Annotated in this window: 77 protein-coding genes, 1 tRNA gene and 1 pseudogene (1 of these 79 running past the window's edge); 23 read left to right on the top strand and 56 right to left on the bottom strand. The window is 51.7% G+C overall.

The genetic code is table 11. From position 1 onward, the window contains the following. Positions 1 to 202: 202 nt before the first annotated feature. Positions 203 to 364, bottom strand: a pseudogene (locus JJU14_RS00905) (integrase); the annotation flags it as partial. A gap of 236 nt (positions 365 to 600) precedes the next feature. Here JJU14_RS00905 and JJU14_RS00900 point away from each other — a divergent pair. Then, the gene (locus tag JJU14_RS00900) at positions 601 to 927 is read left to right on the top strand and encodes a hypothetical protein (RefSeq protein ID WP_228610602.1); all 327 of its coding nucleotides are present in this window, start codon (positions 601 to 603) and stop codon (positions 925 to 927) included. 69 nt (positions 928 to 996) lie between these two features. Continuing rightward, positions 997 to 1,248 (top strand): type II toxin-antitoxin system HicA family toxin, encoded by a 252-nt coding sequence (locus JJU14_RS00895; protein ID WP_228610600.1) that lies wholly within the window; start codon positions 997 to 999, stop codon positions 1,246 to 1,248. 192 nt (positions 1,249 to 1,440) lie between these two features. Here the strand turns inward: JJU14_RS00895 and JJU14_RS00890 are convergent. The 4 genes from JJU14_RS00890 to apbC form a co-directional block, all read right to left on the bottom strand. Then, a tRNA-Pro gene (locus tag JJU14_RS00890) sits at positions 1,441 to 1,517 on the bottom strand. 75 nt (positions 1,518 to 1,592) lie between these two features. Then, the gene (locus JJU14_RS00885) at positions 1,593 to 2,171 is read right to left on the bottom strand and encodes a glutathione S-transferase family protein (RefSeq protein WP_228610598.1); all 579 of its coding nucleotides are present in this window, start codon (positions 2,169 to 2,171) and stop codon (positions 1,593 to 1,595) included. A 223-nt stretch (positions 2,172 to 2,394) separates the two neighbouring features. Further along, positions 2,395 to 2,994, bottom strand: a complete 600-nt coding sequence (gene dcd / locus JJU14_RS00880; protein ID WP_228610596.1) for a dCTP deaminase — start codon at positions 2,992 to 2,994, stop codon at positions 2,395 to 2,397. Between the two features lie 54 nt (positions 2,995 to 3,048). Beyond that, positions 3,049 to 4,011 (bottom strand): iron-sulfur cluster carrier protein ApbC, encoded by a 963-nt coding sequence (gene apbC / locus JJU14_RS00875; RefSeq protein WP_228610594.1) that lies wholly within the window; start codon positions 4,009 to 4,011, stop codon positions 3,049 to 3,051. A gap of 160 nt (positions 4,012 to 4,171) precedes the next feature. Between apbC and metG the strand changes: the two genes are divergently transcribed. After that, complete coding sequence (metG, locus tag JJU14_RS00870) at positions 4,172 to 6,226, top strand: methionine--tRNA ligase (protein ID WP_228610592.1); 2,055 nt, start codon at positions 4,172 to 4,174, stop codon at positions 6,224 to 6,226. Between the two features lie 24 nt (positions 6,227 to 6,250). Beyond that, positions 6,251 to 7,831 carry an MFS transporter gene (locus JJU14_RS00865; RefSeq protein WP_228610590.1) on the top strand — a complete coding sequence of 527 codons (1,581 nt, stop codon included), beginning with the start codon at positions 6,251 to 6,253 and terminating at the stop codon, positions 7,829 to 7,831. On the opposite strand, the gene JJU14_RS00860 is transcribed toward JJU14_RS00865, so the two are convergent. The 9 genes from JJU14_RS00860 to JJU14_RS00820 form a co-directional block, all read right to left on the bottom strand. Beyond that, entirely contained in the window at positions 7,828 to 9,306 is a 1,479-nt protein-coding gene (locus JJU14_RS00860) for a hypothetical protein (RefSeq protein ID WP_228610588.1), read from the bottom strand. The two genes, JJU14_RS00865 and JJU14_RS00860, sit on opposite strands and share 4 nt — an antisense overlap. Positions 9,307 to 9,319: 13 nt before the next feature. Further along, positions 9,320 to 10,384: an NAD(P)H-quinone oxidoreductase gene (locus tag JJU14_RS00855; protein ID WP_228610585.1), complete on the bottom strand. Its 1,065-nt coding sequence runs from the start codon at positions 10,382 to 10,384 to the stop codon at positions 9,320 to 9,322. Positions 10,385 to 10,848: 464 nt separating this feature from the next. After that, complete coding sequence (locus tag JJU14_RS00850) at positions 10,849 to 11,634, bottom strand: YchF/TatD family DNA exonuclease (protein ID WP_228610583.1); 786 nt, start codon at positions 11,632 to 11,634, stop codon at positions 10,849 to 10,851. Positions 11,635 to 11,650: 16 nt separating this feature from the next. Next, entirely contained in the window at positions 11,651 to 11,977 is a 327-nt protein-coding gene (locus tag JJU14_RS00845; protein WP_091340668.1) for a PilZ domain-containing protein, read from the bottom strand. Between the two features lie 13 nt (positions 11,978 to 11,990). Further along, positions 11,991 to 12,887 carry a DNA polymerase III subunit delta' gene (holB, locus tag JJU14_RS00840; RefSeq protein ID WP_228610581.1) on the bottom strand — a complete coding sequence of 299 codons (897 nt, stop codon included), beginning with the start codon at positions 12,885 to 12,887 and terminating at the stop codon, positions 11,991 to 11,993. Further along, positions 12,871 to 13,515, bottom strand: coding sequence for a dTMP kinase (gene tmk / locus JJU14_RS00835; RefSeq protein ID WP_228610579.1), 645 nt, complete (start codon positions 13,513 to 13,515; stop codon positions 12,871 to 12,873). Before tmk ends, holB begins: the two co-directional genes overlap by 17 nt. Then, the gene (gene mltG, locus JJU14_RS00830; RefSeq protein ID WP_228610577.1) at positions 13,508 to 14,521 is read right to left on the bottom strand and encodes an endolytic transglycosylase MltG; all 1,014 of its coding nucleotides are present in this window, start codon (positions 14,519 to 14,521) and stop codon (positions 13,508 to 13,510) included. The genes tmk and mltG overlap by 8 nt, the downstream gene beginning before the upstream one ends. Beyond that, positions 14,506 to 15,273, bottom strand: a complete 768-nt coding sequence (pabC, locus tag JJU14_RS00825) for an aminodeoxychorismate lyase (RefSeq protein WP_228610574.1) — start codon at positions 15,271 to 15,273, stop codon at positions 14,506 to 14,508. The genes mltG and pabC overlap by 16 nt, the downstream gene beginning before the upstream one ends. Positions 15,274 to 15,386: 113 nt before the next feature. Further along, positions 15,387 to 18,935 (bottom strand): PAS-domain containing protein, encoded by a 3,549-nt coding sequence (locus JJU14_RS00820; protein WP_228610572.1) that lies wholly within the window; start codon positions 18,933 to 18,935, stop codon positions 15,387 to 15,389. 168 nt (positions 18,936 to 19,103) lie between these two features. Between JJU14_RS00820 and JJU14_RS00815 the strand changes: the two genes are divergently transcribed. From JJU14_RS00815 to JJU14_RS00795, 5 genes are all read left to right on the top strand, one after another. Then, entirely contained in the window at positions 19,104 to 19,367 is a 264-nt protein-coding gene (locus JJU14_RS00815) for a DUF4212 domain-containing protein (protein WP_091340690.1), read from the top strand. 3 nt (positions 19,368 to 19,370) lie between these two features. Next, entirely contained in the window at positions 19,371 to 21,137 is a 1,767-nt protein-coding gene (locus JJU14_RS00810; protein WP_228610570.1) for a sodium:solute symporter family protein, read from the top strand. Positions 21,138 to 21,224: 87 nt separating this feature from the next. Then, on the top strand, positions 21,225 to 21,737 hold the full coding sequence (locus JJU14_RS00805) for a hypothetical protein (RefSeq protein WP_228610569.1): 513 nt from the start codon (positions 21,225 to 21,227) through the stop codon (positions 21,735 to 21,737). 116 nt (positions 21,738 to 21,853) lie between these two features. Beyond that, positions 21,854 to 23,677, top strand: a complete 1,824-nt coding sequence (locus JJU14_RS00800) for a putative nucleotidyltransferase substrate binding domain-containing protein (protein WP_228610567.1) — start codon at positions 21,854 to 21,856, stop codon at positions 23,675 to 23,677. 2 nt (positions 23,678 to 23,679) lie between these two features. Continuing rightward, positions 23,680 to 24,342, top strand: coding sequence for a 3'-5' exonuclease (locus tag JJU14_RS00795; protein ID WP_228610564.1), 663 nt, complete (start codon positions 23,680 to 23,682; stop codon positions 24,340 to 24,342). Here JJU14_RS00795 and JJU14_RS00790 read toward each other — a convergent pair. Beyond that, positions 24,339 to 25,484, bottom strand: coding sequence for a mechanosensitive ion channel protein MscS (locus JJU14_RS00790; RefSeq protein ID WP_228610562.1), 1,146 nt, complete (start codon positions 25,482 to 25,484; stop codon positions 24,339 to 24,341). The two genes, JJU14_RS00795 and JJU14_RS00790, sit on opposite strands and share 4 nt — an antisense overlap. A gap of 45 nt (positions 25,485 to 25,529) precedes the next feature. Continuing rightward, positions 25,530 to 27,758 carry a TonB-dependent receptor gene (locus JJU14_RS00785; RefSeq protein ID WP_228610560.1) on the bottom strand — a complete coding sequence of 743 codons (2,229 nt, stop codon included), beginning with the start codon at positions 27,756 to 27,758 and terminating at the stop codon, positions 25,530 to 25,532. 211 nt (positions 27,759 to 27,969) lie between these two features. Between JJU14_RS00785 and JJU14_RS00780 the strand changes: the two genes are divergently transcribed. Together JJU14_RS00780 and JJU14_RS00775 are read left to right on the top strand one after the other, a co-directional pair. Further along, positions 27,970 to 34,545, top strand: coding sequence for a response regulator (locus JJU14_RS00780; RefSeq protein WP_228610558.1), 6,576 nt, complete (start codon positions 27,970 to 27,972; stop codon positions 34,543 to 34,545). Positions 34,546 to 34,564: 19 nt separating this feature from the next. Further along, a complete protein-coding gene (locus JJU14_RS00775) occupies positions 34,565 to 35,479 on the top strand; it encodes a diguanylate cyclase (RefSeq protein WP_228610556.1) in 915 nt (304 codons plus the stop codon). 55 nt (positions 35,480 to 35,534) lie between these two features. On the opposite strand, the gene efp is transcribed toward JJU14_RS00775, so the two are convergent. The 4 genes from efp to JJU14_RS00755 are packed head-to-tail and all read right to left on the bottom strand — an operon-like array spanning position 35,535 to position 38,208. After that, positions 35,535 to 36,095 carry an elongation factor P gene (efp, locus tag JJU14_RS00770; RefSeq protein ID WP_091341087.1) on the bottom strand — a complete coding sequence of 187 codons (561 nt, stop codon included), beginning with the start codon at positions 36,093 to 36,095 and terminating at the stop codon, positions 35,535 to 35,537. A gap of 21 nt (positions 36,096 to 36,116) precedes the next feature. Next, the gene (earP, locus tag JJU14_RS00765) at positions 36,117 to 37,277 is read right to left on the bottom strand and encodes an elongation factor P maturation arginine rhamnosyltransferase EarP (protein ID WP_228610554.1); all 1,161 of its coding nucleotides are present in this window, start codon (positions 37,275 to 37,277) and stop codon (positions 36,117 to 36,119) included. A 2-nt stretch (positions 37,278 to 37,279) separates the two neighbouring features. Beyond that, on the bottom strand, positions 37,280 to 37,657 hold the full coding sequence (locus JJU14_RS00760) for a hypothetical protein (protein WP_228610552.1): 378 nt from the start codon (positions 37,655 to 37,657) through the stop codon (positions 37,280 to 37,282). Continuing rightward, positions 37,657 to 38,208 carry a hypothetical protein gene (locus JJU14_RS00755; protein ID WP_228610550.1) on the bottom strand — a complete coding sequence of 184 codons (552 nt, stop codon included), beginning with the start codon at positions 38,206 to 38,208 and terminating at the stop codon, positions 37,657 to 37,659. Before JJU14_RS00755 ends, JJU14_RS00760 begins: the two co-directional genes overlap by 1 nt. 167 nt (positions 38,209 to 38,375) lie before the next feature. Between JJU14_RS00755 and JJU14_RS00750 the strand changes: the two genes are divergently transcribed. Then, entirely contained in the window at positions 38,376 to 38,576 is a 201-nt protein-coding gene (locus JJU14_RS00750; protein WP_228610549.1) for a DUF3185 family protein, read from the top strand. 79 nt (positions 38,577 to 38,655) lie between these two features. On the opposite strand, the gene glnS is transcribed toward JJU14_RS00750, so the two are convergent. From glnS to sdhC, 10 genes are all read right to left on the bottom strand, one after another. Next, positions 38,656 to 40,320, bottom strand: coding sequence for a glutamine--tRNA ligase (gene glnS / locus JJU14_RS00745; protein WP_228610547.1), 1,665 nt, complete (start codon positions 40,318 to 40,320; stop codon positions 38,656 to 38,658). A gap of 126 nt (positions 40,321 to 40,446) precedes the next feature. Then, positions 40,447 to 42,846: a TonB-dependent receptor gene (locus tag JJU14_RS00740; protein WP_228610546.1), complete on the bottom strand. Its 2,400-nt coding sequence runs from the start codon at positions 42,844 to 42,846 to the stop codon at positions 40,447 to 40,449. Positions 42,847 to 43,039: 193 nt separating this feature from the next. After that, positions 43,040 to 43,912, bottom strand: a complete 873-nt coding sequence (gene sucD / locus JJU14_RS00735) for a succinate--CoA ligase subunit alpha (protein ID WP_228610544.1) — start codon at positions 43,910 to 43,912, stop codon at positions 43,040 to 43,042. Beyond that, positions 43,912 to 45,078, bottom strand: a complete 1,167-nt coding sequence (gene sucC, locus JJU14_RS00730; protein WP_091340739.1) for an ADP-forming succinate--CoA ligase subunit beta — start codon at positions 45,076 to 45,078, stop codon at positions 43,912 to 43,914. The genes sucD and sucC overlap by 1 nt, the downstream gene beginning before the upstream one ends. 271 nt (positions 45,079 to 45,349) lie before the next feature. Continuing rightward, positions 45,350 to 46,888: a 2-oxoglutarate dehydrogenase complex dihydrolipoyllysine-residue succinyltransferase gene (gene odhB, locus JJU14_RS00725; RefSeq protein WP_228610542.1), complete on the bottom strand. Its 1,539-nt coding sequence runs from the start codon at positions 46,886 to 46,888 to the stop codon at positions 45,350 to 45,352. Beyond that, positions 46,885 to 49,713, bottom strand: coding sequence for a 2-oxoglutarate dehydrogenase E1 component (locus JJU14_RS00720; protein WP_228610540.1), 2,829 nt, complete (start codon positions 49,711 to 49,713; stop codon positions 46,885 to 46,887). The genes odhB and JJU14_RS00720 overlap by 4 nt, the downstream gene beginning before the upstream one ends. 110 nt (positions 49,714 to 49,823) lie before the next feature. After that, positions 49,824 to 50,543, bottom strand: coding sequence for a succinate dehydrogenase iron-sulfur subunit (locus JJU14_RS00715; protein WP_228610538.1), 720 nt, complete (start codon positions 50,541 to 50,543; stop codon positions 49,824 to 49,826). A gap of 12 nt (positions 50,544 to 50,555) precedes the next feature. After that, the gene (gene sdhA / locus JJU14_RS00710) at positions 50,556 to 52,328 is read right to left on the bottom strand and encodes a succinate dehydrogenase flavoprotein subunit (protein ID WP_228610536.1); all 1,773 of its coding nucleotides are present in this window, start codon (positions 52,326 to 52,328) and stop codon (positions 50,556 to 50,558) included. Then, positions 52,329 to 52,676, bottom strand: coding sequence for a succinate dehydrogenase, hydrophobic membrane anchor protein (gene sdhD / locus JJU14_RS00705; RefSeq protein ID WP_091340755.1), 348 nt, complete (start codon positions 52,674 to 52,676; stop codon positions 52,329 to 52,331). After that, a complete protein-coding gene (gene sdhC, locus JJU14_RS00700) occupies positions 52,667 to 53,044 on the bottom strand; it encodes a succinate dehydrogenase, cytochrome b556 subunit (protein WP_091340758.1) in 378 nt (125 codons plus the stop codon). Before sdhC ends, sdhD begins: the two co-directional genes overlap by 10 nt. A gap of 372 nt (positions 53,045 to 53,416) precedes the next feature. On the opposite strand from sdhC, the gene gltA reads away from it, so the two are divergent. Together gltA and JJU14_RS00690 are read left to right on the top strand one after the other, a co-directional pair. Continuing rightward, positions 53,417 to 54,700 carry a citrate synthase gene (gene gltA, locus JJU14_RS00695; RefSeq protein WP_228610534.1) on the top strand — a complete coding sequence of 428 codons (1,284 nt, stop codon included), beginning with the start codon at positions 53,417 to 53,419 and terminating at the stop codon, positions 54,698 to 54,700. A 103-nt stretch (positions 54,701 to 54,803) separates the two neighbouring features. Then, a complete protein-coding gene (locus tag JJU14_RS00690; RefSeq protein WP_228610532.1) occupies positions 54,804 to 55,253 on the top strand; it encodes a SufE family protein in 450 nt (149 codons plus the stop codon). Here JJU14_RS00690 and tcdA read toward each other — a convergent pair. From tcdA to JJU14_RS00655, 7 genes are read right to left on the bottom strand one after another with little or no spacing between them, the layout of a single operon-like run. Further along, complete coding sequence (gene tcdA, locus JJU14_RS00685; protein WP_228610610.1) at positions 55,245 to 56,066, bottom strand: tRNA cyclic N6-threonylcarbamoyladenosine(37) synthase TcdA; 822 nt, start codon at positions 56,064 to 56,066, stop codon at positions 55,245 to 55,247. The genes JJU14_RS00690 and tcdA overlap by 9 nt on opposite strands. Before the next feature lie 7 nt (positions 56,067 to 56,073). Beyond that, the gene (locus JJU14_RS00680; RefSeq protein WP_228610530.1) at positions 56,074 to 56,799 is read right to left on the bottom strand and encodes a TIGR01621 family pseudouridine synthase; all 726 of its coding nucleotides are present in this window, start codon (positions 56,797 to 56,799) and stop codon (positions 56,074 to 56,076) included. Continuing rightward, positions 56,792 to 57,547 carry a 3-deoxy-manno-octulosonate cytidylyltransferase gene (gene kdsB / locus JJU14_RS00675; RefSeq protein ID WP_228610529.1) on the bottom strand — a complete coding sequence of 252 codons (756 nt, stop codon included), beginning with the start codon at positions 57,545 to 57,547 and terminating at the stop codon, positions 56,792 to 56,794. Before kdsB ends, JJU14_RS00680 begins: the two co-directional genes overlap by 8 nt. Beyond that, positions 57,532 to 57,732 (bottom strand): Trm112 family protein, encoded by a 201-nt coding sequence (locus tag JJU14_RS00670; protein ID WP_091340774.1) that lies wholly within the window; start codon positions 57,730 to 57,732, stop codon positions 57,532 to 57,534. Before JJU14_RS00670 ends, kdsB begins: the two co-directional genes overlap by 16 nt. 1 nt (position 57,733) lies before the next feature. Beyond that, complete coding sequence (lpxK, locus tag JJU14_RS00665; RefSeq protein ID WP_228610526.1) at positions 57,734 to 58,696, bottom strand: tetraacyldisaccharide 4'-kinase; 963 nt, start codon at positions 58,694 to 58,696, stop codon at positions 57,734 to 57,736. Next, positions 58,693 to 60,453 carry a lipid A export permease/ATP-binding protein MsbA gene (msbA, locus tag JJU14_RS00660; RefSeq protein WP_228610524.1) on the bottom strand — a complete coding sequence of 587 codons (1,761 nt, stop codon included), beginning with the start codon at positions 60,451 to 60,453 and terminating at the stop codon, positions 58,693 to 58,695. The genes lpxK and msbA overlap by 4 nt, the downstream gene beginning before the upstream one ends. Before the next feature lie 26 nt (positions 60,454 to 60,479). Beyond that, on the bottom strand, positions 60,480 to 62,732 hold the full coding sequence (locus tag JJU14_RS00655) for a DNA internalization-related competence protein ComEC/Rec2 (protein WP_228610523.1): 2,253 nt from the start codon (positions 62,730 to 62,732) through the stop codon (positions 60,480 to 60,482). Positions 62,733 to 62,757: 25 nt separating this feature from the next. Between JJU14_RS00655 and JJU14_RS00650 the strand changes: the two genes are divergently transcribed. Then, the gene (locus JJU14_RS00650; RefSeq protein ID WP_228610521.1) at positions 62,758 to 63,279 is read left to right on the top strand and encodes a DUF2062 domain-containing protein; all 522 of its coding nucleotides are present in this window, start codon (positions 62,758 to 62,760) and stop codon (positions 63,277 to 63,279) included. A 69-nt stretch (positions 63,280 to 63,348) separates the two neighbouring features. On the opposite strand, the gene JJU14_RS00645 is transcribed toward JJU14_RS00650, so the two are convergent. Genes JJU14_RS00645 through JJU14_RS00635 form a run of 3 tightly spaced genes read right to left on the bottom strand, consistent with a single transcriptional unit; the run spans position 63,349 to position 66,488 of the window. Beyond that, positions 63,349 to 64,602 (bottom strand): lipoprotein-releasing ABC transporter permease subunit, encoded by a 1,254-nt coding sequence (locus JJU14_RS00645; protein ID WP_228610519.1) that lies wholly within the window; start codon positions 64,600 to 64,602, stop codon positions 63,349 to 63,351. Further along, positions 64,595 to 65,278 (bottom strand): lipoprotein-releasing ABC transporter ATP-binding protein LolD, encoded by a 684-nt coding sequence (gene lolD, locus JJU14_RS00640; RefSeq protein WP_228610517.1) that lies wholly within the window; start codon positions 65,276 to 65,278, stop codon positions 64,595 to 64,597. Before lolD ends, JJU14_RS00645 begins: the two co-directional genes overlap by 8 nt. After that, positions 65,271 to 66,488, bottom strand: coding sequence for a lipoprotein-releasing ABC transporter permease subunit (locus tag JJU14_RS00635; RefSeq protein ID WP_228610515.1), 1,218 nt, complete (start codon positions 66,486 to 66,488; stop codon positions 65,271 to 65,273). The genes lolD and JJU14_RS00635 overlap by 8 nt, the downstream gene beginning before the upstream one ends. Positions 66,489 to 66,590: 102 nt before the next feature. Here JJU14_RS00635 and JJU14_RS00630 point away from each other — a divergent pair, with 102 nt between their 5' ends. The 8 genes from JJU14_RS00630 (at position 66,591) to JJU14_RS00595 (ending at position 76,847) form a co-directional block, all read left to right on the top strand. After that, on the top strand, positions 66,591 to 67,196 hold the full coding sequence (locus JJU14_RS00630; RefSeq protein ID WP_228610513.1) for a PilZ domain-containing protein: 606 nt from the start codon (positions 66,591 to 66,593) through the stop codon (positions 67,194 to 67,196). Between the two features lie 24 nt (positions 67,197 to 67,220). Then, on the top strand, positions 67,221 to 68,273 hold the full coding sequence (locus JJU14_RS00625; RefSeq protein WP_228610511.1) for an agmatine deiminase family protein: 1,053 nt from the start codon (positions 67,221 to 67,223) through the stop codon (positions 68,271 to 68,273). A gap of 18 nt (positions 68,274 to 68,291) precedes the next feature. After that, on the top strand, positions 68,292 to 71,780 hold the full coding sequence (mfd, locus tag JJU14_RS00620) for a transcription-repair coupling factor (RefSeq protein ID WP_228610509.1): 3,489 nt from the start codon (positions 68,292 to 68,294) through the stop codon (positions 71,778 to 71,780). Further along, positions 71,777 to 72,847: a CsiV family protein gene (locus JJU14_RS00615; protein ID WP_228610506.1), complete on the top strand. Its 1,071-nt coding sequence runs from the start codon at positions 71,777 to 71,779 to the stop codon at positions 72,845 to 72,847. The genes mfd and JJU14_RS00615 overlap by 4 nt, the downstream gene beginning before the upstream one ends. A 146-nt stretch (positions 72,848 to 72,993) precedes the next feature. After that, positions 72,994 to 73,293, top strand: coding sequence for a hypothetical protein (locus tag JJU14_RS00610; protein ID WP_228610505.1), 300 nt, complete (start codon positions 72,994 to 72,996; stop codon positions 73,291 to 73,293). A 105-nt stretch (positions 73,294 to 73,398) separates the two neighbouring features. After that, positions 73,399 to 74,334 (top strand): ribosome biogenesis GTPase YlqF, encoded by a 936-nt coding sequence (ylqF, locus tag JJU14_RS00605; protein ID WP_228610503.1) that lies wholly within the window; start codon positions 73,399 to 73,401, stop codon positions 74,332 to 74,334. Between the two features lie 21 nt (positions 74,335 to 74,355). Beyond that, positions 74,356 to 75,690, top strand: coding sequence for an oligosaccharide flippase family protein (locus JJU14_RS00600; RefSeq protein ID WP_228610502.1), 1,335 nt, complete (start codon positions 74,356 to 74,358; stop codon positions 75,688 to 75,690). Further along, on the top strand, positions 75,687 to 76,847 hold the full coding sequence (locus tag JJU14_RS00595) for a polysaccharide pyruvyl transferase family protein (protein ID WP_228610500.1): 1,161 nt from the start codon (positions 75,687 to 75,689) through the stop codon (positions 76,845 to 76,847). Before JJU14_RS00600 ends, JJU14_RS00595 begins: the two co-directional genes overlap by 4 nt. A 26-nt stretch (positions 76,848 to 76,873) precedes the next feature. On the opposite strand, the gene JJU14_RS00590 is transcribed toward JJU14_RS00595, so the two are convergent. The 16 genes from JJU14_RS00590 to JJU14_RS00515 all read right to left on the bottom strand — a co-directional run. Further along, positions 76,874 to 79,000, bottom strand: a complete 2,127-nt coding sequence (locus tag JJU14_RS00590; RefSeq protein ID WP_228610498.1) for a YjbH domain-containing protein — start codon at positions 78,998 to 79,000, stop codon at positions 76,874 to 76,876. After that, positions 78,997 to 79,758: a capsule biosynthesis GfcC family protein gene (locus JJU14_RS00585; protein WP_228610496.1), complete on the bottom strand. Its 762-nt coding sequence runs from the start codon at positions 79,756 to 79,758 to the stop codon at positions 78,997 to 78,999. The genes JJU14_RS00590 and JJU14_RS00585 overlap by 4 nt, the downstream gene beginning before the upstream one ends. Beyond that, positions 79,755 to 80,456 (bottom strand): YjbF family lipoprotein, encoded by a 702-nt coding sequence (locus tag JJU14_RS00580; RefSeq protein ID WP_228610494.1) that lies wholly within the window; start codon positions 80,454 to 80,456, stop codon positions 79,755 to 79,757. The genes JJU14_RS00585 and JJU14_RS00580 overlap by 4 nt, the downstream gene beginning before the upstream one ends. A 65-nt stretch (positions 80,457 to 80,521) precedes the next feature. After that, on the bottom strand, positions 80,522 to 80,869 hold the full coding sequence (locus JJU14_RS00575) for a hypothetical protein (RefSeq protein ID WP_228610492.1): 348 nt from the start codon (positions 80,867 to 80,869) through the stop codon (positions 80,522 to 80,524). A gap of 113 nt (positions 80,870 to 80,982) precedes the next feature. Continuing rightward, positions 80,983 to 82,962 (bottom strand): nucleoside-diphosphate sugar epimerase/dehydratase, encoded by a 1,980-nt coding sequence (locus JJU14_RS00570; protein ID WP_228610490.1) that lies wholly within the window; start codon positions 82,960 to 82,962, stop codon positions 80,983 to 80,985. Between the two features lie 119 nt (positions 82,963 to 83,081). Beyond that, a complete protein-coding gene (locus JJU14_RS00565) occupies positions 83,082 to 84,263 on the bottom strand; it encodes a DegT/DnrJ/EryC1/StrS aminotransferase family protein (RefSeq protein WP_228610489.1) in 1,182 nt (393 codons plus the stop codon). Further along, entirely contained in the window at positions 84,257 to 84,892 is a 636-nt protein-coding gene (locus JJU14_RS00560; protein ID WP_228610487.1) for a sugar transferase, read from the bottom strand. Before JJU14_RS00560 ends, JJU14_RS00565 begins: the two co-directional genes overlap by 7 nt. Positions 84,893 to 84,902: 10 nt before the next feature. After that, on the bottom strand, positions 84,903 to 86,927 hold the full coding sequence (locus tag JJU14_RS00555; protein ID WP_228610485.1) for a capsular polysaccharide biosynthesis protein: 2,025 nt from the start codon (positions 86,925 to 86,927) through the stop codon (positions 84,903 to 84,905). Further along, complete coding sequence (locus JJU14_RS00550; protein WP_228610483.1) at positions 86,924 to 87,877, bottom strand: glycosyltransferase family 1 protein; 954 nt, start codon at positions 87,875 to 87,877, stop codon at positions 86,924 to 86,926. Before JJU14_RS00550 ends, JJU14_RS00555 begins: the two co-directional genes overlap by 4 nt. Further along, the gene (locus JJU14_RS00545) at positions 87,865 to 90,060 is read right to left on the bottom strand and encodes a glycosyltransferase (protein WP_228610481.1); all 2,196 of its coding nucleotides are present in this window, start codon (positions 90,058 to 90,060) and stop codon (positions 87,865 to 87,867) included. The genes JJU14_RS00550 and JJU14_RS00545 overlap by 13 nt, the downstream gene beginning before the upstream one ends. Further along, a complete protein-coding gene (locus JJU14_RS00540) occupies positions 90,057 to 92,918 on the bottom strand; it encodes a glycosyltransferase (protein WP_228610479.1) in 2,862 nt (953 codons plus the stop codon). The genes JJU14_RS00545 and JJU14_RS00540 overlap by 4 nt, the downstream gene beginning before the upstream one ends. Next, positions 92,918 to 94,441: a hypothetical protein gene (locus tag JJU14_RS00535; protein WP_228610477.1), complete on the bottom strand. Its 1,524-nt coding sequence runs from the start codon at positions 94,439 to 94,441 to the stop codon at positions 92,918 to 92,920. Before JJU14_RS00535 ends, JJU14_RS00540 begins: the two co-directional genes overlap by 1 nt. Positions 94,442 to 94,468: 27 nt before the next feature. Continuing rightward, entirely contained in the window at positions 94,469 to 95,482 is a 1,014-nt protein-coding gene (locus JJU14_RS00530) for an NAD(P)H-dependent glycerol-3-phosphate dehydrogenase (protein WP_228610474.1), read from the bottom strand. Between the two features lie 101 nt (positions 95,483 to 95,583). After that, complete coding sequence (locus JJU14_RS00525) at positions 95,584 to 97,149, bottom strand: alkaline phosphatase D family protein (protein WP_228610471.1); 1,566 nt, start codon at positions 97,147 to 97,149, stop codon at positions 95,584 to 95,586. A 75-nt stretch (positions 97,150 to 97,224) separates the two neighbouring features. Beyond that, positions 97,225 to 98,634 (bottom strand): MBL fold metallo-hydrolase, encoded by a 1,410-nt coding sequence (locus JJU14_RS00520; protein ID WP_228610468.1) that lies wholly within the window; start codon positions 98,632 to 98,634, stop codon positions 97,225 to 97,227. Positions 98,635 to 98,638: 4 nt separating this feature from the next. Continuing rightward, a protein-coding gene (locus tag JJU14_RS00515; RefSeq protein ID WP_228610466.1) for a methyltransferase domain-containing protein crosses the window boundary here: on the bottom strand, positions 98,639 to 99,544 show its 3' portion. 222 nt of this gene lie beyond the right edge of the window; 906 of the gene's 1,128 nt are visible here — the last part of the coding sequence; its start codon lies beyond the right edge, outside the window — the gene reads right to left on this strand; it ends in the stop codon at positions 98,639 to 98,641.

Raw genomic sequence — 99,544 nt, 5'->3', positions numbered from 1 at the left:
CCCTTCTCGCCTAACTTTTTGTTTTAACTAGCCCATTTGTGGGGATACCTCAGGTATTTTTATTATGTTGACAAGCCCCCTAAATGGCCGCTTCAGAGTGTAAAGCGGTCATTAAAATTTATACTTCTGAGATTTTTTAAATGTCCGAAATTCGCTCAAAGCGGACAGGATCAAGCTTACGTAAGCTGTACCTAGATAATCATTATCTGGAATGGGAATTTGGCATACCAAACTCTGTCTCAGATAGGTTTCTGTATCTTGCGCACGACTTGGCATCTGTGTGCGCAGCCCTAGCTTGAGGAACCATGCCAATCTGCGTGTAGAGGTGGATGGCCAGCGCTAGGATTTCGTGAAAGGTTGGCCGAGCTCCCTTATCCAGAGTTAGCATACAAGTTAAGCGCGTTCTGTAAAGGCTATTTAAACCTGATTCAATAAGCCTGCTATGGTGGGTTTCGTGTGCCCAATGGCAAAAAGCTTATACAGATAGACGACTATGTAAAAGCTGTAATTTCTTGCATAACGGCCGATATTGGGTTAATTGTAATTCAGTTGCGATTAAAACAGCTGGATGTATAATGCGCAGCCAAAGTCGGAGGTGTTATGTTTAAACTACGTTGTTATGCAAAGAAAGATGGTGATGTGTTTGTTGCCGTTTGCATCGACTTATGTTTAGCAGCGCAGGGTGAATCTCTTCAGGATGCCATTGAAAAGCTGGATAGCCAAATCGCATTCTATGTGACAGACGTTTATGAAAACGAGCGTGATCATGCAGAGCAATTGCTTACCCGAAAAGCGCCATGGCAACAGCGGCTAACTTACTATGCCATTAAGTTTATGAGCAACATTCATATTGCCAGAGATCGGTTTAAAGATTACTGGCGCTCATCATTGCCTTATGTGAGATCAGAGCAGTCACACAGCCATTGATAGGCTAGTAACTCATATGGACGTGTAATGGGTATTTTCCATAAATATGCTGCCCCAACCTGCATATAATTGAAATCGGCGCTTGAACGCGCCGGTTTTGCATTTGTCCATCAGAAAGGTTCACATGAAAAGTGGGCAAAAACTGATAAAAATGGCAAAAGGTATGTGGTAACTGTCGACTGCCCTAAGGCTCCTTTCAGTGATACGTTGGTTAAAAGCATGGCTGCTCAGGCTGGGATGAGTAAGCGCGAGCTTTTAAAGCTTTGCCACGAGAAGAAACACAAGTATTCAGAGGCCAATATAGCAGTTACTGATGATTAAAATCTGCTAGGTCGTCATACTGTCACGAACTGACTTTAGTAGTTGGCCGGTTCGAGCCAGCTTCCAGCACAATACCGGTACGATTCACAACGCCTAATTTGAAACTACTGTATATTGGGGCGGATTTGGTGCGCCCTACCCACACCCAAATTGCAGGCACAAAAAAACCTGTTAAAAAACAGGTTGTTTTGTTGGTCGGTACGAGAGGATTTGAACCTCCGACCCCTGACACCCCATGACAGTGCGCTACCAAGCTGCGCCACGTACCGACTTAGCGCCTATCATACGGATTATCGGGGGAAAATCAATGCTGCAGTGGCTGACTGCAGCAATTTTAGGCAGCTTCAGCCTGCCAGCCTTGGATCGCTGCTGGCAACACCTGGCTGGTGTTGATTGGCGCTGACAAATTCATTGAGCGCCGGGAATGCATCCATTGGCCAGAGGTTGCGAAAGGCGATCCAATCGAGCAAACAATACAGGCAAATGGCGGCGTAATTCCAGTCGTTAAACGCCTGCGCTTGCACCTGTTGTTCTAATACAGCCAACACCTCACCCACCCGCTCGCGCTGCAGGTTAAAGAATAGTTTGTCGTCGTTGGTATCAAAGCCTGAGCGCTGGCAAATCAGCAGCTCGACCAATGAATCGTTGGCAGCATTGATCAGAATGATCTGATTCTCTTGCGGCCAGCTCAAAGTGGGTAAGTCCAGCTTTTGGCACAAATAGCGGTAGATAAGATTCGAATCGAAAATCACCTGCTCCTGATCCACCAACATTGGGATTTTGCGGGTTGGGTTGAGCCGGATCAGTGTCGCTCGATCTTGTTCGGAGAAGATATTCAGATTGACAAATTCATAGGAGGCATCCGCCAACAGCATACGAATACGGCGCACATACGGGGATGGAATGGATCCAAAAAGTTTCATCGAAAGCTCCTGCGGTTAGTTGCTGCTAGCAGTTACTGTATACGCTCACTGCGACCGGTTGCAAAAATATGCGTTAAAATGCAAAGTATTTTTCACTTCGCCACTTGCCAGACTATGCAGTTTTATTGCATAATCATTGCGCTTCATTTTTGCTTTATTGCTTATCTTTTGGCCCATGCTCTGCATGGGCTTTTTATTTTCGGCCATTCAAAACCAACCAGGTTTAGACTGCAGGTCGCTTGTCGTCTTCGCCAATCCGACTGGCCACGGCACCCGTTTGCTGTTTGTATTTGGCATCATCCCGCTTGTTATAAGGCCGATCGGCCTCACCTGTCATCAGTTCAAAGTTCAAAGCACCAATTTTCATATTGGGCCGCAGTGCCAGAGGCAGTTTACCGCTGTTGTAAAACTCCAGCACAATATTACCAGACCAACCCGGATCGATCCGGTGTGCAGTGACATGCACCATCAAACCAAGCCGTGCCAGTGAGGAACGACCATCCAACCAGCCAACAATATCTGCCGGTAAGGTTACAGACTCTAAAGTGACCGCCAAGGCTAATTCCGCCGGGTGAAGAATAAAGACGCCGTCATCGGCGATTTCAATTTCATCGCTCATGACCGAGTTCAGTGCTTTATCAACGGCGGCTCTTGGCCCACTTAAATCAATGTAAGGCGCGGCATGCGCCTGAAAAACGCGAAATTTATTGCCCAGGCGAATATCGACACTCACCCCACTGATCATATCTTTCTCTGGCCTTGGTTCAATGCAAATCCGTCCTTCGTCCAGATAGCGTTCTATATCACGATCACATAATCTCATGCTTGGTTTCCATCGTTGTGGCCAACACAGCCAGTCGTTGTTGCTGTTAATCGTCTAATCATCGGTAAACACTATTTCAGGCGTGCTCTGATTGGCCGGCAAAGCCGCCAACTGTTGTATCAATTGTTGCGCCATCTGCAGGTATGGCAGGCACAGTGCATCATCGGCGGGGTCATCACTTAGCAACAGAGGCAACCCCTGATCTGCGCACTGCCGAACCCGGCTGTGCAGTGGAAGTTGAGCCAATACTGGCAGTTGATAACGCTCCGCCAATCGCTTGCCGCCATCAGTGCCAAAAATAGCCTCTTGATGACCACAGGCACTGCATTGATAGTAACTCATATTTTCTACCAATCCGAGCACCGGAATTTGTACCTGCTCAAACATGATAATGGCTTTTTGCGCATCACTAAGCGCCACATCCTGCGGCGTGGTGACAATGACCGCTCCGGTTACCGCCAGTTTTTGCGACAAAGTCAGCTGAATATCCCCGGTACCTGGCGGCATATCGACAATCAGAATATCCAGCTCTGGCCACTGCGTCTCGTGGATCAGCTGCAGCAAGGCCTGACTGGCCATAGGGCCACGCCAGACCGTGGCTTTTTCCGGCGAAATTAAAAAGCCAATGGATTGCACGGCCAGGCCGGCGACGTACTGCGGCAGCATGGTTTTGCCATCCGGGCTGTCCGCTTTGGCTTGCTCAAGCCCCAGCATCAAAGGAATGGATGGGCCATAAATATCTGCATCCAGAATGCCCGCTTTCAGTCCTTCAGCCTGCAGCGCCATCGCAAGATTCACAGCCGTAGTCGACTTGCCTACCCCGCCTTTGCCGGAGGCAACAAGCACCAGTTGACGTACCCGCTGAAATGCATAGTGCGGTTCTGTGCATTGTGCGGCAGAAGCCGTGGCTGCGTTAGCGGCAGCTAACGTCTTGGCAGACTTTGGCTGTGCCGTTGCTTCGGCTTGATCAGCCGCTGCAGCGGACGCAGGACGCTTTTGCGAGAACCAGTTGAACATGCTGCTTGTTCCTTTTCTTCTTTTTGTGCCGTGCGATGGGTTAGTTTGTCAAAGAAAGCACTTTTTAGGCTGTATCCGCTCCCAATGGGATGCGATCAGGGCGCAGGTATTGTATCATCCATCCATTAATTTTCCTGTATTTTGCCAAGAGTTATCATCGATGTCGAAACGCCAGATCCTGATCACCAGTGCTTTGCCTTATGCCAATGGCCCAATCCACCTTGGACACCTACTGGAATACATTCAGACCGATATCTGGTCGCGCTTTCAGAAAGGTCGCGGCCATGAGTGTTACTATGTGTGTGCCGACGATGCCCATGGCACGCCCATTATGCTGAAAGCCCAGCAGCAAGGCATTAGCCCGGAGCAGATGATTGCCCAAACCAGCATTGAGCACCAGGCGGATTTTCAAGAATTTGGCATTGTCTTTGACCAGTATCACTCCACGCACAGCCCGGAAAACCAGGAGCTGGCCAATCTGATTTATCAGCGGCTGGATGCAGCCGGTCATATCAAGCGCAAAACCATCAGCCAATTGTTTGACCCGGAAAAGCAAATGTTCTTGCCGGATCGCTTTATTAAGGGCGATTGTCCGAAATGTGGTGCGCTTGATCAAAATGGCGACAGCTGCGATGTCTGCGGTGCGACCTACAGCCCTACGGATGTGAAAAATCCACGTTCGGTGATCTCGGGTGCCACGCCTGTGCTAAAAGACAGCGAGCATTTCTTCTTTGATCTGCCCGCCTTTGAGCAGATGCTCAAAGACTGGACCCGTAGCGGCTCTTTGCAAGAAGAGATGGCCAACAAACTGCAGGAGTGGTTTACTGATGGCTTGCAAATGTGGGACATCAGCCGGGATGCGCCCTACTTTGGCTTTGAGATCCCGGGAGCACCAAACAAGTTTTTCTACGTATGGCTGGATGCGCCTATTGGTTACCTTGCAAGTTTTAAGGCCCTTTGTAAACAACGGGGTATAGATTTCGATACTTTCTGGTCAAAGAGCTCCGAAGCCGAGGTGTACCACTTTATCGGCAAAGATATTATCTATTTCCACAGTCTGTTCTGGCCGGCCATGCTGGAAGGTGCTGGCTTTCGTAAACCGAATGCTGTCTACGCTCATGGCTTTGTCACCGTCAATGGTGCCAAGATGTCCAAGTCCAAAGGCACCTTTATCAAAGCCCGTACCTACCTGGATCATCTGAACCCGGAGTACCTGCGCTATTACTTTGCTTCCAAATTGACATCCGCCATTACTGATCTGGATTTAAACCTAGATGATTTTGCTCAAAAAGTGAATGCCGATCTGGTGGGTAAAGTGGTGAATATTGCCAGCCGCTGCGCCGGATTTATCACCAAACGTTTTGACAGCACCTTAGCAAGCAGCCTGGCAGAGCCTGAGCTATTCAGTGAGTTCACTGAAGCGGGTGAGCGTATTGCCAGCCATTACGAGCAACGCGACTATGCCCGGGCCATCCGCGATATTATGGCGCTGGCCGATAAAGCCAACCAGTACATCGATGCCAAAGCGCCCTGGGTGCTGGTTAAAGATGACAGCAAGCAGCAGGAAGCCCATGATGTCTGTTCAATGGGGCTGAACTTGTTCCGGGTGCTGATGCACTATCTAAGCCCGGTACTGCCGCAGATGACTGCTGAAACCCAGGCGTTTTTGCAAGATAACTTCGGCTGGCACAATTATCAGCAACCTTTGCTTGGCCATCGAATCGAGCTATTTAAAGCACTGATGCAACGGGTCGATCCGACGAAAGTAGCCGCTATGCTCGAAGCTTCGAAAGAAAGCCTGCAGCCTCAATCAGAGCAGGCAACTACTGCCGCAACAGCCAGCCCTGCAGCTCCGGCAAAGGCAACGCAGGCGATAGAGCCAATAGCCGATACCATCAACATTGATGACTTTGCTAAGATAGACTTACGGGTAGCCCGTATCGCCCATGCCGAGCCAGTCGAGGGTGCCGATAAGCTGATCCGGCTGGAGCTGGATATTGGCACCGAAACACGCCAGGTCTTTGCTGGCATTAAATCGGCCTACGAGCCAGCCGATCTGATTGGGCGCTACACCGTGATGGTGGCAAACCTGGCACCGCGTAAAATGCGCTTTGGACTGTCAGAAGGTATGGTACTGGCCGCTGGCCCGGGTGGCAGTGAGCTGTTTATTTTATCCCCGGACAGTGGTGCCACCGCAGGCATGCGCGTTAAATAAACCCAATTGCAACAGGGAGTCGTTATGCAGCAAACCGGAACCATCAGGGCCTTTTCATCCCTGTACTTCTCCACCTTTTTGATGGTGCTGGGAGCCGGCTTGCTTACCACTTACCTGGGTCTGTTTCTAGCAAAAGAGCAAGTCGATCCATTATGGATTGGTGCCCTGATGTCCTTTTACTACCTGGGGCTGGTGCTTGGCTCCAAGGTCGGTCATAAACTAATTGCCCGAGTCGGCCATATCCGGGCTTTTGTTGCCAGTGCAGGCGTGGTCACCGCCTCGGCATTAGGCCATGGCCTCATACCCGATCTGACTTTCTGGTTGCTGCTTCGCTTCATGGTTGGTATGGGCATGATGTGTCAGTACATGGTGTTGGAAAGCTGGCTCAATGAGCAGGCCGATAACCACCAGCGCGGTACTGTGTTTGCCAGTTACATGATCGTGTCCTATTTTGGCATGGTGGCTGGCCAGCTGGTGATCGGCTCTTTCCCTGAGCTGGGACTGGAGCCTTTATTTTTAGTCGCGATCGGTTTTGCACTATCCATCGTGCCGATTGGCATTACCCGGCGTATTCATCCGGCACCTTTGCATTCGGCACCGCTGCAAATTGCTACCTTCTGGCGGCGCATGCCGCAATCTCTGACTACCATCACGGTAGCCGGCATTATTGTGGGAGCTTTTTACGGCTTAGCACCAGCTTACATCAGCAATACCGGCCTGCCGAATGAGAAAGTTGCCTTGTTTATGTCAGTCACCATCATCGCAGGCTTGCTGGCACAATGGCCGATGGGCAAGCTATCGGATCGCATTCCCCGTAGCCGGCTCCTTCGGACCAACAGCGCGTTACTCACCCTGGTGGTGTTGCTGATCGCCTTGCTACCGCTCTCTGGTACCTTACTGCTGCTGGCAACCTTCTTTTTTGGTTTCCTGGCTTTCTCGCTTTACCCGATAGCAACAGCTTTGGCAAACCAGCATGCCGAGCAACACGAGCGGGTCTCGTTATCGGCGGTGATTCTACTTACCTTTGGTGTCGGAGCCTGTTTTGGCCCCTTACTGGCATCGGCATTGATGCAAGTACTGGGTAACTTTATGCTGTATGGTTTTATGGGGCTGTGCAGCTTTGTGCTGTTTCTGCGCCTGCAGCGGGTCAATTACAGCCAAAAACAAGCCGCCCGTATTGTGGCAGCTCAGCAATCTGACGATTATGTGATGGCATCGAGCGATGTGTTTTCATCGCCACTTGCTGCAGCCTTGGATCCGAGGGTGGACGAACAGATGGTTCAGGAGCAGATGCTCGAGCCTAAAACCGAGCCTCCGCAGAGTGAGCCTACTAGTGATCACCAGCCAGACAACTGCCATGAACAGCCCTCGGTAGCCAGGGAAGCCGCCAGCCAGGATGAACCGGCTAGGACGGTGGCAGCTGAAGCAATCGAAAAAGACAGTGCAGAGCATAAAGAAACCGTTGCCGACGATCCAAGCGAGGTAGCTGCTGATGAAAAAGCTGAAACTGAAGCGAAACCAGCTGCGCAAAGCTCAGAGGACGATGAAGCCGATACCATTGTTACCCGGCTGGCGAAACGCCAGCAACAGGATAAAACGGATTAAATATTCTGATTGATGGCCTTGTTCCAAAGGTTCTGGTTACGGGCATAGGCAAAGTATTCATCCGGATGCCAGCACTTTGGGATTAAATCCATATCTTTACGCTCTTCGTAATTGGATACCAGCTGCATCAAAATTTCTTTCAGCCGGTCTGGTTTGATTTTTTCCAGCTTCTTTCTTGCCTGAGGGAAGAACAAGTTGTTTTCTACCCGCACCGTGCAACCCATCACCGAAATCTGGTACGACAGATTGCGCGTGACCATACGACAGACCGGCACATGAGGGTGTGGCGGGTACAGAGACGTCACGATGGCGTATTCATAACGATCCAAGTCCTGCCTGTCAGAATCTTTCGGGATGTAGGTAATACCAAACCCTTGCGGAAAAATGCCGGTGATTTGCATCAATGCATCAGCAGCTTCTTTGCTGCACATGCCTTTCTCAACGGCTTTATCAATCACCAAGCCAACTTTGGGTAAGGTTTCGTAACTGTAATTCTGCTTGGTCGATAACACGACCGATGTGTAGATTTGAGGAATTTTCAGTAAGTTACCAATTCCCTGCTCTGGTTTGACCGAGTTTTTTAACAAGGTGACCATAAAACCAAGCTTTTCCTGCTCATTGCGCTCAAACCAGTCCCGCTCATCTTTGCTGTTACCCACATAGCGATCTTTTCCAAGTGCCTGGGTCAGATACTTCAGACTTTCCCGGTAGTTGGTTTGCAGCATGGTTACCCGATCCGGGTTATCCAACACCCGAAACTCGTTCAGGCTGCCATCCTCACCACACAGAATACGCTGAGCCTCCGGGTGTTGCTGGCCTATATCCTGGATCAGAGCCGCCATAATCAAAGGGATTTGCACATCATCACGAAACGGCTGATAGTTGCGCCCGCCCGTCACTTCAATCTCTGAAGCTGTGTCCTCTTGGTAGCGTTTCAGCACATAACTGTTGGTGATTTGTCCATCCAGCAACAACCGGTCAAGCAAACGCAAAGCCAGTACGGCTTTGTACAAGTGCTTGCTTTTTTGGTTACTACGCGCAATGTTGCTGCCCTCGGTTGGAGATAACAATTGAATAGTACCTAGCAGTTTTGCCGACAATAGATTGGTGTCTTCAAAATCATCGCCTTGCGCTAGCTCCAGAATGGTATAGCAAAGCTCTTTCAATCGACTAAGCCGCGCCAGGCGCAGCTCTTCAAGCCCCTGATTCATGCTGCTAAGGCTTTTTTCCGCTTGCTGTAACCGCTGTTCAATTTTGGCTTGATCGGCACCGCTGGCTTGTTGCAAACGCTGACGGAACAAATACGCTTCCTGCTCTGCTGCCGTCTGTTGCGCCTGCAGTTTCCCGGCATCCAGAAAATACTGCAGTGCCTGCTCGTACAGTGAGTCCTGAACTTCAGTTTGATCATAAATTCTGTGAATTAGCGATTGTACAGCTTTGCTGTAACTGGACTTGGCAATTTTTCCCAAGTTCATATCAGTCAGTTCCTTAGCTTGTGCCAGACGTTAGTGTAGCATCCAATACGGTTCCTGCGACATCCAATACCACTTTACCAATACTCTGGTTGGTCGCCAATAATTGATGCGCTTGTTCTGCCTGTGACCAGGGCAGAACGCTATCCAGAACGGGTTGGACCCGGCCAGCTTCAAAATCAGCAGCAAAATCTGACTGCAGTCGCTGCACCAGGCTGGTTTTATAATCATCACTGCGGTTGCGTAGCGTAGAAAACAATAACTGGGCGCGCTTCTTAAACCAGGGAGCCATATCCAACTCGGTTTTACGCCCCGCCATCAGCGCATAGATCACCACTTTAGCATCCATGGCCAGCAATTTAGCATTGTGAACCAGATAATCACCAGCCACCGGATCCAGGATCAGGTCTACCCCCTTTGGCCATTGCTGCGATAAAACCGTGGCAAAATCCTGTTGTCGATAATTGATGGCCACATCTGCACCAAGCGCCAGACAAGCATCTGCTTTTTCATTGCTACCAACCGTCACAGCCACTTCGGCACCACGAGCTTTGCCCAACTGTATTGCTGCTGTCCCCACGCCGCTAGCCCCGGCATGCAACAATACCCGCTGCCCCACGTCAAGCTGGCCCAGTAAAAATAGCAACTGATAAGCCGTCAGAAAGACTTCAGGCGTGGCGGCACTCTGGTACATACTCCAGCCCTTAGGAACCGGCATGACGTGGCTAGCCGCGACACGAACATACTGCGCATAGCCTCCCCCCGGAACCAAAGCCATCACTGATTTTCCCAACCAATGGTTGAGGCTGGCATCAGCCACAGCCACAACCTCACCACTGACTTCCAAACCAAGGATGTCGCTTTCTCCAGGCTGCGGTGGGTAAAGTCCCCTCCGCTGCATTAAATCAGCCCGATTGACGCCGGCCGCATTCACCTTGATCAACAACTGACCAGAATGCAGAGTCGGTAAAGGCCGGAACGCAGAACAGAGGCGGCTATCCGGGCCAGGGTTTACTACTTCAATCACCTGCATCTGCTGCGGTAAAACGTGCACTAACTTACTCTCAGTCGATGTAGACATAGGCTTCTCCGGTTCTGAGCTTTATTTGCCAGCACTCAACATCATTCTTACTTTTTTTGCTGATATAATCAATTACTTATCGTAAAAATGTACATTAGAGGTCCATGTTAGCAAAAAAAATGCAAGAGACTAATTGGTGCTTTTTTTAGATTTTTTACTAATAATAATCATGAATTTTTAATGTTAAGGCTATAAAAAACGCCTGGCCAGGCTGTCATTAAATCAGCAACAACTGAGGAAAAATCAGCCTTCCAGAGGATAAGCTGGGGATAACTCGGGCATAAGCTGGGGACAAAGTTCCTATAAAGCAGCCACATGCGCATTGGAACCAAGCAGGAAAAAAGCACTCAAAGTTACTACACTTGAAAACAGTTTCTCCCTGGATATTGTTTTCGATAGCGCACGGCTCATTCCCGATGAGCCATTCCCCTGAGCCCAGAACAGGATTAGTTCTGGGCCTTTTTTTAGGCGTTTTTTGGTTGGATGCCACCAAATAAGCGGTAAAAATTAGCCGTGGTTTGCTGCGCCAGTTGCTCAAGTGAGAGCCCTTTCAATTCAGCAATTGCTGCAGCGACATCTGCTACATAGGCAGGCTGATTGGTTTTACCCCGGTGCGGCACCGGCGCCAGATAGGGTGAGTCGGTTTCAATCAACAGCGCATCCAATGGAATTTTTTTCACGACCTCACGCAGTTCAACCGCATTTTTAAAGGTCATGATGCCGGAAATAGAGATATAAAAGCCCATATCCAATGCAGCTTTTGCCATATCCCAGCTTTCGGTAAAACAATGCAACACTCCACCCGCCTGATACGCTTGCTCTGAGCGCATCAGCGCCAGGGTATCGGTGCGGGCATCCCGGGTATGAATGATGACAGGCTTGCGTAACTGACAACCCACCTGTAAGTGCTGCACAAAAGCATCCTGCTGCGACTTTTTACTGTCAGGCGCATAAAAGTAGTCAAGTCCAGTCTCCCCGACGGCCACCACATCCTGCCGCTGACATAAAGACAGCAACAGCTCCGGATCCAACGCATCACTTTGATGCAAGGGGTGTTCACCACAGGAAACAGACACCATCGGAAAAGGAGCCACCAGCTCCGCCATGGCTTCAAACTCTGCCAGACTGACCGACACACACAACATATGCTCTACGCCAGCTTGCTGAGCTTCCGCTATTACATCCGGCAGCTCCAGCTTAAGTTTATCCCACTCCAAACGATCCAGATGGCAATGCGAGTCTACAAACACAACAGATCCTGCTCAGTTAAAGGGTATAGGTAATTTCGTTGCTGGCCTGCAAGCCAGCCACCAATTTGGTGATTTGATCATTCAGGTGATGTTTATCGTCAATAAAAGCCACACCAACACCTGCCGGACTGGAGTTCTGTGCCCCGTGCGGCGTGATCCAAGCAACTTTTCCGGTTACCAGTAATGGTTCCAGCGCATCGGGAAGCGTCACATTCAGTGCCAGCGACTGCCCCATTTTGTAGGTTTTTGCTGTACGAACGAACAACCCGCCTTGTTTTAAGAACGGCATATAACAACGATACAGCTCTTTGATATCCATAAAATCCAGTGGGATTTCTTCCATTGTCCACCTCGGTTCAAACCTTGATCCGCTTTAGCTCAATCAGTAAAGCCGTCAGTGCCAGTTGTTTATTTTGCCCTAAAAGCTGCTGCTCGTCACGACACCAATGCTGAAAGCTCTGCAACAATTGCCAATAGCGTTGTGGTTGATAGCCACCTAGGCTGGGTAACCGCTCACGCAAAAACCAGCTAAGCAACAGGGGCAATTGCTGTGATTTAGTAGCCAGCAGCACCATCTGCTGTAAGTTGGCTTTATCACTCAGATAATATTCCAACTGTAGCAGGATTTCAGACGCTTGCTCAACTAAGCCCTGTTGCAGCCAGTGTAACGCTTCCAGTGGCGCCGTGCTGATGAGTGGTAACAAGAAATCCGGTAACGTCTGGTCACTTTGTTGCTGCAACCAATGCTGAGCCTGCGTGACATCCTGCACAGCTAGCGGCCATTGCTGACAGCGACTCAAAATAGTCGGCAATAAAAGCGCCGGCTGATCGCTGGTTAATAGCAAATACCCACCTTTAGGAGGTTCTTCCAGAGTTTTTAACAAGGCATTGGCAGCAGCTTCGGTCATCCGCTCTGCTTGCGGCAACACAGCAACCCGAGCCCCCCCTTGTTGAGCATGCTCATGGAAAAAACGGCTCAACTGCCGAATGCTATCAACACCAATGCGCCCTTCAGTTTCCGTTTCCTGCCAGTAATCCGGGTGATGTCCTGCCTGGCGCAGCTGGCAGGCTTTGCACTGACCACAAGGTTTTCTCAGGCTTTCAGACTGGCACAACAAGAACCCAGCCAAGGCTTTAACCAGGGTTTGCTTACCAAGACCCCGACTACCACTTAACAGAATCGCATGAGGAAAGTTCTGCTGCTGATGCAAAGCAGCCAATTGCTGATAACTGCTTTCAAGCCAGGGCAGCATGGCCTTGCTCCCAGAAAGCGTCCAGTGCGGCCACAATACTTTGCTGCACGTCCAATAAGGGCCTGGAAGCATCAATCACCACGATACCAGGTTCACTGGCCGCTATCTGCAGATAGACCTGACGGGTCCGCTGGAAAAAAACCAATTGCTCTTGCTCAATTCGGTCCAGCTCACCGCGGGCCAGAGCACGCGCCAGACCAATGGCCGGATCAATGTCCAAATACAAAGTAAGATCAGGCTTGCAATTGCCAAGCACCGCCTGTCGAATCCCATCAATCAGCTTACGATCCAGTTGGCGCCCGCCACCTTGATAAGCGCGAGATGATAAATCATGCCGATCTGCCAACACCCAGTGCCCTGCGCTCAAAGCAGGTTCAATCACATTGCGCAGCAACTGCACCCGGGCGGCATACATCAATAACAGCTCAGCTTCAGCCGTCAGCTGCTCATCATGCACCTGCTTTACCAGGGTGCGGATCTGTTCAGCCAACGGTGTCCCACCAGGCTCACGGGTACAAACCACCGACAGCCGTTTGGCTTCGAGCCATTGTCGAACGGTCACAACCGCCGTGCTTTTACCCGCACCTTCCAGGCCTTCTACCACCAAAAAACGGCCTTGTTCACTCATTGTTCTGCCCTAAAATATAGCGCCGCACTGCAGCATTGTGCTCTTGCAACGTCTCCGAAAATACATGGGTCCCATCGCCACGGCTAACAAAGTAATACAAAGTCGTTTCAGCTGGCTCTGCTGCTGCCTGTAAAGAGCTGCGACTGACCGAAGCAATAGGACCAGGTGGTAAACCATGATGACGATAGGTGTTGTAAGGGTGCGGATTATTCAGATCAGCCCGGGTAATACGGCCACTGAAATTTTCCAGGCCATAAATCACCGTTGGATCGGTCTGCAAACGCATATTGCTGCGAAGTCTGTTGACAAAAACTGAGCTGACCAAAGGTTTTTCGGGCTCATGACCTGCTTCTTTCTCGATGATGGAGGCCAGAATCAGCAATTCATAGGGCGTTTCGAGCGGATGATCCAGGCTGCGCAGGTGCCAACTGGCTGCCAGATGTTGCAACAAACTCTGATGAGCCCGGCTTAGCAACTGGCTGGCACGGCTATGAGCGGTATAGAAATAGGTTTCCGGAAAGAATAACCCTTCAGCAACTTCAGGCATAGGCCCCCAGTCGTCCGGCCAGCGGAGCAGATGCAGCAACTGTTGTTCATCCAAATCGTACTGCAGGTAGTCAGCCTGCTGCAATCGCTCCAGAGTTTGCTGGAGAGTTTCTCCTTCGCGCCAGGTAAAGGCAAATTGGGCCACCTCGCCACGCGCAAAGAGCTCAAGCAATTGCACCAGGGATAAATCGGCCGACACCCGGTAAGTGCCTGCTCGCACCGCGGACAGTTCTGGCTGTAACCAGATGGTAAGACGCAACAAATGGCAATCCTGTTCATCCAGCAATTGCTGACGCTGCCATTGTCGGCATAAGCCCAGGGCGGATGCACCAGCCGGCACCGTAAACAGGGTGTCAGTCAACTGCAATGGCTGCACCGCCAGTTGCTGCATTTTATTGTAAATAAGCACGGAGCCAAGAAACAGCAAGGATAAAGCCAGTATCACTAAGCGACGAAGCATGCGAACTCCTGTTGCACCTGCTGCACCGGGGCCAGTTGCAGTGGCTTGTCTAAAAAAGTATGGACTGGCAGGATCCCGCAAAGCGCATTGCAGCAAAACATGGCCTCTATCCCTTGCAGCTCATCCAGCGTCCATTGCACCTGTTCTGCCTGCAAGTGTGCCAACAATACCTGCCGCATTACGCCTGCCACACCAGCCTGATCGAGTACTGGTGTCAACCAACGCCCAGCCCGGTAAAAAAACACATTGGCAGCAATGGCTTCGGTCACAAAACCACGCTGATCCAACACCAGCAAATCATCCCAGTCGGTGGTTGCCAGCTCTTGTTTGAGCAACACTTGCTCCAGCCGATTGTTGTGCTTCAGGCCGGCCAGCAACGGCTGACAGCCAAGTTGTAATCTGGCCAACCCAAGACGGATCCCCTGTTGTTGCAACAGCCTGAAATCCGGCAACCCGGCTGTACTAATATAGATGTCCGGGCCGGTGACACCAAGCGGGCTATAACCCCGGCCGGCATGGCCGCGCGAGATCACGACTTTGAGTACTTGTTCCGGTGCTGAAATGGCCTGCTGTACCTGATGGGTTAATTGCTGCCAATCCGGTTCGGCAAAGCCCAGCCGAGCGACGCCTTGTTGCAATCGCGCCAGATGCTGAGGCCAATATTCAGCAACACCAGCCCGCACCCGGATGGTGGTGAAAATACCGTCACCGAACTGGAAACTGCGATCGCCTGTGGTAATACCTGGTTGCACCTGAAAAATCCGTCAAAAAACATACTGCTATCGATGGCTTGTTGACTTAGAGTATGCATGATCCTGTCACTGAATACCAACAGGATCAAAGGCTCTACCACTCAGCTGCCGAATCATTCAGCAGTCCGCCTTTTTAGCAGATTGATTTGATTCAGGCTGGCGCGCAAGGCAGCTGGTTTAATGGGCTTGGCCAAAAACAGCAAACCAAGGCGCTGAGCTTGCCTGGCAAGATCAGCCTGCGGCGAGGCTGAAACCAGAATACCGGGCACATGCTGCCAGTACACCTGCAACTGCTGATACAAATCCAGACCATTGCTGTTTTGGCCCAACTGATAATCTATCAGCAGTACATCCGGAGCCGGCTGCTCAGCAGCAAAAGCCAGCAGGCTCTGCTCGTCATAAAACCCCTGTACTTGCTCTATCTGCCATTGGTGCAACAGTACCTTGAGCGCTTCCAGGTTGGTGGCATCGTCGTCGACACAAATCACCTTCAAGCCAGCCAAAGCACTGCGTGGACGACTGACTTCTTCAATAGGCTTGATGATTTCAGTCAATACCAGCGGCAGCGTCAAGCTAAAGACCGTGCCGTGACCAGGTCTGGATTGTACCGCTACCGTATGGCCAAGCACTCGCGCCATGCGATGAACCACCGCCAAGCCCAGGCCTACCCCTTGCTGCCCTTTGGCCGTAGCATCAATCCGGTAGAAATCATCAAAAATCCTGGCCAGATCCGGCTCAGCGATGCCTGGGCCGGTATCCCATACCTGCACCAATAATTGCTCGCCTCTAAGCCGACAACTCAGTAATACCTTGCCTTTGGGCGTGTATTTAATCGCATTGGACAGCATGTTTTGTACAATACGTCGCAGATAGGTGGCATCACTCAATACCTGTACATCCTGACTGCGCACTTTCAGTTGCAAGCCCTTTTGCCGCGCCAGCAAGCTGTACTCATCGGCCAGATTTGACAGCAACTCTCCCAGTGCCACCGGCTGGATAGACGGTTGCAGCTTGCCATCATCCAGTTTGGCGATTTCCAGCAAGGTAGAAATCAGCTCCTCGGTGGCTTTGAGCGAGTTATCCAGTTGCTGCACAATGTGCTGATGTTGCTTTTCATCATGCCGTCCCGATAAAGCCGCAGTAAACAAGCGGGCCGCATTCAGTGGCTGCAAAATGTCGTGACTGGCCAATGCCAGAAAGCGGGTTTTAGAAGCATTGGCAGATTCAGCTTCGGCTTTGGCTTGCAACAACTGCTGCTCAGTCAGCTTACGGCGCTCCACTTCGGCCAGCAGTTCCTGGTTCATCTCGCTGATGGTCTGCGTGCGCTCCTGTACCCGTTGTTCCAGATGCTGCTTGGCCTCAGCCAGCGCCTGTACCGCCTGCACATGATCGGTGATATCGGTAAAACTGGTAACAAAACCACCGCCAGGGATGGGGTTGCCACGCATCTCAATCACCTTGCCATCCGGCCGAACCCGCTGAAACACATGCTGAGTACCATTTTGCATGTGCTGAATGCGTTTATTGACATGATCCTCAATGTCGCCTTTACCACACAAGCCCCGCTCAGCATTCAAACGCACGATATCCGCCACTGGTCGGCCAACCCGCACCATGCCTTCCGGATATTCAAACATCTCCAGGTAGGCTTTATTCCAGGCAACCAGATTCAGATCGCGGTCGACCACACTGACCCCTTGACTTAAGTGCTCCAGGGTAGAAAACAGGATTTTGCGCGAAAACTGAATGGCCTGAGTGGTGTCATCAAACAAGGTGACCACATCTTCAAAACCCAGCTGCTTGCCCTCCAGCACCGCATTGACCATGGTGGAGGCAGAAGATGCCCCAATCACCCCGGAGAGCTCACGCTCGACGTGCTCAACCAAACGCACACTGGGCTGGTCGTCTGGATCCAGCTCCTGCTGTTGGCGACGTCCAAACTCCTGCAAACACTCCAGCGCCCGCTGCTGGCCTACAAAGCGCTCCAGCAAGGTGCGTAAATCCGAGTTACGTATTTTAATGCGACGGGCCGGTGTGTCCTGATGATCAATCGGCAGATTGGGCTTAACAAAGGCCACCGCTTGCAAACGATCTTTAAGTGGCACCCGGGTTAACAATGACACCAGCACATAAGCCAGAATATTCAGGCCCAGTGACCAGAGCACGCCATGAGTTAAGCCATCGGTGCTGATACCCAGCATCGCTTGCGGATGCAACCAGCTCAGGCCAAAAGGCCCGCTCACCATGATATCGGTTCGAATCACTCCGGCGCCGACCAGTTGTGGCAACATCAGCGTATAGAACCAGAGCCCAAAACCCACCGCCAGGCCAGCGTATACGCCCCTGGCATTGCCATGGCGCCAGTACAAGCCACCAACCACGGCTGGGGCCAGTTGAATGGTCAGTGCAAAGGCCAGCAGGCCGGTTTCAGCTAAATCGTAATTGCGGGCAAAAAAGACGTAATAGAGCCAGGACAAACCCATCACCAGCACAATCATGCTGCGCCGCACCAGCAGCAGCAACAAACTGTAATCGTGCTGCATGCCCTGCCGTTTGGCACGGCGTAACAGGCCTGGCAGCACCACATCGTTGCTGATCATGGTACTGAGCGCCAGGGTGGCAATAATGATCATGGAGGTTGCGGCTGAAAAGCCGCCAATAAACACCAAAGCACTTAAGGTATCCATACCGGAGGATGCCGGGATCAACAGCACAAAACTGTCGGCCTCACTCCAACGGTCCGGAAACATCAACATACCGGCCACAGCAATCGGGATCACCACCAAAGTAACCATCACTAAATAACCGGAAAACCAGCGCCTGGCATGACGTAAGTGCTGATTGGAGACATTTTCGACAAAAGCCACATGAAACTGACGTGGCAGCAAAAACACTGCCGCTGTCGCCAACAGGGTTTTGGTCAGAAAACCAACCCAGCCTGTACCAGCCCCTTGCTGTTGCTGCTCGTTGGCATGGCTGACAAAATGCTGCAAAGCCGAGCGATCGGTATCAAGGAAAAACACATAGACCACCCCGGCCAACAGCAGCAGGGCAAAGAGTTTCACCACCGACTCAAAGGCAATCGCCACCATCACACCTCGGTTCTGCTCGGTCAGGTGCACCTTACGGGTGCCAAAGAGGATCGCAAAAAAGGCCATGGCTACCGCACTGAGCAGCGCACTGTCCTGATACCAGGCGACTTTGCCTACACTAAAATCCTGGCCCAACAACACCTGATACGAGCTGGCTACCGCTTTTAGCTGCAAAGAAATGTAAGGCACCACTACCACCAGGCAGAGCAAAGCAACCAGAAGCGCTATGTTGCGGCGCTTGCCATAGCGCGAAGAGATAAAATCGGCGATGGAGGTAATGTTGTGCTTTTTCGCCACATACAACAATTTGAATAAAAACGGCTGGGCAAACACAAAGAGCAAAATAGGCCCAAGGTAAATTGGGATGTAGTCCCAGCCCTGGGTCACGGCGGTGCCAACAGCACCATAATAGGTCCAGGAGGTGCAATACACTGCCAACGCCAGGCTGTAAATCAGCCCCCCATACTTTTGTATCAGACGATCGTCGGCATGCCGCTCGCCCCAGTTGGCGATCCAAAACAAGCCGCCCACATACAACAACGCCAGTAATGCTACGGTCCAGGCTGCCACAAGCCGCCCTCCTTTTCGTTCTTATGCTGTTACTCTTGGCCGAACACCGACCAAAGTCAACCATTGGGCGCTCTTGCTTCGACTAAAGTCGGGCTTTCGCTATTTCTGGCCGCTGCTAGATTAAAACGGACCGGAAGTGAACAAAAAGACAACAATGGGAGCACAACCATGGTAGAGCATAAAAAAAATGCCGCTGCGTACTGGAAGGCCAATCTCAAGCTGATTTGGATCAGCCTGGCGATATGGGCGCTGGTATCTTACGGCTTTGGTATCTTACTCCGCCCGTTACTGAGCGGAATTCCTGTAGGTGGGACTGATCTGGGTTTCTGGTTTGCCCAGCAAGGTTCCATTCTTACCTTTATCGGCTTAATTTTCTTCTATGCCTGGAGAATGAACAAGCTGGATAAAGAATTCGGCCTGGACGAGGAGTAAGTCATGAGCCAGTTTGCCATTAACTTAATTTTCGTCGGCGCATCCTTTGCGCTTTATATCGGTATCGCCATTTGGGCACGGGCAGGCTCTACCAAAGAGTTCTACGTGGCCGGTGGTGGCGTCAACCCAATCACCAACGGTATGGCAACCGCCGCCGACTGGATGTCTGCGGCGTCGTTCATTTCCATGGCAGGCCTGATTGCTGCCGGTGGTTATGCCAACTCCAGTTTCTTAATGGGCTGGACCGGCGGTTACGTGCTGCTGGCGATGCTGCTGGCTCCTTACCTGCGTAAATTCGGCAAGTTTACCGTGCCGGATTTTATCGGCGATCGCTTTTACAGCACCGGTGCCCGTTTAGTGGCCGTGGCCTGTTTAATCATTGCCTCGGTCACCTACGTTATCGGCCAGATGACTGGCGCCGGCGTGGCGTTTTCGCGCTTTCTGGAAGTTGAGAATGATACCGGCCTGATGATCGCTGCTGTGGTGGTCTTTATGTACGCGGTTATGGGCGGTATGAAAGGCATCACCTACACCCAGGTCGCACAATACGTGGTGTTGATCATTGCTTACACCATTCCTGCGGTGTTTATTTCACTGCAGCTAACCGGTAACCCTATCCCACCGCTGGGTCTGTTCTCTACCCATACCGAGTCTGGCCTGCCCTTGCTGCAAAAGCTGGATGAAGTAGTGCGTGAACTTGGCTTCCAGGATTACACCGCCGATGTCAGCAACAAACTGAACATGGTGCTGTTTACCCTGTCGCTGATGATTGGTACGGCTGGCTTACCACACGTGATTATTCGTTTTTTCACCGTGCCAAAAGTAGCCGATGCGCGCTGGTCTGCTGGCTGGGCCCTGGTGTTTATTGCCCTGCTGTATCTGACTGCACCTGCGGTCGCCTCCATGGCCCGTTTAAATCTGCTGACCACCATTTACCCGGCAGGCCCAACGGCTGAAGCCATTCATTACGATGAGCGTCCAGACTGGATCCGTACCTGGGAAAACACTGGCCTGATCCGCTTTGATGATAAAAATGGTGATGGACGCATCCAGCTGTACAACGATGTACCAGCCTTCCAGGAAACCGCGGAAGCGCGTGGCTGGGCGGGTAACGAGCTGACCGTGAACAACGACATCCTGGTACTGGCCAATCCTGAGATTGCCAACCTGCCAGGCTGGGTTATCGGCCTGATAGCCGCAGGTGGTCTGGCGGCGGCGTTGTCAACGGCAGCAGGCTTACTACTGGCAATATCCTCTGCCGTAAGTCACGACTTGATCAAGGGTTCGATCAACCCGAACATCAGTGATAAAGGTGAACTGCTGGCCGCACGGATATCGATGGGGGTCGCCATTGTGGTTGCTACCTGGCTCGGTATGAATCCGCCTGGCTTTGCTGCGCAGGTGGTGGCACTGGCCTTTGGTATCGCGGCGGCTTCTATCTTCCCGGCACTGATGATGGGGATCTTCTCCAAGCGGGTTAACAGCAAAGGGGCTATTGCCGGTATGCTGGCAGGCTTAATCAGCACTGTGGTCTACATCTTCCTGTACCTGGGCTGGTTCTTTATCCCTGGCACTGCCACCTTCGCCAACGTGGAAGCCAACTGGTTGTTCGGTATCTCGCCACTGTCGTTCGGTGCAGTCGGTGCCATGATCAACTTCGCGGTCGCCTTCGCAGTCTCTGCGATGACCGAAGAACCGCCACAGGAAATTCAGGATCTGGTGGAAAGCGTGCGCTTCCCACGAGGTGCAGGTGTGGCCACTGGTCACTAAGCGCTGCAACTCTGTTATGCTAGACAGAGTCCTGTAAACCAAACGGGCTTTCCCACAGGAAAGCCCTTTTTTATCCACGAGGTACACATGTTTTGGGAATTGGTTGCTACCGTCTTTGCCGGTTTAGGTGCTGCCGGTCTGGCGTTGTCCGCCCGCTGGATCAGCCGGGGGAGATTAGCTCGTTGGTGGATCCCGGTCTCGGCTGGTGTCGGCATGATAGCCTTTCAGATCTACTCGGAATACACCTGGTTCGATCATCAAAAGAGCCTGTTACCTGCCGGCGTTGAAGTGGTGCGAAGTAGCGAGCAAACAGCCTTTTGGCGCCCCTGGAGTTATGTCTTTCCGCAAACGCTGCGCTTTGTTGCCGCCGATTTTAACCGGGCCGATGTCAATCAAATCAATCCGGAACTGGTGCGGTTACCCCTGTACTTTTTTGAGCGGCGCATGTCGGCCATCGCCGTCACCACCATCATTCACTGCGGTCAACTGGCCCGGGCAGATGAGCATGCGCAGTTGCAATTGCCAGCACCTGGTGAGCAAGTGGCCAATGACTGGTACCGGCTTGAGCCCACCGATCCCCTGCTCCGGGCCTGTCGCTAAGGTGTTGCCATTCTGAAAGCTTGTTTGGGATGGCAACTGTTCGACTAAAGTCGTCTGGTGCCCTGGCCACTCTGTTGCTAGATTAGTAAACGGATAGGAGTCATTGCAGGCACACGATGGAAGTCACTGAAGTCACCAAATTTCTGGCCGAAACCACCCCTTTTGATCAGTTGGATGCTGATCAATTGCAGGCACTGGCGCGGCAGATGTCGGTGTACTACTTCCGGGCCGGTGAAGAAGTCAATACCGACAGCAACCGGCTGATGATTGTGCGTACCGGTGTGTTTTCACTGTACAGCGATCAGCAACAATTGCTGACCAAACTGCAAAGCGGCGATTTCTATGGCTACCAGCAATTGCTGACCGACTTAAGCGATCAGGATACCCTGCTGTGCGATGAAGACGGACTAGTGTACTGGCTGACGGCCGAAGGCTTTCAGCAAATTCGCTATCAGTTTAAAAACATTGAACTGTTCTTTCAGCGGCTGTTTGGTCGCCGGTTGCATCAGTACAAAGAACAATCAACCAATCGTTTTACCTTAAAAATCAGCGATGTTGCCAAGGCCCGCAAAGTCAGCATCAGCCCGGATGCGACGGTGCAACAAGCAGCAGCGCAGATGACCGAACAGCGGGTCTCGTCCTTACTGGTCGAGCAGAACAACAAACTGGTGGGCATTATCACCGATCGGGATTTACGCAGCCGGGTGGTGGCTGAAGCACTTCCGGCCGATTGCCCGGTCAGTGACGTCATGACCAGCAAACCACACACTATCGATTTACATGCCTATTTGTTCGAAGCGGTGCAGCTGATGAGCCAGCACAATATTCACCACTTGCCCGTGCTCAGGGATGAGCATCTTTTTGGTATGATCACCGCGACCGATGTGATCCGGGCGCAGCAGGATCACCCGGTGTATCTGATCGGTGAAATTCATCGTCAGCACAGCGAAGAGGGTATTTTGCAGTGTGCCAGCCAGATTTTGCACCTTAGCCAAAGCCTGAGCAATCAGCAGGTGCCGGCCCATGAAGCCAGCCATGTGCTAACCACAGTCACCGATGCACTGACCCAGAGCTGGATCAAACTGGCCTTGAAACGGCTGGGCCCTGCCCCTTGCGTTTTTACCTGGCTTGGCTTTGGCTCCCAGGCCAGGATGGAGCAAGGCTTAAACGCCGATCAGGACAATGCACTCTTGCTGGAAAAAGAGCCGGAAGGTGAGGTAGCAGTCTACTTTGAGCAACTGGCCAACATCGTCTGCGATGGTTTGAATGAATGCGGCATTGTCTACTGCCCTGGCAATATCATGGCCAGCAATCCGGAGCTACGGCTTAGCTTAAAGGGCTGGTCGAAACAGTTCGCCCGTTGGATCCAAACGCCAACTCAGGAGGCTCTGCTTAAATCCAGTATCTTTTTCGATTTGCGGCCGATTTATGGCAGCAAAAGCCTGTTTAATGCCCTGCAGCAGGATATTCTGGCCCGTACCAAAGACAAAGCCGTATTCCTGTACCACTTAAGCCACAATGCACTTAAAGGCACGCCACCGCTGGGTTTTTTCAAAACCTTTACACTGGAGCGCGATGGCAAACAGAAAAAAGGTCTGGATTTAAAGAAACGCGGCCTCATCCTGATCACCGATATGGCCCGCATCTACAGCTTAAGCAAAGGCATAAGCGCTATTAATACCCGTCAGCGCTTGATCCAACTGGCTCAGCAAAAAGTGATGGATGCCAAAGACAGCCAAAACCTGCTGGATGCTTTCGATGTGCTGGCGCAGCTGCGCTGGGACAAGCATCAACACGATGTATCTCAAGGTCATGAAGCCTCCAACCTGCTGGATCCAGCCGTACTATCCGGCCTGCAGCGGCATCAGCTCAAAGATGTGTTTGAAGTGATCAATCAGGCGCAGAGCCAGATGAAATATCGCTTTTGTAGGGAGCTCTGATTATGTTTGGCTGGTTTAAAAATCCTCCACTACCCATGAATGAAATCGTACGCAACTACGAGAATACCCCGCAGCCCTCTGCGAAAACAGCCTTGTCTGAGGTCAACTTTCTGGTGCTGGATTTGGAGCTTACCGGGCTGGATGCGAAAAAAGATCACATCATCAGTGCCGGCTGGGTCCCCATCCGCCGCCAGGAAATAATGCTCGGGGATAGTGCCCATTACCTGGTGAAGTCACCGGTTGGGGTTGGTCAGAGCGCCGTGATCCACGGCGTACACGACCATCAGTTAAAAACCGGCATGGAGCTGTGCGAATTGATGGCCATGCTGCTGCAAAGCTATCCGGGCTATGTGCTGGTGGCACACCATGCCCAGATGGACCTGGCGTTTTTAACCATGGCCTGTGAGCGTTGCTTTGGCCGCAGCCCGAAATTTAAAGCCATAGATACGCTGAAGATTGAGTGGCAGCGCCTGCACAACAAAGGCAAGGTGCTCACCCGGGATATGCTAAAACTAGCCAGTTGCCTGGAACGTTACCAGTTGCCCAAGGCACCTCAACATCATGCACTGGCCGATGCCTTTGCCTGCGCCCAGCTGCTGCTAAGCCAAATTCGTCAGCATAGCAGCAGCATGACCCTGGGTGAGTTGCAAAGTTTATCGCGCTAACTATCGGTCTTGTTCAGCTGTATATCGGTATCAAAGCCAAACAACTTGCCACTCCAGATAAAGAACAGTAAGACAATCACGCCAAAAGGCAAATAGCCAAAATAACCCAGCAGTGGCATTTCCGAGAACAGGTGGATCACATTCAAATAAGGAATGTTGTACACCCAGTAGTTCGGGTTGGTTATGCTGTCGGTGACAAAATAATTGCTACCAAAATTCCAGAACTCCCAGAACAAACCGTTAAGCAGGGACGACACTGCAATCAGTACACCGGCGGTCCAGTTGCCTTTGGCGATATCACTAAAAGGCGTCCAGATATTCAGCCGCTGCAAGCAACCAATCAGTACCAGAAAGGGCCCGATCCACACCACCCAGAACATGGGGTAAGGCCAGATCACCATGGCCGCCAACAGCACCAGACCAAGGCCAATCAGTAGATTGGCATTGAGTGGCATCTTGGGGCCATTCTGGTAGCGGGCCACCAGCTTCGGGAAGGTATTAAGCAGGCAGTACCACTGAAACAACACGGGTGTTACTGTGCTGTAAGTCAGCAGAAACTCGAAGCTGAGCAGTTGCTGCGACCAAGGCGCGGCAGCGGTATGCGGGTAATACCAGTTTTCCAGCACAAAGTAATCAAAAAACTCAAAGTAAACCCAGCCCAATACCGAAATCAGACCGGCAATGGCAAGTAACTTTGGCTTACTGGAAAACAGCGAACGGCCATTGTTGCGGTGATACACCAAACCATCGAGCACAAAAATAAAGCCCCACCACAGCGGCGTAAAAGACCAGTACACCAGCTCACCAAATAAGGTGGAGTGCGACCACATCAACCACCAAAAAAACAGGGTTACAACGGCTCCAGCCCAGAACCACCAGGGCAACGGCTTTTTCGCTGCGGCTGGGCTTGGGGTTGCGCCTTTAAAACCGAAGGCTTGCGGCCAAAGTACTAAAGCGCTGATAAACACAGCGCCAGCAGCAACCAGCAAAAAGACCCACAGGTTAAAGCCAGGTGCATCGCCCTGAAATTGCGGTGGAAAGACGCCAAAACCCGGTGGCAGATGCTCCGGATACACAAACCAGGCAACCGCCAGCGGCACCAGCAAAGTGGCCAGAATTGGCCAGAGTAATTGAATACGCATTGAAGCTCCCTTTATGATCATTATTCAGGGAGCTTGTCGCACAGCTCAGAACTGGTAACTTAGCTCAATGCCAAGCTGCCTTGCCTCACCACGCAGCTGTGTATAGGCTCCCAACGCAGCCACAGAGTCAAACTTAAGCTCTGCATACTTTTGATTAAACAAGTTTTTCCCCCACAAAGCCAGCTCTAAATCCGAGCTAAGCTGCCAGCCTAGCCGGCCATGCCAAAGGGCATAGCCATCCTGGCGGGCGTAGGGATCTTCGTATTGATCAAAGTAGATAGCCGACTGATAACGAACTCCAAGCTGCCAACTCAGGGCTTGCTCAGCAATGGTCAGTTGCTGCTCGATACTGGCCCCTAGCGTCCATTTAGGCGTAAAAGGCAAGCGGGTATCGGATACAAACACATCGCCCTGGCGGTACTCGCCAAGTTTCGCCAACGGAATATACCCTAAGCTCAGCTGTAGCTCTGTGCTGGCAGCTGGCCGGTAACGCCAATCGGATTCCAGACCGGCAATACGGCCATCCCCGGCGTTTTTCAAGACATGGTAAGGAGCCGTGCCACTGCTGATATTAACGAAGGTTTGTTGATCGCGATAATCGTAGTAGAACAGTGCCAGATCCCAGAACAAGCTGGCATCAGCCGAGCGCCAACGACTACCCAGCTCCCAGGCATGCAGGTATTCCGGATCATAGGCCGAGTCGGCCGCTTCTTCCGGGCTGGAAGAAAAGCCAGCATTGTAACCACCGCTTTTGTACCCGCGGGAGTAACTGTAATAGAGGCTGTGACGCGGGTTTAACCGCTGGATCAGGGCCAACTTGCCTGTCCACTCGGTATCCGATACTTTACCGCTCAGATCCCAAAAATCATTCAGGTAAAACGCCACCGTATCCAGATCAGCATTGGCATGATAACGGGTTTGCTCATCGGTCAGGCGCAGCCCGGCGGTCAGTTGCCAGTTGCTGGCAAGTTGCTGCTCCATCTGGGCATAAGCCGCCACGGCTTCATTACGCAGACGATTGCGGTAGATAAAGGCAGCAGGCACAGCCGCAAGCTCAGGCACCGCTCTGAAATCACGGAATAAGTCCAGCTCATTGCCCTGCACCAAGCGCTCATTCAGGTAAAACAAACCAGCCGTCCAAAAGCGCTCTGGTTGCTGCCAAAACCAGGTGACTTCCTGGCTAAAGAACTCATTATCCGAGCCCAATATACCTTCAATGAACTGACCCGGTCCATCGGCATCCCAAGAGTGAAAACGATTGAAGCTTTTGTAGGCACTGATCGACTTGACCCTAACGCTATCCGATAAGGCACGCTCAAGCTGCAAACTAGTGCCCCAGCTGTCGGTGCGGTTGCGTTTGTGTCCGGTATTGGCACTGGTGGTCCAGTAATCATCGCTTGGCACCGAAAACCCAAAGTTATCGACACAATGACGGCTACCAACTTCCGCCGGGCTGCAACGCTCGCCACTCGCCAGATCGCGGAAAACACCGGCACTGTAAACCGGCTTGGGCTGACCAGACCAATGTTCGGAATGCAAACGCCACAGCAATGACCAGCCCAGCCACTCACTGCTTAGCAGCAAACGGAAACTGGCCTGCTCCATACCGCCGCCATCGGCGCCGGGAAACAAATTGGTCATGCTGTATTGATAATCCTGCCAATTAAAGGCAAATCGGGCTGCGGTGTTTTCTCCCAAAGGGGCATTGACCGCGCCCTGCAGGCGGTAACTTTGCTGTTCAGCCGCACTGGCGCGCAGATAGCCGGAAAACTCATGCTCTGGCAGGCGTGAGCGCAACAGCACAGCACCACCTGTGGTGTTGCGGCCAAACAAGGTGCCCTGTGGGCCACGCAAAACTTCCACCCGCTCAAGATCAAACAGCTGACCGGTCAGAAAATTAGCGCCACCGCTGACTACCTCATCGCTGTAGATGGCGATAGGCGATACGGTCGAGGTGTTGTAATCGAACATCCCTACCCCACGCAGGGTAAAAGCTGGCGTGGTGCCTTCGGCGGCCGCCTGGCTGGCAATAAAATTCGGCACCAGAGCAGCCAGCTCGACTGCATCTTTTAACTGGTGTTGCTGCAGATAATCGCCATCAATCAGGGTGACGGCCACCGAGACATCATGCAGATCCTGACCTCGGCGCTGCGCGAAGACCTCAATACGCTCCACATCATCATTATTGGCTGTGGCCACTTGTTCAGCCAAAACGGTGGGGCCAAAGCAACTCAAAGCAACAGCAGCGGCGGTTACTGTAAGGCGAGTCAACATAATCATTTCCTGGTCAGGTGCGTCCCGGCACAGTGTGTATGCTGCCGTACCCCTTCGGCAAACTGGTACTTTAGTTCAATTTGAAATAGTATCGGACTCTTGTTTACAACTCAAACGATATTCCTGACTGACGATCCAATCTGTCTACTGCACTTTATTGTTTGAGCGAATAGGATTAAGCTTATCCCGATGAGGTTAAAGGCAGAGACCGATGCACCAACTTGCTGAATTCAGTCCTATCAATGAGCTGGCTCCCTTAGGTTCTGAACATCTGGTTTTTCAAGCCGAACATGCAGAGCTTGGCAAGGTGTTCTTGCTGCAACAAGCAAGAGCGAACGCCAGCAGGTTGCAGCCAGGCCGACCTGGCTTTCTTGCGCCCTCTCTGGCCGAGTTTGATGACGAGCACTGGTATTATCAGGTGTTTTCAGCAGCGCAATGCCCACTGAGCTTTAGCCAACTGCAACAGCATATCCAAACGCAAGGCCAACATTTAGCGCTGAACGCTATTATTGCCCTTACCCGACTCTTGCTGCAAGCTCATCAGGCTGGTTATATTTTCAAGGAGCTAAGTGCCGAAGCATTGTTTTGGTCCCAGGATGGCAACCAGGTTTTATTGCTGAGCTGCCCCCAGGCATCCACCCTGCAAACCGTTCGTCCGGGCCTTGGCAATACAACCTTAACCTTGCAAAGCTTACGAACCCTGGCACCTGAAGCCAGTGGCAGGATCAATTGCCCGCTGGATCAACGCGCTGATTTATACAGTCTGGGCGTCCTTGCCTATGCATTGCTGGCAGGTGAGTTTCCTTTTGCCCAGCAAGACCCTCTGGCTTTAATTCACGCTCATATTGCTAAAATTCCCAAGCCTTTAACACAGCAACAAACGGCAAAGGATGACCGTTTGCAACTCATTATTCAGGCGTTGTTGCAAAAAGATCCTAACCACCGCTATCAATCCGTAGCGGCCGTGCTTAATGACTTCGAAAGATGCCTAGTACCCGACCATGGAGAAAGCCCGTTCACACCCTCCCTGCATAGTGGCATGCAACGCCTGCCTTTCTCTGACCATCTCTACGAACGGGAACACGATGTCGACACCCTGCTTCAGGCTTTTAACCAGATCAGTCGTGGTGCTGGCAGCCAATTGGTAGTGGTCCGAGGCTATTCAGGCTCAGGTAAAACCAGCCTGATCGAACAATTACCTCCGAAAACCTTGGGCACCGACAGTTTTTTTATTCAGGGTAAGCAAGATCAATACCTGCAGAATCGCTTTTACTCTGCCTTAAGTGCTGCCCTGGCCCAACTGGCCGAGGCTATTTTGCAAGAGCCGGCAGACGCCCTGCAGCATTGGCGTCAACAACTCCAAGATGCCGCGGCAGGCGATGCGCACCTGCTGTGTGAGCTGGCACCAGAATGGCAACCTTTATTGCAACCAGAAAAGCATGCCCAGCATCACGCAACCGGTATTACCGAGTTAAGACGTTTCGACCAACTGACCTTCCGTTTGCTGCAGGTGGTTGCAGAGCAAGGCTACAGTTTGATTCTGTTTTTGGATGACCTGCAATGGGCTGATAGAGCTACATTGCGCTGGCTGGAACAACTGGTCACTGAAGGTGATAAGTTACGTCTACTTCTGCTGCTTAGTTATCGTGACAATGAAGTACAAGACCAGCATCCACTGAGCTTCACCCTCGACGCCCTAAAGCGAAGTGGACTGGAGCAGCACCAACTGGAGCTAAAGCCTTTATCCAGCCAGTCAATTTTAAAGCTGGTGTCTGATACGCTGCAAACCAGTCCCGATGAGGTGGTCACCCTGGCTGAGTTGTTGCTGCAAAAAACCAGCGGCAACCCCTTTTATCTAAAACAGTTGATGCAAAAGTTGTATGAAACTCAGCTATTGCAACACGAACAATCCACAGGCTGGCAATGGGACAGCAAGGCCATTGCGCACCTCAACATCACCGACAATCATGCTGCTATTACCTCAGAGCGCTTGTCCCGATTTCCAGCTCGGATACAACGTTTATTTCAATGGATAGCTTTGCTGGGTGAAAGCGCCAGCATCCAACAACTGGCAGAGCTGGCCGAGATTAGCTTATCTGAACTCGAACAGGAGCTAACAGAGGCCATTAACAGTGGCATTCTGATTGCTTATACCACTGCTGATGGCAAAGCATTGGATGCCGTTCGTTTTGCACATGACCGCTTGCAGCAAGCTGCATTTCAACTGAGCGATCAAGCTAATTTGCAGCAGCTGAACTTACAGATTGCATTGCATCAATACAACAAGCTCTCACCAGAACAACAAAACTCGGAAGTACTGAGTTACATTCATCATTTCAATGCAGCCTTACCGTTAAGCCTGACCCACTGCACTGCCGGGCGATTGGCAGAGCTCAATCTATTGGCCGGTCAAAAAGCGCTCTCCAGCAATGCCTATCACAGTGCCCAGCGCCTGTTGCAACAAGCAAAATCGCTGCTGGACCAGCAACCAGAACCACGGTTACAGACAGATATATTGCTTGGATTGGCCCGCAGTGCCTACCTTAGCCAGAACTATCAGCTCGCTTGGGAGAACTGCCAGCAACTGGCGGAGGTCTGTCAGGAGCCAGTGCAACGTCTGCAAAACTGCCAGCAACAAGTACTGATTCTGTTTGCTCAGAACCAGCTGCATGAAGCTTACGATCTGGCCAGTCAACAATTGCAAGCCGTTGGTCTGGATATTCGTATTGATGAAGGCATCGTTCGGCAATACCCAGAGCTATTGAAAGAATACGACGCCGATAGAATCGCCAGCCTGCTGCAGCACCCCGAAGTCAAGGATCCATTGCAACTCCAGGTCATGGAGATCCTCGGTATGCTGTTCACAGTGGCATACATTATTAGCCCACTGCACTATATGACAGTTAGCTATCAGCTGATGGCTATAAGCCTTCAACAGGGACACAGCAATGCCTCAGCATTGGCCTATCTTGGCCATGCCATGCACTTAATCGCCCTGTTTGGCCAGCACGACAAAGCGTTGGAATTTGCCGATCTGGCACTGCAGGTCGATGCTAGTTTCGCAGGTAAATTTAGGGCTCAGCTGCACTTTCAACGAGCCGCGGCCGTGTTGCCCTGGAATGCCCCGCTGACAGACTCGCTCGAAGCCCTGGAGGAGAGCCAACAACTGGGGCTGAAAGATGGCCAACTGGAGTACGCGGCACACTCGGTACTTTTTGCCAGCTTTTACCGGGTACTGAGTGGACAAGCACTGGACAAGGTTCAGCGCTATGGCGAGCAAAGCATTCAATTCCTGACCGAGAAGCAGTTCCCTTACAATCTGGCTTTTTGTCAGCTGTGGCATCAATCTACTGTGGCCCTGCAGGGGCCAGCAGACAATGCTCACTTACTGGAAGGAGATGCTTTCCAAGAGTCAAGCCAACTCCCTGAGCTTCATCAACCGCACAACACCACCCTGCTTTTTTGTTACCACCTTCTGAAGTTGATGCATGCCTACTGGTTTGACACCGGCGAGGAAGCAACACACCTGCAGCAAGCAGAGCCCTTGGTGGATGTGGCGTTGGCTTTGTACCACCAAACGGAGTTCTACTTTTTCCGTGGATTAGCTGCAGCCAGGCAACTGAAAATAGCGCCTGATGACCCACAGCAATCATGGCAGCAACGGCTACAGGACAGCCTGGAAAAACTACAGAACTGGGCCAAACAATGCCCACAGAACTATCAGCATAAAGTGCTGTTGCTGCAAGCCGAGCAAGCTGCACTGAAACATCAGGCGAGCGCCTGGCAGCTATACCAGCAAGCCATTGTCAGCGCGGAGCAACAAGGCTTTTCACAGCATTTGGCGCTGGCCCACGAGTTAGCAGCAGATTACTGGCAGCACCAACAGCAACCGGCCTATGCACTGGCACACAGGGCAGCAGCTACCAGCAGTTATCTGAGCTGGAAGTGCCTGGCGAAGGCTGAACAGCTGCAGCAAAAGTATCCGGAGCTGAAACAGCACCCCTTGCTGCAATCGCAACAGGAAAGCCAGGTCGACCATCAGTTGGATCTGGCATCGGTGTTAAAAGCCGCTGAAACGCTGACCGGACGAGTGGATCTGGATGCATTTTTACTCAGGATGTTGCAGCTGATGGCAGAAAATGCCGGTGCTGAAGATGCTTGTCTGCTGATGTTGTCGGAAAAAGATCAACTTCAGCTGCAAGCCTGTACGCTGGCGGAGCCTCCCCTGTTGCCCGAAAAATTGCTGAATCTGGTGCAGCGCAGCAAAACAAGCAGGCTGATCAACGATACCAGCCAGAGCAGCATTTTTGCTGCCGCCAAGAACCGTCCTTGCGCCGTGCTTTGCATCCCCATTGTGGTAAACGACAGCTTCCGGGGTATTCTTTATCTGCAACATCAAAAGCTGATAGGTGCCTTCCAGCAAGAACGCGTTAAGGTGTTGCAGTTGTTGGCGAACCAAACCGCTATTTTGTTTGAAAACACCCGTTTATCACAACAATTGTTGGAAGCCAACAAGAACCTGGAACAAAAAATAGCCAGCCGCACCCGTGAGCTGGCCCAAGCAAAAATCCGCGCTGAAGCGGCTACCGAGGCAAAGTCAGCCTTCTTGGCCAGAATGAGCCATGAAATTCGAACGCCTATCAATGCCGTGATTGGTTTAAGCCGGCTAGCCAGTAAAAGCTGTCAGGATCCGGAACAGCAGGATTACCTGAAAAAGATCCGTGGTTCAGGCGAGATGCTGCTAAGTCTTATCAACGATATTCTGGATTTTTCCAAGGTAGAGGCTGGCAAACTCACTCTGGAAAAAAATCGTTTCTCGCTCAGTCAGGTGGTACAACAAGCCATTCATATGACAGCACTCAAAGCCCACAGCAAAGGGCTGGAGTTGGTATCGGATTTATCGGCCGAAATTCCTACCGAGCTGTTAGGTGACTCATTACGGATTCAGCAATTGCTGGTAAACCTGCTAAACAATGCCATTAAGTTTACCGATTCGGGCTCTGTCTGCCTGATGCTGCATGGCAGCAGGCAACCTGAAGGTCGTTATAAACTGCATGGTTCAGTCACCGACACCGGCATCGGTATGACTGAGCAACAACAACAAAAATTGTTTAAGTCGTTTAATCAGGCCGATGAGTCCATTACTCGCAGGTATGGTGGTTCCGGCCTGGGGCTGACCATCTGCAAACAGTTGTGTGAACTGATGCAGGGTGAAATCTGGCTGGAAAGTGAGGCAGGTTATGGTACCACCTTTTACTTCACCATCGAGTTGAGTGTATCGGCCGAGCAACCCAGCCAAAAACACCATGCCTTGGCAAAACGTCAGTTAAAAGCTTTAGTTGTAGACGATATGGCTCTGACCCGCATGGTGTTGCTCAAACAACTGGATGAATTGGGAGTTCAGGCTGAGCAATGCAGCAATGGTATGGATGCGATTGAACGGATTGAAAGGGCCGAAGCCAATCAGACCGCTTATGACTTTGTGTTGATGGATTGGCGCATGCCCGGTATGGATGGCATCGAAACCACCCGCAGCATTCAACAACGGCTTGGTTCAAGAAGCCCGCATATTTTAATGGTATCGGCCTACGACAAAGCCCAGGCCAAAGCCAGTATGGCCGATGTGAAGATTGAACACTTCCTGGAGAAGCCGGTCAATTACTCCATGTTGCTGGATGCCATCAGTCCGTTATTGTATCAGCAGCAAGCTGGCAACAGCGAACAAGCAACACCGGAGCAAAATCTGGTGCCCGATCTGAGCCAGAAGCGCCTGCTGTTGGTGGAAGATCACCCGATCAACCGCCAGGTTGCACTCGGTTTCTTGCAAGACACCAACGCTCAGATCGACTGCGCTGAACATGGCCTCGCTGCCTTGCAATTGCTTCAGCAACAGCACTACGATCTGGTGCTGATGGACATTCAAATGCCGCACATGGATGGCCTGACCGCTTGCCGGAAAATACGTCAGGAACTCAAACTAACCTCTTTACCCGTGATCGCAATGACTGCTCACGCATTACAGGATGATATTGAAAAAAGCCTGGCAGTTGGTATGAATGCTCATCTAACCAAGCCCATCGAGCCGGAACAGCTGTACCAAACCCTGCAAAGCTTTTTGGGAGTCCGCATGCTGGCTGTTGCACCAGTCAAGACTTCACCTACAGCTGAACCAGCCGACCAGACTGTGCCTGCACCCAAAGGTGCAGAACAAGAGATGCTACTTAATGAGCTTAAGGCACGCACAAACCTCGGGCCTCAAGCGGCTATCTACCCAAGCCTACTGCATATTTTTTACAATGAACATAAGGGGTTACCAGAGAAGTTACGCCATCAACTGCAGCATCAGGATATCCATGGCCTGCTGCGGGAAATGCACTCACTGAAAGCGGCGGCCGCCTATATTGGTGCCTTTAACATTGCTGAGCAATGCAATCAAATGGAAGCCCGGCTTCGCCAAACACAACCCGATTGCAGCGCCTTGCCCCCCCTGCTGATTCAGCTTGAACAATTGCTTGACCTGCTAGCGAGCAAACAGCAGCAGTTTGAACCGCCTGCCAGGCAACCTCTGAGTAAAGCTGAGCTTAAACAGGAACTTCTGCAGTTAAAGCCGATGCTGGAACAATCCGACTTTGCGGCTGATCGCCTGTTGGAGCGACTGATGGAATTGAGCAAAGCCTCTGAATTCTATGCAAAGATTGCAGAACTAAGCCATACTGTAGCCGATGTGGAGTTTGAACTGGCTAGCCAACAGCTGCAGGCGTTGCTGCAGCAATTGGAAACAGCATAGCAAGGATGTAAGAGGAAACATGAGCGAACCAGCTACTGGCAGACAGCGTGTCTTGATCATCGATGATCAGAAAACCAACCTGAAAGTCCTGGGCGATATTTTACGTCAGGATGTCGATGTGATGCTGGCACAATCGGCAGAGCAAGGCTTGCGAAAAGCCATTGAGTATCAACCCGACTTGATTTTACTGGATGTGCTGATGCCAGAAACAAGCGGTTTTGAATTGATAAAAACCCTCAAACACCAGAGCCTGACCAGCGGCATCCCGGTGATTTTTATCACCGCCCTGAATGACAGCAGCCACGAAGAGCAAGGCCTTCACCTAGGTGCCTGCGACTACATATACAAACCCTTTCATACCGCCATCGTACAGGCACGGGTACGTTTGCACTTGCAGCTGGCACGGCAACGCCGAATGTTGGAGCAGCTGGCCCACATCGACCCACTGACCGGCATTGCCAATCGCCGTAAATATGCTCAGGTGCTGGATCTGTATTGGCGCAGTGCAGCACGGCAACAAAGCTCACTGAGTGTCGTAATGTTGGATATTGACCATTTTAAAGAATACAACGACCATTATGGGCACGCTGCAGGCGACAAAATATTGCATCTGGTGGCCAACACGTTAAAAAATAGCCTGAAGCGACCGAATGACTTTATCGCCCGTTACGGTGGCGAAGAGTTTGTGATTTTGTTGCCTGAAAGCAACGAGGATGGCAGTCATCAACTGATTGAGTTTTGCTTGCAACAAGTCAAAGACTTACACATTCGCCACGATTATTCCCCAGTCAGCGACATCATTACACTGAGTGCCGGCGGCGTCAGCTGCATGCCGGCACAACACCAACAGCTAGAAGCCGCCATTAAGCCTGCCGATGACATGTTGTATCAAGCCAAACAACAGGGTAAAAATCAGCTGCGCTGGGCGAACTAGCCCACAAAACAAACAGGGAGCCGAAGCTCCCTGTTACTAGCAAGACGTCAAGCAATTAGTTTTTCGCGCGACTGCGGTATTCGTCGGTGCGGGTATCAATTTCGATGCGATCGCCCGTTTCAACGAAAGCTGGCACCATCAGCTCAAAGCCAGTATCCAGTTTGGCAGGTTTCATGACCTTACCAGTGGTATCGCCTTTAGCAGCAGGTTCGGTGTAAACCACTTCACGAATGACGATGGTTGGCAAATCAACAGAAATTGGACGCTCTCCGTAGAACACCAAGGTACACTGCATACCGTCACCCAGGTATTTCAGCGCACTTTCCATGTTTTCTGCTTCCACTTCGAACTGGTTGTATTCTTCGTCCATAAAGACATACATAGGATCGGCATAGTAAGAATAAGTGACTTCTTTGTTTTCCAGAATCACTTGTTCGAACTTGTCATCAGCACGGTATACAGTTTCAGTACCTTGGCTGTTCAGCAGGTTTTTCAGCTTCATTTTAACAACAGCCGAGTTACGACCAGACTTGTTGTATTCCGCTTTTAAAATGACCATTGGCTCGCTGCCAACCATAATCACCTGGCCAGCACGCAGCTCTTGAGCAGTTTTCATCATAATAGTAGTTTCTTCTTACTAGGAAAAATTTGGCGTTAGTATAAATTTTTTTTCAACAAAACGCACCAGATTCTTTGCCAGATCGCCCTGTTTACAGAGTTCACTACGCCAGCCAAGGCAGTGCATCTGCCATTCAGGGAGAAGCGCTAACAGTTGCTGCCAGGGAAACACAACGTCTTCTTGCTGATTCCAGTGCAACCAGAACTGCCATAACGCCTGCTGCAAGGCTGCAGGCATGCCTTGAACAAAGTGCTGCCAGAATGCAGTTAGCTTCTCAAGGTGAGCGTCCTCAGCCTGACGGTACAATTGCCAGACAAAAGGTTTTCCGGCCCATAGTGCCCGCACCAACGAGTCTTCTCCCCGCACAAAATTAACATCAGCACACCACAACAGCTGATCAAACTGCTGTTGATTAATAAAAGGTAACAGCTGCAGGCTAAGACGTCCTAATGTAAGCGAACGGTGATGTTCAAGCTGGGGGAACAAAGTACGCAGTTCATTCGCCAAAGCGCCTTCTGGCACCAAACAGAGTTGCGGTATGCTTTCTTGCCCCCAGGCACTTAGCAACGACATGAGTTCAAGGTGGCTGTAGGCAAACAGAAAAATCAGACGCTGATAGCGCTGTGGCTGCTCAATGCCCAGCTCGTTGAGCAAGCGGGCCTTGCCGCCTTGCTGTAACCAGGTCGTCATGGTTTCTACAAGGTTGTGCTCCCGCAGTAAACCACCTGTCCCCTCAACAAAGCCAGGAAAGAAGAAATGCTTTTGCAGCGGCAGTTGCGGATGAGGTGATGGCAACGCATGGCAGTCCAACACCCAGCCCTCGGCCGATAAATACTCCAGATTCAACCAAACCGGCTTGGTAGCTGCTGCTGCCATTTGCTGTACATACAGCTCAGGTAAGTCGCAGGCAAAGGCTTCAATCACCACCTGTGCACAACCTGCTTGGTGCAGCAAAGCATTCACCTCATCAGTCCAGTGCCACACCTCGATACCTTGCGTTAAAGTTTGCCTGGCCAGCTGCGGCTGCACCTGAGCACAAATGCGCTGAAAGCTTTGCAAATCATCAACCCATAACCGTATCTGACAGCCATGCTCAGCTTGCAGCTGCTTTGCCAAACGCCAGCAGACGCCAATATCGCCAAAGTTATCAATGACCCGACAAAAAATATCCCAGCGCATGCTCAGTGACCCAAGAGCAAACGCAGCAAGGCACCAAAGCCTACCCGTAAAGCCAATACCATAATAGCCAGCCAAATCAGGCTGGTCATCACAGCCAGCAGCGAATAGCCCAAACGAATCAAACGAATTTTCAGCCGCGACAAAAAGCCTTTTTGTCCATCCAGTGACGGTGCGGGGCTTGCGAATAACTTAATAACCAGCAGGCACCCAAGCAAAGCCAGCATCATCAGCAACCAGAACAACACTGCGCTTTGATGCGGTTGGTCGGAACCAAGCATCTGCCAGAAAAACACCAGGCCGCTCGCTGCGGCCAGCAGTAAAATTAACCAGAATGCTGGCTGCAATAGCCGGGCAAGGCGGTGATAAATGTTCAGCATCATCAAAAATCCTTTCTGTACGGCTTGGTTTGCTGCTTTGGCAAGTGCAGTGGCGGGTAAAGTGCCAGCAAACCGGACTCCCCCTGCATATCGCCAATCACCCATACCTGTTCGAATGGATGGGTTTTCGGTAAGTGCAGTTTCGGAAAGTGCGCCAGCATCTCCTCTTTCGTCCATAACGGGTTGGCATTGCGGATCACCAGCCAGACACGCTCGCTGTCGTAACTTTTTTCTGCCTTGCTGGCCAGCAAACTGTTGAGAGCTGCGACCAGGCGTGCCTCTGCCGGCATTCGCATCAATTGCAACAACTCGCGGTGAGTGTGCGGGCTAAGTTCACGCCCAAGGATATGCATGGCTTCCGCCTCACTGCCATACAAATGCGCAATTTCCAAATCCAGCTTCTGGTGATCATAGTAACAGGAAACGTCCGGCCGACGTGGCTCGTTGTGCCAGATGTGGCGCATCTTAATGCCAAAACGTCGCTCATAGAGGCGCATAAAAATTCGGGCCGCTTCATGCTCCAGCTCTATTTTTTCATCGCGACCGGACACCATGCACATGCCTCCAAAACCTGCGTATCACACTAAGCTTTTCAAAATAGTACGCAATTTTCCAGCGCTCGACTAGGCTTATAGCCAAGTAACCTCAAAAACAGATGCCAGCCGAAGTCTTATGGGGGTGACTGGGTTATCCGATCCATACTTTAATCAGGGAGAAGAAGATGCAACGAATTATTGGCATAGCAGCCCTTATCGCAGGCGCTATTTTACTTTACTTTGCCTACACCGAATACAACTCAACCGCGTCTCAAATCACCGAGGCGATTACTGGCAACCCAACCGATAACACAGTGCTTTATCTCGTCTCTGGTGCCGTTGCCGCGGTCATCGGTCTTGGACTATTGCTGCGAAAAGGTCGCTAAGCAAAAAAATCCTGACCTTAAAACATAAGGGCCATCGCATGGATGGCCCTTATTGGAAACCCTAACACTTGATAGAGGCTTAAGAAACATCGCTCCAGCTATCACGCAAACCTACGGTACGGTTAAACACCAGATGTTCCTGGGTTGAGTCGATACTGTCGGCGCAGTAATACCCCTCACGTTCAAACTGGTAGGCATGCCCAGCCACTGCATGCTGCAAGGATGGCTCCACCAGGCCTTGTTTGATGAACAAAGACTCAGGATTCACACACTGCAGAAAATCTTCCTCTGCAGCCGGGTTCGGTACACTGAACAGGCGATCGTACACCCGAAACTCGGCTGGTTTGGCCTGGGTTGCTTCCACCCAATGGATCACGCCCCGAACTTTTCGACCATCGGCTGGGTTTTCCCCCAAAGTCTCCGGCAGATAGCTGCACCGCAGCTCGATCACGTTACCATCCGCATCTTTGACGACTTCATCGGCCTGGATCACATAAGCATTGCGCAGCCGCACACAGCCGCCAGTAACCAGTCGCTTGTATTTTTTATTGGCTTCTTCGCGAAAATCAGCCTGATCAATGTAGACCACCTTACCAAAGGGTAACTGGCGTTGCCCCAAGCTGTCATCGTTCGGGTGATTCGGCACATCCAGCCACTGCAACTCGCCTTCCGGGTAGTTGGTGATAGTGACTTTGAGCGGATCCAGCACTGCCATAGCACGCGGTGCCCTTACATTCAGATCATCCCGGATGCAGGATTCAAGGGCACTCATCTCAATGATGTTGTCTTGCTTGGTCACACCAATGCGTTTGGCAAATTCACGAATCGACTCTGGCGTGTAACCACGGCGGCGCAAACCGGCGATGGTCGGCATGCGCGGATCATCCCAGCCCTGCACCACCTGTTTTTCCACCAGGGTTTGCAGCTTGCGCTTGCTCATCACGGTGTATTCAAGATTTAAACGGGAAAACTCAATTTGCTGCGGGTGGCAATCGATGCTGATGTTATCCAAGATCCAGTCGTACAACCGGCGGTTGTCCTGAAACTCCAGGGTGCACAGCGAATGGGTAATACCTTCCAATGCGTCCGATATACAGTGGGTAAAATCGTACATCGGGTAGATGCACCATGTATCGCCGGTTTGATGGTGATGGGCAAACTTCACCCTGTATATCACCGGATCACGCATGCAAATAAAAGGCGAACTCATATCAATCTTGGCCCGCAGCGAGCACTCACCTTCTTTAAAACCACCAGCGCGCATTTTCTCAAACAGAGCCAGGTTTTCTTGCGGTGAGGTATCGCGGGTTGGGCTGTGCTTGCCTGGCTTGGTCAGGCTGCCGCGGTATTCACGCATTTCCTCAGCATTAAGAAAACAAACATAAGCCAGACCTTTTTGAATCAGCTCGACCGCAAAACCATACAACTTATCAAAGTAATCTGATGAATAGTGCACGGGATCTTGCCAGTCAAAGCCAAGCCATTTCACATCCTGTTGAATGGAGTGGACGAAGTCGATGTTTTCTTTTTCCGGGTTGGTGTCATCAAAGCGCAAATTGCAGCTGCCCTGATAATCTTCGGCAATACCAAAGTTCAAACAAATCGACTTAGCATGGCCAATATGTAAAAAGCCGTTCGGCTCGGGTGGAAAACGGGTATGCACAGAGCTGTGTTTGCCACTGGCTAAATCTTTATCAATGATTTGACGAATAAAATTACTGGGGCGATGTTCAACGTCCGCCATAGCTGATTGAGTCCTTTTCTGGAACATACAAAATTTGGCTCATTATAACAGCGAAACCAACACTTAACAGTGGCACCTTAATGAAAAAGGGGCCTAACAGGCCCCTTTCATTGATGATGGATTTACTTAAAAGAAAGTATAATCAATTCGCATCGTTACAGAACGCTCATCGGCATACAGCACATTCAGATTATTTGTACTACCTGAGCGAGTTCGCGCCTGACGGAACAACTCAATTTCGCTGTCGAACAAGTTGTTGATAAAGACACTCAATCGCAAGTTATCATTCAGCTCCATCCGACCAGACAGATTCACTCTGCGGTAAGCATCTGACGTATCAGAGCCATCTTCACGTGCGTTAAAGTGCGAGTTGTATTTGCCATAGGCCTCTAAATCCAACCGAACAAAAGTTTGCTTACCGAATAAGTTCAACCCCTTGTCCAGACCTATATAGGCATTGTACTTAGGCACTTGTGTCATATTCTGACCAGCCTCAGCCTGCAGTGATGGGACGTTATCCAGTAACTTAGCATCGGTGTAAGAAGCATTAAACACCAGATCTAAGTCGTTGGCAAAGCTGTACTTACTTTCCCACTCAAAACCACGCGAACGTGCTTTCGCAGCATTTGCAGTGTAGCTAAAACCACACGTCGGCATGTACACACTAGCCCAAACATCTGACCAATTGATTTGATAGATAGCAGAGGAAAACTGGAAATTACCAGTATTCATCTTATAACCAATTTCATAGTTATCAATTGAATCCGAGGTGTAACGCTCTTGGTAGCCTTCAGCGAAAGGATCATTACGGCAAGCATTGGCTAGAGGTGCATTGTTACCACCAGGACGGTAACCTTCAGAATACAGAGCATAAACCGACATTCTGCCAGAATCAGGTAACCAGGCAACACTCACTTTTTTACGATTGCCAGACTCTTCGCCTTGACTAAGTACGGTTCTACCTTCCCGCTCTTCCCAAATACCTGAATAACCAAAAGATGCATAGTCTTCCAAATCAAAGTAACGAATACCGGCTGTTACTTCAAAACTACCGATATTATCCGTCCGAATGGTGTAACTGGCTTCACCAAACAGCGCTTTTTCCACTGAGTAAGAACCATTGTAATACAAGTTATAGTTGATGCTGGAGTCGCCATACCAGTATTCACCAAGCTGCCCCACGTTGAACACACCCAACTCACCCCAGTAGCCTTCCCAGTCAACCCAATCGTTCCAATCAGAGAAAATGGCAATACTTCGGGGATCACTTTCATGATATTGGAACTGACTGTTTGGAATATTTCCACGCCAGCCTTTGTCATAAAAAGCACCGACGGTCCACTTCAGGTTTTCTGTTTGACCAACATCCTGAATACGGAACTCATGGGTCAAACCTGATGTTTTGTCGTAGTTAATAATCCATGTTTTAACCATATCAGCCATGTCAAGGCGTGACCAGTTATCCAGTGAGTCTTCCCGATTTTGACGATAAGAACCAGCATAGGTCACATCGGCAAAATTCAGTACATTGTCAAAGTTGGCGCTTAATGAGAACAGATTGGTTTCATTTTTAAACCAACCATCCAAGCTTTCCCAAATCATGTACTTGCTGGGGCGGCTGGATGAGACATTGCCGAAACACTCCGCACGACTCTGACCTTCAGCACAAGGTGAAAATCCATAATCGACATCGTAGCCATAAATTGAATCTGGGTTTTCAGTGGTGTTGGCAAACCAGCGGCCCGTCGGACGTGATAAGTCAGCAATACGCGTTCCAACGGTGCTGGTCTGCACATTGTAATAGCTAAAGTTGAAACTGGTTTCATCATTTAGCTGCCATAAAAATTGGGAGCGGATGTATTGATCTTCCACTTTGCGCTGAGTGCCAGTTGCTGCATTGACAATAGCTCCAGGCTTATGGCTGCTATGTGCAGTAACCCGCATTGCCAGTGTGTCTTCAATCAGAGGCAAGTTAACCGCTGCCCAAGCTTGCAGATTGGTGCCATCAACATTTTTAGTCGATTTTGCTTGTACAGAAGTATTCAGTTCAAAAGTATCCAGCATTGGCTTTTTGGTAATAACCCGGATGGTACCGCCAATCGCATTCGATCCCCAAAGCGTGCCTTGTGGGCCGCGCAAAACCTCCACAGCTTCAATGTCGTATAAGTCGACAAAGTTAAATGGAATATCGTCTGTAAAAGATGAAGTGGTAGATGGTGCGGCACTGTTGCCGCCAGATAAGCCACGAAGTATCAATACTCCTGTAGGAGAGGCTGCACCAGCTAAAGTACGCTGTAAATCCTCTTTGGTAATCAAGTTCCGATCAGCTATTTCAAGAGCAGAGATCGAAGATACATTCATAGGGACTTCGATAATTGTTTCAACACGCTTACGCGATGTAACCGTAATCACCTCAACATTATCGTCGGTTGCACTGGACTCATCAGCAGCCCATCCGGTTGAAGCAGTCATTGAAAGTGCGCCTGCGAGTGCAGTATAAAGCAACGATTGATTAAACGTTTGCATACTTAAGTTCCTGGTGTTTGTTATTGTGTTATTTTATGATTCATTGCAAAAAAGCAATTACTTATATAGTGCGCAGATTTTAAAAAAAAATACAATCCTCCATCCGTGTAAAATTGTAAAAAGGGGGGGTACAGGGCTAAGATGCAAAAAACCCGCTGCAAGCAGCGGGTTTTTATGCGAAGCAAAAACCGACTTACCAGCCGGTTAGCTCACGCAGTGCTTTGCCGATATCGGCCAAAGAACGCACGGTTTTCACGCCAGCATCTTCCAGAGCACGGAACTTGTCATCCGCTGTACCTTTACCACCAGAAATGATGGCACCGGCATGGCCCATACGCTTGCCCGGAGGTGCAGTCACACCAGCAATGTAGGAAACCACTGGCTTGGTGACATGATCTTTGATGTAAGCAGCCGCTTCTTCTTCCGCGGTACCACCGATTTCACCGATCATCACGATGGCTTCCGTTTTTGGATCGTCCTGGAACAACTTCAGAATATCAATGAAGTTAGAACCTGGGATTGGGTCGCCACCAATACCAACACAGGTCGACTGGCCAAAGCCTTCGTCGGTAGTTTGCTTAACGGCTTCATAAGTCAAAGTACCAGAGCGGGACACGATGCCCACTTTACCGGCCTTATGGATATGACCTGGCATGATACCGATTTTGCACTCGCCTGGCGTAATCACCCCCGGGCAGTTTGGACCAATCATCCGCACGCCTTTCTGATCGATATACTCTTTCACAAACAGCATATCGATGGTTGGAATGCCTTCGGTGATACACACAATCAGTTGGATACCGGCATCAGCCGCTTCGATGATGGCATCTTTACAAAATGGTGCCGGGACGTAGATCACAGTCGCAGTTGCGCCTGTAGCTTCGACTGCGTCACGCACAGTATTAAATACCGGCAGGCCCAAATGAGTTGAACCGCCTTTACCTGGGCTCACACCACCAACCATCTGCGTACCGTACTCGATGGCCTGCGTGGAGTGGAAAGTACCCTGGCTACCAGTGAAACCTTGGCAGATCACCTTGGTGTCTTTGTTGATCAGAATGCTCATTATTTGCCTCCTGCAGCTTTGACAACAGCCTGAGCAGCTTCAGTCAGAGAGTTGGCTGCAATGATGTTCAAGCCGCTGTCTTGCAGTTTTTTCGCGCCCAGCTCGGCATTGTTGCCTTCCAGACGAACCACCACAGGGACATTCACACCGACTTCTTCCACCGCACCGATGATGCCTTCGGCAATCATGTCACAGCGGACGATGCCACCGAAGATGTTGACGAACACTGCTTTTACGGCAGAGTCAGACAAAATGATTTTGAACGCTTCAGAAACACGCTCTTTGGTCGCACCGCCACCAACATCCAGGAAGTTGGCAGGCTGGCCGCCATTCAGCTTCACGATGTCCATGGTACCCATAGCCAGACCAGCTCCATTGACCATACAGCCAATGTTACCTTCCAGCGCCACGTAGTTCAGTTCCCACTGAGCCGCACGCGCTTCACGCTCGTCTTCTTGCGACGGATCATGGAAAGCACGGATTTTTGGCTGACGGTACAGGGCGTTGCTGTCTACCACCAGTTTGGCATCCAGGCAGTGCAGGTTGCCGTGGGAGGTAATCACCAACGGGTTGACTTCAATCAGCGCGATATCCAGGTCAACAAACATCTGAGCCAGGCCCAGGTAGATTTTGGTGAACTGCTTGATTTGCTCTGGCGTCAGGCCCAGTTTAAAGCCAATTTCACGTGCCTGGAACGGCTGAGCACCCACCAAAGGATCAACCGCTACTTTGATGATTTTTTCTGGCGTTTCTTCAGCCACTTTCTCGATGTCCACGCCACCTTCGGTCGATGCCATAAAGACAATACGACGACTGGCACGGTCTACCACAGCACCCAGATACAGCTCTTTTTCGATATCGGTGCAGGACTCAACCAGGATTTTGCTGACCGGCTGGCCTTTTTCATCAGTTTGGTAGGTCACTAGGTTTTTGCCCAGCCAATGCTGCGCAAAATTACGAATTTCTTCTTTGGAAGAAACCAGTTTCACACCACCCGCTTTACCGCGGCCACCAGCGTGAACCTGTGCTTTAACGACCCAGCGATTGCCACCAATACGGTCTGCAGCTTCAGCAGCAGCCTGAGGAGTTTCCTCCGCAAAGCCTTCAGAGACTGGTAACCCGTACTCGCGGAACAGCTGTTTTGCCTGATACTCGTGCAAATTCATGGCTATTTTCCGTTATTTAAAAATGAAAGCTGGCCTACTGGCGCAGCCTGACCTACAGATCGGCGCATAGTATAGCGCTTCACCGCCTGATTCGGAATGCTACAGACGTCTAACTGCAGCATTATTTCGCAAATTTTTGGCATAATCAGCCAGATCTGAAACAACAGCTGCCAATCAGAAATGGCTGTAACCAAGACAAAACGAGCAGTCTCACTGGACTGCTCGCAATACGGCAAGGCCATCAGCCTTGCCAGGGTTAACCGCTCTGCGCTTAGATATCCAGCAGAATACGGGTTGGGTCTTCCAGCAACTCTTTGATGGTCACCAGGTAACCGACCGACTCTTTACCATCAATGATGCGGTGATCGTACGACAACGCCAGATACATCATCGGCAGGATCTCAATCTTGCCATCCACGACCATGGCACGGTCCTGGATCTTGTGCATACCAAGGATAGCAGATTGTGGTGGGTTGATGATCGGCGTCGACATCAGGGAGCCAAAAACACCACCATTGGTGATGGTGAAGTTGCCACCTTGCAAATCGTCCATCGACAGCTTGCCATCACGGCCTTTCAGCGCCAGATCTTTAATGGCTTTTTCGATTTCAGCCAGGTTCATCTTGTCGCAATCACGCAAAACCGGCGTCACCAAACCACGCGGTGTAGACACGGCAATGCTGATATCAAAGTAATTGTGGTAAACGATGTCGTCGCCATCAATGCAGGCATTGACTTCAGGGAAGCGCTTCAGCGCTTCAGTGACTGCTTTGACATAGAAAGACATAAAGCCCAAACGAATGCCATGACGCTTCTCGAACACGTCCTGGTATTGCTTACGCAGGTCCATAATCGGCTTCATATTGACTTCATTGAACGTCGTCAGCATGGCGGTGGAGTTCTTCGCTTCCAGCAGGCGGTTGGCAATGGTTTTACGCAGCCGCGTCATCGGCACCCGCTTCTGGGTCCGATCACCGCTGACCGCAGCAGGGGCTGCAGCAGCAGGTTTAGCCGCTTCTTTGCTGCCGGCTGAAGCGAGGTGTTTTTCTACATCTTCTTTGCTGATGCGGCCATTTTTGCCGCTGCCTTTGATTTTGCTGGCATCCAGGCCTTTCTCGGCGATCAGGCGACGGACGGACGGGCTAAGCGCATCGTCGCTGCTGTCATCAGAAGCTTCTGCTTTGCTGTCCGCTTTGTCGTCAGTTTTCGCTTCAGCTTTGCTGTCGCTCTTGGCTGGCGCAGCACCCGCTTCGAGCTTACCAATCACTTGCTCGGCTTGCACGGTTGCACCGGTATCTTCCAGAATTTCGCCCATCACGCCATCGGCCTGAGCGACCACTTCCAGTACAACCTTGTCGGTTTCAATATCGACCAACACCTGGTCGCGGGTCACAGCTTCACCTGGCTTCACATGCCAGGTTGCAATGGTTGCATCAGCAACGGATTCAGGAAGTACAGGTACTTGAATGTCCACTTGTTCACCTTTTGCGGATTGTTCAGATTGAGAGGATTCCGCTGCGTCATCATCTTGCTTGGACGCAGCAGCAGAAGCTTTATCGTCACCAGAGGCTTTGCCGCCAGCGCTCAGGGTAGCCAGCACTTGCTCTGCCGTCACAGTGTCGCCTTCCTGATGTTTAATGGAATCGATCACACCATCATCGGGTGCAGCCACTTCCAGCACAACTTTATCGGTTTCAATATCTACCACGATTTGGTCACGACTGACGGTGTCGCCTTCGGCCACATGCCATTTGGCAACGGTGGCGTCGGCTACCGACTCTGGCAATACAGGTACTTTGATATCTGTCATTGTTTTTCCTCGTGATTCAGCGTTAGCGCGTCATTGATCAGCGCCTGCTGCTGTTTGTTATGCACCGACAGATACCCCACAGCTGGCGATGAAGAGGCTTCACGGCCGGCATAGGTCAGATAGCCTGCTTTGCCAATGGCAGCACGGAAATGGTGCTGGCTGCAGTACCAGGCGCCCTGGTTTTGCGGCTCTTCCTGACACCAGACATAGTCAGTGACATGGCTGTATTGCGACAGGATCTGATCCATTTCTTCGTGCGGGAATGGATACAACTGCTCCACCCGGATAATGGCGATATCAGTAATTTCCCGTTTACGGCGCTCTTCCAATAGCTCGTAATACACCTTACCACTACAGAACACCACGCGCTTGACATCGGCTGGCTTGATATCGTCAATCTCGCCAATCACGTTCAGGTAGCGGCCAGATGCCAGCTCTTCCAGTGTTGACGTTGCCTGAGGATGGCGCAACAAAGATTTTGGCGACATCACAATCAGCGGACGACGCATTGGGCGTACTTGCTGGCGGCGCAGCATGTTAAACACCTGAGCTGGTGTGGTCGGTACACAAATTTGCATGTTGTGATCGGCACACAGCTGCAAGAAGCGCTCTAAGCGAGCCGAGGAATGCTCAGGGCCCTGCCCTTCGTAACCATGCGGCAGCAACAGCGTTAAACCACAGAGCCGGCCCCATTTTTGCTCGCCTGAACTTAAGAACTGGTCAATCACCACCTGAGCACCGTTGGCAAAGTCACCAAACTGACCTTCCCAAATCACCAGAGCGCGCGGCTCTGCGGTGGCATAACCGTACTCAAAGGCCAGCACGGCTTCTTCCGACAAGGCAGAATCGTACACCTGGAACGGGCCCTGCTCGTCCGAAATATGCTCCAATGGGATATAAGTGCTGCCATCGGTTTGATTGTGCAACACAGCATGACGATGGAAGAAAGTACCACGACCAGAATCCTGACCAACAATCCGAATACGGCTGCCTTCGTTTACCACAGACGCATACGCCAGGATTTCAGCAAAGCCCCAGTCAATTTTCTTTTCGCCCTGCAACATTTTGGCACGGTCTTCGTATACCCGACCTACCTGACGCTGTAACGAATGACTGGATGGAATGGCCGTTGCTTTTTCACCCAAAGCAACCAAAGCTTCGACACTCATGCTGGCATCGTAGTTGCTATCCCAATCATGATTCAGGAAAGGCGTCCAATCGACTGAGCTGGTGTGATCCATTTGCCGCCACTCATCGACCACACAATCGCCTTTATCCAGCGCATCGCGGTAGTTGGCCATCATGGCTTTGACATCATCTTCACTCAACAAGCCTTGCTTGGTTAGCTTTTCTGCATACAACTCGCGCGGCGTTGGGTGCTTTTTAATTTTTTGGTACATCAGCGGCTGCGTTGCATTCGGCTCATCCGCTTCGTTGTGACCATTACGGCGGTAACAAACCAGATCAATCACCACATCGCGCTTGAAAGTATTGCGGTAATCAACCGCCAGTTGCGCCACCAGAACCACGGCTTCCGGATCGTCGCCATTCACGTGGAAAATGGGTGCCTGTACCATCTTGGCAATATCGGTGCAATATTCGGTAGAGCGCGTGTCTTCACGGTTCGAGGTGGTAAAGCCCACCTGGTTATTGATAACAATACGCACCGTACCGCCCACTTTAAAGGCGCGGGTTTGGGAAATATTGAAGGTTTCAGCCACCACACCCTGGCCAGCAAAGGCAGAGTCACCATGAATGGTGATTGGCAAGGCCAGAGAGCCGTCGGTACAACCACGACGATCCAACCGGGCGCGGACAGAGCCCATCACCACCGGGTTCACAATCTCCAGATGCGATGGGTTAAAGGCCAGCGCCAAATGCACATTGCCGCCTTTGGTAGCAAAGTCTGATGAGAAACCCATATGGTACTTCACATCACCGGCACCAACGACAGTGTACTTACCAGCAAACTCATCGAATAAATCCGATGGGTTTTTACCCAAAACGTTGATCAGGGTATTCAAACGGCCTCGGTGCGCCATACCAATGACGCAGTCTTTGGCACCATGCTCACCGGCACGATGAATCATGGTTTTCAGCATGGGGATCATGGCATCGCCACCTTCCAGGCCGAAACGCTTGGCACCAGGGAACTTGGAGCCAAGGTATTTTTCCAGGCCATCAGCAGCCACCAAATCTTTCAAAATGCGACTTTTGGTGTCTTTGTCAAAATCAGGGGTAGAGTGAATACTTTCCAGACGCTGCTGGATCCAGCGTTTTTCATCGGTGGAAACAATGTGCATGTACTCGGCACCGATGGAGCCACAGTAGGTTTTTTCCAGGGCTTTGTGCAGATCGCCCAATTTCATTGTTTCCGGGCCACCGGCAAATGATCCAACATGGAACTCTGTATCGTAATCAGCTTCAGACAGTTCGTGATGCGACAATTCAAGGTCACGTACCCGCGGCTGTTTCCACAGATCCAGAGGATCCAAGCGGGCGTGCTGATGCCCACGGAAACGATAGGAGTTGATCAATTGCAACACTTTAACTTGACGCAAATCGGCCGACTGACTGCCCTGCACCGTCACCACTTCACGATGCTTGTTGCGCGCCAGTTCAGCAAATTGCACTCGGATATCCGAGTGCCGCACTTCCAGATCAACACCATCAAGCTTTGGCAACTGAGCGAAAAACTCACGCCACTCGTCCCCTACACTGGTAGGTTCCGCCAAGTAGGATTCATAGAGCTCATCGACATAGGCCATGTTGCCACCGCCCAGATGAGACGACTCTAACCACGCCTTCATCACACCTTCGTGCATTTAGTTTCCCTTATTTCTGCGCACCTGGAAAAACCGCAAAAAAATAACAGTATAGTCTAAGTTACTGTTATTTTTGTGCTTGCATCAGTTACTTGCTCAAAAGGGGCGCTTTACAGCGCCCGGCTCAATAACATGGATTTAATCTGGCCAATGGCCTTGGTCGGATTCAGCCCTTTCGGACAAACGTTGACACAGTTCATAATGCCATGACAACGGAAGACGCTAAAAGCATCGTCCAGGTCGTTCAGACGCTCTTCGGTTGCTGTGTCACGGCTGTCCGCCAGGAAACGGTAAGCGTGCAACAACCCCGCCGGGCCAATGAACTTATCCGGATTCCACCAGAACGACGGGCATGAAGTCGAACAGCAAGCGCACAAGATGCACTCGTACAAGCCATCCAGCTTAGCCCGCTCTTCTGGCGACTGCAAAAACTCACCGGCAGGTGGCAGTTTGCTGTCGTTAATCAGATAAGGCTTCACCTTCTCGTACTGGGTGTAGAACTGGCTCATATCCACCACCAGATCACGCACCACCGGTAAACCTGGTAAAGGCCGGATCACAATCTTACCACCTTTTAAACCGGCGGCAGACAAGGGCGTGATACAAGCCAGACCATTTTTACCATTCATGTTTAAACCGTCGGAGCCACAAACCCCTTCACGGCACGAGCGGCGAAACGACAAGGTCGGATCCTGCTCTTTTAACTTTAACAGCGCATCCAGCACCATCATATCCCGGCCTTCCGGGTTGTCCAGCGTGTAATCCTGCATGCGCGGCGCATTGTCGACATCAGGGTTGTAACGATAGACGGAGAATACTAACTTCTTCATCGCATTGCCCTCTTAGTAAGTACGCGCTTTCGGTGGAAAAGCCTCACGGAACTTAGGTTCCAGGTTCACTTTCCGCTTAAACATTGACTCGGTCTCCGGGCTGTAGACACTGTGACACAACCAGTTCTCATCGTCCCGATCCGGGAAGTCAAAGCGCGCATGAGCACCACGGCTTTCGGTGCGGTAGTTCGCCGCCACAGCCGTGGAATAGGCCGTTTCCATCAGGTTATCCAGCTCCAGACACTCAATACGTTGAGTATTGAAATCCGAGCTCTTGTCATCCAAGCGGGCAAACTTCAATCGTTCACGGATGGTTTTCAGTTCTTGCAAGCCTTCAGCCATGGCTTCGCCTTCACGGAATACTGAGAAGTTCAGTTGCATGCAGTTCTGCAGGTCTTTCTTAATTTGGACCGGATCTTCGCCCTGACTTGGCTTGCTGTCTTCCCAGCGATGGGTGCGCGCCAAGGCAGCATCCAAGTCCGACTCAGAGGCAGCACGGCCTTCTGAAGTAGCAGCCAGTGCCTCGCCCAGGTGCAAGCCGGTAGCACGACCAAACACCACCAGATCCAGCAACGAGTTACCACCCAGACGGTTGGCACCATGCACCGATACGCAAGCGATTTCGCCACAGGCAAATAAGCCTGGCACAATGGCATCGTTGCCATCGGCGGTCGGCTTAATGACCTGGCCATTCACGTTGGTTGGAATTCCACCCATCATGTAGTGACAGGTTGGGATCACCGGAATAGGCTCTTTCACAGGGTCTACGTGTGCAAACGTACGTGACAGCTCACAAATGCCTGGCAGGCGGCTTTCCAGCACGTCTTCACCTAAGTGATCCAATTTTAGTTTAATGTGCACGCCCCAAGGACCATCGCAACCACGACCTTCACGAATTTCGGTCATCATGGAGCGAGCAACCACGTCACGGCCAGCCAAGTCTTTGGCATTTGGCGCATAACGCTCCATAAAGCGTTCACCATCTTTATTCAGCAGGTAACCACCTTCACCACGGCAGCCTTCCGTAACCAGCGTACCGGCACCGGCGATACCGGTTGGGTGGAATTGCCACATTTCCATATCCTGCAGTGGCACACCAGCACGCAGTGCCATACCAACACCATCACCGGTATTGATGTGGGCATTGGTGGTCGATGCATAAATACGGCCAGCACCACCGGTCGCCAGCACAGTCGCACGGGCTTTAAAGTAAACGATTTCACCGGTTTCAATATCAATGGCAGTACAACCTACCACTGCACCATCCTGGTTTTTCACCAAGTCCAGCGCATACCATTCGCTGAACACCTGAGTGCGGTTTTTAACGTTCTGCTGGTACAGCAGGTGCAATAAAGCATGGCCGGTACGGTCGGCAGCAGCTGCGGTACGGGCGGCTTGCTCGCCGCCGAAATTCTTCGACTGACCACCGAACGGGCGCTGATACACGCGGCCGTTTTCAAAACGGGAAAATGGCAGACCCATGTTCTCCAGTTCGGTAATGGCCTCAGGGCCGGTCTTACACATGTATTCGATGGCGTCCTGGTCACCAATGTAGTCGGAACCTTTGACGGTATCGAACATATGCCATTCCCAGTTATCCGGGTGAGAGTTGCCTAACGCAACGGTAATACCACCCTGGGCAGACACAGTGTGCGAGCGGGTTGGGAAAACTTTTGATAACAAGGCACAGGTTAAACCGGACTGGGTAATCTGTAAGGCAGCGCGCATGCCGGCGCCGCCAGCGCCAATCACAATGGCATCAAACTCACGAACTGGAATACTCATTTACACACCCCACAACACAAAGAGGCCAGCAGCCACGTAACCGAAAGCCACTACACTGACCAGAAACTGCACCACGGCACGAATGCGGGAGCACTTGATGTAATCGGTTACTACTTGCCACAGGCCAATACGAGCGTGAATGGCCACAGAGATAAGCGCAAGTAAGGTAAAGATTTTCATCCACAATTGAGCAAACAGACCTTGCCAGATTTCATACGTCACTTCCGGAGTGACCAGAAAGAAACCCAGAATAAACAGAACGTACAAACCGAGCACTGTCGCGGTCGCACGAATAGACACATAATCCTGCACGCCATCGCGTTTCAGGGATGCTTGATTCAGAACCATAACCAACCTCCGGCCAGAACAGCTAATACAATCCACAGGCCAATGGCCACGCGCGCACTGGTGTTGCCGGAAGACAACTCTTCCCAGTAGCCCAGGTCCATCACCATATGACGAATACCACCAATCAAGTGATACAGCAGCACCGTAATAGTGCCCCACGCCAGGAATTTCGCGAAGTGAGAGGTCAACACAGATTTCACCAGCTCAAAGCCTTCAGCAGAAGACAGCGAGACGGCCCAAGCCCATACAACCAGAATCAGGGCAATGAACATTGCCACGCCGGTGACACGGTGCAGGATAGAGGCTTTCGCAGATGCCGGAAGTGAAATTGTGGTCAGGTCGAGATTTACAGGTCTTTGCTTTTTCACAGTTTCTTGTCCATCGACGCCCGTACACGAGCTTTAGTTGTGATTATTGAAGAACTGAATAATCAGTCATCACCCCAAGCATATACTGCCGGAAACCTGGCATGGTTCAGCGAGAAATACTGAGGAAGGTGAACTGTTTCAGCACCGGCAATAGTATATATTTCATGCCTTGTTATTACAATTTTTGTTTGGTTTTACAGGAAAAAATCCTGTGCCGGCACGTTGCCATAAACAAGCTAGCGCTGCAATACGACCAGAGTCGTATACTTATTGCGCAAAAACGCATTAAAATTGACTTTTGGGGTGGATTTGCAGTTAGAATAGCCGCAGCATCCCTCTTCTGATACTTAATCTATTAATAGGAGAAATCCAATGGCAGATAAAAAAGCCGTCGTGCAGATCGATGAGAAATCGTTCGAGTTGCCTATCTATTCAGGTACGGCCGGCACCGACGTAATTGACGTTCGCGCCTTGGGTCAGCATGGGTATTTCACCTTTGATCCCGGTTTTATGTCGACCGGTTCATGTGAGTCAAAAATTACCTACATTGACGGTGACAAAGGCGTGCTTCTGCACCGGGGTTACCCTATTGAGCAACTGGCGGAAAAATCCAACTATCTGGAACTGTGTTACTTGCTGCTGGAAGGTGAGCTCCCGAATCAACAGCAGTTTGACCAATTTGAAAATACCATCACCCGCCATACCATGGTGCACGAAAAAATCGCCTCTTTCTTTCAGGGTTTCCGGGTTGATGCCCACCCTATGGCCATGCTTTGTGGTGTTGTAGGTGCTTTGTCGTCATTCTACCACTCCGATCTGGATATCAATGATCCAGAGCAACGTAAGCGCAGTGCTCATCGTCTGATCGCCAAGTTACCGACCATCTCCGCGATGGCTTATAAATACACGGTAGGACAGCCATTCGTGTATCCGCGCAACGAACTGAGCTACGCCGAAAACTTCCTGCACATGATGTTCTCAGTACCAGCCGAAGATTACAAAGTAAGCCCGGTGCTGGCTCAGGCTATGGATCGCATCTTTATGCTGCATGCCGACCATGAGCAAAATGCATCGACCTCCACTGTGCGTCTGGCCGGCTCATCAGGTGCTAACCCGTATGCTTGTATCGCTGCCGGTGTTGCGTCGTTGTGGGGCCCGGCCCATGGTGGTGCCAACGAAGCCTGCCTGAAGATGCTGCAGGAGATTGGCTCAGTAGAACGTATTCCTGAGTTCGTTGCCCGCGCCAAAGATAAAAACGATTCCTTCCGTTTGATGGGTTTTGGTCACCGCGTGTACAAAAACTTTGACCCTCGCGCCAAAGTGATGCGGGAAACCTGCCACCAAGTGCTGAAAGAACTGAATATCAAAGATCCTTTGCTGGATGTCGCCATGGAGTTGGAGCGCATTGCGTTGGAAGACCCCTATTTCATTGAGAAAAAGTTGTATCCGAATGTGGACTTCTACAGCGGTATTATCTTAAAAGCCATTGGCATTCCAACCAGCATGTTCACGGTGATCTTCGCTATGTCGCGCACGGTTGGCTGGATCTCTCACTGGGATGAAATGCTTAGCGAGAAAGGTCACAAGATTGGCCGCCCGCGCCAGCTCTATACCGGCCATACAACACGCGACCTGAAAGTCATTAACGAGCGCTAACATTCTGTTTAGCAAAAATTAAGCGACCTCCGGGTCGCTTTTTTACTTTTAGTGCGTATTAGCATAGACTATTGCACTGCACAGTGAATGACTCGGAGTTGTCATGCTTTTCCGTCTTGCCAGTACCATTGACCTCACCGCTGAAGCCCTCCGGCAGGTGGAGCAATCACTCCCCGAACTGGCACAACAAGGCCATTGGCAAGAACGCTATCGCCGTCTGATGCAATTGGCTAAACAATTGCCTGCAATTCCAGAAGAACACCGGCCAAACAGTGCGTTGATTGATGGCTGCGAGAGCCGAGCCTGGCTTATGCATTACCACGATGGTGCCACTGATAAACACTACTTTTTATTTGAATCCGATGCCCGCATTGTGAAAGCCTTGCTCGCTGTTTTATTATGTCAAATCAATGGTATGTCAACGGCAGATCTTAAGAACACCAAACTGGAGCAATGCCTGCAACGCTTGCATTTGACACAACATCTAAGCCAATCCCGGGCCCGTGGTTTAACAGCCGTCATTCAACGGTTAAAGACGATACAGTCAAGCTAACGCTTTTTTGGCCAGCTTTTGCAGCAAGCGAGCAACAGCCGCCATGCCAAAGCTGGCGGTGACCACAGTGACAGCACCGAAGCCACCACTGCAGTCGAGCCGCATTGGGCCGTCTGCGGTTTGCTTTTGCTGACAAACCGTGCCATCCGGCTGGGGGTATTTCAGTTGCTCGGTCGAATACACACAATCAATGCCAAAGCGCCGTTTTGGATTACGGCTGTAATGGTAATCCCGGCGCAGCGTATTGCGCACCTTGGCCAGCAGTGGGTCATTGCTGGTTTGGGTTAAATCAGCAATGGTGATCTGGGTTGGATCGGTTTGACCACCAGCGCCACCCGTACAAATCACTGGGATTTTTTGCCGCTTGCAATGGGCCAACAAAGCTACTTTTGCAGCGACTGAGTCAATGGCATCGACCACATAGTCCAAATCCGGCGTAATCAGCTCAAACAGATTGTCCTTTGTAACGAAGTCCGATACTTCATGGACCTGGCAATCAGGCCAGATAGCCCGAAGGCGTTCAGCCATTACCTCGACCTTATCACGGCCTATGGTAGCACTGCTGGTATGCAGTTGGCGGTTGGTATTGCTGACACAAATATCATCTAGGTCAATCAGGGTAATACGACCAATGCCCGATCGCACCAGAGCTTCCGCCGCCCAGCTGCCAACCCCACCAATACCAACAACGGCGACATGGGCTTGCTGAAAATGCAACAGCGCCTGTTTGCCATACAAACGGGCAATGCCGGCAAAGCGTTGTTCATCCCGAATTTCAGGTACCCTGATACCTGTCTGCTGTTCACTATGCATCACGTCTTTAGGCACCACTATCGTTATTCTCTGTCGGTTGTTGCCAGGATGGCCAGTTTAATTGCCAGGGGGAAGGCCAAAGTGAAGCCAACTCTTGCTGTAAGCGCATAAAACCGTCCCCTGTTTGCGGAGCACAGTGTAGCTGAATGCGCTGACCATGCCAGTCAAAACAAAGGGCATAGGCATGCAGATAAGCACGATCTGCCTGGCTGCCACCATAGAGCGTATCTCCAAGGATAGGGCTGCCAAGGCTTTTCAGTGCCACTCGAATTTGATGCGTCTTCCCCGTCCAGGGTTTCAGTAAAAAAGCTCGTACCACAGGCGCGTCCGCTTGCTGTTCGGCCAAACCTTGACTGATAAAGTAAGTCACCGCAGGCTGCTGCTGACTAGCCAGCAATTTCCAGGCACCGCGACGGGCTTTGGTCATATCGCCTTTCACCCACCCCTGTTTGCGTTTAGGCTTGCGATCACTCAGGGCCAGGTAATATTTTTCCATTTGCTGCTGGCGGAATTTTTCTGCAAACGAAGCGGCTGCCTGCGAGGATTTTGCCAGTAACAGTACACCCGAGGTGAGTTTATCCAGTCGGTGTACCGGGTAGAGCTTGAGGCCAAGTTGCTGTTCTGCCTGCACCACAAACCCCGCCTCAGATTCCGAGTGAAAACTTACGCCCGCAGGCTTATGCAGAGCCAACCAATCGGCATGATTGGCAATGATCTGAAAACGTTCAGTCATCGAGTTGCTGGCAATAAGCTCTGGCTGCCGCCAGATCTGCCTCTGTATCTACCCCATGCGGAGGTTTTTGCAGTGCGGTGGCAACATGGATCTTTTCGCCTTGCCACAGCACGCGCAACTGCTCCAGCGATTCTATTTGCTCCAGTACCGACATAGGCCAGGCAACGTAGCGCCGTATGAAACCAGCCCGATAGGCATAGATACCAATATGGCGGCGATAATGCAGTGCCAACTGCGAACTAAACTGACCATCCCGATCGTAAGGAATGGCTGAACGGCTAAAGTACAAGGCATAGCCTTGCTGATCGCACACCACTTTTACCGTATTCGAATTGCTGATGTCCGCTGCATCATCAAGAGCCACCGCCAATGTAGCCATCTCAGCCAAGTGTTGATTGGCCAGATTGGTGGCAACCTGATTAATAATGCCAGGCGGAATAAAGGGTTCATCACCCTGTACATTCACCACCACAGCATCATCCGAGAGGCCAAGCAGCTCCACCACCTCGGCCAAGCGCTCTGTTCCGGAGTTGTGCTCTGCTCGAGTTAAACAGACTTCCCCGGCAAACCCCTGCACCACATCGGCCACGCGCTGATCATCAGTGGCTACCACCACCCGGCTGGCTCCACTGGCTAAAGCCTGACGATAGACCCGCTCAACCATCGGCATACCGCCAATGTCTGCTAAAGGTTTTCCCGGCAAACGACTGCTGGCATAGCGGGCAGGAATAACTACGATGAAGTCCATGACTGAGTTTCCTCCGCGGTCAAAGAGCGGGCTTCCGATTCCAGCATTACCGGGACACCATCGTGCACCTTAAAAGCCAGCTTATCGAAGGTACAAATCAATTCACTCTGTTTAGCAGAGTACTTCAGTTTGCCCTTACACAACGGGCAAGCCAGAATTTCGGTTAATGCAACGGGTAAGCTCATACTAGCTCCGTAAGTCCGCCAGCAAGGCGGATAATTTTTGTTCAATGCCAGGATCGGGTAGCGCTTCTACCTGCAACTGATACCAGCCGGTTCTGGCAAAGGAACGGCATTTTACCGCATCCTTTTCCGTCATGAGAAGAGGCACAGGTAAATCGGCCAGCTCCTGCTCGGTAAAGGCATGGTGGTCCGGGTAAAAAAAGCGCTCCAATACCTGATATCCAGCCGCTTTAGCCGTCAATTCAAAGCGAGCCGGGTTACCAATTGCTGCCAGCAAGTGAACGGCACTGGCAGCCAATGGCTGCTGATCCAATAAGGCTGTGGCCGAGCTTACCTGCAACTGCATCTGGCCCGCTGCCAGTGCATGGGGCCCACTGTTGGCTATCACCAAGTCAACCTGCTGTAAGCGACTTACTGGCTCACGCAAAGGGCCGGCAGGCAACAATAAACCATTGCCAAGGCCGCGCTGACCATCGATCAGCACAATTTCCAGACTGCGCTGCAACTTATAATGCTGCAGGCCATCATCACTGATGATCAAATCGCAGTCATGATGTGCCAATAAATAACGGCCAGCAGCCACCCGATCCGGACACACCACCACCGGGCAGCCTGAGCGTTGGGCCAACAGTAAAGGCTCATCGCCGACGTCTTTGGCATCGGCTGCAGGCTGCACCAGGGTAGGTTGGCGAATATCAGCACCATAGCCACGGCTAATAATACCGGGCTTATAGCCTTGCTGTTGCAACCAACGGCAAAGCCAAAGCGTAAAAGGGGTTTTGCCGGTACCACCGACACTGATGTTCCCCACCACGATCACCGGAACCGCCAGCGCTTCACTGCTCAGCCAGCCTCGCCTGAATGCACTCCGCCGAGTAGCGGTAATGGCAGCAAACAGCCAGCTAAGAGGCCAAAGCAGCCAACACCACCAGGCTTTTTGGTACCAGCCGCGTTCCAGTGCATTCATGCTGGTTTGGAGCCAAACTGCATCTTGTAAAGCTGGGCATAGGCACCATCTTTAGCCAGCAAACTCTGATGATTACCACGCTCAATAATTTGCCCTTGCTCCATCACAAGAATATGATCAGCATTTTCAATGGTGGATAAACGGTGGGCGATGACAATATTGGTGCGGCCTTTGAGTAACTCATCCAGTGCCGCCTGAATTTTTCGCTCCGACTCTGTATCCAGTGCCGAGGTAGCCTCATCCAGGATCAAAATCGGTGCCTGCCGTAACAGAGCGCGGGCAATGGCAATGCGCTGACGCTGGCCCCCACTCAGCGAAACCCCATTCTCCCCTATCATGGTATTGAGGCCATCTTTCATCTGGCTGGCAAACTCCATCACATGAGCTTTTTCCACCACATCCAGCAGACGCTCTTCACTAACAGGCTCAGGTAGACCATACATAATATTGTTGGCGATGCTGTCATTAAACAGGGTCACGTGTTGCGAGACAATCGCCATCTGCGCCCGCAACGAGCTTAAAGTACAGCTTTTAATGGAAATATCGTCCAGCAGGATGCGCCCTTTTTCAATTTCGTAGAAACGCGGCAGCAAACTTGAAATGGTGGTTTTACCACTGCCAGAACGCCCTACCAAGGCCAGGGTTTCACCAGGCTGCACCTCAAAGCTGATATCTTTAAGCACCTGTTTCTCTTCATGGCCGGGGTAACTGAAATCGACATGGTCAAACCGAATATGGCCGGAGATCCGCCCCAGCACTTTATTGCCGGTATCTTGCTCTGGAAGTTGATCCATTATTTTGAAGATACTGGCAGCAGCCGTCAGGCCACGCTGGAAATCACCGTTAACGGTAGTCAGTTGCTTTAATGGCCGCAATAACAGGGCCATCGAAGTAATGATGGTAGCAAACTTACCTGCAGTCAGGCTCTCCAACATGGCAGGCTGACTTGCCAGGAAGATAACAAATGCCAAGGCAAACGACGCAATCAACTGCACAACGCCGGTGCTGATCGCTCTGGCGGCTTCCATTTTTACATCTTGTTGCCGGGTCGTATTGTTGACCTTGTCGAATCTTTTTTGCTCAATCTCCTGCCCACCAAACGACAAAATCACCTTGTGACCATTCAGCATTTGCTCTGAACAAGTCGTCACCTGCCCCATAGCGGTATTGATGTTATGGCTTATCTTTCTGAAGCGTTTTGAAACCGACTTAACCGTGATCGCGATTACCGGCGCTATCACTAAGAAAATCAATGATAATTGCCAGCTATTCCAGAACATGAGTGCTATCAAGCCGAATACGGTGGCGCCATCACGAATCAACACAATCAGGGCTTTATTGGTTGTTTGTTTAAGCTGCTCAGTTTCGTAGGTGATTTTCGAGATCAAGTCGCCGGTCGAGTGTTTATCGTGAAAGGACACCGGTAAGCGCATCATATGCTCGAACAGTTGCTGCCGCATATCTTTGACGATATGTGTACCTACCCAACTTAAGCAGTAACTGGCTAAAAAGTGGAAAATTCCCCTGAAGATAAACATAACAACGACAAACAAGGGAGCATACTTTAAAAAGTCAGGATTTTTGCCATCGATCCCCTCGTCAATAAAGTTTTTTACTTGCGAGATAAAGGTAACATCCACCGATGCATAGCCAATCATACTTAAAATAGCGACCACAAAACCAAGACGATAGGGCTTTAAGTAGCCAAGCAAACGCCTGGACGTTTTGTTTGAAACATCACTGATATGCAAATTCATGATCCTGTCTTATTGTTCTGCTCATTCTAGCGCCTAACAGGCACCGGCACAGCCTCTGGCTGTACAGAATCCAGCCAAAACGGTACCCGGCGAGCGCGTTTGCTATATATTTGCACAGAATCATGGGCAATGGCTATCTGAATCGTGCCCTGCTCGGCGGTACTCAGCAGCGGGATTTGCAGTGCCTCCAATCGCGCCCGCACCACAGAGGCGGGCCGCTGTACCCGATTCGAGTGCGCATGACTACTTAGCGCCAGTTTTGGTTGCAGCTGCTGCAGATAATCCAGGCTGGAGCTCTGATTGTGGCCAGATCGCGCTAACAACACAACATCTGCCCGTAAATCCGGATAGGCTTGCAACAAATGCATTTCATCAGCCGGCTGCATGGCACCTGGCAGCAAAATACGCCAGCCAGAAATATGCAGCCATAGTACACAGGAAGCACGCCGCTCGCTGCCATGCTGACTCCAATCCTGCAATACCACTAATTCAGCATCAAAAAACTGCTGCGATAAGCTGGCACAAGGCAACGAAGCATGCGCTGTTGGTACATCGGTTACCACCTGCACCGCCGGGTAATGCTGCCGCAGTAGCGGCCAGTGTCCCAGCACCTCTGCATGTTCATGGCTTAACACCAAATAATGCAGCACTTTGACCCCAACCTGTTGCAAATAAGGCAATACCAGCTGTTCGGTGGCACTGCCATGGGCCCAGCCTGGGCCAGCATTGTACAAAAGGCCATGCTGACGATGCTGCACCAATACCGCCTGACCTTGCCCGACATCCAGCAGATGCAAACGCCAGTCTGGCTGCTGTTGCAGCAGATACCAGGCGGGGAGGCAGCTTAACATGGCAAATAGCAGCATCAACCGCTGACGCAGTAACACCAACAAAAGCAAACTAACCGACATCACCAGCAACTGGGTCCAAGGCAGTTCTGGTATTCGCCACCACAATTCGTGATTTGAGGCAGCTAATTCCAACCACCAAAGCAGCGGTGCAAACAGCCCATCCACCAAGGGCCAAAGCCAGGCGGCCCACCCTGGTTGCAGTGCCTGCAGACAGGCGGTGACCAGTAATACCGGGATCGCCAATAAGGAGCACCAGGGCACAAACAGCAGATTTGACAACAGTGCCAGCAAAGAGATGCCACCAAAAAACAACACCGTAAAGGGCATCATGCACAGCGTAAGAAACAAGTGAAAACCAAACAGCCGCTTGAGCTTGGCTAACCAACCTATCCCCTGAGCGGGAAAGCGCCATAAGAAGATAAAAATCAGCCCGACGGCACCCACCGATAACCAAAACCCAGGGGTTAAGCTCCATAGTGGCTGAATCAGCAATAACAGCGCGACTAACAACAACCAGAAACGATGATAACTTAAGCGCTGCCAGTGCCAGCTGTAAAGTACCAGCAGGCACAAGCCAAGCAGTGCCCGCACCGTGGGAATGGCAAAACCTGCCAGCCAGGCATAAGTCGCTGCAGCAGCCAGTGCCAGCACTAGCTTTACCCGGTGTTGCCAGCGCGGTGGCAAGCCAAGTAAGCGAAGTGGCAGCAACAGATAACAACACCAGCCAAATACTAAACCGATATGCAAGCCAGAGATCGCCAGCAAATGCCCCAGGGCAGCATGGCGCAGTCCCTGCCACTCGGTTGCCGAAAACTGGCGCTCACCCAGTGTCAGCGCCAGCAACAACGATTGACTGGACAGGGCATCTGTGGCTTGTTGCAAGGCCACAAAAGCGTGCTGACGCAGCTGTGGTTGATTCCCCAGCAGCGCCGCCGGCTGATCGCTACGTACGCTGGCCTGAGCCAGCTGCTGTTGCACCAGTGCATGACGCACGGCAGAAAAACCGTCACGACTGGCCTGGTCCTGAATGGCACTTAGATTTACCGGCAACTGCCAGATCTGACCGGCATACAAGGGTTCTTTGGGTTGAAACCAATGCACCCGGACTTTGTAACCTGCGGCAGGACCTTGCAAGAGGGTGAGCTCAAACTGACTTGAACGCTCAAAATGTCGGGGGATAGAAGTGATCCGGCCTTCCAGCATGCTAACAGGTGTCTGCAGTAAAGCTGTCATCGCTTGTTGATGACTAATCAGTGCCCAATGCCAACTGAGAAGATACAGCGCCAAACCAACACAAAACCAGCAGCGACGCCAGCTGAAAAATGCTACACTGACAAGCAGCAACCAAAGCACAAAAAAAGGTGGCACTGCCGGTAAAAATAGCGACAATATGCAACCAAGCAGTACCCCCAGCCCAAGTGCTATCATGTTTACTTTGAGTAAATGAGTTGTAATGCCAAAGAAGACTATTCGAAAATACCTGCCAAATCCAGAGGTAATTCGTCAAAGTAAGGCGCTGCAAATTTTCGGCACCCTGCTGCACGATGCCAACCTGTGGCATTTAAACCGCCGTTCTGCGCGCGGTGCTATAGCTATTGGTTTATTTTGGGCCTGGATGCCGATGCCCTTTCAAATGGTGGCCTCGGCAGCAGTCGCCATACCAATGCGGGTGAATTTACCACTGGCCGTTGGCTGCGTCTGGTTGTCCAACCCATTGACCATGCCGGTGATGTTTTATCTTTGCTACCTGGTGGGCAGCGCAGTGCTGGCGGCACCATTGGAGCCTTTTGCCTTTGAAGCCAGTATTGAATGGTTGGTCGGCAGTATGGCGACCATTGGTAAGCCCTTTTTGCTGGGGTGCTTGCTGATGGGCACTACGGCCAGCATTGTCGGTTACTTCTTGATTGATTGGCTCTGGGTGCTGTCAATCCGGCGGGCACAGCGTGACCGCCGCAATGGCAATGGTATTAAGTAGTCTTCGTTCTGAAAGGCGGGCCCCAACGCAGCAGATGGATGCTGTTTCAGGAGAAAAACCAACCAAAACTTACTTCTGTCCCAGCACCCGGGCCGGCTGCACCCGGCTGGCTCGCCAGGCGGGGTACAAGGTAGCTAGCAGACTTAAACTCAGCGCTATCAGTACCGTCCAGATCAGATCGCGCCACAAAAACACCGACGGCACAAAATCAATAAAGTAAATGCTGGGATCGAGGAAGCTTTTGCCGCTCACTTTGGAGAGCAGATAAAACAGCGGCTCTATATAACGACTGAGCAACCAGCCAATCAGGGCTCCGATACTGGTGCCCACCAGGCCATTCAGCCAGCCCAGCCACATAAAGGTACGGATCACCGCGCCCGGAGCCAGCCCCATGGTCAGTAAAATCGCGATATCCGACTCTTTTTCCCGTACCGCCATCACCAGAGTGGCGACGATATTAAAACAAGCTACCGCGATCACCAGCGCCAGCACCAAATAAATGATGCTGCGTACCATTTGAATATCCTGGTACAAATGCCCCTGAGTACGCACCCAGTCCTGCACATAAACATTCTCCATCGACAGCATGCCAAGCTCACGGGCTACTCGGGGTGCGGCAAAGACATCATTGAGCTGAAAAGCAAAACCATGCACCATGCCCTCGGGCATCGCCAGCCAATTGGCCAGCGCCGGCATGGCAACCCAGGCTTGCTGGTAATCCAGCTGACCACCAACCTGAATAATGGCCGAGACCGTCAGCACCACGGTCTGGCTGCGAGCCAGTCGGCCATCGGGATTGAACTGTGGCAGCATCAACTGCAGCTGATCGCCAACCTGAACGCCAATGGCATCCGCTAAACCAAGCCCCAACACAATCTGAGCATCGGTCAGGTCATCCAGATCACCAGAGTGCAGATAACGGTTGAAATCAGTAATGCCGAGTTCATCCGGCAGCAAAATGCCACGCACCGCCGCGCCTTTGACCTGCTGGCCCTGGCGTAAAATGCCGTTGCTTTTGATGTAGGGGGCCGCTGCGCTCACCGCCGGATGCCAGGATAAAGTTGTTAAGGTATCGGGCCAGTCGCTGAGCTGTCCTTCCATCGAATCCAGCTCAACGTGCGGGATCACCGCCAACAACCGGTCTTTTAGCGCCTGTTCAAAACCATTCATCACTGAAAGCGCCAGGATCAACACCGCCACGCCAAGACCAATCCCCAAAGTGGAAGAGGCCGAAATAAAGCGGATAAAAGCATTGTTGTGACGGGTGCGCCGGTAGCGGCGGGCCAAGTGCCAGGACAATGAAGTGAACAGCTTGCTAGGCATCGGGCTGCTCCAGCAGGCCATCCTGCATCCGGTAAAAGCGGTCGCATTTAGCGGCCAGCTGCTGATCGTGCGTCACGATGACAAAACTGGTGCCAAGTTGCTGATTCAGCTCACGCAATAACGCATAAATCGACTCGGCGGTATGATGATCCAGATTGCCGGTCGGCTCATCGGCCAGCACCAGCGCTGGCTTGGCGACCAGCGCCCGCGCAATAGCGACCCGCTGACGCTCACCGCCGCTGAGCTCGGAAGGGCGGTGCGTTACCCGATGCGATAAGCCAACCCGCTCCAGCATGGCCTGAGCAGCTTGCCCGGCCACAGCTTCCGACTCGCCGCGAATACGCAGCGGCATGGCGACATTTTCCAGCGCGGTGAAATCCATCAGCAAATGGTGGAACTGATAAATAAAACCCAGGTGCTGATTCCGAAGCCGGGCTTTATCGCGCTCGGAGGCTTTGGCCACATCCTGGCCCAGCAGCAGCAAACGGCCACTATCAGGCTGCTCCAGCGTACCCAGCAAATGCAATAAGGTACTTTTGCCCGAGCCAGAACTACCGACAATGGCCACCATAGCGCCAGCTTCGAGCTCAATATCCACCCCATTGAGCACTGGCGTTTGATAGGCACCATCCCGAAATGCTTTGACCAGTTGCTGGCCTTCTAACAGCTTATTCATCACGCAACACTTCCGCGGGTTGGATCTGCACTGCCCGCCAGGCCGGATAAAGCACGGCCAGAAAGGTCAGCAGCAAGGCACTGCAGACAATCATAAGAATTTGTGAGCCTTTGATCAGCACCGGCAGCTCAACACCGCCGGCAATTTGCAAGCCAACAATCGCCAGCAAGGCATTGACCGAGCCACTAAGCAAAATACCGGCAATGGCACCCAGTACAGCGCCAATCACACCATTGCTCATGCCTTGCACCGCAAAGATGGTAAAGAGCTGATGATTCTGCATACCCTGGGTTTTTAAAATGGCCACTTCCGCTTGTTTCTCCGTCACCATCATCACCAAAGCCGAGACGATATTAAAGGCAGCCACAGCGACAATCAGCAGCAGCATCAGCCACATCATGGCTTTTTCCATCGCCACCGCAGCAAACAGCTTGCCATGACTTTGCCGCCAATCCTGTACCTCGGGGAAATAACCATCACGGACCAATCGGTTCCCCATCGCTGGCGCTACAAAGGGATCCTGCAACTGAATACGCCATTGCACAGACTCAGCGCTGCCACTGCCCGGCTGTTGCACCAGCCGTTGTAACTCTTCCAGCTTGACCACCGCCAACACCTGATCCAGTTCTGAGCCAGTTTCCAGCACCCCCACTACCTGGAACAGACGTTGCCGTGGCATCCAGCCAAGCGGCGTGTAACTACCGCCCTGCGCCAGCGATAAGCGCAAGGAGTCCCCCAGCCCTACTTCCAACTCATCGGCCAGCTGACGCCCAAGCACAATCGGAAAACGTTGCAGCTCCAGCTGTTGCCACTGGCCCCGCACCAGACTTTGTGCCATAAATTCCGGCAACTGCTGTACATCCACGCCCTGCAGCTGCACCGGCATCAATTGCCTTGGCGATTGCGCCAGGGCTTCGGCCTGAATAAAAGGACTGATCTGAACAATACCGGGGTAACGCCCTGGCAGCTCGCTTTGCCAGTTGGCTGGCGTCTGCGCCACCGGCTGCACAATCAAGTGTGGCAATACACCTAAGATGCGCTTTTTTAATTCGGCTTCAAAACCATTCATGACCGAGCTGACAAGCGTCAACGCCATCACACCAAGGAAAATCCCGGCGATGGAAAACAACGTCATGAACGATATAATCGCATTTCCTTTGCGGCTCTGGCTGTAACGCAGGCCGATCCACAAGCTTACTGGTAGCTGCATAGACGGTATCGGATCTTCAGGACAATTTCGTCGTAAAGTGGTAAAGTGAGCGACATAGTAGCAGACAAATCCTTGTTCAGCATCCGCAAAACAGGCGACCGCATGGAACCAGCACAATTAGCCAGGCTTAAAGAAGACTTTGCCGATTATTTTCAGATAGAGCACAGCATTGCCATCAATGCCCAGCCCTATAGCGGCGATGGCGATGCCCTGACCGAAGACGACTTTCTGGAACTGATGCCAGAGCCCTTCCGTCTGGCCAGTGAAATGGTGCAACTAAACAGCAGCTCGATCCGTAATCTGTCCCGCTTAGGCGATGCGGCCGACGAACTCAGCCGCTACCTGCAGCAGTTGGCAAAGAAAGTCGACATGATGATGCATTATATTTTGCAGCAGCAGGATCAAGCCGAACATCGTTACCACACCATCAGTTATGGTGGATCCGGCCTCTGCCTGCGCAGCAAACAAGCTTTGCCAGAGGGGGAATGGCTGCAGCTGAAAGTATTTCTGGCACACGGTGAAGGCGCGGTGTTTTGTTTGGGCCAGGTGCTGGAGTCCAGACCAATGGCAGATAGCGGCGACTGCCAAGTAGATGTGGTGTACCGCCATATCCGCGAACTGGATCAGGAATTGATTGTGCGGGCCAGCCTGCACGAGCAAACCCGGCAACTAAAACTGAAAAAAGAACAACGCGACGCAAGTTACTAGTCTCAAATAAAGGAAAGAATCAAGGTGTCCAATTATTCACTACCGGCTGAATGGGCCAAACAAGATGCCATAATGCTGACCTGGCCACACGCCGCCACCGACTGGGAACCCATGCTGGTCCAGGTTGAACAAGTGTATCGTCAGCTGCTGAAAGAAATTGCCAGCCGCCAACAGCTCGTGATCATCTGTCACGATGCCAAAGTACAACAACAGGTAGAAGCCATCATCGCCGAGTTGCAGCTGCCTGCCGGACGCATTCACCTGGTGCAGGCTCCCTGCAACGACACCTGGGCCCGTGATCACGGTCCTATTACCGTGCTGGATAAAGACGGCAACCCCTGTCTGCTGGATTTTACCTTTACCGCCTGGGGCGACAAATTCGACGCCAATCTTGATAACGACATCAATCAACAGCTGTTTCAGGCCGATTGCATTGCCGATATCCCCAAACGTAAAATTGAGCTGGTGCTGGAGGGCGGTGGCATTGAATCCGATGGCAAAGGCAGCCTGCTGGTGACCAAAAAGTGTCTGCTGAATCCAAACCGCAACCCTGATCTCAGTCAGGCAGAGATTGAACAGCAACTGCGCCAGCACCTGGGCATGCAACGGGTGCTGTGGCTGCAGCATGGTTATCTGGCCGGCGATGATACCGACGCCCACATTGACACCCTGGTGCGCTTTGCTCCGAATGATACGCTGGTCTATGTCAGCTGCGACGATCCGAAAGACGAACATTTTCGTGAGCTGCAAGCCATGGCGTTAGAGCTGACTGATTTAAAAACCCTGGATGGCAAACCCTACCATCTGATCCCACTGCCCTGGCCTGCCGCCAAGTTCAGTGCCGATGGTGAGCGCCTGCCTGCCAGCTACGCCAACTACCTCATTTTAAATGATGCCGTGCTGGTACCGACCTACCACGACAGCCAGGATACAGTGGCGCTGGCACAAATTCAGCGTGCTTATCCGAATCATCAGGTGATAGGCGTGCATTGCCTGCCGCTGATCCACCAATATGGCAGCCTGCATTGCGTCAGCATGCAGCTCCCTGCCGGTGTGCTGAAAACCACTCAACCCTAAGAGACGAATGTCACCTTCATGATCACCTCCATTCTGAAGTCGTTGCCAGCGGTTAAAAAAGCGGGCGATCTAATCCACTGGGGCCAGCTGCTTGGTGCTGGCCTGCCGTTACTTATCAGCGAACAAGCGCAGCAACAGCCAGGCGTTTACCTGCTGGTGGTGCCGGATACCCCGACAGCACTGCGGCTGGAACAAGAACTAAAGGTCTTTGCTGGCCCGGAACTAACGCTGCTCAGCTTACCAGACTGGGAAACACTGCCCTACGATGTGTTCTCGCCGCATCAGGACATTATTTCGCAGCGGCTACGCACTCTGTACCAGTTACCACGTCAACAACAGGCCATGGTGATTGTGCCGATCAGTACCTTGTTGCTGCGGGTCTGCAGCCCGGCCTATTTGAACCAGCACAGCCTGTTGGTGCAAACCGGCCAGCAACTGGATTTGGTGCAATTAAAGCAACAACTGACCGCCGTTGGCTACCGGGCAGTAGAGCAAGTGATGGAGCATGGCGAGTTTTCCGCCCGTGGCTCCCTGTTGGATCTCTACCCGATGGGCAGTGCTTTGCCGTATCGCATCGATTTTTTTGACGATGAAATCGATGGCATCCGGCTGTTTGATCCGGACAGCCAGCGCACCTTAGACAAAGTCAACCAGATTGAGCTGTTACCAGCGCACGAGTTCCCAACCGATCAGGTCGCCATTGAACGTTTTCGCAGCCACTACCGCCAGCAGTTTACCGCCCGTACCGAGCCCGAATCGCTGTACCAGCAAGTCAGCAAAGGCGTGTTCCCGGCTGGTATTGAGTATTACTTTCCACTGTTTAGTGAAGCCACCGCGACTTTGTTCGATTACCTGCCAGCAAACACAGTGTGCCTGCTGCTTGGTGACTTGCAGCACAGCGCAGATAAATTCTGGCGCGAACTGGGTAAACGCTACCACGACAGAGGCGTCGATCCGCTGCGGCCACTGCTACCACCGGAGCAGCTGTATCAGCCGGTCGATCAGCTGTTTAGCCAGCTGAAACGCTTTGGTCGAATTAAGTTAACACCTGCCTATCTGCCAGCCAAAGCAGGTACCGACAATGCCCCTTGCCAGTTGCTGCCGGACCTCAGCATTGCACATCAACAGAAACAGCCGCTGCAATTGCTGAAAGACTTTTTATTAAAAATCAAACAACAGCAAGGTCAGGCCCTGTTTTGTGTGGAAAGTGAAGGCCGGCGTGAAAGCCTGTTGCAACTGCTTAAAACCATCCAAATCAGTTTGCCGCAGTTTGATAGCCTGGATGCCTTTATTAGCAGCAAACAGGATCTCGGCATTCTGGTGGGCCAGCTGGAACAAGGCGTTCTGCTTGAGCTGCCCACGCCGCTGGCGCTGATTAGTGAAAACGAACTCTTTGGTCAGAAAATCAGCCAGCGCCGGCGGCAAAAGCGCAGCCAGCAAGTCTCAGCCGATACCATTATCCGTAATCTGGCCGAGCTTAGCCCAGGCCAGCCGGTGGTGCACCTGCAACACGGCATTGGCCGTTATCAGGGCCTGCAGGTGCTGGATGCTGGTGGTATCAGCGCTGAATTTGTCACCATCGAATATGCCGGGGGCAGCAAGCTCTATGTGCCGGTTGCGTCCTTGCATTTACTGAGCCGTTACAGTGGCTCCGAGCCCGAGCATGCTCCCTGGCACAAGCTGGGTACCGACAGCTGGGAGCGGGCCCGCAAAAAAGCGGCAGAAAAGGTCCGCGATGTGGCGGCAGAATTGCTGGATATCTATGCCCAGCGGGCACTGCAAACCGGCTACGCCTTTCAGCTCGATGCAACCGAGTACGCCGCCTTTGCCGATAGCTTTCCGTTTGAAGAAACCGCCGATCAGGTCGATGCCATCGCTGCCGTGCTGAATGATATGCAGCAAGCCAAGGCCATGGACCGGCTGGTTTGCGGTGACGTTGGTTTTGGCAAAACCGAAGTGGCCATGCGAGCAGCCTTTGTCGCCGTGCACGACCGCCATCAGGTGGCCATTTTGGTACCCACGACGCTGTTAGCTCAGCAGCATTACGAGAACTTCCGCGATCGCTTTGCCAACTGGCCGGTGCGGGTGGAAGTCATCTCCCGTTTTATCAGCCCGAAACAACAGACCGAGATCTTAGCCGATGCGGCCAATGGCAAAGTAGATATATTGATCGGCACCCACAAACTGCTGCAGGATGACATCCGTTTTGCCAACCTGGGCCTGCTGATTGTCGATGAAGAGCATCGTTTTGGCGTCAAACAAAAAGATAAGATCAAAGCATTGCGGGCCAATATCGATATTTTAACCCTGACCGCTACTCCTATTCCGCGCACCTTAAATATGTCGCTGTCCGGCATGCGCGATCTGTCCATTATTGCCACGCCGCCGGCCAAACGGCTGGCGGTAAAGACCTTTGTACGCGAATTTGACGATACCCTGATCCGCGAAGCCGTGCTTCGGGAAATTATGCGTGGTGGCCAGGTGTACTTTTTACACAACGATGTCGCTACCATCGAAAACATGGCCGAAGAGCTGGCGGCTTTACTGCCCGAAGCACGCATTGCCATTGCCCATGGTCAGATGCGCGAACGCGATTTAGAGCGCATCATGGCCGACTTTTATCATCAGCGCTTTAATCTGCTACTGTGCTCCACCATCGTCGAAACCGGTATCGATGTGCCAACCGCCAACACCATGATCATCAACCGGGCTGATAAATTTGGCCTGGCGCAGTTGCATCAGCTGCGTGGCCGGGTTGGCCGCTCGCATCATCAGGCTTACACCTACCTGCTGACCCCACCGGTCAAACGTTTAACCCCGGATGCGGTCAAGCGGCTGGATGCCATTGCCAGCTTGGAAGATTTGGGTGCTGGCTTTACCTTGGCTACCCACGATCTGGAAATCCGCGGAGCCGGTGAACTACTTGGCAGCGAACAAAGCGGTCAGATTGAATCGGTTGGTTTTAACCTGTACATGGATATGCTGGAACAAGCGGTCGAGGCACTCAAAAACGGCAAAGAGCCATCGCTCGATCAGCTGCTCAGCCAGCAAAGTGAAATCGAGCTGCGTATCCCAGCCCTCTTGCCGGAAGACTACATTCCGGATGTTAGCATGCGCTTATCGTTTTATAAAAAGCTGGCGTCTGCCAAAAGTGAGCGGGAGCTGGATGAGGTTCAGGTCGAGTTAATCGATCGTTTCGGATTATTGCCGGATGCCAGCAAAAATCTGGTAGCACTCTCTACCTTTAAACTACAAGCTCAGGCACTTGGCATCAAACGCATTGAAGCCAGCGCCAAAGGCGGTATAGTAGAGTTTATGGAACAAACCCAAGTAGCACCGGCTTACATTATCGAATTGATTCAAACCAAAAGCCGCGAATTTAAACTGGAAGGTGGTCAAAAACTGCGCTTTAGCAGCGAGCTGACCGATAGCCAGGCCAGACTCAGCTACATTCAGCAGTTGCTGGCGAACTTTGCCAGAGCCAGTCATCAAACGGAGCATGCATGAAACGGATCGGATTAGTCAGCGTCATCGCCAGCCTGTGTTTGCTAAAACCGCTGCTTGCCACTGAAATCGCACCAGAGCGCGTCGCTGGTGGTGATCGTTGGTTTGAAGTCGAATTTATTCTGTTTCAGCGCACGCCCGATGCCGGCCTGATTGAATCCTTTGATAGCAGCGCTAAAGCAGATAAACCAGCGCGATTTTTTGATGTGCTAAAGCCCTATTATCAGCCGGATATCCGTCCGTTACTAACTCAACTGGAACTCTGCCAAAGCACCAAACAGCAGTCAAGCCAGCGGCAAGCCGAGCCGGATCTGACTGATTATCTACCGCGCTTTAGCTGGCCACACCGTGATGCACTCTGTGTGTTTGAACCTCAACCTAAACTGTGGCAACAAGCCCTGTTTGCCACGCCAGTGGTCATCGATACCCTGCCGATGCCAAGAGCGTTGGCACTGACGCCATCCGGAAAGCTGCACCACCGTAATGTGCCCTACTTACTGGCTGCCAATGAATTACAGTTTGGCGAGATCGTGCAGCGACTGCGCCGTCAGGGTGATGTGGAACTACTGCTGCATGCAGGCTATCGTCAGGCCCCGGTGACAGATCGGCGCAGCATTCCCAGTCGCTGGTATGCTGGCAGGGATTTAAGGCCCCAATCGCTTGATCGCAATCCTTCAGCTGCAAGCAATGAAGTACGCCCTGGCCAAATCAGTTTACTGCAACCGAATCTACTGCAACGCATTGAGCAGCGTTACCAAACGCTCACCACAGAGACTATGGATAGTGAAGAGCAAAGCCTGTTGATCGATTTGAGTTTACTGGATCAACAGCAAAGTGGCGAACCATGGTGGCAGTTGGATGGCTTTATCCGGTTGCATCTGGATCATTACCTCTTTGTGAATACCGATTTCGTGCTGAGCAACAAAGTCACCGAGCAACATTTGTTACCACATCGCATACAATTCAGCCGTCGGGTGATCAGCGGTGAAATGCATTACATCGACCACCCTAAACTGGGCATGATTCTGCAAATTCGTCGTTATCAACCGCCAACAGACGTCGATCAATAGCTCAAAAATCAAGCGCTCCTTGATTGACAACTGATTTACTTTAAGATAACCTGCTCAGCGTAACAAAACGAAACATTTTTGGTCTTACAATACTTTTTCTTGCCTTCTAGAATGAATGGACTTTTTAAAGTAACACTGGATGAAGCATGGAGCCACTAGAGTCACAACCGCAATTTTCCGCTTGGCAAATCATTGTATTGTTATTGCTGTTGTTGATGACAACGGTTGGGCAATCCATTATTAGCTGGCTATTCCCTGGTTTGCAGCAGCTTTTGAATAGTGCCACCATGCAGGTGCTGGTCCCTTTATTCAGTCTTGGCTTAGTTGTCATTTTGTTTGAGCAATGGGGCGTGATTAGACTGAAACCTTATCTGATGAACTCAGGCCTTACCCTGCCTTTGCTGGCTAGTTTCGCCTTGCTTTACCCGCTACTTTCTTATTTCTAAGTTTTTAAGCGTCTTTCCAGCAGTTATCAACGACATGCCTGGTTTTGCCCGCTGCCTATATCCAGTATACTGACTCATCCTGTCTCTTAGTGAACTCATCTTGCTATGTCGATTAACTGGTTCCCGGGCCATATGCATAAGGCCCGCAAAGAAATCGCCGAGGTCATGCCTCAGGTCGATATTATCATTGAAATGCTGGATGCGCGCATTCCCTATTCCAGTGAGAATCCTCTGGTTAGCCAGTTGCGTAAAGATACCCCTTGCATTAAGGTTCTGAACAAAGCCGATCTGGCCGACCCAAGTCGAACCGATCTCTGGGTTAAGCACTTGGAGCAGGAGCGAGGCATCCGCGCCTTGCCCACCAACCAGCAAGAGCCTCAGGCCATTAAACGCCTGCTGGATTTGTGCGAGCAACTACTGCCTGAGCGGAACCTGGCGTTAAAGGGGGCCCGAGCCATGATCATGGGCATTCCTAATGTCGGCAAGTCGACCTTTATCAATATTCTGGCTGGGCGCACCATTGCTAAAACCGGCAACGAAGCTGGTGTGACCAAAAGTCAGCAACGCATCAAGCTGGAACAAAATGTGGTGCTCACCGACACCCCTGGCTTTCTCTGGCCCAAACTGAGTCCAGCCAGTTGTGGTTACCGGCTGGCCATTACCGGTGCGATTAAAGATACCGCATTTGACTACGCCGATATTGCACTTTTTGCCGCGGATTTTTTACTGGAACACTACCCAGAAGCATTGCAACAGCGTTATGCACTCGATGAATTACCGCAACAAGGCTTGGAACTCATGGATTGTATCGGAGCCAAACGGGGTTGTATGCGCAAAGGGGGTGTGGTCGATCTGCAAAAAGCCGGCACCATTTTGATTGGCGATCTGCGCACAGGTCAATTAGGCCCGCTTACCCTGGAAACTCCGGATATGATTACCGGGGAATGCCTGCAGGCAGAACAGGAAGCCGCAGCAAAAGCCAAAGAGAAAGCCGAACGCGAAAAAATACGCCAACAACGCGCCAAAAAGAAGTATCGCTAATAATCCAAGGATGATGCACCCGTGCTAACCAAACTCACAAAACTCCTTAAAGCACGCGCTGTGGTGATGCTGGCCGATAAGATGGTCAAGCTTGCCGCAGGTGCTGTGCTCACTATTTTGCTGGCTCGCATGTTGGGTGCTGCAGAGCTCGGAGTTTTTGCCATTGTCATGGCCTGGAGTGCCTTCCTGGTGCCGATTGGTAGCATGGGACTGAACAATATCGTAGTACGCCGGATGCAACAACAGCCGACCAGCGAAGCCGCCATGTCCTTACTTTATACAGCGGTTGCTTTACGGCTGGGCACCGCCTTGCTGGCTGCCACCATGGCCATCAGCCTGTTCTGGTGGTTTTACCCGGATTTAATGTCAGGCCATACTGGCATTGCTGTGCCGATGCTGTTTGTACTGCAAAGCTTTTTTGGCTTATTGCTGTTCGAGTTTTACCTGCATTATCAGGGTACTTTCCGTAGCCTGGCGTTGGTTAAAATCGTCATTACCTGTTTGAGCTTTGCAGCCAAGTTATGGTTATTACTGAGCGGCTATGGCATCGCCAGTTTACTTTGGCTTACAGCTTTGGAATTTTTATTGGTAGGTCTCAGCCAGTATTGGCTTTATCGACGCAAACAACAGCCCTGGGCTGGCAGTGACCACCTCTGGCCAGGCTTTTCCTGGCGTTTTATCCGGCTTGAGCACGCGAAGGCGTTGCTAAAACGCTCAAGCTGGCTCTGGCTTTCTGGCATTGTCTCGGTGATTTACCTGAAAATTGATCTGGTGATGCTGGGTGCTATGGCAGGCGCTGAGCAAGCTGGCCTCTATGCGGCGGCCAGTCGCCTGTCGGAACTCTGGTACGTCTTTCCTGCCACCCTGGCGGCGCGCTATTATCCAGATATGCTCAAAGCCTACCAGCACAGCTGGCCACGGTATCTGGCAAGGTTGCGGCGTTTTGCCGGTCTTTTCCTAACCACTGCGCTGGTGATAGCGGTGATTATGACGCTGACCGCCAGCTGGCTGGTGCCCATGCTGTTTGGCAAGGACTTTGCACCCGCCATTGCTGTGCTGCAAATTCATATCTGGGCCGGTTGCTTTATCTTTGTCCGTTACTTGATTAGCCAGCATTTGGTGATCACTGAGCAAGAACCCTTATCTTTGCTGAGCCACGGCATCGCAGCGCTGCTAAATATCGGTTTAAACTGGTGGCTTATCCCCATTATGGGTATACAGGGAGCGGCATGGGCTACACTGATTGCCTATGCTTATGCCTCCGTTTTCTTTTTATTTTTTTCCGCCACCACGCGCAATCAACTTTGGCAGCTACTGCGCCTAAAGGTTGAATCAGCGCCTAAGGAATCCAAATGAGTCATAAACCTTATCGTATTGAAATCAAAGGGGTACAGTTTCGTAATAAAGGTGCTTACCTGATGCTGCTGAGCTGCCTGCAAGGTTTAAAGCCAGTGGAAAACTGCGAACTGGTGCTCTCGCCAGGTCCTAACCTGCCTTACCCAGAGCGGGCCAGGCTTGGGGCCTGGCAGAAGTTATCTTTTCGGCGAAAATCTATCGACCTGACCGACTGGATCAGCCGCTTGCCAAAGCCATTGATTCGTTTGTTTAACCGCTATGGCATGGTGACAGAGCGTCAGGTCGATGCTGTTTTGGAAGCCAGCGGCTTTGCCTACGGCGATCAGTGGCCACTGCAGTTTTTGCAAAATACCGCCCGTGAAGTAGAGCGCTTTGCCAAAGCAGGCAAACCCTTTATTTTTATGCCACAAGCCTTTGGCCCTTTTGAAAGCCCGGCCAGTAAAGCTGCTATGCGGCAGATTATTCAGCATGCCCGCCTTATTTTTGTGCGCGATGCCGTATCGAAACAGCATCTGGAGTCCTGTGTGTCACCATTGCCAGCGCATGTGATTCAATCGCCCGATTTTACCATTGGTTTAAGTCCTGAGCCTTTAGCGCGACCCGCAATGCCTTATGCAGCGTTGATCCCTAACAATAAAGTCATCTCTCCTTACCACCATGCCAATGCCGAGCAATTAAAAGACGACTATCTGGCTGCGTTTGTGCTGGCAGCCGACCAACTACACCAGGCCGGTTATCAGGTCAAACTGGTTAATCACGAGGGTAAAGAGGATGCCGAACTATGCCAACATATCCAGGCCAGAGCTCAGTATGCTGAAGTGATCGAAATCGAGGATCCGCTGGCTGTGAAGGCCTATATTGGGGGGGCCAGTCTGGTGGTAAGCTCACGTTTTCACGGCGCTATCAATGCATTGAGCCAGGGTGTACCCTGCATCGCCACCAGCTGGAGCCATAAATATCGCCAAATGATGCAGGACTTTGGCATGGCAGACTACTGCATTGAAACACTGACCCCAACTAGCCTGGAACATAGCCTGAGGCAGCTGTTGGCCAATCAGGAAGCCATAACCGCACAACTCACTGCAGCGAAAGAAGCTCTGCAGCAACAAAACCAACAAATGTGGCAACGTATCTATCAGCAGCTACCTGTCGGCTGACCGGCAGCTGTCTCAATTGCAACGCTCTACCCACCAAAACGCGAGCGGCGCTCAGTAGTGTCAATAAGATTCACCGGACGGATTAACGGCTGGCCACCATCACGCGCAATTGGCACCCATGGAATCATGCCTTTTCCGCGGGCAGAGCGTAAAGTAAAGAGATCAAACGGGATCGAGATGTAGAAACCTTTGGTAAAACTGCCTTCGCCATAATCCTTTGATGAGACATTGGTAAAAGCCGCATGAGCCCCCACCACGACGCCACTGTGAAAGCGCTTGGCAAAATCAATTTTCACACCATCGTCTCCTGCCAGAAAACGACCAATATTAAACGTAAGCAACACATCATCCAGCAGCTCAGGCTGCCAGTAAATATTGGCATGTCCAGTCACCACATGGTAACCCATAAAATCAAAGTCATTCTCAAAAGACCGCTGCCTTACCCAGTTGATATCAAAACCAACCGCCACATTACTGTCTATCGGTCGGTACAGGACTTCGGCGCCTACCCCACCAAACATCGACTCAAGATAACCAGCATAGCTCTGAACATACCAGTTCTCTGCTGGATTGCCTTGCCAGCTCGCATAGAGATTTTCCATGGTCAGCTTATTGCGGGTTACATACTCACGCACATAAGTACGTACTCTGGGCAAAGGCGTATCCTGACTATCGACGGTAAAATTAAATTTATCGAAGTTCTCAAACACGGTTAGTTTAGCTGTGCTATTTAATGCGAGGCCTGAACCAAACTGATAACCAGCCGTAGCCAATAAACCCGTCTGGTACATGAAAAAGGTTTCAGGACTTCCAAAGCTCTGGATCCAGAAAGCCTCAGCACCGTAATAATGACCACGGAATTGTGAACGCTCTAACCAGCTAGTCACCGACTCTGGTTCAATACGCCGATAGCTTGAAGTTACATCGGATTGCAACGATTGATAGGTCACAGCAGCAATAAAATCACTGGCATCGATGACGGTCTCAACCATCGGCCGGTTGCCTTCCAAATCAACAATCCGATACTGTTTGACCGAACGAGGCAGCTCTGTAGCCAACACCCGACCGATCCGCTCAATGGCCACATCCTGATTACGGTAAGCAAGCTGATTGCCTATCACCACCACTTCGTCATCCGTTAATTCAATACTACGAAGCACAAAACCTGCTTCAGTGCGCAACATGCTTGCCAATTGCTGACGGGCGATCTGTTCGGATGTCAGAGTCAAATGCTCTGGCACTTCACGAGGGGGTGGGTCCAGTTTAATTTGGCTGATTGAGTGCAAATCAAAGGTGTAATGCACACCAAAAGCAAAGGTATTGCCGCGCTGATAACTGGCACTCAAGTCAAAGTTGCCCCACTGATAGGTGGCACCAGCATTCCAGCGGCTGCGCTGCACTATCTCAATGCCGGCTCTATCGCGGCTGTAATCATTGCCTTCGTATTCCAGCTTTAAACGGAGTGGTTGCCAAGGGGTTTGGTATTCCACACCACCAAACAGCGAAGCTGGGCCTTTAAAAAACTGCTGGTAATCAATCTTGCCACCCTGACCAGAAAAACCAGTGGGTCGCTGGCAAAATGAGTCGCGCAGATCACAAAAAGGATTACGAGTATTGCCAGCAGCACCTAAATAGCCCCAGCCCATTCCCAAGTGAAGATCCAAGGGGCCTACCCGCTTACTGGCAGCAATAAATTCGCTCTCAAAAGTACCTGTACCGCCAAAATCGCGAAAACCTATCGACAGCTCCGGCAACCAATAAGACTCTTGCAACAAGCGAAACTTTGCATCTATGCCTTTGTCTTTGTAGGTCTGATCGCCACTAAAACCAGGAAAAGGGCTGTACAAGCGGTTGCGAATATCAGCGTAACGAATAGTCGTCTCCATCCAGGGAAACAATGTCAGGCTAGCGGTCCAGAATCGGTATTCTTCATTATCGCTGTACCCCAGTACCAAACGACCTTCCTCTGCCATACGGGCTGTTGGTACCTGAATTAAGCCAACCCCGCCATGACTGCCCTGGCTGTAATGCAGCGGCTCGGCCTTGGTTGGGAAGCCCTGCAAGGCAAAGCTGGGCGGAGCCGTGATACCAAGCGCCAAAGTAATCAATGACAAACGAAAGAAGGGGCGCTGCTTTTTGACAACTAAACTCATGGCAAAATCCTGTGCGCGACTAACTGAACAAGTTCCTGATTCAGGCTGCGAAATTCTTTAGGCAAGATACGAGGATGCAATGGTAGAAAGACCTGACTGCCAGGCTGAAGCTCCTGATGCTGTCGATTCCAGTAACCACGCCCAACTTGCGCAATATGCCCATTGGCCTGAACCACATAAAGCCAACTTGGATCTGCCTGCTGCAATGCAGGCAACCCCGACAGATAAGCATGAACCGAAGCAGCATTTTGATGTGGTAAGGCACGCTCTTCCGCGATAGCACCGACAAACAGCACCTCATCAGGCCGTGGAGCCAATCTGAGGATATAGTGGCCTGGATCCAGTCTAGGATTGGCGGCCTTATGGATACGAGCCAGATCATAGTCGATAGACACAACCTGGCGCTCCGCAAGCTGCCAATTGTTCACTTGTTGGCGAAGTGACTGCAACACCAAAACATTTTGAGTATGATTGCGTAACTGCCAGTGCTGTTCTAGTCGTTGTAAGCGGGTAAGCAGCTCCTGTTGTTGCTGCTGTATCTGTGAAGACTGTCGATACAAGGCTGCGGCTGGCCAGTACAGCTGCTCAGGCTGGGGCACTAACGTCAGTAGCTGACTTAGACGTGGCGGCTCAGCATAGGCGTGCCAAAGCTCTGAGTCAGCTTTAATCTGAACCACCACGACCGGCTCAGCGGCCGCTAAGCGGAAACTGAGCATAACTATGGCGGCGAGCAAAACTGTGCGAACAGAAATCATCATAAGGTGCCCATCGAATCCTTGACTGAGGCGGTATTTGCCGTGATCAGACGAGCCGCCTGGCTGATGTACGTAATATGAAATACCGGACTATGCGGCGCCAGTTGCTGCCTGCTTTGCAGCAGCACCCCTGTAGACTCATCAAACCAGAATAGGTTCTCGAAAGTTGTATTTGTCTGCGCGACAGTAACCTGCTCGCGTATCAACCGGGTGCTGAATCGCTGCTCAAACACCGTGATATCTGCCTGCTGCTGGCTGAAAACCGAGCTTAGTTGATAACCACTTTGCTGACGATACTGCCAATCGGTCAGACGTTGCCATTTTGCATCAGCATCCTGCACGACTTTTTCGCGAAGTGGGTCGGCTGCCGTATTACTCACATAGGTTAAATCATTGTTTAGGCCGAGCGTGCGAACAATACGTCCGTGCTCCATCACCAACATCACATGATCAGCGGACAGCCATTTATGTTGGCCGTGCTCGAGCTTAGCCAGCACCATACTGGCCCTGGGCGCGTTATCTGGCTGGATATAAATCAGGTCAAACTCTGAGGCAGCAACCTCATCCAGCGTTAGGGTCACATCGTCCGCTGATGAGAAACCAAGTCGAACGGTATCCAGTAAGGCATATTGGGTAGAACTGCAGGCAATCAGTGAACAGGCCAGAATAATCATTGCAATAAAACGGGAACAGTAATTCATGGCATTCTCGGTAGTTTCTTGCACAAAAAAGCCGCCATCAGGCGGCTTTATCAAAAACGATACAATTACTGAGCGCTAGGAGCGTAAGTAAAGGTGACCAGCTGCGTGAACGTATTAGTTCCAGTACCAGTTACAATAGTGGTACTGCCAACACAGAAGCCATCAGCATTGATTTGATCATCACCCTGACAACCCAGTACTGGTGGAATGATGATTTCTTCATCAGGCAGTGTGGTGCCACGGCTGTTAGAAATAATAGCAGCAGCAACAGCCAGGCCAACAGCACCAGCAACGATGTGCTCGCCATTCACATTACCAAAAGCACCAGCACTTGAACCACCAGCCTGCTCCTGAGCAACAGCAGTACCCGAAACAAGAGCAGCCATCGCGGCTGCAACTAAAAGCTTTTTCATAGAAATCCCTCTATTTCCCTAAACAGACTCTCAATGCTTGATGTTAACCGAATATACCTTTCCCAGCAAGTGCTTTATGGCAAAACCACGAAAAAATTAAAGCAATGGCAGCATCAAGCAGACAACTGATTAACAGCAGCTCCGGTATCTACCAATAGCCTGGACACCGGGCTTGGCTCGGTTTCAGGTTGATGATTCGCAGCACTGTTTTGCTGCGCCTCTAATACCAGATCACAGAGTTTGTCCTGATAACTAAAGTCTATGGGTGCCCCTTTCATACAAGCAATCAGATCTTGCACAGCAAAAGCATCGCAACAGGCTTCCAGTGAGCCAAGCAACGTCAATACCGCCGGCCAATCCAGGCTGGCCTCGTCTCCTGCCATAATGCGAGGATGTGCTGTTTCGCGGATATTCTGACCAATAATAAGCTCTTCAAACAGCTTTTCTCCTGGCCGCAAACCCGTATAACGAATTTCAATATCCCCCTCTGGATGCTGTAAGTCTTTTACCTCCAACCCCATCAAGTGAATCATACGACGCGCCAGCTCATCAATACGCACCGGTTCGCCCATATCCAGCACAAAAACATCACCGCCCTTCCCCATAGCACCAGCCTGGATCACCAATTGAGCGGCTTCAGTAATGGTCATAAAGTAGCGGATAATATCTTTGTGTGTCACAGTCACAGGCCCACCGCGCCGAATTTGCTCGCGAAACAGGGGCACCACCGAACCCGACGACCCCAGCACATTGCCAAAGCGCACCATACTAAAACGCGTCTTGCTATCCTGCCGCTTCGCAATGGCCTGCAGCACCAGCTCAGCAATACGTTTGGATGCCCCCATCACATTGGTTGGCCTTACCGCTTTATCGGTAGAAATAAGCACGAAGGTTTCTACTTTCGCTGCTATGGCCGCTTCAGCGGCATACCAGGTACCAAACACATTGTTGCGCACCCCTTCCACTACATTAAATTCGACCATAGGCACATGCTTGTATGCCGCAGCATGATAGACCGTTTGCACCCCAAAGCTTTGCATGACGGAACGCATTCGTTGCTGATCCTGCACAGTTCCCAAAATGGTACGCAACTCCACATCGAGTTTATCACGCTCCACCAACAACCGAAGCTCCTGCTCTACACTGTATGCAGCATACTCAGATAGCTCAAACAACACCAACATGGTCGGTTCATTTTTCAAGATCTGACGACATAACTCCGAGCCAATCGAGCCACCGGCACCGGTCACCATCACCACCTTGCCTTGAATATTGGCGTGCATTAACTTGAGCTTGGGTGCCTCTGGATCCCGGCCCAGCAAATCTTCAATTTTCACATCCTGCAACTCATCAATGCGCATATCGCCATTGACCAGCTCATTCATCCCAGGCACCGACTGCACCGGAACCGGCAAGGTCTCTAATGCATCTAAAACTTCGCGCCGACGGACTCTGCTAGCCGATGGTAAGGCCAAAAGAACCCGCTGAATATTCTGCGTTTTGATCAACAGTGCAATGTTGTGAGGATTGCCTACCGGCATGCCGAGAATGGTAGATTTTTGCAAAGTACTGTCGTCATCGACAAACAGGATTGGATGGTATTGATCACCGTTTAACAGAGCTTGCGCCAGCTGACGGCCTGAAGAGCCGGCACCATAAATCAGTACCCGCTCTTTCAGCGAATTGTTCATTTGAACCAAAAACATGCGCGCCAGCAAACGTGAGCCTGCACAAAGCAGCATCGCTAAAAGCGCGTAAACAAAGATCAGATTGCCTTTATCTTCCACCCCAAACAGGGCAAACAGCACACTGATCAATAAAGCACTGCCAACAATACCTGCCAGCACAGCACCAAAAGCATGCTGACCAATGTAACGGATCACCGCACGATACAAGCCCAACTTAGTAAAAGTTAGTAATGTCAGCGGAACGGTCAGCGCAAAAGCCAGCGCAATTTCCGGAATATGCCCACTCACACCATTCTGGGTGAGGAAGTAAGCCGAAGCCATGGCAAAAATCAGAAAAACTATATCGGCGATCACCGAAAAAAAGCGCTTTACTGGCCTAGGCAAGGATAAAAGCCAAGCTAACATGAAGATTCCTTTACAAGACTGAGCATAAGACCAACAGTCAAAATTTGAACCAGTATAGCGCATCGGCGCGTATTAATTAAGCTCAATACCAAGTAAACCCTAGCTTCGAGCGTCCTCAGTTACCAACTCCTACCAGCTTGTTGCAGGACTTCTGCCAACTGGTTACAACAATGTTCCATTTGTTGGTCGGTGATACTCGGATGCACCAACAACATCAAACTTGTCTCGCCCAGCAGCTTCGCACAGGGCAGTCGCTCGGTGGGCCGAAAAGGCGTATCAGCAAAAGCCTGCTCCAAATACACTTCACTGCAACTGCCCTGATAACAAGGAACATCTGCAGCCATCAATCGCTGGCAGATAGCATCTCGGCTCCAACCAGCAGCCAGCAACTCAGGCCGGACAAAAAAGTAGTGCTTGTACTCAGCGTGTAGGACATCATCCGGTACCTGAACCCGCCGCAGCAGAGGGAAGGCTGCCGCCGTACCATCCAGCTGAGCGGCCAACTGCCGTCGACGCGCACTCCAGTCAGGCATACGTTGTAACTGAATACGACCAATGGCAGCTTGCATTTCCATCATGCGCCAATTGTGTCCAAAGCTGTGGTGCAGCCAACGAAAGCCTGCCGGGTGCTGCTGATGATAGACCGCATCATAGCTTTTACCATGGTCTTTTAAGGCCCACACTCGTTGCCATAACGCTTCATCATTGGTGGTGACCATGCCGCCCTCACCACCTGTAGTCATGATTTTATCCTGACAAAAGGACCAGGCGGCAATATGCCCCAAAGAACCAACCGAACGGCCTTGATAACGGGCACCATGTGCTTGGGCACAATCCTCAATCACCCAGAGGCCATGCTGCTGTGCCAACGCCATGATGGCATCCATATCGGCTGGCATACCAGCCAGATGCACCACCACAATAGCTTTGGTCTTTGAGGTCAGACAAGGCGCAATGGTATCGGCAGACAATGCCTGGGTATTCAAATCCACATCAGCGAATACCGGAGTTGCACCGGCATTCACTACAGCCGACACCGTGGCGATAAAGGTGCGGGGCGGAACTATCACCTCATCGCCAGGGCCCAGCTGCAACGCCTTTATAGCCGCATCCAGTGCCAGGGTGCCATTGGCCAGGGCCACTGCAAAACGACAATCGGCAAAGACGGCAAATTCTTGCTCGAACAAGCGGGTTTGCTCTCCAGTCCAGTAATTCACCCGGTTGGATAATAATACCTGCCTGACGGCCTCGGCTTCTTCCTCTGAAAAACATGGCCAGGGTGCCAGTGTTGTGTTCAACATTGGGGGCTCCTCCGCTCCAGCCGCTTAGCCAGAGCCGGTGAAAAGGTAGCAAACAGGTACAGCAGATCGCGCCAGACACTGTACTCCTGATAATAAGCGAGGTTGATCCGTACTTTATCAGGCCAAATCACCTCATCATTGTAAGCTTTGGCATCACTGGCCGCTGCCAGCAAGGCTTCTTCATGGCGATATTTAATGGAAGCCGGTCCAGTAATGCCTGGGCGCAGCTGCAAGATGAGCCGCTCTTCACCCTGCAAGCAGTCAGCATAACCAGGAACATCTGGCCGGGGCCCAACAAAGCTCATGTCACCTTTTAACACATTCCAAAGTTGCGGCAACTCATCAAGCTTAAAGCGGCGGAAAAGACGGCCACTGCTGGTAATATCGTGCTGACAATTAGCAGTAATGGAGCTTCGTTCCCCCCGGGCATCAAACATGGTTTTAATTTTACACACCCAAAAAGGCCGACCGAACCGACCAATGCGCTGTTGAGTAAAGATACCATTGCTTCGGGTTTCCACGCTCGCAATCAGCCAGCAGAGCAGCAGCAACCAGCCAAGCGCAATCAAGCCAGCCAGCGCCAGCAAAAAATCCAGGCTACGTTTGATAAAAGCTTGCCGGGGCGTCAAGTCAGCACTCCTAAAACTTATTCAACGCAATCAATTTACGCAGTAACAAACGCCACCAGGGCGCCGTGTCGCCAGATTGCTGACGCAACTGCTGCATTTGGGCAATCACATGCTCTGGTGTGGCATACGCCTGCGTCACCGAACTTAAATAACACGGATAGAGGATCAAGGTGGCTGCCACCAACTCTGCCAGGCTACGTTGCCTTCCTCTGCGTGGTGGCGGGTACCTATCGTCTGTTAGCCCCCAACCAGCATAAAATGGCTGACCATAACACACCACTCTTCGCTGGCGCAGCAAAGCTTCAAAGCCAGCCAGTGACGTCAGGGTATGCACCTCATCCACCAGTGTCAAAAGATGCGCCATATCTTCAGCAAGCACCACTTCATTGCAATACTGACTGGCCTGCTGCTCGGCGCTACCTGCCACGCGAAGGCCTGCCTGCACATCCGGATGAGGCTTGTACAGCAACCACGCATCAGGATTCGCTTCTCGCACAGCCTTAATCAAGGCCAGGTTGGTTTTAAGTACCGGTGAGCCTAACTGGATAGAGGCATCAGACTCAACCTGCCCCGGAATAAGAATGACTCGCGGCTTACCGACTGGACGTTGCCAATGACTTTGGCCAAGATTGTACTTAGTGACCTTGCTTTGCAGCAATAACTGAATCAGGCGCTCTGCCCTGGCTTGCAATTCAGCTGGAAAATCTTGCTGTTGCAACAAGGTTTCCAAAGCCGATGGCCGGGTAGCATCGTAATAAATACCCTCGTTATCCAGCACCCAGGATGCCGGGCGAATCAAATCGGCGCCAAGGCCCACCGAACGGATAAAGCCATCTTCAACATGCAGCCGTGGCGCAGCAAGATCTGTGCTGTTTTTCACGCCCCAGACAGCCAGTGTCTGGTAAGCATCACGCTCGGCGGCTTGTTTAACAAAGGTAAGCTGACTGCCTTGCAGGAACTTTCTGAGTATAGGTTTCTTCCAACGAGGGAAACGCAAAGCCTGCACCTGCAGCGGGAAACGCGAACGCTGAGACCGCTGCAATGCCAGCCAGTCAAGCAAAGTCTCCACTTCGCAGGGTTGTGAGGTTTCCGGATCGATGTATCTGGGATAGTCAATTAAGGCCGCATGGATCAATTGCTGCAACGAAACCGCACCGCGTCGTTCAGGCGCTGGCAATGCATCCACTGTCAGCCCCCAGCCAGCGTAAAACGGCATGCCAAAGGTGTACACCGGCTTTTGCCAGAGCAAGGCTTCAAACCCCATCTGCGAAGTCACGCAATAAACCGCCGTGGAGCCTTCAAGTAAGCAAGCAGGGTGAGCGTCTTCAGCCAACAATTGAACCCGTGCGAAATCCGCAGCCGACAGACGCTGTTCCAACGCATCAAAATGTCCCTGCTTTTTGCCTGTCAGCACATCTGGGTGGACTTTCAGCACAATCCGATGCTTTGGATACTGCCGCAAGGCAGCGTCCAGCATCTGCCAAAAGCGTTCCGCATCGGCCAAGCCAAAACGAATGGAAGCATCACCATAGGTTTGGTCTACCACCAATACAAAAGGCTCAACAGGCAGTTGCAGCAAGTCCCGATTGTGATTGTACTTAGACACCCGCCCTCGTTGCCATGCTTGCTGCAAGGCGCTGGCCCTGTCGGTCTGTATTTTTGTCAACGGCTGCTGAACCAAACGCTCCAGCCGCGATGGGCCAGAGGCATCGTAATAAATGCCCTCATCATCCAGCACCACCGAATAAGGCGGACAATGCAGCCCCAACCCAAGCGAGCGTAAAAAACCGTCCTCCAACCGTAAAACTGGTAACTGCTGCCTGGCCGCATAGCGCTCCCCCTTAGCAGCCGAAGGCTTTTTACCCCACACTAAGACAGCATCAGCCTGTGCGGGCCGCAAGCTGAGCCGGGCAGAGTAACGCACCACAGCGCCCTGTAAGAACTGAGACAAATAAGGCAGCTTCGCCAATGCCGGTGATAGCGTCAGCAAACAGTTTCTGTTGGATAACTGCTCAACCACAACTGCAGGCATCATTCGTCCCACACCGCACGTTCTAATTGGCTGGATGACAGAACAGCTCGCTGCTGCAGCTGCTTACGCAATTCTGGCTTTCGAGCCAAATCCACTATCGCATCTGCCCAGACTTGTGGTTGATTTGGCAGCAACAAGCCATTCTCACCATGGCTGACTACTTCGCTGTATATACTACCCTCAGTATAAATTCCCACTGCACCTGCCCGGGTAATATCAAAGAACTTGGTGTAAGAACGAGCCTGATTAAAGCGCCCGCCGAGCAAGGGTGCCAAGCCAATATCCCGCTGGCCCCTGGACAGCAACGCCTGGTAGGCTGGCCAGCTCATAGGATGCAATACATGCACAGGGCCCATCCCCCGGTACATCAGATTCACCTCTGCACCACCAATAATTTCAAAGCTAACGCCCTGTTCAGCTCTGAACACCTCTTCAACAACCGGCCTTAACCAATCAATTTCATGACGATGTGAGGCTGAACCATGGTAAAACAACGTCAATTGCTGCGCCGTCGCCGGTGGCAGACATGCCTGCACCAGTCGGGGCCGCCATGCCTGATACTTTTGCTGCAAGTAGGGTGTAGATACCCAGAGTTCGGCCTGGCTTTGTTGCAGCCATTTTTTTCGGGTATACGCCATTCGGGCGAGCTTGTAGCGGTAACGCCAGGGCAAGCCATTAAATGCCGATAAATCAAACAGGTCATCGTCCATAAAATAAACCAGACGCTTCACCTGACTCGCATGCAAGCGGATCCAGCGTTGCCAGCTCTTGCTGATATAACGGACAAAGACAACGGCGACCTGCTCACCAGCACGGAGTTGCGGCAACTGGTTCAATCCTAAATGCTCAACATCCAGCTCACTTTGCTTCAATTCTGGCGCCACAAAAAAATCCGTTGACGGATTGGAGCGCTCTTCCACCACAAAAATACGACTCAGTTTCAAGGCTGCCATGGTTTGCTTACTCGTGGAGCGGCACTTAAGCGGAAATCGGCCGCTGTGCCATTTAAATTCGGATTATAAAACGGATCACCCTGCATAATCTGCGCCCAGCGTTTACGCATGTAGGCGGCTTCCTGAGCAGCGCGGCGCTGTTTTACAGGATTATCATCCTTGCCACGCGATACGGACTCGTAATGATACAACAGCGCCAGCGGGGTATACAGCACCCGCCAACCGGCTTCCCGAACTTTTAAACAATAATCGACATCGTTAAAGGCGACGGTCAGTTCGGTTTCATTGAGTCCGCCCAGCTCCTGGTAAAGCGCGCGTCGGGTAAGTAAACAAGCCGCCGTTACTGCGGATAAGTCCTGCGACAGAACTGCCCGCCCCATATAACCGGGCTCGCTGGCTGGTAAGCGAAAGTGCAGATGGGTAGCACAGCCACCAACACCAAGGACATCGCCAGCGTGCTGCACCCTTTCATCGGCAAACAACAGGCGCGCTCCGACAATACCAACATCGGGCTGACTCAACTGACCAACCATTTGTGCCAACCAATCGGCACGAATCACCTCGGTATCATTATTCAACAAACAAATCAGCTCACCCGTCGCGTGCTGTACCGCGTAATTATTGATGGCCGAGTAATTAAAAGGCTGATCGAAGCGCAGCACCCGCACCCGGGGATCCTGTGCGATCTCAGCAAAATAGTTTAAAGTGGCCGGATCATCGCTTTGGTTATCAACAATCAGTACTTCAACCGCCGGATAATCAGTGCCATCAAGCACACTGGCGACACAGGGCTTTAGCAAATGCAACATATTGCGGGTTGGGATCACCACCGACACCAAAGGTACCGGCTGTGGCACTGCATAGTGAATATCCAGATAGCCATGGCTGTTTGATTCCACCCGGGCTGTAATGCCCTGACGACTTAAATGCTGCGACACCACATCAGCGCTAAGTGCTGGCTGAGCCCCAGCCGTAAGGCTTGGTTGGTGCCATAAAATGGCCGGAATATGCTGGACACAGGTATCGGGCAATTCAGCCAGTTGCAACACCAATTGCTGCACAGTCGGTACCTGGTCTTTCAACGTTGCACTTTCCAACCAACCGCTTTGCAACAAAGCGCCGGCCTTTACCAGCAACGTATCGCCGGTGAAATGACTGCTACGCGCCAGCTCCAGGCTCCAGTCTGGCTTAAACTGCGGGGCTGTGCGCTGACCGCTGTCATCCAACAGATCATGGTCGCTGTACAGCCAACTGGCCGCAGAAGCTTCAAAAGCTTCCAGCCACCAGCAAAGCGCCATCGGTGCCAAAGCAACCCCTGCAGGCATGATCAACACCGGCTGGTTTGGTTCCAATGCAGCCAGGCCCTGTTGCAGCTGATCGTGGCTGCACTGTTGTCGTGGTACCCGACAAGGCAAATCCACTTCTGATGCAGTAGCGAGTACCAAACAATGTAACTTGGACACAGCCGCCGCATTCAGGCCCAAACTCAGCTCAATACTGGCTAAAGTGCGTTGCCAGCAGGTTGCAGTTGTGCTTTCCTGTTCCAGCAACACCAGCGTCAGTCGGTGTTTAGCAAGCAGTGCAGGTAAGCGCTGCTGCACCGCTTTTCGCTGGCGGGCGGTCAGGCTCTCAAAGCGCTGCTGCCACTCCAGATAGTCCATCTCGGGCGCACAGGCACGTAACTGGCCGATACGCCGATAACATTCGGCAGGCGCTCTGCAAACCAACGGCCAATCAATACCGGCTTGCTGGCGTTGCGCTCTTGACGCCCGCCAGCAAAACAAGGCGATGCGGCGCCACAAACGCCATTGGTATTGCCAGCGACTGACTGGCTGCCACTGCAAACCGTCCAGCACAAAACGCCCCGGCTGTTTTAAAGGCTGCAGCCAAGCCTGGCTGGCACCATCAGGAATACAGAATACTTCGGCCAACGTACCTTTTAAGCTGGTAGGGACCGGCAGTTGCACCACCCCTGCAGGAGTCAGAAAACACACATGCAACTCAGCAGAGCCATCCAGTACCTGGATACCACCTGACAGCGCCAACCAACGCCCGGTCAGACCGCCAATGAGTTCAATACGACTTGCGCTATCCCCCAGCCAGGTGCCACTCTCAGGCTGCCAGCTGGCAGCCTGTACTTGCCAAGTCGCCGCTGCCGGCATCTTTGCGGCCATGTGCGTCATCGTCTTTCCTGTAGGGTAATGCCCTGTTCAACAAGCCAGTTTGCCAACTTTTGCTGCAGTGCCGCTGCGCTATAATCAGCAACCACCTGCTGAAAAGCCGTTGTGATCAACTGCTGGCGCAGCGGTACATTTTCCACTAAGCGTGCAATCGCCGCGGCAACCGCCTCAATATCGGCAAAATCTGCCAGCAGACCTGTTTGCTCATGTAGCACCAGCTCGGGTAAAGCGCCCCAGCGATAACATACCACCACGCGTCCGGCCGCCATGGCTTCGAGCACTGTGCGGCCAAATGATTCTTGAAAATGCGACAAGTTGACAACAATATCCAGTGGTGCCAAGGCTTCCTCGGGTGACTTGGCGTAACCGGCAAAATGCAGCGAAGCAGGCAAACGGCCAGCAGTTTGCTCTGCTTTTAGCTGCACAGTATGGTCGTTATCCGGCCCAATCAACCAGCACTCCACCGGTAGCTGCTGTGCGGCCAGCAATTGACTAAGCCGAACAAAATCTTGCAGGCCTTTTTTTGGCAGATTACTACTGATCATACCCAATCGAAGCGGGAGATCCCCGGCTCGTTTCGGCAGCCGTGCAAAGCGATCTACGTCCACCACATTGTTCATTACCGTTGTTCGCTCAGGAGCCTCCAAATAGTCTGCTGTAGCCCTGGAGTTGGCAATAAACCCATCCGCCAAAGCCAACAAATGGCTACGGATTTGGCAAGCCTCGGCACCAAGTTCGGCGCACAATGCTTCATCAGCTGCAGGCAGCTCCCGCACATGCACAATGCCAGGGATCAGCAACTGACGTGCCGCATGCAAAGGCTCATACAGCACCAGAGTATTGCAATAACACAGGACAGGCCGGTACGCTTGCATCAGGGTTTTAAAGCGTAAAATGGTTTGCTCACAAGGCTGCCGCCCCTGATACCACCAACGATAAGGCAACAGCACCAGTTGCTGAGCCAGAGCCTGCAGTTGCGAAAGGTAACTGTCAGAGCGAGCACCAGGCAGCGTAACCAACACATTCAATTGTAACGCTTGTAGCGCCTTTAACACATCCAGCAAGCTGCGCTCAGCACCGTACAGATCCGGGCCGGCTGCATGCGCAACCACCAACAACCAGGGACGCTCGGGCCAGATGGCACAGGCCCCTGTCAACTGCACACAACCATAATCCTGCTGGTCGTCTGCATCTTCCAGGCTTTCCAAATAATGGAGCAGTGGGTTGGCGTGGGCTGTTATGTTCTGTTGCAATCGGTAGCCACTGCTGCTGAAATTTGGCCCTGGATCGCGATTCTCCTGGCCACCATAGCGCAGATAATGCAGCGCCGGATCCATGCCCGCGTTGGCAACATCACGGTAAGTCGATAAATACCAGTCAGGTTCAAACAAATCACTTTGTTGCAGCAACAACAACTTACGGTGCTCTTGCTGCTGAGCTGTGCCCCGACACATTCGGGCTGGCACCACAAAAGGCCTTTGCTGGGGCAACTGGGGCAGATACAACTGCTTAGGCTGTGCTACAGCCTGATGCCATTGCCTCGCGGCCGCCAGATAACGCTGGCGCAAGCCAACAAATTGGGTGCGTAAGTGGGTAGCGCTTTGCTGCGTTAAAGAAGTAGCATCGCTGCGGCCAAACGACAAAGGGATACCCGGCAATACATCGACAAGTGCGCGCGAACCAAACGCCGCCTGGATGCGTTCCAGGTACTCGGTGTCGGCATTCACCGACACCCGATCCCAAAAGCCGATAGTTTTGAATACCCGACGTCGAAACAGTAACGATGAGGTATTGCGGTAGATCCAACCCGGCTCAGGGCGCCAGCGTTCAAACACCAGCTCCGGCAAGGTACGTACCCAGTGCGATAAAGACGCCATGGCTTTCGGGTTGGCTTCAAGTGCCCGCACCTGATGCTCAATTTTTTGTGGATGCGACCAGTCGTCGCTGTCATGCGTGGTGATAAAACGTCCGCGCGCCTTTGCCAGGCCTGCATTGCGGGCGGCATAAGCCCCCTGATTTTCCGGCTGGCGCAGCAATCGAATACGGCTATCACTGGCCGCAAACTGCTCAACCACGGCAGCAGACTCATCGCTGGAAGCATCGTCGACAACCAGAATTTCAAGCGCTTGCCAACTTTGTGCCTGCAAACTACGCAGCGCCGTTGCTATCGTTTGTGCCGCATTAAAACAGGGGATAATCACCGACACCAAAGGCATTTGAGTTGGCAGATAACTGCGCCAACCGCTGCGTTTTTTCGCAGCTACCGGCTCTGTGCTTAGCTGATCCAGCTGCACAGTCTGCGCTGGCTGCAGCACTGCCAAACCCGCTTGCTGAAACACCCGGTTGAGATCCTGCAACTTGGCCGCACCGCATAACAATGACGCCCGGGCCAGTAATAAATCAGGCAATTCCCCCAACTCCAGGATGGCCTGTTCAATGTACTTTTTGGCCTGTTCAAGCTTATCGACCTGCTGCAAAGCCCGCACCAGCAGCAGCCAGCAGCCATGATGGCCAGGCAGAACCTGACGCCACGGGTTTTTAAGCCAAAGCAGCAGCACCTCCACTACCTGCGGCCAGCGCTGATTGCTGCCATGCCAACGCGCCAATACCCAGGCCGCAAAGGCTTGCTCCTTGGTACTGCCTGTTTGCAACAACTGCTGCAATTCAAACTCTGCATCGTCACGGGTTTGAAACCAAAGCTGCTGCTCCAGCTCAGCCGCTTTTAAATCGCAGGGCAAACGCCCTTCGTTTTGACCAAAACGACAAAAATGCTGCCAGGGATCCATGCCGGCAGCCGCAACATCAGGATTGGCTTTAAGGTACCAATCGGCGTCAAACAAGGCCCGCATCTGTTCCGACATCAGCATTGCTCTCGGAGTTGGCGCAGGCTAAGCCAATGCCGGATGCGCATACGCCAGCTCACCGGAAAGCGCTGTTTAAAGGCCGTAAACAAGTTACGGTATTGAACACTTTTGCCCGCAACAAAATACTCCGGCAACATGCGCAGATAATAACAGTGCAACTCATCCAGGTTGGTGACATACATATTGGGCGTATCGCTGAAGGTATCGTAGTCTTTTTTTGGAGTACGCCAGTCGCCGTAGTTTTCTTCCAGGTACCGCTCTGGATCAGCCGGAATGGCATAGCGGCCACCAAGAAACCCGGTTTCTGTCAGACGAAAAGGGGTATTGGTCCAGCCGGTTTTCTGACCACTGTGATGCAGCACACCGTCCTGCAGCCAATGGGTAAAAATATCAATCAGAACACCGTTGGCATGGCGTACCTGCAACACTTTATCATGCGCACTGTGCTGCACTAAAAAACGGCCGCTTTGCCGCAACCCCTTTGCCAGGCTAGCCAAGGGCACATCCTCCATCACGCCAACATCGATGTCTTTATCGTGTGCCAAAATGCCGCCTTCACGGATACACCCCAATAAAGTGCCGCTAATAAGAAAGAACTGCTGTCCCAAACGGTGAAAATCCTGCTGCAAACACGACAAGGCTAGCTGTGCTTTTTGCTGCCAATCGGTCGGATCCTCGATATTCTCCGCTTTTTTAAACCGCTCCGGCTTGGTCAGCATCAGCTGATAGCGCTGAGTTAAAGCCTGCAAGGCTTCAGGGTAAGCCTTGATTTCACGGGCAGCAATAGCATACAGGAACAGTGCCTGAGCGGCCTGTTTATCGCCCTTCTTAACAAAGGGCTGAAGTAGCAGCCAGTAGCCTGCCAAGGCGTTTTTATCGTCAATGGCAAAGCGATAAAGCTCTACCCCCGCAGACCAATGCTGCAGCTGATCAAAGTGCTGCAACACCGTCTGGCGAGCACCGACGTAATCTCCCTGCTCTAGCAGGCAAAACAACTGATAACGGCACAGCTCGGTGGTCCACTCAGGGCAAGCATAGCGGCTGATGTCTGCCAGTAAGTGCTGGCATAAGCGCATGCAGCTATCATAATCACCACGATAAAACAGCAAGCGAGCCTGACGAAACTGGCAGGCAACTTGTAATTCAGCATCCTGCTGAGGCACTTCCTGCAATAAAGACTCAGCCGCTGCATGATCACCTTGCTCAAAAGCCTGATCACTGGCGTCCAAACCAGCATGCTGCAGATCTGGCCTGGGTTTACGCCCTTCATGGATGCCAAACTGCACATAATGCAACAGCGGGTTAAGCCCGGCAGAACTCACATCCGGATACTGCAGCAGGTACCAAACGGTTGAAAAATAACGACTTGGATCCAACTGTTTCTGCCAGCCGTGCTCTGCATAATGCTGCCAGGCAGCAGCAAAATCAGCAAACCTTTGTTCTGCTTGTTGCCCATACCACTCAGGCTCAAGCAAATGACTGGCTTTGATTTTGGCCAGTACTTCTTTCGTCACTGTCATCAACTAATCCATGTCTTCAAGCCAGCGTCAATGCGCAGCACTGAACTCAACATCCACATTCGGCTGATTGCTCATCATACCTGCAATGACTTCCCGGACAGGCGCCTGATTAAACACCACCTCATACAACCCCATAACCAGCGGCATATAAATATCTTTTTCAATCGCTTGCTGCCGCACTTGCTTCAAGGTATTGACCCCTTCAGCCACTTCACCAAGCTCCTCGATGGCGCTAGCCAGGCTTTTGCCTTGCCCAAGTGCATAACCCACCCGGTAATTGCGGCTAAGCGGAGAAGAACAGGTCACAATCAAGTCCCCAATACCCGACAGCCCTAAAAAGGTCATAGGGTTAGCCCCTTCCGCCACCGCAAAGCGACTCATCTCGGCCAAACTACGGGTAATCAGCATGCTGCGGGTGTTTTCCCCCACGCCAAGGGCCGCACTTAAACCGGAGGCGATGGCATAAATGTTTTTCAAGGTGCCACCCAGTTCGACACCAAAGACATCATCACTGGCATAAGCCCGAAAGGTTTTGCTGCATAAAATTTGTTGCACCCGCTGACACAAGGCGTCACTCTTGCTAGCAATGACTGAAGCCGTGATGTGGCCAGCCGCAATTTCTTTGGCCAAATTAGGGCCGCTGAGTACACCAATCGGATTGTGCGGAAATAGTTCGGTTAAAATATCGCTCATCAGAGCAAAAGTACTGGCTTCTACGCCTTTGGTGGTGCTGATAAGCAACTGCTCAGGCACCACAAAAGCACTGGCTTGCTCGGCAACCTGACGGAAGTTACTACTTGGAATGGAAACAAAGACTGCCTCGGCATCCTGCACGGCCCACTGCAAATCGGTACCCGCTGTCAGGTTTTCTGACAAAGCATAGCCTGGTAAATAGCGCGCATTCTCTTTGTGCTGATTAATCGCATCGGCCCGCTGCTGATCGCGCAACCACAAGCGAACCGAATGACCATTTGCGGCCATAATGTTCGCAATCACAGTGCCAAAACTACCACCACCTAAAACTGCTATGTGTTTGCTCATCGCTTTCTCTGCATTCTGCGTTTTAACAACCATCATAACAAAGTTTTTCCAGGATGCGCAGCCTGGCATGCACCACTGCTTACTTTCTCAGCAAAGCAACTTTAAAGCTGCTGTAAAGCTGCTGGTTTGCCAGCTGGCACCGCAAAACGGGCCAACACGGATACCGCGGATTCAGGATTTGCAATCTCCTCAACCGCAAAGAGGGTCACCTCGGTTTTGTTCTGCTGAATCTCAACCAGGCCATAGCCGCGATACTCGGCATTGGCATACAACAGGTGTGGATTACGGCTCAAGTGCCGCCGCATGCCCGCTTCAGTAGCACGGCTTTGCGAGCTGATGCTGGTGCCGGTAAACTCAGTACCAAGCACTTTGGATTCCTTGTTGTATGGATCCGCGTGCACTTTGGCGACCCAATTCTGATGAATATCTCCGCCCAGCACCACCAGGTTCTCATGATCACTTTGCTGAAACAGGTGCAACAGCCTGGCTCTGGCTTCTGGATAACCGTCCCAACTATCCCGGCTCATATTCCGCAAAGCCCCTACATGGTAATTGGCCGGCGTAAAACGGGTTTGCTGCACCACAACATGCCAGCTGGCCTGTTTTGCTTGCGTTGACAACATCGCTTGCTCCAGCCACTGCTCCTGCACCTCACCAAGCATGGTTCGGTACGATTTGGCATCGGCACAAACAGCGGCCACGCCGTCCGATGGCGACTCACCACAGTAAGGAGCAGCCCGGTACTGGCGATTATCAATCAAGTACAGTCGGGCCAGCTTGCCGATATCCAGCGCTTGATACAGCTGCAAGCTACCATGCTTTAATAAGCCTTCAATACCGGCAATCAGGCTGCTGGAGCGCAGTGGCATATGCTCGTAGAAGGCCTGATAAGCGGCAGCACGCAACTTAGAAATATCGCCACGCCCCTCAGTGGACTGCTGGCCAAAATAGTTGTTCTCGACCTCATGATCATCCCAGGTAATCAACCAGGGGCAAGCGGCATGCATCGCTTGTAAATCCGGATCCGACTTGTAAAGCGCATAGCGGGCACGATAATCATTAAGGTTACGAATACGTCTGAGGGAATGTGGCCTTGGTGCACCGGCACGGCTGCGGTATTCATAAATATAGTCCCCGACAAAGCAAACCAGATCAGGTTGTTGCTCACGCATATGACGATAAGCAGTGAAATAACCATCCTCATAGCGCTGACAAGAAGCATAAGCCAGCCGAATGGAGCTTACAGCCTCGCCAACAGCAGGCAAGGTTCTCGCCCGGCCCAACGGGCTCTGATAGCCCGCCACCCGAAAGCGATAATGGTACCAATGGTTCGCTTTTAGCCCATCCAGCTCGACATGAACGGAATGCGCCAGCGCAGCCAATGCCACCGCCTGCCCCTGGCGCACAACTTGGTCGGGCTGCGCTGCATCGAACAACTCCCACTCCACCACTACATCCTGATCCGTCAGCTGCTCACTTAGCAAGCGGGTCCAGAGCACAAAGCCAGTGGCATCGGGTGAGCCACTGGCCACACCCAACTGAAAAGGGTTCCCCCAGAATACCGGCCGACGCGTTGTGCTGGCGACATAAGGCAAGGCAGCCGCTGCGGCAACCAGCCCCAACAGCTTCACAAAATCACGTCGACGAAAAGAGCGCTTATCAGTCATAGGTTACTTTTTTACGAAAGGCCGGCCAGCTTAGCAAATTTCCGGCCCTGGGTAATCAAACAGCAGCGACTTTGCTTAGGTTGCCACCACGGCAGCAATCCCCCGCCGGGTAAACTCTCGCTGCAAAGCTTGCTTAGCCGACTGATCACCATGCACAATGCGCACTTGCTTAGGTTTGCGGCGCATGCGGCAGACAAAATTCAACAAACCCTGCTGATCAGCATGGGCCGAATAGCCCCCCAGCGATAAAATCTCCGCTCGCAGCGCAACACGCTCCCCATCAATGGTGACAAAAGCCCCGGGCCTGTTACCAAAGCGCTGCAATTGGGCACCCAAAGTCCCGCGCGCCTGATAACCAACAAAAATCACCTGATGCACCGGGTCTGGCAGCATTTGCTTTAAATAGTTCACTACCCGGCCGCCCTGGCACATACCACTGGCGGCAATCACAATGGCTGGCATTTTGGTTTGCGCCAGTCGCTGCACCAATTGCTGATGTTCGGCGGCCGAATCGACCGTAATTAATTGCTCAAAACTCAGTGGGTGTCGCCCTGCCGCGACCTTGGCTTTGGCTTCTTCATCCCAGCAATCTTTTAATTGACGATAGGCCGAAGTAAAACGGGCAGCTAAGGGCGAGTCGACAATCACCTTGAGTTCATCCCAACTTAAATGCTGGTGAATGGACTTGCCTTTTAACCGATGAATAATGCTTTCAAGTTCGTACAGCAGCTCCTGGGTGCGGCCAATACTAAAAGCCGGGAAAATCACCGTGCCATTATCTTGTAGTGAATGCAGCAAGGCTTGTTTTAGCCGCTTGCTGCGCGCTTTACGGTTTTCATGGTTTTTATCGCCATAGGTGCTTTCAATCACCACCCAATCAGCCCCAGCGGGCGGCTTTGGCGCGGGCAGTAAGGGCGTATAGGGCGCGCCTAAATCGCCGGAAAATACCGTGCTAAACCAGCGCCGGGCAGGCGCTATGCGATGACGGATTTCCACATAAGCTGAGCCCAGAATATGACCTGCGACCTGGAAGCGGCACTGCGCCTGCACCCCATCTGCCGCGGGTAAATCCAACCAGGCTTTGTAATCGACCGCCACAAGTTGCTGCTGCAATAGGGTTAAAAAGGTTTCAATAAGGGCCGGATCGCGGGTTACCCCCACTTTCAGAGCATCTTCCAACACCAAAGGCAGCAACAACGCGGAGGCTCTGGTGCAATAAATTGGGCCTCGAAAACCAGCAGCCAGTAAATAGGGAATACGGCCAACATGGTCAATGTGCACATGGGTCACAATCAGTGCCCGAATTCCGCTAAGGGGAAAATCAATCGATGGATCGTTTGCCGAGCCGCCAGGCCCAGTCTCATCGCCCTGAAACAAGCCGCAGTCGACCAGCAAGCTGTAATCATGCCGCAGCAAGTACTGATGACAAGAGCCGGTGACGCCATCGACAGCGCCGTGATGAATGAGTTGGGGGAAAGTCGACATCAGCTCAACTCTTCAGCTTTAGCCGCTGTAACAGGCGCTGCAGGGGCTTAAGACCAGTAGCTGGACGAATGCTTACCCGGTCCTTTGCAGCTTGTCGCTGCGCTTGTTGAAACTGCTGAAGTTGCTCACGCCCAGCGGCTAAGTTTACCTGTGTTTGCTCCATCTGCCAGTCCAGCAACACAGCGACAAAACCACGCTGCTGCAACAGTTCCCGAACGGTCTGGTGATGGTCTGCCGGGATAAAGGAGTCGATCACGCAATCGATTTTGCCATGCTGAGCCAGCCAAAAATCAACCAGCTCAGTTAGCAGACCCGCTTGGATAATACGCAGCGTCACATCGGCCCAGTCGTATTGACGCTTAACCTGACCAGCAAAGACATATTCTTGATAGTGAGCACCAATGATAGCGGCAAGCTTTGCAGGGGCCTCTAAACGACCACGAGCTACTTTGCTAAACAACATATCGCCGGAAATGACGGCTAATTTTTTGGCCGGGAATGCTTTGCGCGCCAACGTAGACTTGCCAGAGCCGGAGGCCTGTAGCAACAAAAATGCGTACGGTTTCATCGGTTGCACATGCACCACAAACCGCCTGACCGGATCGTCAGGCAGGATCAGGCCCTTGCCTTTTAGCTTCCAGGCATAGGGAGCCAGGATGGCCTCAAGTCCTTTCTGGCTGGGAAAACGGTAGACCTCCCCACCAATGGATAGATCGACCCATAGCTGGCGCCCGGTCGCTATGCCTTGCTCAAGCAACAGCATACCCTCTGGCGATAAACGCTCCATCAGCTGCTGAATATACCGCTTTTTCCCCATCGTATGATGCAAGGATGACAGCACAATCAGATCAAAGGTTTCATCCGGCAATTGCTGCAACCCTTGTTGCTGAAAATCGCAAGCTGGATAGCT

This window comes from Alkalimonas sp., from assembly GCF_020831925.1.
Taxonomy (GTDB): domain Bacteria; phylum Pseudomonadota; class Gammaproteobacteria; order Enterobacterales; family Alteromonadaceae; genus Alkalimonas.
Note: the sequence above shows the minus strand (reverse complement) of the source record. Positions and strands in the feature narration are given on the sequence as shown.

Bases quoted from the DNA above. Each gene is read 5' to 3' on its own strand.
- JJU14_RS00590 (WP_228610498.1), bottom strand. From the start codon at position 79,000: ATGAGTTTAGTTGTCAAAAAGCAGCGCCCCTTCTTTCGTTTGTCATTG.
- JJU14_RS00580 (WP_228610494.1), bottom strand. From the start codon at position 80,456: ATGAATTACTGTTCCCGTTTTATTGCAATGATTATTCTGGCCTGTTCA.
- JJU14_RS00575 (WP_228610492.1), bottom strand. From the start codon at position 80,869: ATGAAAAAGCTTTTAGTTGCAGCCGCGATGGCTGCTCTTGTTTCGGGT.
- metG (WP_228610592.1), top strand. From the start codon at position 4,172: ATGTCGAAACGCCAGATCCTGATCACCAGTGCTTTGCCTTATGCCAAT.
- JJU14_RS00755 (WP_228610550.1), bottom strand. From the start codon at position 38,208: ATGGTGTCCGGTCGCGATGAAAAAATAGAGCTGGAGCATGAAGCGGCC.
- JJU14_RS00655 (WP_228610523.1), bottom strand. From the start codon at position 62,732: ATGATAGCACTTGGGCTGGGGGTACTGCTTGGTTGCATATTGTCGCTA.
- JJU14_RS00720 (WP_228610540.1), bottom strand. From the start codon at position 49,713: ATGCACGAAGGTGTGATGAAGGCGTGGTTAGAGTCGTCTCATCTGGGC.
- JJU14_RS00550 (WP_228610483.1), bottom strand. From the start codon at position 87,877: ATGGCAGCCTTGAAACTGAGTCGTATTTTTGTGGTGGAAGAGCGCTCC.
- JJU14_RS00680 (WP_228610530.1), bottom strand. From the start codon at position 56,799: ATGACTGAACGTTTTCAGATCATTGCCAATCATGCCGATTGGTTGGCT.
- JJU14_RS00750 (WP_228610549.1), top strand. From the start codon at position 38,376: ATGCAACGAATTATTGGCATAGCAGCCCTTATCGCAGGCGCTATTTTA.
- JJU14_RS00775 (WP_228610556.1), top strand. From the start codon at position 34,565: ATGAGCGAACCAGCTACTGGCAGACAGCGTGTCTTGATCATCGATGAT.
- efp (WP_091341087.1), bottom strand. From the start codon at position 36,095: ATGAAAACTGCTCAAGAGCTGCGTGCTGGCCAGGTGATTATGGTTGGC.
- gltA (WP_228610534.1), top strand. From the start codon at position 53,417: ATGGCAGATAAAAAAGCCGTCGTGCAGATCGATGAGAAATCGTTCGAG.
- sdhA (WP_228610536.1), bottom strand. From the start codon at position 52,328: ATGAGTATTCCAGTTCGTGAGTTTGATGCCATTGTGATTGGCGCTGGC.
- JJU14_RS00615 (WP_228610506.1), top strand. From the start codon at position 71,777: ATGAAACGGATCGGATTAGTCAGCGTCATCGCCAGCCTGTGTTTGCTA.
- JJU14_RS00800 (WP_228610567.1), top strand. From the start codon at position 21,854: ATGGAAGTCACTGAAGTCACCAAATTTCTGGCCGAAACCACCCCTTTT.
- JJU14_RS00595 (WP_228610500.1), top strand. From the start codon at position 75,687: ATGAGTCATAAACCTTATCGTATTGAAATCAAAGGGGTACAGTTTCGT.
- JJU14_RS00525 (WP_228610471.1), bottom strand. From the start codon at position 97,149: ATGACTGATAAGCGCTCTTTTCGTCGACGTGATTTTGTGAAGCTGTTG.
- JJU14_RS00865 (WP_228610590.1), top strand. From the start codon at position 6,251: ATGCAGCAAACCGGAACCATCAGGGCCTTTTCATCCCTGTACTTCTCC.
- earP (WP_228610554.1), bottom strand. From the start codon at position 37,277: ATGCGCTGGGATATTTTTTGTCGGGTCATTGATAACTTTGGCGATATT.
- JJU14_RS00885 (WP_228610598.1), bottom strand. From the start codon at position 2,171: ATGAAACTTTTTGGATCCATTCCATCCCCGTATGTGCGCCGTATTCGT.
- JJU14_RS00565 (WP_228610489.1), bottom strand. From the start codon at position 84,263: ATGTTGAACACAACACTGGCACCCTGGCCATGTTTTTCAGAGGAAGAA.
- JJU14_RS00815 (WP_091340690.1), top strand. From the start codon at position 19,104: ATGGTAGAGCATAAAAAAAATGCCGCTGCGTACTGGAAGGCCAATCTC.
- mltG (WP_228610577.1), bottom strand. From the start codon at position 14,521: ATGCTTCGTCGCTTAGTGATACTGGCTTTATCCTTGCTGTTTCTTGGC.
- JJU14_RS00670 (WP_091340774.1), bottom strand. From the start codon at position 57,732: ATGAGCTTACCCGTTGCATTAACCGAAATTCTGGCTTGCCCGTTGTGT.
- holB (WP_228610581.1), bottom strand. From the start codon at position 12,887: ATGCTGCCCTGGCTTGAAAGCAGTTATCAGCAATTGGCTGCTTTGCAT.
- ylqF (WP_228610503.1), top strand. From the start codon at position 73,399: ATGTCGATTAACTGGTTCCCGGGCCATATGCATAAGGCCCGCAAAGAA.
- JJU14_RS00630 (WP_228610513.1), top strand. From the start codon at position 66,591: ATGGAACCAGCACAATTAGCCAGGCTTAAAGAAGACTTTGCCGATTAT.
- lpxK (WP_228610526.1), bottom strand. From the start codon at position 58,696: ATGAATGCACTGGAACGCGGCTGGTACCAAAAAGCCTGGTGGTGTTGG.
- JJU14_RS00610 (WP_228610505.1), top strand. From the start codon at position 72,994: ATGGAGCCACTAGAGTCACAACCGCAATTTTCCGCTTGGCAAATCATT.
- odhB (WP_228610542.1), bottom strand. From the start codon at position 46,888: ATGACAGATATCAAAGTACCTGTATTGCCAGAGTCGGTAGCCGACGCC.
- lolD (WP_228610517.1), bottom strand. From the start codon at position 65,278: ATGAATAAGCTGTTAGAAGGCCAGCAACTGGTCAAAGCATTTCGGGAT.
- JJU14_RS00855 (WP_228610585.1), bottom strand. From the start codon at position 10,384: ATGTCTACATCGACTGAGAGTAAGTTAGTGCACGTTTTACCGCAGCAG.
- JJU14_RS00585 (WP_228610496.1), bottom strand. From the start codon at position 79,758: ATGATGATTTCTGTTCGCACAGTTTTGCTCGCCGCCATAGTTATGCTC.
- dcd (WP_228610596.1), bottom strand. From the start codon at position 2,994: ATGAGATTATGTGATCGTGATATAGAACGCTATCTGGACGAAGGACGG.
- JJU14_RS00545 (WP_228610481.1), bottom strand. From the start codon at position 90,060: ATGACGCACATGGCCGCAAAGATGCCGGCAGCGGCGACTTGGCAAGTA.
- JJU14_RS00645 (WP_228610519.1), bottom strand. From the start codon at position 64,602: ATGCCTAGCAAGCTGTTCACTTCATTGTCCTGGCACTTGGCCCGCCGC.
- JJU14_RS00740 (WP_228610546.1), bottom strand. From the start codon at position 42,846: ATGCAAACGTTTAATCAATCGTTGCTTTATACTGCACTCGCAGGCGCA.
- mfd (WP_228610509.1), top strand. From the start codon at position 68,292: ATGATCACCTCCATTCTGAAGTCGTTGCCAGCGGTTAAAAAAGCGGGC.
- JJU14_RS00795 (WP_228610564.1), top strand. From the start codon at position 23,680: ATGTTTGGCTGGTTTAAAAATCCTCCACTACCCATGAATGAAATCGTA.
- sdhD (WP_091340755.1), bottom strand. From the start codon at position 52,676: ATGGTTCTGAATCAAGCATCCCTGAAACGCGATGGCGTGCAGGATTAT.
- JJU14_RS00715 (WP_228610538.1), bottom strand. From the start codon at position 50,543: ATGAAGAAGTTAGTATTCTCCGTCTATCGTTACAACCCTGATGTCGAC.
- JJU14_RS00860 (WP_228610588.1), bottom strand. From the start codon at position 9,306: ATGAACTTGGGAAAAATTGCCAAGTCCAGTTACAGCAAAGCTGTACAA.
- JJU14_RS00780 (WP_228610558.1), top strand. From the start codon at position 27,970: ATGCACCAACTTGCTGAATTCAGTCCTATCAATGAGCTGGCTCCCTTA.
- JJU14_RS00790 (WP_228610562.1), bottom strand. From the start codon at position 25,484: ATGCGTATTCAATTACTCTGGCCAATTCTGGCCACTTTGCTGGTGCCG.
- tcdA (WP_228610610.1), bottom strand. From the start codon at position 56,066: ATGCATAGTGAACAGCAGACAGGTATCAGGGTACCTGAAATTCGGGAT.
- JJU14_RS00760 (WP_228610552.1), bottom strand. From the start codon at position 37,657: ATGATGCTGAACATTTATCACCGCCTTGCCCGGCTATTGCAGCCAGCA.
- JJU14_RS00690 (WP_228610532.1), top strand. From the start codon at position 54,804: ATGCTTTTCCGTCTTGCCAGTACCATTGACCTCACCGCTGAAGCCCTC.
- JJU14_RS00650 (WP_228610521.1), top strand. From the start codon at position 62,758: ATGCCAAAGAAGACTATTCGAAAATACCTGCCAAATCCAGAGGTAATT.
- JJU14_RS00520 (WP_228610468.1), bottom strand. From the start codon at position 98,634: ATGTCGACTTTCCCCCAACTCATTCATCACGGCGCTGTCGATGGCGTC.
- tmk (WP_228610579.1), bottom strand. From the start codon at position 13,515: ATGAGTGAACAAGGCCGTTTTTTGGTGGTAGAAGGCCTGGAAGGTGCG.
- JJU14_RS00570 (WP_228610490.1), bottom strand. From the start codon at position 82,962: ATGTTAGCTTGGCTTTTATCCTTGCCTAGGCCAGTAAAGCGCTTTTTT.
- JJU14_RS00805 (WP_228610569.1), top strand. From the start codon at position 21,225: ATGTTTTGGGAATTGGTTGCTACCGTCTTTGCCGGTTTAGGTGCTGCC.
- JJU14_RS00540 (WP_228610479.1), bottom strand. From the start codon at position 92,918: ATGTCGGAACAGATGCGGGCCTTGTTTGACGCCGATTGGTACCTTAAA.
- JJU14_RS00555 (WP_228610485.1), bottom strand. From the start codon at position 86,927: ATGATGCCTGCAGTTGTGGTTGAGCAGTTATCCAACAGAAACTGTTTG.
- JJU14_RS00810 (WP_228610570.1), top strand. From the start codon at position 19,371: ATGAGCCAGTTTGCCATTAACTTAATTTTCGTCGGCGCATCCTTTGCG.
- JJU14_RS00785 (WP_228610560.1), bottom strand. From the start codon at position 27,758: ATGTTGACTCGCCTTACAGTAACCGCCGCTGCTGTTGCTTTGAGTTGC.
- kdsB (WP_228610529.1), bottom strand. From the start codon at position 57,547: ATGGACTTCATCGTAGTTATTCCTGCCCGCTATGCCAGCAGTCGTTTG.
- JJU14_RS00900 (WP_228610602.1), top strand. From the start codon at position 601: ATGTTTAAACTACGTTGTTATGCAAAGAAAGATGGTGATGTGTTTGTT.
- apbC (WP_228610594.1), bottom strand. From the start codon at position 4,011: ATGTTCAACTGGTTCTCGCAAAAGCGTCCTGCGTCCGCTGCAGCGGCT.
- sucC (WP_091340739.1), bottom strand. From the start codon at position 45,078: ATGAATTTGCACGAGTATCAGGCAAAACAGCTGTTCCGCGAGTACGGG.
- msbA (WP_228610524.1), bottom strand. From the start codon at position 60,453: ATGAATTTGCATATCAGTGATGTTTCAAACAAAACGTCCAGGCGTTTG.
- JJU14_RS00535 (WP_228610477.1), bottom strand. From the start codon at position 94,441: ATGACAGTGACGAAAGAAGTACTGGCCAAAATCAAAGCCAGTCATTTG.
- JJU14_RS00845 (WP_091340668.1), bottom strand. From the start codon at position 11,977: ATGGAAGAAATCCCACTGGATTTTATGGATATCAAAGAGCTGTATCGT.
- JJU14_RS00635 (WP_228610515.1), bottom strand. From the start codon at position 66,488: ATGCAGCTACCAGTAAGCTTGTGGATCGGCCTGCGTTACAGCCAGAGC.
- glnS (WP_228610547.1), bottom strand. From the start codon at position 40,320: ATGGCGGACGTTGAACATCGCCCCAGTAATTTTATTCGTCAAATCATT.
- JJU14_RS00530 (WP_228610474.1), bottom strand. From the start codon at position 95,482: ATGAGCAAACACATAGCAGTTTTAGGTGGTGGTAGTTTTGGCACTGTG.
- sucD (WP_228610544.1), bottom strand. From the start codon at position 43,912: ATGAGCATTCTGATCAACAAAGACACCAAGGTGATCTGCCAAGGTTTC.